This is a genomic window from Pseudomonas sp. FEN (genome assembly GCF_904067045.1).
Classification (GTDB): Bacteria; Pseudomonadota; Gammaproteobacteria; order Pseudomonadales; family Pseudomonadaceae; genus Aquipseudomonas.
Genome location: NZ_CAJFDC010000007.1, coordinates 229416 through 343839, shown reverse-complemented (window position 1 = coordinate 343839; position 114424 = coordinate 229416). Strand labels below are relative to the sequence as shown.

General features: G+C 61.6%; 99 protein-coding genes, 5 tRNA genes and 1 pseudogene (2 of these 105 only partly in view). 57 read left to right on the top strand and 48 right to left on the bottom strand.

Going from position 1 to position 114424, the window contains the following annotated elements:
• The 4 genes from PFEN_RS07425 to PFEN_RS07410 form a co-directional block, all read right to left on the bottom strand.
• Positions 1-171, bottom strand: the beginning of a protein-coding gene (locus tag PFEN_RS07425) for a FadR/GntR family transcriptional regulator (protein WP_191486251.1). 543 nt of this gene lie to the left of the window's left edge; the window shows 171 of its 714 coding nt (coding positions 1-171); it begins with the start codon at positions 169-171; its stop codon lies beyond the left edge, outside the window.
• A 76-nt stretch (positions 172-247) separates the two neighbouring features.
• Entirely contained in the window at positions 248-1564 is a 1317-nt protein-coding gene (locus tag PFEN_RS07420) for a C4-dicarboxylate transporter DctA (RefSeq protein ID WP_191486250.1), read from the bottom strand.
• Positions 1565-1987: 423 nt separating this feature from the next.
• Positions 1988-3241 (bottom strand): serine hydroxymethyltransferase, encoded by a 1254-nt coding sequence (gene glyA / locus PFEN_RS07415; RefSeq protein ID WP_191486249.1) that lies wholly within the window; start codon positions 3239-3241, stop codon positions 1988-1990.
• Between the two features lie 98 nt (positions 3242-3339).
• A complete protein-coding gene (locus PFEN_RS07410) occupies positions 3340-7191 on the bottom strand; it encodes a bifunctional diguanylate cyclase/phosphodiesterase (protein ID WP_191486248.1) in 3852 nt (1283 codons plus the stop codon).
• Positions 7192-7484: 293 nt separating this feature from the next.
• On the opposite strand from PFEN_RS07410, the gene ettA reads away from it, so the two are divergent.
• A complete protein-coding gene (gene ettA, locus PFEN_RS07405; protein ID WP_191486247.1) occupies positions 7485-9149 on the top strand; it encodes an energy-dependent translational throttle protein EttA in 1665 nt (554 codons plus the stop codon).
• A gap of 288 nt (positions 9150-9437) precedes the next feature.
• Here ettA and PFEN_RS07400 read toward each other — a convergent pair whose 3' ends face one another.
• Complete coding sequence (locus PFEN_RS07400; RefSeq protein ID WP_191486246.1) at positions 9438-9932, bottom strand: GreA/GreB family elongation factor; 495 nt, start codon at positions 9930-9932, stop codon at positions 9438-9440.
• A gap of 390 nt (positions 9933-10322) precedes the next feature.
• On the opposite strand from PFEN_RS07400, the gene PFEN_RS07395 reads away from it, so the two are divergent.
• A complete protein-coding gene (locus PFEN_RS07395; protein WP_191486245.1) occupies positions 10323-10691 on the top strand; it encodes a hypothetical protein in 369 nt (122 codons plus the stop codon).
• Positions 10692-10794: 103 nt separating this feature from the next.
• Here the strand turns inward: PFEN_RS07395 and PFEN_RS07390 are convergent, their stop codons facing one another.
• Positions 10795-12648, bottom strand: coding sequence for a DUF4105 domain-containing protein (locus PFEN_RS07390; RefSeq protein WP_191486244.1), 1854 nt, complete (start codon positions 12646-12648; stop codon positions 10795-10797).
• A gap of 74 nt (positions 12649-12722) precedes the next feature.
• Positions 12723-13211 carry a DUF3015 domain-containing protein gene (locus PFEN_RS07385; RefSeq protein WP_191486243.1) on the bottom strand — a complete coding sequence of 163 codons (489 nt, stop codon included), beginning with the start codon at positions 13209-13211 and terminating at the stop codon, positions 12723-12725.
• Positions 13212-13485: 274 nt separating this feature from the next.
• Between PFEN_RS07385 and PFEN_RS07380 the strand changes: the two genes are divergently transcribed.
• Positions 13486-15924, top strand: coding sequence for a Lon protease family protein (locus PFEN_RS07380; protein WP_191486242.1), 2439 nt, complete (start codon positions 13486-13488; stop codon positions 15922-15924).
• A 375-nt stretch (positions 15925-16299) separates the two neighbouring features.
• Entirely contained in the window at positions 16300-16620 is a 321-nt protein-coding gene (locus PFEN_RS07375) for a hypothetical protein (RefSeq protein ID WP_191486241.1), read from the top strand.
• An 18-nt stretch (positions 16621-16638) separates the two neighbouring features.
• On the opposite strand, the gene PFEN_RS07370 is transcribed toward PFEN_RS07375, so the two are convergent.
• Positions 16639-18465 carry a hypothetical protein gene (locus tag PFEN_RS07370; protein WP_191486240.1) on the bottom strand — a complete coding sequence of 609 codons (1827 nt, stop codon included), beginning with the start codon at positions 18463-18465 and terminating at the stop codon, positions 16639-16641.
• Positions 18466-18634: 169 nt separating this feature from the next.
• Between PFEN_RS07370 and PFEN_RS07365 the strand changes: the two genes are divergently transcribed.
• Complete coding sequence (locus PFEN_RS07365) at positions 18635-19123, top strand: TIGR00645 family protein (protein ID WP_191486239.1); 489 nt, start codon at positions 18635-18637, stop codon at positions 19121-19123.
• 111 nt (positions 19124-19234) lie between these two features.
• A complete protein-coding gene (locus PFEN_RS07360; protein WP_191486238.1) occupies positions 19235-19852 on the top strand; it encodes an FKBP-type peptidyl-prolyl cis-trans isomerase in 618 nt (205 codons plus the stop codon).
• 186 nt (positions 19853-20038) lie between these two features.
• On the opposite strand, the gene PFEN_RS07355 is transcribed toward PFEN_RS07360, so the two are convergent.
• The 3 genes from PFEN_RS07355 to PFEN_RS07345 form a co-directional block, all read right to left on the bottom strand.
• Positions 20039-20296: a hypothetical protein gene (locus tag PFEN_RS07355; RefSeq protein WP_191486237.1), complete on the bottom strand. Its 258-nt coding sequence runs from the start codon at positions 20294-20296 to the stop codon at positions 20039-20041.
• Between the two features lie 283 nt (positions 20297-20579).
• Positions 20580-20921: a zinc ribbon domain-containing protein YjdM gene (locus PFEN_RS07350; RefSeq protein WP_191486236.1), complete on the bottom strand. Its 342-nt coding sequence runs from the start codon at positions 20919-20921 to the stop codon at positions 20580-20582.
• 214 nt (positions 20922-21135) lie between these two features.
• Positions 21136-22104, bottom strand: coding sequence for a polyprenyl synthetase family protein (locus tag PFEN_RS07345; RefSeq protein WP_191486235.1), 969 nt, complete (start codon positions 22102-22104; stop codon positions 21136-21138).
• 241 nt (positions 22105-22345) lie between these two features.
• Between PFEN_RS07345 and rplU the strand changes: the two genes are divergently transcribed.
• The 5 genes from rplU to PFEN_RS07320 all read left to right on the top strand — a co-directional run bounded on the left by rplU (position 22346) and on the right by PFEN_RS07320 (position 26176).
• Complete coding sequence (rplU, locus tag PFEN_RS07340; RefSeq protein WP_003176051.1) at positions 22346-22660, top strand: 50S ribosomal protein L21; 315 nt, start codon at positions 22346-22348, stop codon at positions 22658-22660.
• 35 nt (positions 22661-22695) lie between these two features.
• Positions 22696-22953 (top strand): 50S ribosomal protein L27, encoded by a 258-nt coding sequence (gene rpmA, locus PFEN_RS07335; protein WP_191486234.1) that lies wholly within the window; start codon positions 22696-22698, stop codon positions 22951-22953.
• A gap of 194 nt (positions 22954-23147) precedes the next feature.
• Positions 23148-24371 (top strand): Obg family GTPase CgtA, encoded by a 1224-nt coding sequence (gene cgtA, locus PFEN_RS07330; protein WP_191486233.1) that lies wholly within the window; start codon positions 23148-23150, stop codon positions 24369-24371.
• Between the two features lie 205 nt (positions 24372-24576).
• Positions 24577-25695, top strand: coding sequence for a glutamate 5-kinase (proB, locus tag PFEN_RS07325; protein WP_191486426.1), 1119 nt, complete (start codon positions 24577-24579; stop codon positions 25693-25695).
• Between the two features lie 19 nt (positions 25696-25714).
• Complete coding sequence (locus PFEN_RS07320) at positions 25715-26176, top strand: CreA family protein (RefSeq protein ID WP_191486232.1); 462 nt, start codon at positions 25715-25717, stop codon at positions 26174-26176.
• 154 nt (positions 26177-26330) lie between these two features.
• Here the strand turns inward: PFEN_RS07320 and rpsT are convergent, their stop codons facing one another.
• Positions 26331-26609: a 30S ribosomal protein S20 gene (gene rpsT / locus PFEN_RS07315; protein ID WP_191486231.1), complete on the bottom strand. Its 279-nt coding sequence runs from the start codon at positions 26607-26609 to the stop codon at positions 26331-26333.
• Positions 26610-26995: 386 nt separating this feature from the next.
• Here rpsT and murJ point away from each other — a divergent pair, with 386 nt between their 5' ends.
• From murJ to ispH, 6 genes are all read left to right on the top strand, one after another.
• Complete coding sequence (gene murJ / locus PFEN_RS07310; RefSeq protein WP_191486230.1) at positions 26996-28534, top strand: murein biosynthesis integral membrane protein MurJ; 1539 nt, start codon at positions 26996-26998, stop codon at positions 28532-28534.
• Between the two features lie 241 nt (positions 28535-28775).
• Positions 28776-29726, top strand: coding sequence for a bifunctional riboflavin kinase/FAD synthetase (gene ribF / locus PFEN_RS07305; RefSeq protein WP_191486229.1), 951 nt, complete (start codon positions 28776-28778; stop codon positions 29724-29726).
• Entirely contained in the window at positions 29723-32554 is a 2832-nt protein-coding gene (gene ileS, locus PFEN_RS07300; RefSeq protein WP_191486228.1) for an isoleucine--tRNA ligase, read from the top strand. Before ribF ends, ileS begins: the two co-directional genes overlap by 4 nt.
• Complete coding sequence (gene lspA, locus PFEN_RS07295) at positions 32547-33062, top strand: signal peptidase II (RefSeq protein WP_191486227.1); 516 nt, start codon at positions 32547-32549, stop codon at positions 33060-33062. The genes ileS and lspA overlap by 8 nt, the downstream gene beginning before the upstream one ends.
• A 7-nt stretch (positions 33063-33069) precedes the next feature.
• Positions 33070-33507: an FKBP-type peptidyl-prolyl cis-trans isomerase gene (gene fkpB / locus PFEN_RS07290; RefSeq protein WP_191486425.1), complete on the top strand. Its 438-nt coding sequence runs from the start codon at positions 33070-33072 to the stop codon at positions 33505-33507.
• A gap of 80 nt (positions 33508-33587) precedes the next feature.
• Positions 33588-34535, top strand: a complete 948-nt coding sequence (gene ispH, locus PFEN_RS07285; RefSeq protein ID WP_191486226.1) for a 4-hydroxy-3-methylbut-2-enyl diphosphate reductase — start codon at positions 33588-33590, stop codon at positions 34533-34535.
• Here ispH and PFEN_RS07280 read toward each other — a convergent pair.
• The gene (locus PFEN_RS07280) at positions 34512-35057 is read right to left on the bottom strand and encodes a GspH/FimT family pseudopilin (protein ID WP_191486225.1); all 546 of its coding nucleotides are present in this window, start codon (positions 35055-35057) and stop codon (positions 34512-34514) included. The genes ispH and PFEN_RS07280 overlap by 24 nt on opposite strands.
• 133 nt (positions 35058-35190) lie before the next feature.
• Between PFEN_RS07280 and PFEN_RS07275 the strand changes: the two genes are divergently transcribed.
• The 7 genes from PFEN_RS07275 to thiO are packed head-to-tail and all read left to right on the top strand — an operon-like array spanning position 35191 to position 42039.
• Entirely contained in the window at positions 35191-35670 is a 480-nt protein-coding gene (locus tag PFEN_RS07275) for a GspH/FimT family pseudopilin (RefSeq protein WP_191486224.1), read from the top strand.
• Positions 35670-36140 carry a type IV pilus modification protein PilV gene (gene pilV, locus PFEN_RS07270; RefSeq protein ID WP_224770912.1) on the top strand — a complete coding sequence of 157 codons (471 nt, stop codon included), beginning with the start codon at positions 35670-35672 and terminating at the stop codon, positions 36138-36140. Before PFEN_RS07275 ends, pilV begins: the two co-directional genes overlap by 1 nt.
• A complete protein-coding gene (locus PFEN_RS07265; RefSeq protein ID WP_191486223.1) occupies positions 36137-36847 on the top strand; it encodes a PilW family protein in 711 nt (236 codons plus the stop codon). The genes pilV and PFEN_RS07265 overlap by 4 nt, the downstream gene beginning before the upstream one ends.
• 11 nt (positions 36848-36858) lie before the next feature.
• On the top strand, positions 36859-37353 hold the full coding sequence (locus PFEN_RS07260; RefSeq protein WP_191486222.1) for a PilX N-terminal domain-containing pilus assembly protein: 495 nt from the start codon (positions 36859-36861) through the stop codon (positions 37351-37353).
• Positions 37340-40474: a pilus assembly protein gene (locus tag PFEN_RS07255; protein WP_191486221.1), complete on the top strand. Its 3135-nt coding sequence runs from the start codon at positions 37340-37342 to the stop codon at positions 40472-40474. The genes PFEN_RS07260 and PFEN_RS07255 overlap by 14 nt, the downstream gene beginning before the upstream one ends.
• A 12-nt stretch (positions 40475-40486) precedes the next feature.
• Positions 40487-40885: a type IV pilin protein gene (locus PFEN_RS07250; protein WP_191486220.1), complete on the top strand. Its 399-nt coding sequence runs from the start codon at positions 40487-40489 to the stop codon at positions 40883-40885.
• 53 nt (positions 40886-40938) lie between these two features.
• Complete coding sequence (thiO, locus tag PFEN_RS07245) at positions 40939-42039, top strand: glycine oxidase ThiO (protein WP_191486219.1); 1101 nt, start codon at positions 40939-40941, stop codon at positions 42037-42039.
• A 75-nt stretch (positions 42040-42114) separates the two neighbouring features.
• Here the strand turns inward: thiO and PFEN_RS07240 are convergent, their stop codons facing one another.
• The 4 genes from PFEN_RS07240 to PFEN_RS07225 form a co-directional block, all read right to left on the bottom strand.
• Positions 42115-43458, bottom strand: a complete 1344-nt coding sequence (locus tag PFEN_RS07240) for a sigma-54-dependent transcriptional regulator (RefSeq protein ID WP_191486218.1) — start codon at positions 43456-43458, stop codon at positions 42115-42117.
• 2 nt (positions 43459-43460) lie between these two features.
• Positions 43461-45050, bottom strand: coding sequence for a two-component system sensor histidine kinase NtrB (locus tag PFEN_RS07235; protein WP_191486217.1), 1590 nt, complete (start codon positions 45048-45050; stop codon positions 43461-43463).
• Positions 45040-45273 (bottom strand): PP0621 family protein, encoded by a 234-nt coding sequence (locus tag PFEN_RS07230; protein WP_191486216.1) that lies wholly within the window; start codon positions 45271-45273, stop codon positions 45040-45042. The genes PFEN_RS07235 and PFEN_RS07230 overlap by 11 nt, the downstream gene beginning before the upstream one ends.
• 200 nt (positions 45274-45473) lie before the next feature.
• A complete protein-coding gene (locus tag PFEN_RS07225) occupies positions 45474-46490 on the bottom strand; it encodes an outer membrane protein assembly factor BamD (RefSeq protein WP_191486215.1) in 1017 nt (338 codons plus the stop codon).
• A gap of 150 nt (positions 46491-46640) precedes the next feature.
• Between PFEN_RS07225 and rluD the strand changes: the two genes are divergently transcribed.
• The 7 genes from rluD to PFEN_RS07190 all read left to right on the top strand — a co-directional run bounded on the left by rluD (position 46641) and on the right by PFEN_RS07190 (position 51848).
• Positions 46641-47603, top strand: coding sequence for a 23S rRNA pseudouridine(1911/1915/1917) synthase RluD (gene rluD, locus PFEN_RS07220; RefSeq protein WP_191486214.1), 963 nt, complete (start codon positions 46641-46643; stop codon positions 47601-47603).
• Positions 47600-48325: a peptidoglycan editing factor PgeF gene (gene pgeF, locus PFEN_RS07215; protein ID WP_191486213.1), complete on the top strand. Its 726-nt coding sequence runs from the start codon at positions 47600-47602 to the stop codon at positions 48323-48325. Before rluD ends, pgeF begins: the two co-directional genes overlap by 4 nt.
• A gap of 129 nt (positions 48326-48454) precedes the next feature.
• Positions 48455-51019 (top strand): ATP-dependent chaperone ClpB, encoded by a 2565-nt coding sequence (clpB, locus tag PFEN_RS07210; RefSeq protein WP_191486212.1) that lies wholly within the window; start codon positions 48455-48457, stop codon positions 51017-51019.
• A gap of 416 nt (positions 51020-51435) precedes the next feature.
• Positions 51436-51511: transfer RNA gene (locus PFEN_RS07205), tRNA-Asn, on the top strand.
• A gap of 9 nt (positions 51512-51520) precedes the next feature.
• Positions 51521-51597, top strand: a tRNA-Pro gene (locus PFEN_RS07200).
• A gap of 5 nt (positions 51598-51602) precedes the next feature.
• Positions 51603-51678 (top strand) — tRNA-Lys (locus PFEN_RS07195).
• A gap of 93 nt (positions 51679-51771) precedes the next feature.
• Positions 51772-51848: transfer RNA gene (locus PFEN_RS07190), tRNA-Pro, on the top strand.
• A 190-nt stretch (positions 51849-52038) separates the two neighbouring features.
• On the opposite strand, the gene PFEN_RS07185 is transcribed toward PFEN_RS07190, so the two are convergent.
• From PFEN_RS07185 to PFEN_RS07175, 3 genes are all read right to left on the bottom strand, one after another.
• Positions 52039-53337, bottom strand: coding sequence for an NAD(P)/FAD-dependent oxidoreductase (locus tag PFEN_RS07185; protein ID WP_191486211.1), 1299 nt, complete (start codon positions 53335-53337; stop codon positions 52039-52041).
• Between the two features lie 63 nt (positions 53338-53400).
• On the bottom strand, positions 53401-53574 hold the full coding sequence (locus tag PFEN_RS07180; RefSeq protein ID WP_191486210.1) for a DUF3094 family protein: 174 nt from the start codon (positions 53572-53574) through the stop codon (positions 53401-53403).
• A gap of 67 nt (positions 53575-53641) precedes the next feature.
• Positions 53642-54271: a DUF1780 domain-containing protein gene (locus PFEN_RS07175; protein ID WP_191486209.1), complete on the bottom strand. Its 630-nt coding sequence runs from the start codon at positions 54269-54271 to the stop codon at positions 53642-53644.
• 144 nt (positions 54272-54415) lie between these two features.
• Between PFEN_RS07175 and PFEN_RS07170 the strand changes: the two genes are divergently transcribed.
• Together PFEN_RS07170 and PFEN_RS07165 are read left to right on the top strand one after the other, a co-directional pair.
• On the top strand, positions 54416-55102 hold the full coding sequence (locus PFEN_RS07170) for an energy-coupling factor ABC transporter permease (RefSeq protein WP_191486208.1): 687 nt from the start codon (positions 54416-54418) through the stop codon (positions 55100-55102).
• Positions 55103-55164: 62 nt separating this feature from the next.
• On the top strand, positions 55165-55380 hold the full coding sequence (locus PFEN_RS07165; protein ID WP_191486207.1) for a hypothetical protein: 216 nt from the start codon (positions 55165-55167) through the stop codon (positions 55378-55380).
• Positions 55381-55391: 11 nt separating this feature from the next.
• On the opposite strand, the gene yacG is transcribed toward PFEN_RS07165, so the two are convergent.
• From yacG to pilB, 5 genes are read right to left on the bottom strand one after another with little or no spacing between them, the layout of a single operon-like run.
• Positions 55392-55595 (bottom strand): DNA gyrase inhibitor YacG, encoded by a 204-nt coding sequence (yacG, locus tag PFEN_RS07160; protein ID WP_191486206.1) that lies wholly within the window; start codon positions 55593-55595, stop codon positions 55392-55394.
• Positions 55595-56215 (bottom strand): dephospho-CoA kinase, encoded by a 621-nt coding sequence (gene coaE, locus PFEN_RS07155; RefSeq protein ID WP_191486205.1) that lies wholly within the window; start codon positions 56213-56215, stop codon positions 55595-55597. The genes yacG and coaE overlap by 1 nt, the downstream gene beginning before the upstream one ends.
• Positions 56212-57084 (bottom strand): prepilin peptidase, encoded by an 873-nt coding sequence (locus PFEN_RS07150; RefSeq protein ID WP_191486204.1) that lies wholly within the window; start codon positions 57082-57084, stop codon positions 56212-56214. The genes coaE and PFEN_RS07150 overlap by 4 nt, the downstream gene beginning before the upstream one ends.
• Positions 57085-57087: 3 nt before the next feature.
• Positions 57088-58308, bottom strand: a complete 1221-nt coding sequence (locus tag PFEN_RS07145) for a type II secretion system F family protein (protein WP_191486203.1) — start codon at positions 58306-58308, stop codon at positions 57088-57090.
• A gap of 3 nt (positions 58309-58311) precedes the next feature.
• A complete protein-coding gene (gene pilB, locus PFEN_RS07140; RefSeq protein ID WP_191486202.1) occupies positions 58312-60012 on the bottom strand; it encodes a type IV-A pilus assembly ATPase PilB in 1701 nt (566 codons plus the stop codon).
• 227 nt (positions 60013-60239) lie between these two features.
• Between pilB and PFEN_RS07135 the strand changes: the two genes are divergently transcribed.
• The 6 genes from PFEN_RS07135 to PFEN_RS07115 all read left to right on the top strand — a co-directional run bounded on the left by PFEN_RS07135 (position 60240) and on the right by PFEN_RS07115 (position 63703).
• Positions 60240-60650, top strand: coding sequence for a pilin (locus PFEN_RS07135; protein WP_191486201.1), 411 nt, complete (start codon positions 60240-60242; stop codon positions 60648-60650).
• Positions 60651-61003: 353 nt separating this feature from the next.
• A complete protein-coding gene (locus PFEN_RS30525) occupies positions 61004-61297 on the top strand; it encodes a hypothetical protein (protein WP_224770911.1) in 294 nt (97 codons plus the stop codon).
• Complete coding sequence (locus PFEN_RS30520) at positions 61294-61539, top strand: hypothetical protein (RefSeq protein ID WP_224770910.1); 246 nt, start codon at positions 61294-61296, stop codon at positions 61537-61539. The genes PFEN_RS30525 and PFEN_RS30520 overlap by 4 nt, the downstream gene beginning before the upstream one ends.
• A 39-nt stretch (positions 61540-61578) precedes the next feature.
• Positions 61579-61654, top strand: a tRNA-Thr gene (locus PFEN_RS07125).
• 58 nt (positions 61655-61712) lie between these two features.
• Entirely contained in the window at positions 61713-63209 is a 1497-nt protein-coding gene (locus PFEN_RS07120) for a DNA-3-methyladenine glycosylase 2 (RefSeq protein WP_191486200.1), read from the top strand.
• Complete coding sequence (locus tag PFEN_RS07115; RefSeq protein ID WP_191486199.1) at positions 63206-63703, top strand: methylated-DNA--[protein]-cysteine S-methyltransferase; 498 nt, start codon at positions 63206-63208, stop codon at positions 63701-63703. The genes PFEN_RS07120 and PFEN_RS07115 overlap by 4 nt, the downstream gene beginning before the upstream one ends.
• Before the next feature lie 114 nt (positions 63704-63817).
• On the opposite strand, the gene nadC is transcribed toward PFEN_RS07115, so the two are convergent.
• Positions 63818-64666 carry a carboxylating nicotinate-nucleotide diphosphorylase gene (gene nadC, locus PFEN_RS07110; protein WP_191486198.1) on the bottom strand — a complete coding sequence of 283 codons (849 nt, stop codon included), beginning with the start codon at positions 64664-64666 and terminating at the stop codon, positions 63818-63820.
• A 370-nt stretch (positions 64667-65036) separates the two neighbouring features.
• On the opposite strand from nadC, the gene PFEN_RS07105 reads away from it, so the two are divergent.
• The 5 genes and pseudogenes from PFEN_RS07105 (at position 65037) to PFEN_RS31360 (ending at position 71110) form a co-directional block, all read left to right on the top strand.
• Positions 65037-67244, top strand: coding sequence for a DUF1631 domain-containing protein (locus PFEN_RS07105; protein ID WP_191486197.1), 2208 nt, complete (start codon positions 65037-65039; stop codon positions 67242-67244).
• Between the two features lie 129 nt (positions 67245-67373).
• Entirely contained in the window at positions 67374-67937 is a 564-nt protein-coding gene (gene ampD / locus PFEN_RS07100) for a 1,6-anhydro-N-acetylmuramyl-L-alanine amidase AmpD (protein WP_191486196.1), read from the top strand.
• On the top strand, positions 67934-68770 hold the full coding sequence (ampE, locus tag PFEN_RS07095; RefSeq protein WP_191486195.1) for a regulatory signaling modulator protein AmpE: 837 nt from the start codon (positions 67934-67936) through the stop codon (positions 68768-68770). The genes ampD and ampE overlap by 4 nt, the downstream gene beginning before the upstream one ends.
• Before the next feature lie 258 nt (positions 68771-69028).
• Positions 69029-70204 (top strand): annotated as a pseudogene (locus PFEN_RS31365) (methyl-accepting chemotaxis protein); the annotation flags it as partial.
• Positions 70181-71110: a methyl-accepting chemotaxis protein gene (locus tag PFEN_RS31360; RefSeq protein ID WP_412071408.1), complete on the top strand. Its 930-nt coding sequence runs from the start codon at positions 70181-70183 to the stop codon at positions 71108-71110. The pseudogene PFEN_RS31365 and the gene PFEN_RS31360, both read left to right, overlap by 24 nt.
• Positions 71111-71128: 18 nt before the next feature.
• On the opposite strand, the gene PFEN_RS07085 is transcribed toward PFEN_RS31360, so the two are convergent.
• Both PFEN_RS07085 and cra read right to left on the bottom strand, forming a co-directional pair.
• Complete coding sequence (locus PFEN_RS07085; protein WP_191486193.1) at positions 71129-71920, bottom strand: TatD family hydrolase; 792 nt, start codon at positions 71918-71920, stop codon at positions 71129-71131.
• A 2-nt stretch (positions 71921-71922) separates the two neighbouring features.
• Complete coding sequence (gene cra / locus PFEN_RS07080) at positions 71923-72918, bottom strand: catabolite repressor/activator (RefSeq protein ID WP_191486192.1); 996 nt, start codon at positions 72916-72918, stop codon at positions 71923-71925.
• Positions 72919-73318: 400 nt separating this feature from the next.
• Between cra and ptsP the strand changes: the two genes are divergently transcribed.
• Genes ptsP through PFEN_RS07065 form a run of 3 tightly spaced genes read left to right on the top strand, consistent with a single transcriptional unit; the run spans position 73319 to position 78875 of the window.
• Entirely contained in the window at positions 73319-76180 is a 2862-nt protein-coding gene (gene ptsP, locus PFEN_RS07075; protein WP_191486191.1) for a phosphoenolpyruvate--protein phosphotransferase, read from the top strand.
• Positions 76180-77133 (top strand): 1-phosphofructokinase, encoded by a 954-nt coding sequence (gene pfkB / locus PFEN_RS07070; protein WP_191486190.1) that lies wholly within the window; start codon positions 76180-76182, stop codon positions 77131-77133. The genes ptsP and pfkB overlap by 1 nt, the downstream gene beginning before the upstream one ends.
• Positions 77133-78875, top strand: a complete 1743-nt coding sequence (locus tag PFEN_RS07065; RefSeq protein WP_191486189.1) for a PTS fructose-like transporter subunit IIB — start codon at positions 77133-77135, stop codon at positions 78873-78875. The genes pfkB and PFEN_RS07065 overlap by 1 nt, the downstream gene beginning before the upstream one ends.
• Before the next feature lie 193 nt (positions 78876-79068).
• Here the strand turns inward: PFEN_RS07065 and PFEN_RS07060 are convergent, their stop codons facing one another.
• Together PFEN_RS07060 and PFEN_RS07055 are read right to left on the bottom strand one after the other, a co-directional pair.
• A complete protein-coding gene (locus PFEN_RS07060) occupies positions 79069-81603 on the bottom strand; it encodes a PepSY domain-containing protein (protein WP_191486188.1) in 2535 nt (844 codons plus the stop codon).
• 42 nt (positions 81604-81645) lie between these two features.
• Complete coding sequence (locus PFEN_RS07055; RefSeq protein WP_191486187.1) at positions 81646-83913, bottom strand: TonB-dependent receptor; 2268 nt, start codon at positions 83911-83913, stop codon at positions 81646-81648.
• A gap of 213 nt (positions 83914-84126) precedes the next feature.
• On the opposite strand from PFEN_RS07055, the gene PFEN_RS07050 reads away from it, so the two are divergent.
• Positions 84127-84807, top strand: coding sequence for a Fe2+-dependent dioxygenase (locus PFEN_RS07050; protein ID WP_191486186.1), 681 nt, complete (start codon positions 84127-84129; stop codon positions 84805-84807).
• Between the two features lie 3 nt (positions 84808-84810).
• Positions 84811-85599: a tetratricopeptide repeat protein gene (locus PFEN_RS07045; RefSeq protein ID WP_191486185.1), complete on the top strand. Its 789-nt coding sequence runs from the start codon at positions 84811-84813 to the stop codon at positions 85597-85599.
• A gap of 4 nt (positions 85600-85603) precedes the next feature.
• Here PFEN_RS07045 and PFEN_RS07040 read toward each other — a convergent pair whose 3' ends face one another.
• From PFEN_RS07040 to PFEN_RS07010, 7 genes are all read right to left on the bottom strand, one after another.
• Positions 85604-86011, bottom strand: a complete 408-nt coding sequence (locus PFEN_RS07040) for a type II toxin-antitoxin system HicB family antitoxin (RefSeq protein ID WP_121134797.1) — start codon at positions 86009-86011, stop codon at positions 85604-85606.
• Positions 85980-86204 carry a type II toxin-antitoxin system HicA family toxin gene (locus PFEN_RS07035; RefSeq protein WP_191486184.1) on the bottom strand — a complete coding sequence of 75 codons (225 nt, stop codon included), beginning with the start codon at positions 86202-86204 and terminating at the stop codon, positions 85980-85982. The genes PFEN_RS07040 and PFEN_RS07035 overlap by 32 nt, the downstream gene beginning before the upstream one ends.
• A 179-nt stretch (positions 86205-86383) precedes the next feature.
• Positions 86384-87547: a type III PLP-dependent enzyme gene (locus PFEN_RS07030; protein WP_191486183.1), complete on the bottom strand. Its 1164-nt coding sequence runs from the start codon at positions 87545-87547 to the stop codon at positions 86384-86386.
• A gap of 337 nt (positions 87548-87884) precedes the next feature.
• The gene (locus tag PFEN_RS07025) at positions 87885-89042 is read right to left on the bottom strand and encodes a betaine/proline/choline family ABC transporter ATP-binding protein (protein ID WP_191486182.1); all 1158 of its coding nucleotides are present in this window, start codon (positions 89040-89042) and stop codon (positions 87885-87887) included.
• Complete coding sequence (locus tag PFEN_RS07020; protein ID WP_191486181.1) at positions 89039-89692, bottom strand: ABC transporter permease; 654 nt, start codon at positions 89690-89692, stop codon at positions 89039-89041. The genes PFEN_RS07025 and PFEN_RS07020 overlap by 4 nt, the downstream gene beginning before the upstream one ends.
• A gap of 9 nt (positions 89693-89701) precedes the next feature.
• Positions 89702-90595 (bottom strand): glycine betaine ABC transporter substrate-binding protein, encoded by an 894-nt coding sequence (locus PFEN_RS07015; protein WP_191486180.1) that lies wholly within the window; start codon positions 90593-90595, stop codon positions 89702-89704.
• Positions 90596-90615: 20 nt separating this feature from the next.
• The gene (locus tag PFEN_RS07010; protein ID WP_191486179.1) at positions 90616-91332 is read right to left on the bottom strand and encodes an ABC transporter permease; all 717 of its coding nucleotides are present in this window, start codon (positions 91330-91332) and stop codon (positions 90616-90618) included.
• Between the two features lie 340 nt (positions 91333-91672).
• On the opposite strand from PFEN_RS07010, the gene PFEN_RS07005 reads away from it, so the two are divergent.
• Together PFEN_RS07005 and PFEN_RS07000 are read left to right on the top strand one after the other, a co-directional pair.
• Positions 91673-93256 (top strand): peptide chain release factor 3, encoded by a 1584-nt coding sequence (locus tag PFEN_RS07005; protein WP_191486178.1) that lies wholly within the window; start codon positions 91673-91675, stop codon positions 93254-93256.
• A gap of 367 nt (positions 93257-93623) precedes the next feature.
• The gene (locus tag PFEN_RS07000; RefSeq protein WP_412071399.1) at positions 93624-93872 is read left to right on the top strand and encodes a hypothetical protein; all 249 of its coding nucleotides are present in this window, start codon (positions 93624-93626) and stop codon (positions 93870-93872) included.
• Between the two features lie 115 nt (positions 93873-93987).
• On the opposite strand, the gene PFEN_RS06995 is transcribed toward PFEN_RS07000, so the two are convergent.
• From PFEN_RS06995 to PFEN_RS06955, 9 genes are all read right to left on the bottom strand, one after another.
• Complete coding sequence (locus tag PFEN_RS06995; protein WP_191486177.1) at positions 93988-94959, bottom strand: peptide ABC transporter ATP-binding protein; 972 nt, start codon at positions 94957-94959, stop codon at positions 93988-93990.
• Positions 94959-95927 carry an ABC transporter ATP-binding protein gene (locus tag PFEN_RS06990; protein ID WP_191486176.1) on the bottom strand — a complete coding sequence of 323 codons (969 nt, stop codon included), beginning with the start codon at positions 95925-95927 and terminating at the stop codon, positions 94959-94961. The genes PFEN_RS06995 and PFEN_RS06990 overlap by 1 nt, the downstream gene beginning before the upstream one ends.
• Positions 95928-95937: 10 nt before the next feature.
• The gene (locus tag PFEN_RS06985; RefSeq protein ID WP_191486175.1) at positions 95938-96849 is read right to left on the bottom strand and encodes an ABC transporter permease subunit; all 912 of its coding nucleotides are present in this window, start codon (positions 96847-96849) and stop codon (positions 95938-95940) included.
• A 10-nt stretch (positions 96850-96859) separates the two neighbouring features.
• Positions 96860-97870 (bottom strand): ABC transporter permease subunit, encoded by a 1011-nt coding sequence (locus PFEN_RS06980; protein ID WP_191486174.1) that lies wholly within the window; start codon positions 97868-97870, stop codon positions 96860-96862.
• 75 nt (positions 97871-97945) lie between these two features.
• Positions 97946-99541, bottom strand: coding sequence for an ABC transporter substrate-binding protein (locus tag PFEN_RS06975; protein ID WP_191486173.1), 1596 nt, complete (start codon positions 99539-99541; stop codon positions 97946-97948).
• A 76-nt stretch (positions 99542-99617) separates the two neighbouring features.
• Positions 99618-100994, bottom strand: a complete 1377-nt coding sequence (locus tag PFEN_RS06970; protein ID WP_191486172.1) for an OprD family porin — start codon at positions 100992-100994, stop codon at positions 99618-99620.
• Between the two features lie 171 nt (positions 100995-101165).
• Complete coding sequence (locus PFEN_RS06965) at positions 101166-102767, bottom strand: ABC transporter substrate-binding protein (protein ID WP_191486171.1); 1602 nt, start codon at positions 102765-102767, stop codon at positions 101166-101168.
• A gap of 258 nt (positions 102768-103025) precedes the next feature.
• Positions 103026-104627, bottom strand: coding sequence for an ABC transporter substrate-binding protein (locus PFEN_RS06960; RefSeq protein ID WP_191486170.1), 1602 nt, complete (start codon positions 104625-104627; stop codon positions 103026-103028).
• A 223-nt stretch (positions 104628-104850) separates the two neighbouring features.
• On the bottom strand, positions 104851-105561 hold the full coding sequence (locus tag PFEN_RS06955; RefSeq protein ID WP_191486169.1) for an SIMPL domain-containing protein: 711 nt from the start codon (positions 105559-105561) through the stop codon (positions 104851-104853).
• A gap of 398 nt (positions 105562-105959) precedes the next feature.
• Here PFEN_RS06955 and PFEN_RS06950 point away from each other — a divergent pair, with 398 nt between their 5' ends.
• The 4 genes from PFEN_RS06950 (at position 105960) to PFEN_RS06935 (ending at position 110428) form a co-directional block, all read left to right on the top strand.
• The gene (locus PFEN_RS06950; protein WP_191486168.1) at positions 105960-107219 is read left to right on the top strand and encodes an ATP-binding protein; all 1260 of its coding nucleotides are present in this window, start codon (positions 105960-105962) and stop codon (positions 107217-107219) included.
• On the top strand, positions 107216-107776 hold the full coding sequence (locus tag PFEN_RS06945) for a response regulator transcription factor (RefSeq protein ID WP_191486167.1): 561 nt from the start codon (positions 107216-107218) through the stop codon (positions 107774-107776). The genes PFEN_RS06950 and PFEN_RS06945 overlap by 4 nt, the downstream gene beginning before the upstream one ends.
• 97 nt (positions 107777-107873) lie before the next feature.
• Entirely contained in the window at positions 107874-109607 is a 1734-nt protein-coding gene (locus tag PFEN_RS06940; protein ID WP_191486166.1) for an ABC transporter ATP-binding protein/permease, read from the top strand.
• A 71-nt stretch (positions 109608-109678) separates the two neighbouring features.
• Entirely contained in the window at positions 109679-110428 is a 750-nt protein-coding gene (locus PFEN_RS06935) for a FadR/GntR family transcriptional regulator (RefSeq protein WP_191486422.1), read from the top strand.
• 67 nt (positions 110429-110495) lie between these two features.
• Here the strand turns inward: PFEN_RS06935 and PFEN_RS06930 are convergent, their stop codons facing one another.
• Together PFEN_RS06930 and PFEN_RS06925 are read right to left on the bottom strand one after the other, a co-directional pair.
• Complete coding sequence (locus tag PFEN_RS06930; RefSeq protein WP_191486165.1) at positions 110496-110696, bottom strand: hypothetical protein; 201 nt, start codon at positions 110694-110696, stop codon at positions 110496-110498.
• Between the two features lie 14 nt (positions 110697-110710).
• On the bottom strand, positions 110711-112348 hold the full coding sequence (locus PFEN_RS06925; RefSeq protein ID WP_191486164.1) for a phospholipase: 1638 nt from the start codon (positions 112346-112348) through the stop codon (positions 110711-110713).
• Positions 112349-112575: 227 nt separating this feature from the next.
• Between PFEN_RS06925 and kdgD the strand changes: the two genes are divergently transcribed.
• Entirely contained in the window at positions 112576-113487 is a 912-nt protein-coding gene (kdgD, locus tag PFEN_RS06920; RefSeq protein ID WP_191486163.1) for a 5-dehydro-4-deoxyglucarate dehydratase, read from the top strand.
• Positions 113488-113545: 58 nt separating this feature from the next.
• Positions 113546-114424, top strand: partial view of an aldehyde dehydrogenase family protein gene (locus PFEN_RS06915; protein ID WP_191486162.1) — the 5' portion only. Its footprint extends 567 nt past the window's final position; only the first 879 of its 1446 coding nucleotides appear in the window; its start codon is at positions 113546-113548; its stop codon lies off the right edge, out of view.

Here is a 114424-nt window from a genome sequence, read left to right as displayed (position 1 = left end):
GAGGGTTTCCAGGACGCTCACGGCTTCACGCAGGCTCGGGCGGCTGATACCCAGTTGCTCGGCCAGTTCACGCTGGCCTGGCAGCATCTCGCCGCAGCGCCACTGGCCCCGGGCGAGGGCAACCTTAAGTTTTTTCACCACTGAATTGACGACGGTTGACGAGGTAATCACGGCTAACTCCCTGAGAAAACGGTCAGGCCATCACCCGAGGCCGGCGATTGCTTTGCGAGCCTCGGGGCGCGGCCCATCAGAACTCCTGCTGATGATTCGGCGGTGCCAGCGGCTTTCTCGGCGCAAATGCATAACCTTGCTCGCCATCGAGGACCTTGTGGGCACGCTGGAGATCGATGTCCTTTTCCCAGCGGGCGATGGCCACGGTCGCCACGCAGTTGCCGATCAGGTTGGTCATGGCCCGGCCGATGCCCATGAACCAGTCGACCGCGAGCACCAACACCAGTCCGACCACCGGGATTGCCGGGATAGCCGTCAGCGTGGCGGCGAGGATCACCAGGGCCGAACCGGGAATGCCGTGGGCGCCCTTGGAGGTGATCAGCGACACCAGCAGGATGGTCAGCAGGTCGGTCAACGCCAGCGGTGTACCGGTGGCGTTGGCGATGAATACGATGGCCAGGGTCAGGTAGATCGAAAAACCATCGAGGTTGAACGAGTACCCCGTGGGGATCACCAGGCCGACCGTCGAACTGCCTATTCCCAGGTGTTCGAGCTTGCGCATCACTTGGGGCAGGACGGCATCCGAGGAGGCCGTGCCCAGCACGATCAGCAGGTCTTCGCGCAGGTATTTGAGGAGCGGCAGGATCCGCAGGCCGGACAGGCGCATCACCAGGCCGAGGATCAGCAGCACGAAACTCAGGCAGGTCACGTAGAACAGGGCCACCAGGCTGCCCAGTTGCCGCAGCGAGTCCAGGCCGTAAGTGCTGGTGGTGAAGGCGATGGCGCCGAATACGCCGAGCGGCGCCAGGCGCACGATCATGCCCATGATGCGGAAGATCACGTGGCTGAGTTCATTGATCAGCCGGGAGATGCCCGACGCGGACTCGCCCACCAGGTTCAGGGCGCTGCCGAACAACACCGAAAACAGCAGGACCTGGAGAATATTGTTGTCGGCAAAGGCGCCGATTACCGAGTTGGGAATCAGCTCCATCAGGAACTGCGTGGTCCCGCGCAAATGCTGGCCGCGTTCGGCGAGGTCACCCATGGGCACCTTGGACAGCTGTTCCAGATGAATATTGGCGCCGCTGCCGATGCCGGTGGAGAAGGCCAGGATCAGTCCGATCAACAAGGCGATGGTGGTCAGGACTTCGAAGTAGATCACCGATTTCAGGCCGATCCGTCCGACTTTCTTCAGGTCGCCGGCGCCAGAGATGCCACTGACCACCACACAGAAGACGATCAGTCCGATCAGCATCTTGATCAGCTTGATAAAGCCGTCGCCGAGGGGTTTGAGTTGGACGGAAAATTCGGGAAGGGTGAGTCCGCAGATGATGCCGAGCATCAGTCCAAGGACAACCTGGAGGAAAATCGAACGCGAGCACCATCTGAGCATGAGGAGGATCCTGGTCGGCGTTCCGTGATCCGGGCGAGGGGCCGCGGCGTTGGAACTTAATTGTTGTGGTCTTACCGGTATGTCCAGTGCTGGGTCAGTCTACGCCCGGTTTTTCTGAAGTCGCAAGAATTTTTCGGAAAATTGGTTAGACCGGTCTGACCAGTAATGCTGGTCCCTGTAGAAGCATGGCTTGCCAGCGAAAGGGCCCGTAAGACCGCTGAAAGCTTCGCGCCGGCGCGGCGACCAGACAAACCATGCTCCTACAGGGGCCGCGTTCGGCCCTAACGGAACGGCATCGGGACCACCGCAACAGCACAACCCTTTGCTGCCCGTTGGGGACGATCGGCGGCGACTTTCCTCCAGACGAAAAAAAGCCCGGTCATGTCTGACCGGGCTCTTGGGGTGCGGCGTGGAACGGGCTGATTAAGCGCCGTAAACCGGCAGCTTGGCGCAGATAGCCTTGACCTTCGCGCGAACGGCGTCGATCACGGCTTCGTTGTTCAGGTCAGCCAGGATGTCGCAGATCCAGCCGGCCAGTTCGCGGCATTCGGTTTCCTTGAAGCCACGGGTAGTGACAGCCGGAGTACCGAAACGCAGACCGGAGGTGACGAACGGCGAGCGTGGATCGTTCGGCACCGAGTTCTTGTTCACGGTGATGAAAGCCTTGCCCAACGCGGCGTCGGCGTCTTTACCGGAGATGTCCTGCTTGATCAGCGACAGCAGGAACAGGTGGTTCTTGGTCCCGCCGGAAACCACGTCGAAACCGCGCTCGATAAACACTTCGGCCATGGCCTGGGCGTTCTTCACCACTTGTTGCTGGTAGACCTTGAACTCAGGCTGCAGCGCTTCCTTGAAGCAGATCGCCTTGGCTGCGATCACGTGCTCCAGCGGGCCGCCCTGGGCGCCCGGGAACACCGCGGAGTTCAGCTTCTTCTCGATCTCGGCGTTGGCGCGAGCGAGGATCAGGCCACCACGTGGACCGCGCAGGGTCTTGTGGGTGGTGGTGGTGACCACGTCGGCGAATGGCACCGGGTTCGGGTAGACACCAGCGGCAACCAGGCCGGCAACGTGAGCCATATCGACAAAGAGATAGGCACCGACCTTGTCGGCGATGGCGCGGAAACGTGGGAAGTCGAGGATCTGCGAGTAGGCGGAGAAACCGGCGACAATCATTTTCGGCTTGTGCTCGAGCGCCAGGCGCTCGACTTCGTCGTAGTCGATCAGGCCGTTGGCGTCGATGCCGTACTGTACGGCGTTGTACAGCTTGCCGGAGGAGGAGACGCTGGCACCGTGGGTCAGGTGACCGCCGTGGGCCAGGCTCATGCCGAGGATGGTATCGCCGCCTTGCAGCAGGGCCAGGTAGACCGCCGAGTTGGCTTGGGAGCCGGCGTGCGGCTGGACGTTGGCGTAATCGGCGCCGAACAGCTGCTTGGCGCGGTCGATGGCCAGCTGTTCAACCACGTCGACGTATTCGCAGCCGCCGTAGTAACGCTTGCCCGGATAACCTTCGGCGTACTTGTTGGTCAGGACCGAGCCCTGAGCTTCCATCACCGCGGGGCTGGTGTAGTTTTCCGAGGCGATCAGCTCGATGTGCTCTTCCTGGCGCTGAGCTTCTTGCTCCATGGCGGCAAAGAGATCGGCGTCGTACTTGGCAATAGTCAAATCACGGCTGAACATGGCGGTCCTCAAGGATCGGGGGGCAGAAAAGAAGGCATTCTAACCCAATGGGTTTTATCTGGCATATGAAAGGGCGTCATGTCGCGGATAAGCGGCATTCACTCGAACATGAACAGCGCATCGTTGCTGAACTGCGCTTCAAAGCGATTGGGCGCCATCGGCCGGCCGAACAGGTAGCCCTGCACTTCGTCGCAACCGTGCTCGCGCAGGAAATCGAGTTGCTCGTGGGTTTCCACGCCTTCGGCGATCACCGCCAGGTTCAGGCTGTGGGCCATGGCGATAATCGCCCGGGCGATCTGCGCGTCCTGTTCGCCCGACGGCAGGCCGTCGACGAAGGTACGGTCGATCTTCAGCACGTCGATAGGGAACTGCTTGAGGTAGTTGAGCGACGAGTAGCCGGTGCCGAAATCGTCGACGGCGATGCTCAGGCCCAGGTTCTTGAGGCCGGCGAGAATCAGCATGGCCTCGCTGACTTCACGCATCAGGATACTTTCGGTCAGTTCCAGCTCCAGACACGCCGGCGGTACCCCGGTTTCCCTGAGAATGGTGGCGATCCGCGTGCCCAACTGGCCGTCGGAGAACTGCCGCGCCGAGATGTTCACCGAAACCTTGGGCACTCGCACCTTGGCCAGGTGCCAGGCCTTGAGTTGGCGGCAGGCTTCGGTCAGCACCCAGTCGCCGACATCCACCACCAGCCCGAGCTCTTCCAGCACCGGGATGAAATCCCCCGGTGGCACCAGGCCGCGACGTGGATGCCGCCAGCGCAGCAGCGCTTCGGCGCCGGTCAGGCGCTTGCCGTCGCCGCTGAACTGCGGCTGGTAATAGAGCACGAATTCGTTCTGCTCCAGAGCGTGGCGCAGATCGCTCTCCAGCTCCAGGCGCTCCAGGGCGCTGGCGTTCATGTCGGCCTGGTAGAACTGGAAGTTGTTCTTGCCACGCTCCTTGGCGTGGTACATCGCGGTGTCGGCGTTTTTCATCAGTTGGCTGAGTTCGCTGCCATCCTGCGGGCTCAGGGCGATGCCGATACTGGCGGTGACGAAGAACTCGCGGCCTTCGAGCACGAACGGGGTCACCAGGCTGGAGAGAATCTGCTCGGCCACGTGAATGGCCCGGTTCAAGGCCATTTCCCGGGTGGCCCGCGGTTGCAGCAAGAGGGTGAACTCATCGCCGCCCATGCGCGCCACGGTGTCGTCGTCGGCCACGCAGGCCAGCAGGCGGGTGGCCATTTCCTTGAGCATGCGGTCGCCGGCGGCGTGGCCGAGGGAGTCGTTGATCGGTTTGAAACGGTCCAGGTCGAGGAACATCAGCACCACCCAGGATTTCTGCCGCTCGGCCTGTTGCAGCGCGGTGTGCAGGCGGTCCTGGAACAGGGTACGGTTGGGCAGGTGGGTCAGGGCGTCATAGTAGGCCAGGCGGTGAATGCGCTGTTCACTGGCCTTGCGCTCGCTGATGTCGGTGAAGAAGCACACGTAGCTGGCCAGGTCGCCCTCGTCGTCGAGCACCGCGGTGATGCCGACCCAGGCCGGGTAGTGCTCGCCGTTACGGCGCTTGAGCCAGACTTCACCCTCCCAGGTATTGTGTTGCTCCAGTTGCTTGAGCACATAGCGCAGATGGGCTTCTTGCTGGTCGTCGACGGTGAGCAGGCTCGGCAACTGGTCCAGCACATCGGCCACCGCGTAGCCGCTGACCCGGCTGAAGGCCTCGTTGGCCTGGACGATGTAGCCGGCCGGGTCGGTGATCAGGATCGCCGATGTCGAGTGTTCGAAGACCGTGGCTGCCATGCGTAGGTCTTTTTCCGCGCGGCGCTGCTGGCTGATGTCGCGGCCAACACCGAGGATGCCCTCGAAGGCACCGTGCTCGTCCCAGACCAACACCAGGCGCAACTCGATGGGAATCTTGCGCCCGTCGGCCTTCAGGCAATCGAACAGGAACAGCTGGGTCTGTACCTGTTCGCGCAGCCGGGCCAGTTCCTCGGGCTTGTCCAGCGCCCGGCTGACCCGTTCCATCAACAGGTAGATGCCATTGAGTTGCTGCGGGTTGGCAATGGTCGACTGCCAGCCATGCTGGAACACCCAGTCGACTTCATAGCCGAGCACGGCCAGGACCGACGGGCTGACGTAGTTCAGGTTCAATTGGCTGTCGGTGGAGAAAATCACGTCGCTGATGCTTTCGGCAAGCATCCGGTAGCGTTTCTCGCTGTCGCGCAGGGACTCGCTGGCCTCGATCTGGTCGGTGACGTCCTTGGCCACGCCGATGATACGCGTGACCTGGTCGTACTTGTCCCGGGCCAGGGCCTGCTCGCGGACCTCGAAGTGCCGCCAGTGCTCGTCGCGATGACGGAAGCGCAACTGGCACTGGAGCAGTTGGCTGTAACTGGCATGGCGCTGCTGCTGGCGCAGGCGGTGATAGTGCTCGGCGTCCTCGGGGTGCAGCAGGATCTCCCAGAAGTACTCACCCATCTGGTGCAGTTCGGTCTTGTTGTAGCCCAGGGTCTGGCCCAGGTGGTGGTTGCTGAAGATCATCCGCTGGCTGATCACATCCTGCACATACAGGTGATCCGGCACGGTGCGCACCACGTCCGACCAGAAGCCCTCGCGCTCCAGCAACGACAGTTCGATCAGCTTGCGGCTGGTGATATCGGTGATGCTGAGGATTACCGCCTGATAGTCGCTGGGGTTTTCCGGCAGTCGTAGCACCAGCCACAGGTGCTGATCCTGGCCGTGGGCATCGGTCAGCTTGATCTCCAGCTCCAGTTGGCTCTGGTGGTTGAGCAGCGCTTCGACCAGCGGGTAACCAATACCGGCGGCATTGCTTGAGGAACCTTCGATCAGGTTGCCCCAGGCGCTTTCGCGGCAGTCGACATTGAGCAGGCGCAGGGCCACCAGGTTGATCTCGGTGATCCGCAACTCCTGCAACAACAGCCGACGGTGTTCGGGGTCATGGGCGATCCACTGCTTGAGCGATTCGTTGTCCAGCAGTTGATGCTGTTCGAGGAAGCCCGGCAGCCCGGACAGATCGAGAACGCACAGCGCAACGCCGGTGCCCTCGAAAATATCCTGATAGCGCCGGCGCCCTTCAGTGACCTGGCGCTGGCGCCGCCGCATGTTGAGCAACGCCAGCACCGGCAGCAGCGATAATCCCAGTCCCAGCAGGCACTTGCCGATCAGGGCCGGGAGCAGGTCCTCGACCACCTTGCGCGGGTCGAACAGGCCGCGCAGTTGCCAGTCGCTGTTGGACAGCGGCACGACCAGCACGCTGCTGGCTTCCTCGTCCGCGTTCAGCAGCGCCGGCGTGGGGGTGATGTCATCGTCCCGGCTGATCACCCGATGGTTATTGCGATTTTCGATCAGCCAGGCCGCGCTGGCCTCCTGATTGCCCGGGCGGGTCAGGTCCTGGAGCAGTCGCGGCGACAGGCGCATGACCCAGTAGCCATCACTCTCGCCGCTGGCCTGCTGCAACAGCAGATGAATGATCGGGCCGTTATCGTCATTGGTGAAGTAGTAGGTCTGTTTACGGTTGCTGTGCTTGACCTGCTCGCTGAGGAAGGCGGCATCATGGCTGTCACCGGCGCTGTCGCCGAGCAGGACGCCCTTGTTGTCGAACAGGGCGATGCTTTGCAGGTCCGGCATCGACACGCGTACCCGGTCGAGCAGGGTCAGCAGCTCTTCGTGGTTGCTGGGTTTTTCGAAGATCGGTAGCAGATTGAGGGCGATCTGCGCATGGAGCGCCATGTTCTGGCTGATGTGCTCCGCCAGTTCAGCGCTGGCGTCGATGCTGTTCTGACGCTGCCACTGGCGGGTTTGCTGGAATTGATCGATCAGTTGCCAAAACAGCAAGGCGAGCAGGAACAGCACCAGCGTGGCCAGTATGCCTTTGAGTGTCCCGCGCAGGGGAGGGGACGATGCAGGGCTGGCTGCGCGCGCGGGCGATGGCGGATTGGCGTTGGTCAAACTGTGATCCTGCGGTTGGGCTGGATTGGCGCGACATGCACTATAAGCCGGACGCCCGAAGGGCGGCTAGCATGCCTTGAGTTGTGGCAAAGTGCCAGTCCCGTTCGACCGAGCGGTTTGCCCTGTCTGCCGCATTCAGGTAGTTTTACCGGTTACGCGCCAGCAATTCACGCTCCCTTCAAGGGTATCGACCGGTGCGGCCATGGTTTGACCTCTTGGCTGTCACACGGGGCCTGTTCACTTGCGGGTACCGCTCGCGCCTTTATTCATCCGTCACTGACGCTAGGTTCTCCATGGCTCAATACGTCTTTACCATGCATCGGCTGAGCAAAGTTGTTCCGCCGAAGCGGGAAATCCTGAAAAATATCTCCCTGTCGTTTTTCCCGGGCGCCAAGATCGGCGTGCTCGGTTTGAACGGTTCGGGTAAATCCACCCTGCTGAAAATCATGGCGGGAGTCGATACCGAGTTCGACGGTGAGGCCCGGCCGATGCCCGAGCTGAATGTTGGCTACCTGCCCCAGGAGCCGCAGCTCGACCCGAACAAGACCGTGCGTGAAGTGGTCGAGGAAGCGGTCAGCGTGATCAAGGATGCCCAGGCCCGCCTGGATGAGGTCTACGCGGCCTACGCCGACCCGGACGCCGATTTCGACAAGCTGGCCGCCGAACAGGCCAAGCTCGAGGCAATCCTGCAGGCCAGCGACGGGCACAACCTGGAGCGCCAGCTGGAGGTCGCCGCCGATGCGCTGCGCCTGCCGGCCTGGGATGCCAAGGTCGAGCACCTGTCCGGTGGTGAAAAGCGCCGCGTGGCCCTGTGCCGCCTGTTGCTCTCGGCCCCGGACATGCTGTTGCTCGACGAACCGACCAACCACCTGGACGCCGATTCCGTCGCCTGGCTGGAGCATTTCCTGCACGACTTCCCGGGCACCGTGGTGGCGATTACCCACGACCGTTACTTCCTGGACAACGTCGCCGGCTGGATTCTCGAACTCGACCGCGGTGCTGGCATCCCGTACGAAGGCAACTACTCGGGCTGGCTGGAAGCCAAGTCCGAGCGTCTGGCGGCCGAATCCAAGCAGCAGTCGGCCCATGAAAAGGCCATGAAGGAAGAACTGGAGTGGGTGCGCAAAGGCGCCAAGGCCCGCCAGTCCAAGTCCAAGGCCCGTCTGCAACGCTTCGAAGAAATGCAATCGCAGGAATTCCAGAAGCGCAGCGAGACCAACGAGATCTACATCCCGGCTGGTCCGCGCCTGGGCGACAAGGTCATCGAATTCAAGAACGTCAGCAAGGGTTACGGCGATCGGGTGTTGATCGACAATCTGTCGTTCAGCATGCCCAAGGGCGCGATTGTCGGCGTGATCGGGGGTAACGGTGCCGGTAAGTCGACTCTGTTCCGCATGCTGATGGGCAAGGAAACCCCGGACTCGGGCAGCATCGAGGTCGGTGAAACCGTACAGTTGGCTTGCGTGGATCAGAGCCGTGAGGATCTGGACGGCAGCAAGACGGTATTCCAGCAGATTTCCGACGGTTCCGATCAGATCCGTATCGGCAACTACGAGATTCCGTCGCGCACTTACGTCGGTCGCTTCAACTTCAAGGGCGGCGATCAGCAGAAGTTCGTCAAGGACCTCTCCGGTGGTGAGCGCGGTCGCTTGCACCTGGCGTTGACCTTGAAGGAGGGTGGCAACGTCCTGCTGCTCGACGAACCGTCCAACGACCTCGACGTGGAAACCCTGCGCTCCCTGGAAGAAGCCCTGCTGGACTTCCCGGGCGCGGCGATTGTGATCTCCCACGATCGCTGGTTCCTCGACCGGGTGGCCACGCACATCCTGGCCTACGAAGACGATTCGCAGGCGGTGTTCTTCGAAGGCAACTACACCGAGTACGAAGCCGACCGCAAGAAGCGCCTCGGCGATGCCGCGGCCCAGCCGCACCGTGTACGACACAAGAAACTGGCCTGATCGGGTTGGTGGTTGAAAAGCGGAGCCCTTCGGGGCTCACGCCTGTCGGTTAAGAGCGCTCTTGAGTCTGACCGATATTTGTGGCGAGCGGGCTTGCCCGCGCTGGGCTGCAAAGCAGCCCTGAAACCTGCGACTGCGTTCTGCCTGACACAATGAAGTCGCTGACTTGAGGGGCGCTTCGCGCCCCGGCGCGGGCAAGCCCGCTCGCCACAAACCCGCGCCGCGCCTCAAATGGCCTTAACTGAATGGCATTATGCCCTTCGGGGCTCCATTTTTTATTGGGGACCGCTAAGCCGGTTCGATCCGCACGATTTCGATCAACTGATCCCCCGCCGGTCGCTTCCACAGCACTTCATCGCCCAGGCGCGCACCCAGCAGCGCCCGACCCAGGGGCGAGCCCCAATTGATCAAGCCGCGCGGGGCATCCGCCTCGTCCTCGCCGACCAACTGCACCTGTTGTTCTTCATCCTGCTCGTTGGCGAAGGTCACGCGACTGCCGATCTGTACCACCTCGGTGGAGGTCGCCGGCGTGGCGAGCTGGGCGCTGGACAGGCGTTGATTGAAGTAACGCAGGTCGCGTTCGATATCGGCCTGGCGCTGTTTGTCGGCGGCTTCACCCAAGGCGCTTTGCTCGCTGTATTCGGCTTGCAGCGCCGCGACACGGGCATGCAGTTGCGCCAGGCCCTGTGGGGTGACGTAATTGGGTTGTGTACTGACCTGGCGTTCCACCGGCTGCTCGGCCTGGGCGGCGGCGTTGTCCTCGTTGACGAAGGCGCGGCTCATGGCAATCTCCCGTTCTTGGGTATTGGGCCATGCTCGCAGGGTTTGGGTTTCCCGGTATATCCGTAAGCGACCTGTGGTGGTCGGACTGCACCGTGCTGTCTTGGCGCTGGGTGTTCGGCGCTCGGGGATTCAGGTCTGAACAGTGGAGCGATGAGCGGTTTGTGCGTCTTTGGGAGGCGGCATGCTTTGCCGTTGGTGACTGGCCTCAAGGCTCGAGGATTCAGCGCTGAAACGGCGGTGATGAGAGGTTTGTGAGCCAGGTGCTAACTATTTCGGGCGCCGGGCGTTCTTTTTCATTGTAGGGTAATAAAGTGCAAGAGGCTCTACGTCGGCTGTTTCAGCCCTATGCGGGCGGGGAACGGCTGCGCTCAAAGCAAGCGAGTGTTGTCTATGAGTTGTTTCAAAAAACATGGCGTGGGTGTCGGCCTGACCCTGTCCGCCTGTGTCGTCGTGGGTGAGCCATTGCCCGAGAATTCCTTGTTGGATCGTTATGGTGTGACGCCGGAGCAGTTGCCTGTCGCCACTCAGGCGCGGACGTCTGATATGTCTGGGGAGAAGTCACCCAGCCTGTTTCAGCTGAAACCCGAGGTGCCGCTGGTGGACATCCTGGATATCCGTCTCGGCAAGCGGGCGCTGCCGGAGGAGGTCGGCAATATCACTATCGGCAATATGGCCCGCCGCGATTATGAGCGTTGCCTGCGTTTGCACCTCGAGTTGCCGAGGCGCGAGTCCAGCCGGCCGAACCCGAGGTGTGAGTAGCGTCCGCCGGCAGTCCGCGTGGAATACACCATGCCGCCTGGACATGGCCCCTGTAGGCGCCAGCTTGCTGGCGATGAGGCCCTTGAGTCAGGCGCCGCTCAATTCAATAGTGATACCACTTCACTTCCAGCATGACCTCGTTCTCCGGCGTTGCCAGCTTGCTGAACTCGCGCTGGGCGCTCAGGCGCAGCCCCAGGTTGCGCGACAGCTCCCATTGCTGGTTGAGGCTCAGGCTGCGGCGTACTTCGCCATTGCCGAAGTAGTCGCCCTTGGCCTCCAGGCTCAGGTTGCCCAGCGGGTTTTTCCACAGCAGACCGCTGTCAAAACCGGCCGCAGGCGAGACCACCGCCGCGAAGTCGGCATTGTGCTCGACCCGCACGGTGCCCAGGGCAAATCCGAGCACATCGTCGCCCAGTTGCCAGGTGCCGCCCGCACCGCCATTCACATGGCTGACCAGGGTCTGGTCGTCGTGCCGCCCCGGTACCCGCTCCAGGCCGCCGGTGACTTGCCACGACCACGGTTGCAACAGCGCATTGCGTGGCGTCAGCGAACGAATGGTCGCCAGGTCCAGTTGCTGCAACTGCCAGTGATTGCCTTCGTACTGGCGCAGTTTCATTTGCAGGATTTCTATCTGCGCGCCGAGGGGAAAACTCTCGGCGTTGTCGGTGAGGTCGTGATAGGCCATGCGCAAGCCGTATTCGCCGAACGCCTGGCTGCCGCGGGTGCCGATCCCGGCTTGCCAGGTACGTGATTCATGGCCATTTTCCGGTAGGCCCGGACGCTCTATCCGCAGGTCCGGCGGCGGGTTGCGGTTGATCGCCCGGAGCAACTCGAAGCTGCGTTGGGCAGTTACCGGATCACGTTCCTGACCGTTGGCCCGGTAGCGCTCCAGCCGATAGGCGGCATCGATGACCAGCGCCTGGCGATCCTTGGCCAGTTGCTTGAAGCCGACCGATTGCAGCTGTTTGTCGTTGGCACTGACCTTCAGCACCCATTGCTGTTCCTCCGCGCTCAGCGGCTTGGCGCGCTCCAGCAGTTCGCGCTCGCGGGACGGCCGGTAGTCGATCCTTTCCACCAATCCGGCGTCTTTCACCGCCTTGACGGTATCGGTGGGAATCGCGGTCAGTGGGAACTGTTCGGTCAGGCGCAGGCTCGGGCGCGCCACCTGCAGCAGCTCCAGCAGGCGATAGGAGCAGTTTTCATCGAAGAAGAAATAGTCGAACCGGATCTGCTTCAACTCCCAGACATGCTCGACCATGCGCTGGGTTTCTTCGGGCGTCAGGTTCAGCCGGTATTCCCACAGGTCACGGTTTTCCAGGCTGCGGTATTCGGCCAGCTTCTGCTGGTAGGGCACCAGGGCGAACAGGCCCGGATAACCGCCCATCAGGCCTTTCCAGGCATAGAGAATGCTGTTGTCCGAACCTTCGATGTAGGCACCGAAGTTGATCGCGTAGCTGAGCAGGGCGGTCTGGTCGCGCTGCACGTCGGCTTGGTCGATGCGCAGCAAGGTATGGCCGAACATCGATGATGGGCTGTTCAGGTAGGCCGCCGGGAAGATCATTACCGTGCTATGCGGCGCGATATCCTTGAACCACTGCTTGAATTCCGCGCAATCGGGGGCGGGCAGGTCGGTCAGTTGCAGTTGCGCCTTGAGCCAGCGCGTGCGGGCCGGATAGACGCACTGGGCGTGCTGGTTACCGCGGCTGGCCGGGGCGTAGAGGGCGTCGACCGTGGCTTGCAGCTCCGCGTCCGGGTGATGCGCACCGTCGGCGGCGAGGAAATATTTCTTGTCACTGACATAACTGCGCCAGCCCCCCAGTTTGGCCGGCTCGTAATGGCCGAGGGAGATCCACAAAGGCTCATGGGCCAACTGCTGCAAACGCTGGGGGTCGAGGTGCGGTGCGGCGTACAGCGGGGCGCAAGCACAGAGCGCCAGGTAGGCAAGGCGTTTGAGCATGGTGGGCAACTGTTGTCAGACGAAAGGAAGCAACGCACACAAAGCCCGCCCCGAAGGGGGCGGGCGGGTCGGACTCAAGCCTGGGTCGCGTACTTGGCCAGGCGCGGATCGTTCTTGAGGACCGCGAGGGTATTGGTATGCACATCGTCGGCGGTCACGTCAGCCTTGCTGAAGATCTGCTGGAAGTGCTCGTGGGTGACGGCCGCGAAATGCTCACGGTCTTCCGGGGCCACGCCAAGGACCACGGCGTAGGTGGTCAGGGCTTCGCCCTGGCCTTTGGCCATGTCTTCGGAGAGTTCGTTCATCATGCCGTTCATGGCGATCCAGGAGCGGCCACCATAGGTCAGTGAGTCACGAGTGGAGCAGCCGTTGGTACCGGAGGTCATGCCGAAGGTGGCGTTGCCGGAGGTGCCGTTGGTGGTGGACGCCAGGATGTGGGCGGGAGTGCCGCGCTGGCCCTTGAACAGCATGTTACCCCAGCCGCAATCCGGCCCGCCTGGCGCCTGGGCCATGGCATTGAGGGAGACAACCGTGAAGAGAGTACCCAGAAGAATCCGTTTCATAGCTTTGTTCTCTTTATGTGCGTGCCAATGACAAGGGGGGCTGGCCTGGTTCAGGGCCAGTAGGCTGGTTATCAATCCAGCCTCGCACGTTGGAGTTTAGGCAGGTTCCAAGGGTTCCATCGTTTTTTCCTCATATGAATGAGGCATAGGGTTTGTAGTCCTTGTCCGAGGACTTTTGCCATACCGCAGCGATTCAGCCATCGCTCGCCTTGCCAGTCAGGTATGGCGAGCGCCAGAATGCTTTCATCTGCCCCGCCTGATGTAAGGAAGCCCGATGCCTGATTCTGTTGCTGCCAGCTTGCGACTAGCGCCCGAAGCGCTGACCCGTCCTTTTTCCGCTGAACAGTTCAGCTTCTCTACCACCAATGATCTGGAGCCTTTTCGCGGTGTGCTTGGCCAGGAACGCGCGGTTGAAGCGTTGCAGTTCGGCGTGGCGATGCCGCGCCCCGGTTACAACGTGTTTGTCATGGGCGAGCCCGGTACCGGGCGTTTTTCGTTCGTCAAACGCTATCTGAAAGCTGAAGGAAAGCGCCTACAGACTCCGTCTGACTGGGTCTATGTCAATAATTTCGACGAGCCTCGCGAGCCGCGGGCGCTGGAACTGCCGGCGGGCGAAGCGGGGGCGTTCATCGCCGATATCAACGGCTTGATCGACAATCTGTTGGCGACTTTTCCGGCGGTGTTCGAGCACCCTTCCTACCAGCAGAAGAAAAGCGCCATCGACCGCGCCTTCAATCAGCGCTATGACCGCGCCCTGGATGTGATCGAGCGCCTGGCGCTGGAGAAGGAAGTCGCGCTGTATCGCGACAGCACCAATATCGCCTTTACCCCCATGAGCGACGGCAAGGCCCTGGACGAGGCGGAGTTCGCCCAGTTGCCGGAAGCCGAGCGTGAACGTTTCCATACCGATATCGCCGACCTGGAGGAGCGCCTCAACGAGGAGCTCGCCAGCCTGCCGCAATGGAAGCGCGAATCGAGCAATCAACTGCGCCAGTTGAATGAAGAAACCATCACCCTGGCCCTGCAACCCTTGCTGGCGCCATTGTCGGAAAAATATGCGGAGAACGCGGCTGTTTGCGGTTACCTGCAAGCCATGCAGGTCTATCTGCTGAAAACCGTGGTCGAGCAACTGGTCGATGACAGCAAGACCGACGCCGTGGCCCGCAAGCTGCTGGAAGAGCAGTACGCGCCGAGCCTGGTGGTCGGCCAGCCGCTCAATGGCGGTGCCCCGGTGGTGTTCGAGCCGCATCCGACCTACGACAACCTGTTTGGCCGCATCGAGTACAGCACCGACCAGGGCGCGCTCTACACCACCTATCGGCAGTTGCGTCCCGGTGCCTTGCATCGGGCCAACGGCGGCTTCCTGATTCTCGAAGCCGAGAAAATGCTCAGTGAGCCCTTTGTCTGGGATGCGCTCAAGCGCGCCCTGCAATCGCGCAAGCTGAAGATGGAGTCGCCGCTCGGTGAGCTGGGGCGCCTGGCCACCGTGACCCTGACGCCGCAAATGATTCCGTTGCAGGTCAAGGTCGTGATCATCGGTGCCCGCCAGTTGTACTACACGCTGCAGGACCTGGATCCGGACTTCCAGGAGATGTTCCGCGTGCTGGTGGACTTCGACGAGGACATTCCCATGGTCGACGAGAGCCTGGAGCAGTTCGCCCAGTTGCTCAAGACCCGTACCTCGGAAGAGGGCATGGCGCCGCTGACCGCCGACGCGGTGGCGCGCCTGGCGACCTACAGCGCGCGCCTGGCCGAGCACCAGGGGCGTTTGTCGGCGCGGATCGGCGATCTGTTCCAGTTGGTCAGCGAGGCGGATTTCATCCGTCACCTGGCCAACGATGAAATGACCGATGCCGGGCACATCGAACGGGCGCTCAAGGCCAAGGCCACCCGCACCGGACGGGTCTCGGCGCGGATTCTCGACGACATGCTGGCGGGGATCATCCTGATCGACACCGCGGGCGCGGCTGTCGGCAAGTGCAACGGGCTGACGGTGTTGGAGGTCGGCGATTCGGCCTTCGGCGTGCCGGCGCGGATTTCCGCCACGGTGTATCCGGGCGGCAGCGGGATCGTCGATATCGAGCGCGAGGTCAACCTCGGGCAGCCGATCCACTCCAAGGGCGTGATGATCCTCACCGGTTACCTGGGCAGCCGCTATGCCCAGGAGTTCCCACTGGCGATTTCCGCGAGTATCGCCCTGGAGCAGTCCTACGGTTACGTCGACGGCGACAGCGCGTCCCTCGGCGAGGCCTGTACGCTGATTTCGGCCTTGTCGAAAACCCCGCTCAAACAGTGTTTCGCCATTACCGGTTCGATCAACCAGTTCGGCGAGGTGCAGGCGGTCGGCGGGGTCAACGAGAAGATCGAGGGCTTCTTCCGACTCTGTGAGGCTCGTGGCCTGACCGGTGAGCAGGGGGCGATCATTCCCCAGGCGAACGTCGCGACCCTGATGCTCGATGAACGGGTGTTGCAGGCGGTGCGTGCCGGGCAGTTCCATGTGTATGCGGTGCGCCAGGCCGATGAGGCGCTGAGCCTGCTGGTGGGCGAGCCGGCCGGTGAGCCGGATGCCGACGGGCAGTTCCCGGAGGGTAGCGTCAATGCGCGGGTGGTGGAGCGCCTGCGGGTGATTGCCGAGATGATCAGCGAGGATGACCTCAAGGAGGCGGAGAAAGAGGCGGCCGAGCAGGCGTTGGCGGAGGTCAAGCCGTCCTGATCCAGGGGCGGCATAGCGTTTTGTAGACGCTGGGTTTGTCCCGCTGCTGAAGGCCGGATACGCTCCCTGTAGGAGCAGGGCTTGTCGGATCGTCGCAGCGCCTCGATGGGGGATTCGAGGCCGCCAAAAGCTTCGCTGGCAATCGAGCGTCGACCGGCTGCTCCTACAGGTTCCGTGTGTTAGCGGGAGTCAGGCAAGGCGCAACTGCCGGGAGTCAAGGCTTTGGCGCACGCCGGCCTGACGCCCGTTGGTCCTGCAAATGCTTGCTGTCTCTGGATTTATTCTATTCTCTGGGCAAGGACACCCACTGCAGTCACTGGACCGATGCAACCTCCACCCGGAGGCTGAAGACAGGATCTACCGAGGGTCGCCGCCATGCCGCGCAACCTTTGCCTCACCCGCCAATGCCTGGGTCTCGTCACCCGTATCGAATGCAGTATTCGTCCGCTCGCCGGCGATAACGGAATGTGGACCTTGTTGTTCGCCGCCGGAATGGCCGGTGAACAACCCTCTGCCATCAAGGCCCAAGGCCCGTTTCATGGTCCGGTCGTGGCTGAGTCCATCCTTGAGTCGATTGTCCAGAGCCTGACGTTGCATGGCTATCAGTTGGCCGAGGACCCGCAGATCTGGTGCCTGCATCTGCAGGCCCAGCTACGGGAAATCAACGGTTCGCAAGGTCGCGGCCTGGAACACTAGGCTTCGACCTCGGGAGGGTCACTCGGCGGGACCTGAGACCTGGGCCTTGTCGAGCTTGACCTCGAAACCGTACTCGACGGTGTTCAACGCCGTGCGCTGGTAGCTTTCCAGTTGGGTCGGCCGCCCGTAGAAGTAATGCACGTCGTAGATCGGCGGCGAGTCGGCTTTGTCGCTATGGCTGGTGGCGAGGATTTCCTTGAGATAGTTGCCGCTGTCGTCCTTGGCATAGAAGCGCCAGGCTTCTGAAGGGAAGCGCTTCTGGTCAATGACCAGCGCGTTGCCCTTGAGCTCCAGGCCCACGGGCAGTTGGTGGGTATCGAGGGTGTTTTTCTGGATGCTGGCCAGGAACAATGGCATCGAGCCGACGGCATAGGCCGGCGTTTCCGGGAACAGGTTCAGGTCGTAGGTGATACTGCCTTCCAACGGGTTGACCTCGAAGGCCTCGGTGGGCAGTTCCAGGGGCTCGCCGCGCTTGCCCTGCTGGTCTTCGGTGAAGAAGGTCACCGGGCTGTCACCGGGGGCGCTGGGAGCGCCGAGCAGCTCGTCGTTGAAGGTCTTGGGGTGGTCGAACTCGATGTGCGCCGCGCTGGCATCGTCCACCGACTGGCTGATGACCACGCTCTTCTTCAGCTTCTCGGCATCGAGGTTGGCGTCCTTGAGATAGCTCGCCGCCTGGTCGTCGTAGACCACTACCGGCATGGGCAGTGGTTGGACGTCCTTGCTGGTGGTGTTGTCGAACTGGCGTATCGGCAGATCCAGCTCCCTGCGGTTGACCGTGGCCGCGGAAAAGTCCATCACGCTGATTTCCAGTTTATCGATCATGCCGTTGAAATAGACACGGGTGTAATGGCTGGTCTGCTTCGCCTCGAAGGCTTTTTGCTCATCGTCGAGTTTTTTTCCGAAGGCGTCGCTCCAACTCTTCTGTTTGAGCATTTCGTCCAGTTGCTGCTGGTAGAAGGCGAGTTGCGCGGCATTTTCGTTGATCGCACCGGCCCGCGAGAGAAATTGCCCGCTGCTGTCCATTGCCTGGACGATCAGCGGGTTGAGCGGTGTATCACCGACCTGGGGCGCTTGCACGGCGTTGTTGTTCAGTTCGATTTCGGCGTTGTTCTTATCCAGCGACAGCAGGGTCAGGCTGATGTTGTCGTTGCTCTGCAGCTTGCCGATATCCTGGCGGGTCAGGTTGAAGGTCACCACCTTGCGTGGCGCGATCACTTCGACCTTGCCGTGCAGGGTCAGGGGTTGCGGCTGTTTTTTCGGGTCGACTTCCATGCCTTCGATGTACGGGTAGGTGATCGTCAGGTCGTCGGGATTGGTCATGTTGGCGCTGGAGGGGCTCAACTGGATACCAGGATCGGTCTCCGACCATTCCGGCTGGAAGGGGATCACCTGTTTGTTGCTCAGGGTCACCGATTGCCATTCCAGGGCATGGGGGAACGGGAACTCGGTGGGGTAGTTGAAGCTGAACGGAAAGATCGGTTGCAGGTCGGTCAGGTAGTCGGAACTGGAACTCTTGCGCAGCACGAAGAGGCCGTTGATATAGGTGTCGGCCAGCGCCTGCGGGTTGGGGTAGTGCTTGAGCAGCGCCAGGGCGTCGTCGCTGTATTCGGTTTCGATGGGTTTGTCCCGCAGGCGCTGGCGGGCCCGTTCGAGCAACAGCAGGGAGCCGCCGAGGTCGGCCACGGCATCCTTGAGCTTGGGATCCTGGAGGGTGTCGAGGGTCTTTTCGAACTGCGCGCTCTTTTCCTCGAGGCTGGCGTGTTGTTGCTTGTCTTTGGGGGAACAGCCGCTCACCAGCAGAGCCACCGATAGCCCGAGGCAACCCAGGGGAAGTCGCAAATCCATTGTTCAGTTTTCCTGTACACAGTGCACACGCGATGTCGTTGATGCCGACACTAGCAGAAAATCGCCCTGGCGCAGCGGTCCCGATGCTGAACAACGGCTTGCCGAGGGCTTTTCCCTTGGGTTTTTGGCGCTGGTATACTCGCGGCCATTTTCAGATGGTATGAGATTCATGGAACGTTTTATCGAAAATACGATGTATGCCTCGCGCTGGCTGCTGGCACCGATCTACGTCGGGCTGTCCCTGGGCCTGCTGGCCCTGGCGCTGAAATTCTTCCAGGAAGTGTTTCATGTGATTCCCAACGTCTTCGCCATGGCCGAGGCCGACCTGATCCTGGTGCTGCTGTCGTTGATCGACATGGCGCTGGTGGGCGGCTTGCTGGTGATGGTGATGATTTCCGGCTACGAGAACTTCGTCTCCCAGCTGGATATCGATGAGAGCAAGGAAAAGCTCAGTTGGCTGGGCACGATGGATTCCACCTCCTTGAAGATGAAGGTGGCGGCGTCGATCGTGGCGATCTCCTCGATTCACCTGTTGCGGGTGTTCATGGATGCCAAGAATGTCGATCCGGTGCACCTGCAATGGTATGTGATCATCCACATGACGTTTGTCGTGTCGGCCTTTGCGATGGGCTACCTGGACAAGCTGACCAAGCACTGACCCCTTGTGCGCTTGTGTGCTAGTCTGCTCGCCCTTTTTGGTTCCGGGTGCGCGCGGGCAATGCCTTGTTCAGCAGGTATTTCCCGTAGCAGCCCACAGCGGAGCAATGTGATGTCCGAAGTCAATCTGTCCACCGATGAAACCCGCGTCAGCTACGGTATTGGCCGTCAGTTGGGCGACCAACTGCGTGACAACCCGCCACCGGGTGTGAATCTCGACGCGATCCTGGCCGGCCTGACCGACGCCTTCCATGGCCAGCCAAGCCGCGTGGGTCAGGAAGAGCTGTCCGCGAGCTTCAAGGTGATCCGTGAAATCATGCAGGCCGAAGCCGCCGCCAAGGCTGAAGCCGCGGCGGGTGCCGGCCTGGCGTTCCTCGCGGAAAACGCCAAGCGCGAAGGCATCACCACCCTGGCTTCCGGCCTGCAGTTCGAAGTGCTGACCCAGGGCGAGGGCGCCAAGCCATCCCGTGAGGACAGCGTGCGGACCCACTACCATGGCACCCTGATCGACGGCACTGTGTTCGACAGCTCCTATGAGCGTGGCCAGCCAGCTGAGTTCCCGGTCGGCGGCGTGATCGCCGGCTGGACCGAGGCACTGCAACTGATGAATGCCGGTAGCAAATGGCGCCTGTATGTGCCGAGCGAACTGGCCTACGGTGCCCAAGGCGTGGGTGGCATTCCGCCGCACAGCGTACTGGTGTTCGACGTCGAGCTGCTCGACGTTCTGTAATACGAACTGCCTCTGTGTTGGGGCGGTGCTTGTGTGGGAGCGGTGCTTGCCCGCGAAGCTTTGTAGCGGTCCACTGGCCTCTTCGCGGGCAAGCTCCGCTCCCACAAGGTCCCGATGCTGTCTGGAGTGGTATTCCACAGGTCTGCGGCCCGTCCTCTCCGGGGGACATTGAGACAGCTATTCCCGTCACACCCGCAGCTTGCTGTTCAGGTCTTCCGTCGGGCGCAACGCCCGGGCATAGCAGAACAGAAACAGGTTGCGTACCAGCTCCTTGAGTACCAAGGGTTCGCTGGAACTCAAGCCACTGACGTCCAGATCGCCCAGGTCCTGCAATTCGTTCAAGGCTTCTTCTTCCAGTACCGCACAGACTTCCCCGGTTTCCCGATGCAGGATGCGCAGGTAAGGGTGTGGGCGGTCCAGCCAGGCGTCGATCAAATAAGTCATGTTCTCATCTCCTTGATGGGTTTCAATGAGAATAATTCTTATTAGCAGAATAGCAAGTGCCTATTGGCCGATTGTCGGGTTTTCTGCGGGGGGATTTGTCTGGGGTCGACGAAGGCGGGGTGATGTGGCGCTAGACGCGCTCCTGACCTGGGCGTTGTAACCAAGGTCGGCGCGGAGCATTGTGGGAGCCGGCTTGCCGGCGATGGCGTCCGCTAGGTCGCTGTATGGCTCAAGAGCCTCATCGCCGGCAAGCCGGCTCCCACAAGAATTGCAGCGTTGGGGCTTAGACCTTTCTGACGAACTCGGACTTGAGCTTCATCGGGCCGATGCCGTCGATCTTGCAGTCGATGTCGTGGTCGCCATCGCACAGGCGGATATTCTTGACCTTGGTACCGACCTTGACCACCAGGGAGGTGCCCTTGACCTTCAGGTCCTTGATCACGGTGATGGTGTCGCCGTCCTGCAGGACGTTGCCCACGGAGTCCTTTTTCACGGCGTCATCGCTGGCGGCCTCGGCTTCGCCGCTGGCGGACCATTCATGGGCGCATTCCGGGCAGACCAGTTGGGTGCCGTCTTCGTAGGTGAATTCGGAATTGCATTTTGGGCAGGGTGGCAACGTGCTCACTAAGGTTCCTCGGTTTCGGGAAGGTGAAAAGCGCACATTATATAGGGTTTTATCTGGAGAGGGGGCGTTGCGATAGGGGAGGCGGGTTGACGACGGACCTTGTAGCTGGCTTGTCGGGATGCCGCATCACGGCGAAGGTGGCCCGTGAATCATGCGGCGCCCTTGCGGGCGCCATCGCCAGCAAGCTGGCTCCTACGGTTGAGCGCAAGGCTTCTCAGTGAGTGCGGGCGACCGCGAACTCGCTCAATTCCACCAGGGCGTCGCGGTATTCGCTCGCCGGCAGGGCTTCCAGGCAGGCGATGGCCCGTGCCGCGTAGTCGCGGGCCAGTTGCGCGGTGTAGTCCAGGGAGCCGGAAGCCTGTACGGCTTGGCGAATGCTCTCCAGGTCTTCGATGCCGCCTTTCTGGATCGCCTGGCGTACCAGCGCCGCCTGTTCCGGGGTGCCTTCGCGCATGGTGTAGATCAGCGGCAGGGTCGGCTTGCCTTCGGCGAGGTCGTCGCCGACATTCTTGCCCAGGGTCTCGGCATCGCCCTGGTAGTCCAGCAGGTCGTCCACCAGCTGGAACGCGACGCCCAGGTGGTCGCCAAAGGTGCGCAGCGCTTCGGCCTGCTCCGGCGTCGCGCCGCACAGGACCGCGGCACTGTGGGTCGAGGCTTCGAAGAGCATCGCGGTCTTGCCACGGATGACTTCCATATAGGTTTCTTCGCTGGTGCTGGCGTCGCGGACCTTGGACAACTGCAGCACTTCGCCTTCGGCGATGATGCGGGTGGCCTGCGAAAGAATTTTCATCACCGGCATCGAACCCAGCTCGACCATCATTTCGAACGAGCGCGAGTACAGGAAGTCGCCCACCAGCACGCTCGGAGCATTGCCCCACATGGCGTTGGCGGTGGAGCGGCCACGGCGCATGCCGGACATGTCGACCACGTCGTCATGCAGCAGGGTGGCGGTGTGCAGGAACTCGATGGTGGCGGCCAGCAGACGCAGGTCGTCGCCTTCGCGGCCCAGGGCCTTGCCACACAGCAGCACCAATAAAGGACGCAGGCGCTTGCCCCCGGCCGAGGTGATGTAATCGCCGATTTTCGAGACCAGCGGTACCCGGGAAGTCAGCTGCTTCTTGATGATGCCGTCGACGGCGCTAAAATCGTCCGCCACCGCGCGGTAGAAAGCTTGGGGTTGCATCAGCGAGAGTCGCTCCAGAAGGGTTGCGCGGCATGCTAGGGCGGGGGGTCTACGCTGTCAAGGCGCGCGGTCCGCAGGCTTGCAATGGCCTGGCGGCTTGCGTACAATCGCGCACCCTGAACTTCCTGGGCAGCACCTGCCTTACGCAATTGCATCTGGGCCGTTCCAGCCTCATGCAGCCATGCCAGCCAATACCTTTACCTATAAAGCGCTGGGTGAGCAGGATTATCGGAGAAATACCATGTCTTACGCAGTAATCGTTACCGGCGGCAAGCAGTACAAAGTCGCTCCAGGTGAATACCTGAAGATCGAGAAACTGGAAATCGCCACCGGCGAATCCGTTACCTTTGATCGTGTTCTGTTGGTCGCCAATGGCGATGACGTGAACATCGGCGCTCCAGTTGTTGCTGGCGCTACCGTTGTGGCTGAAGTGATCTCCCAAGGTCGTCACGATAAAGTCCGCATCATCAAGTTCCGTCGTCGTAAGCACCACATGAAGCGTATGGGCCACCGTCAGTGGTACACCGAGATCAAAATCACCGGTATTCAGGCTTAATTTCAGCCTAATCCCCTTTTTGGAGAATTGAACTCATGGCACACAAAAAAGCTGGTGGTAGTACCCGTAACGGTCGCGACTCAGAATCGAAACGCCTTGGCGTGAAGATGTATGGCGGCCAGGCTATCAAAGCGGGCAACATCATCGTGCGTCAGCGCGGCACCCAATTCCACGCCGGTTACGGCGTTGGCATGGGTAAGGATCACACTCTCTTCGCTAAAGTCGAAGGCGTGATCAAGTTTGAAGTAAAAGGCGCGTTCAACCGCCGTTACGTGAGCGTTGTCGCGGCTTAATCGCGAGAGTGCTGGAGAAGCCCCGTCTTGCGACGGGGCTTTTTCGTTTGTGGGGTGAGTCTCTTGCAAAGCTGTTTGTATGGGCTGCCGGCGCTGGATTTTTCGGTCGTTGATTGAGGTCGCCGCGCTCATCTTTGCAAGAGTCTTATACTTGTGATTTTTTCGGCTCGTCCTGGTGGCGAGAGGCATGTGTTATGAAGTTCGTTGATGAAGTGTCGATTCGCGTAAAAGCTGGCGACGGTGGCAATGGTTGCATGAGTTTCCGTCGGGAAAAATTCATCGAGAACGGTGGTCCCAACGGTGGTGATGGTGGTGACGGCGGTTCGATCTATATGGTCGCCGACGAAAACCTCAACACCCTGGTGGACTATCGCTACACCCGGCATTTCGATGCCGAGCGCGGTTCCAATGGCGGCAGCACCGACTGCACCGGCAAGAAGGGCGAGGATCTGGAGCTGCGTGTGCCGGTCGGCACCACGGTGATCGATTCCGCCACCCAGGAAATCATCGGTGACCTGGTCAAGGCGGGTCAGCGCCTGCTGGTTGCTCATGGCGGCTGGCACGGCCTGGGTAACACCCGCTTCAAGTCCAGCACCAACCGTGCGCCGCGCCAGACCACGCCGGGCAAGCCGGGCGAGCAGCGCGACCTCAAGCTGGAAATGAAGGTGCTGGCGGATGTCGGCCTGCTGGGCTTGCCGAATGCCGGTAAAAGTACCTTTATCCGTTCGGTCTCGGCCGCCAAGCCGAAGGTCGCGGATTATCCGTTCACCACGCTGGTGCCGAACCTGGGCGTGGTCAGTGTCGACCGCTGGAAGAGCTTCGTCATCGCCGACATTCCAGGTTTGATCGAGGGGGCTTCGGACGGGGCTGGCCTGGGGATTCGCTTCCTCAAGCACTTGGCGCGTACACGCCTGCTGCTGCATCTTGTCGACATGGCGCCGCTGGATGACAGCAGTGCGGCGGATGCGGCTGAAGTGATCGTCAATGAACTGACCAAGTTCAGCCCGTCCCTGGCTGAGCGCGATCGCTGGTTGGTGCTGAACAAGTGCGACCAGATCCTCGAGGAAGAGCACGAAGAGCGGGTCAAGGAAGTGGTCGAGCGCTTGCAGTGGACCGGTCCGGTCTATGTGATCTCGGCGATTGCCAAGGAGGGGACCGAGCGCCTGACTCGCGACATCATGCGTTACCTGGAAGATCGTCTCGATCGCCTGGCCAACGACCCGGCCTACGCCGAGGAGTTGCGCGATCTCGATCAGTCTATCGAAGACGAGGCGCGTGCCCAGTTGCAGGCCCTGGATGACCAGCGTGCCTTGCGTCGCAGTGGCGTCAAGAGCGTCCATGACATTGGCGACGATGACTGGGACGAAGAGGATGTCGATGACGAAGATGGCCCGGAAATCATCTACGTGCGCGACTGACGTTGTCGTTTATTGCAGGGGGTGGCCGTTGCTCGATTGCGGGCAAGCGGTCTATCTGACTGATGGCGGTGTTATCATCGCCATCGGCCTGTTCCACCTGGCGCCGCTCACTCGAGCGGCGTTCTGGTTTCTGGGAGCCGGCTACCCTGAACAATCGCATGGGCGGTGCTCGGTCGCGCTGCCCGCAAGCCAAGGTTGAAAGATGATGCGGAGCAAGGTGACAGGTGCGCGGCGCTGGGTCGTGAAAATCGGCAGCGCACTGCTGACGGCGGATGGCAAGGGCCTGGATCGCGCGGCAATGGGCGTCTGGGTCGAGCAGATGGTGGCGTTGCACGAGGCGGGCGTCGAGCTGGTGCTGGTTTCTTCCGGTGCGGTAGCGGCGGGCATGAGTCGCCTGGGCTGGACGGTGCGACCGAGTGCCATGCATGAGTTGCAGGCCGCCGCCGCCATCGGTCAGATGGGGTTGGTGCAGGCCTGGGAATCGAGCTTTGCCGAGCATGGTCGCCATACCGCGCAGATCCTCTTGACCCATGACGACCTGTCCGATCGCAAGCGCTACCTCAACGCGCGCAGCACCTTGCGGGCATTGGTGGAGCTCAAGGTCATCCCGGTGATCAATGAGAACGACACCGTGGTTACCGATGAAATCCGTTTCGGCGACAACGACACCCTGGCGGCGCTGGTGGCCAACCTGGTGGAGGCCGACCTGCTGGTGATCCTGACGGATCGCGATGGCATGTTCGATGCCGATCCGCGCAACAATCCCGATGCCCAGCTGATTTATGAGGCGCGTGCCGATGATCCGGCGCTGGATGCGGTGGCTGGCGGTACCGGCGGTGCGTTGGGGCGCGGAGGCATGCAGACCAAGTTGCGCGCGGCGCGTCTGGCGGCGCGTTCCGGGGCGCATACGATCATTGTCGGTGGGCGCCTGGAGCGGGTGCTGGATCGCCTGAAGTCAGGCGAGCGCATCGGCACCTTGCTGTCGCCTGAGCGTGGCATGCTGGCGGCGCGTAAGCAGTGGCTGGCCGGGCATCTGCAGACTCGTGGCACGCTGGTCCTGGATGATGGTGCGGTGAATGCGCTGGTGCGGGATCACAAGAGCCTGCTGCCGGTGGGCGTGAAGCTGGTCCAGGGTAGCTTCCGTCGCGGTGAGATGGTGGTGTGCGTGGCGGCGGACGGTCGTGAGATTGCTCGTGGATTGGCGAACTACAGCGCGCTTGAGGCGCAGAAGATTATCGGGCAGTCGTCGGATGCCATTGTCGGTCTGCTGGGGTATATGGCGGAGCCCGAGTTGGTGCATCGCGATAACCTGATTCTGGTGTGAGGGGTTGAGGGGTATGGGTATGGCTATCGCAAAGGGACTGTTGGGCTTGCTGTTGGCGATGCCGTTGCTGGCATCGGCTGAAGAGATCGGCCAGGTGTCCACGGTCTTCAAGTTTGTCGGGCCGAATGATCGCATCGTGGTCGAGGCATTTGACGATCCCAAGGTCGAAGGGGTGACCTGCTACCTGTCGCGGGCCAAGACTGGAGGCTTGAAAGGTGGCCTGGGCTTGGCCGAGGATCGCTCCGAGGCGTCGCTGGCCTGTCGCCAGGTCGGACCGATTCGCTTCAGTGGCGAGTTGAAGGATGGCGAAGAGGTGTTCAAGGAGCGCACCTCGTTGGTGTTCAAGACCATGCAGGTGGTGCGTTTCCTCGACAAGAAGCGCAATACCCTGGTGTATCTGGTCTACAGCGACCGCTTGATCGAAGGTAGTCCGCAGAATGCGGTGACGGCAATTCCGATTCTGCCTTGGCCGAATCGCTAAGCTCCAGAGGTTGCCGCTCCACGGGGTTCTGTTACCTGGCTCGAGCCTGTGGGTGCGGCGATCCGACAAGCGCCGCTCCCACATTCGATAGGCATGCTTTCTTCCGGGCAATAAAAAACCGACCCAAGGGTCGGTTTTTTAACAAGCGTGTCGCTTAGGCTGCAGCAGCAAGGTTCAGAGCCTTGATGTGGCCGTTCAGACGACCCTTGTGGCGAGCGGCCTTGTTCTTGTGGATGATGCCTTTATCGGCCATACGGTCGATAACAGGAACAGCCAGAACATAAGCGTCTTGAGCTTTGGCAGCGTCTTTTGCGTCGATGGCTTTAACCACATTCTTGATGTAGGTACGAACCATGGAACGCAGGCTGGCGTTGTGGCTGCGACGCTTCTCAGCCTGTTTTGCACGTTTTTTGGCGGAAGGTGTGTTGGCCACCGTCGAGCTCCTCGAAAGACTTTTTAGGAAATAGCAAACAAAATAGGCCGCGAATCATGCCGATGAGTTAGGGACTTGTCAAGGGCAGGTGGTGCGTTCCGCTGAGTGGTCGATGCAGTCACGTGAAAACTACTGCGCTCGACAATACTGCGTTAAAAACAGGCCCGGAATGCTCATTGACAGCAGTCAACTGCGCTTCCTCGCCTGTTTTTGCCTTGTCTTGCCTTCGCTCGCTACGTTTTCACGAGGACTGGCGATGGGTGATTTATTTCCGGCGCCTGACCTGTAAACTCGCGAGCTTTGGCTCTGTGCTGTTGCGGCGCGGAGTATCGCACAACTGGGCGCGTTGTTCGCCTGCTCTTTCTCCAAAGGTGCACTCTCTTTTAATGAATCTGCTCAAGTCGTTGGCTGCGGTCAGCTCTATCACGATGATTTCCCGGGTCCTGGGGTTCGTTCGCGATACGATTATCGCGCGTATCTTCGGTGCCGGAATGGCCACCGATGCCTTCTTTATCGCCTTCAAACTGCCCAACCTGCTGCGGCGCATCTTCGCCGAGGGCGCATTTTCCCAGGCCTTCGTGCCGATCCTGGCGGAATACAAGAGCCAGCAGGGCGAGGAGGCGACCCGCACCTTCATCGCCTATGTCAGTGGCCTGCTGACCCTGGTGCTGGCGCTGGTGACGGTGCTGGGCATGCTCGCCGCGCCCTGGGTGATCTGGGCCACGGCCCCGGGGTTCACCGACACGCCGGAGAAGTTCAAGCTGACCTCCGACCTGCTGCGGGTGACTTTTCCTTATATATTACTGATCTCGCTGTCGTCCCTGGCGGGGGCGATCCTCAATACCTGGAACCGTTTTTCGGTACCGGCCTTCGTGCCGACGTTGCTGAACGTGAGCATGATCATTTTTGCCCTGTTCCTGACGCCGTACTTCGATCCGCCGGTGATGGCCCTGGGCTGGGCGGTGCTGGCCGGGGGCCTGGCCCAGTTGCTCTACCAACTGCCGAGCCTGAAAAAGATCGGCATGCTGGTGCTGCCACGGCTGAGTTTGCGTGACAGTGGTGTCTGGCGGGTGATGAAGCAAATGCTGCCGGCGATCCTCGGGGTCTCGGTGAGCCAGATTTCCCTGATCATCAACACCATTTTCGCCTCTTTCCTGGTGGCGGGTTCGGTGTCCTGGATGTACTACGCCGACCGCTTGATGGAATTGCCGTCCGGCGTGCTGGGCGTGGCCCTGGGTACGATTTTGTTGCCGATTCTGTCGAAGACCTACGCCAGCAAGGACCGCCACGAATACTCGCGGATTCTCGACTGGGGCCTGCGCCTGTGCTTCGTGCTGGTGCTGCCGTGTTCCCTGGCGCTGGCGATTCTCTCCGAACCGCTGACGGTTTCGCTGTTCCAATACGGCCAGTTCAGTGCCTTCGACGCCTCGATGACCCAGCGTGCGTTGGTTGCCTATTCGCTCGGGCTGCTGGGCATCATCATGATCAAGGTGCTGGCGCCCGGCTTCTACGCGCAGCAGAACATTCGCACGCCGGTGAAGATCGCGATTTTCACCCTGACGGTCACGCAGTTGCTCAACCTGGTCTTTATCGGGCCGCTGGCCCATGCCGGGTTGGCGCTGGCGATCAGTGCCGGGGCCTGCATCAACGCCGGGCTGCTGTTCTGGCAATTGCGCAAGCAGCAGTTGTTTGTGCCGCAGCCGGGCTGGGGGTTGTACCTGGCGAAGCTGCTGCTGGCGGTGGCGGTGATGTCGGCGGTATTGCTGGGGCTGATGCACTTCATGCCGGCGTGGGACCAGGGGCATATGTTCGAGCGTTTCCTGCGTCTGGGGGCGCTGGTGGTGGCCGGCGTGCTGGCCTATTTCGGCATGCTGCTGGCACTGGGGATGCGCCTGGGGCATTTCAATCGCAAATCGTTGATGTAGCTGTAGCTGTAGGTGTAGGAGCGAGCTTGCTCGCGATGGTGGTCCAGGCGCCGCGGGGGATCAGGTTTCCCGCGTTATCGTTGGCGCCCATCGCGAGCATCGAGCGTCGACCGGCTGTTCCTGCAAACAGATGGCGGCGCACGAGAGTTTTGTCGGTTCGATCGATTTGGGTGCTGCTGTTGCCTGTCGTCAGGCGCCGGGTGTGGTTATAATCGACCACTTTATGAGCAAGAAGCGCGTTATGCAGCTGGTTCGAGGCTTTCACAACCTGCGCCCCTGGCATCGGGGCTGCGTCGCCACCATTGGCAACTTTGACGGTGTTCACCGTGGTCACCAGGCTATCCTGGCCCGACTGCGCGAGCGCGCGTTGGAGTTGGGCGTACCCAGCTGCGTGGTGATTTTCGAGCCGCAGCCACGCGAATTCTTTGCCCCGGACACCGCACCGGCGCGCCTGGCGCGCTTGCGCGACAAGCTGAAACTGCTGGCCGCCGAGGGCGTCGACCGGGTCCTGTGCCTGGCCTTCAACCAGCGCCTGAGCAAGCTCAGCGCCGCCGAGTTCGTCGATACCATCCTGGTGGAAGGTCTTGGCGTGCAGCATCTGGAGGTCGGCGACGATTTCCGCTTCGGCTGTGATCGCGTTGGCGACTTCGCGTTTCTGCGGCAGGCTGGCAGCGCCCGTGGTTTCACCGTCGAGGCGGCGCAGACCGTCGAGCTCGATGGCCTGCGGGTCAGCAGCACCCAGGTGCGCAATGCCCTGGCGGCGGCGGATTTCCCCCTGGCCGAGCGTTTGCTCGGTCGTCCGTTCGGCATTGTCGGGCGGGTGCTGCATGGCCAGAAGCTGGCGCGCCAACTGGGCACGCCGACCGCCAACGTGCAGCTCAAGCGCCGTCGCGTGCCGTTGACCGGGGTTTACCTGGTCAGCGTCGAGATCGACGGCCAGCCGTGGCCGGGCGTCGCCAATATCGGCGTGCGGCCCACGGTTTCAGGTGATGGCAGCGCTCACCTGGAAGTGCACCTGCTGGATTTTGCCGGTGATCTGTATGACCGGCGTTTGACCGTGGTTTTCCACCACAAGCTGCGCGATGAGCAGCGATTCGCCTCCCTCGAGGCGCTCAAGACGGCGATCAATGCGGACGTCGCCGCCGCCCGTGCCCACTGGCAGGGTTCACCGCTTAAAAAGAGCCTGAAATGACCGACTACAAAGCCACGCTTAACCTTCCGGACACCGCCTTCCCGATGAAGGCCGGCCTGCCACAGCGCGAACCGCAGATCCTGCAGCGCTGGGACAGCATTGGCCTGTACGGGAAGTTGCGCGAGATTGGCAAGGATCGTCCGAAGTTCGTTCTTCACGACGGTCCTCCGTATGCCAACGGCACGATTCACATCGGTCATGCGCTGAACAAGATTCTCAAGGACATGATCATCCGTTCCAAGACCCTGGCCGGCTTCGATGCCCCTTATGTGCCGGGTTGGGACTGTCATGGCCTGCCGATCGAACACAAGGTCGAAGTGACCCATGGCAAGAATCTGGGCGCGGACAAGACCCGCGAACTGTGCCGCGCCTACGCCACCGAGCAGATCGAGGGGCAGAAGTCCGAGTTCATCCGTCTCGGCGTGCTCGGCGACTTCGCCAACCCCTACAAGACCATGGATTTCAAGAACGAGGCCGGTGAAATCCGCGCCTTGGCGGAAATCGTCAAGGGCGGTTTCGTGTTCAAGGGCCTCAAGCCGGTGAACTGGTGCTTCGATTGCGCTTCGGCGCTGGCGGAAGCCGAAGTCGAATACCAGGACAAAAAGTCCTCGACCATCGACGTGGCCTTCCCGATTGCCGACCAGGACAAGCTGGCCGCCGCTTTCGGCCTGCCGTCGCTGACCAAGCCGGCGGCGATCGTGATCTGGACCACCACTCCGTGGACCATCCCGGCCAACCAGGCGCTGAACGTTCACCCGGAATTCAACTACGCCCTGGTGGATATCGGCGAGCGCCTGCTGGTGCTGGCCGAAGAGCTGGTGGAGGCGTGCCTGGCGCGCTACAAGCTGGAAGGCTCGGTCCTGGCCATTGCCAAGGGCGAAGCCCTGGAACTGATCAACTTCCGTCATCCGTTCTATGATCGCCTGTCGCCGGTGTACCTGGCCGACTATGTCGAACTGGGCGCCGGTACCGGCATCGTGCACTGCTCCCCGGCCTACGGCGAGGACGACTTCAAGATCTGCAAGCAGTACGGCATGGTCAACGATGACATCCTCAACCCGGTGCAGAGCAATGGCGTGTATGCCGAATCCCTGGAGTTCTTCGGCGGCCAGTTCATCTTCAAGGCCAACGCAGGCATAGTCGACAAGCTGGCCGAAGTCGGCTCCCTGCTGCATACCGAAACCATCAGTCACAGCTACATGCACTGCTGGCGCCACAAGACCCCGTTGATCTACCGCGCCACCGCGCAATGGTTCATCGGCATGGACAAGACCCCGGTGGCCGGCGATACCCTGCGTGAGCGGGCGCTCAAAGCCATCGAGGAAACCCAGTTCGTCCCGGCCTGGGGCCAGGCGCGCCTGCATTCGATGATCGCCAACCGCCCGGACTGGTGCATCTCCCGCCAGCGCAACTGGGGCGTGCCGATCCCATTCTTCCTCAGCAAGGAAAGCGGCGAACTGCACCCGCGTACCGCCGAACTGATGGAACAGGTGGCCCAGCGCGTCGAAGTCGAAGGTATCGAGGCCTGGTTCAAGATGGACGCCGCCGAGCTGCTGGGCGATGAAGCGCCGCTGTACGACAAGATCAGCGACACCCTCGACGTCTGGTTCGACTCCGGGACCACCCACTGGCACGTGCTGCGCGGTTCGCACCCGGTAGGGCATGAGAGCGGCCCGCGCGCCGACCTGTACCTGGAAGGCTCGGACCAGCATCGCGGCTGGTTCCATTCCTCCTTGTTGACCGGTTGCGCGATCGACAACCACGCGCCGTACCGCGAACTGCTGACCCACGGTTTTACCGTCGACGAGGCTGGTCGCAAGATGTCCAAGTCCCTGGGCAATGTGATCGCGCCGCAGAAAGTCAACGACACCCTGGGCGCCGATATCATGCGCCTGTGGGTGGCCTCGACCGACTACTCGGGCGAGATGGCGGTGTCCGACCAGATTCTGCAACGCAGCGCCGACGCCTACCGGCGGATCCGCAACACCGCGCGGTTCCTGCTTTCCAACCTGAGCGGTTTCAACCCGGCCAGCGACCTGCTGCCGGCCGAAGAGATGCTCGCCCTGGATCGCTGGGCGGTGGATCGCGCGCTGCTGCTGCAACGCGAGCTGGAACTGCACTACGGCGAGTACCGTTTCTGGAACGTCTACTCCAAGGTGCACAACTTCTGCGTGCAGGAGCTGGGCGGTTTCTACCTCGACATCATCAAGGATCGCCAATACACCACTGGCGCCAACAGCAAGGCCCGGCGCTCGTGCCAGACCGCGCTGTACCACATCAGCGAAGCGCTGGTGCGCTGGATCGCGCCGATCCTGGCGTTCACCGCCGACGAGCTGTGGCAGTACCTGCCGGGCGAGCGCAACGAATCGGTGATGCTCAACACCTGGTATGAAGGCCTCAGCGAACTGCCGGAAGGCTTCGAGCTGGATCGCGCCTACTGGGAGCGGATCATGGCGGTCAAGGTCGCGGTCAACAAGGAGATGGAAAACCTGCGGGCGGCCAAGGCCATCGGCGGCAACCTGCAGGCCGAAGTCACTCTGTTCGCCGAAGAGGCCCTGGTGGCCGACCTGGGCAAGCTGAGCAACGAACTGCGTTTCGTCCTGATCACCTCCACCGCGACCGTTGCGCCGTTGGCGCTGGCCCCGGCGGATGCGGTGGTCACCGAAGTGGCCGGGCTGAAGCTCAAGGTGGTCAAGTCGAGCCATGCCAAGTGTGCCCGTTGCTGGCATCATCGCGAGGATGTCGGGGTCAACCCGGAACATCCGGAGATCTGCGGTCGTTGCGTGGACAACATCAGCGGCGAAGGCGAGGTGCGCCACTATGCCTAAAGCCAGTGCCGGCCGTTTCGGCCGCCTGGGCTGGTTGTGGTTGAGCGTGCTGGTCCTGGTCATCGACCAGGCCAGCAAGCTCCACTTCGAAAGCTCGCTGACCCTGTACCAGCAGATCGTGATCATTCCCGATTACTTCAGCTGGACCCTGGCCTACAACACTGGCGCGGCGTTCAGCTTCCTGGCCGAAAGCTCCGGCTGGCAGCGCTGGCTGTTCGCGCTGATCGCGGTCGTGGTCAGTGCCGTGCTGGTGGTCTGGCTCAAGCGCCTGGGCCGTAACGAAACCTGGCTGGCGATCGCCCTGGCCCTGGTGCTCGGTGGCGCTTTGGGTAACTTGTACGACCGCATCGCCCTGGGCCATGTGATCGACTTCATCCTGGTGCACTGGCAGAACCGCTGGTACTTCCCGGCGTTCAACTTTGCCGACAGCGCCATCAGCGTCGGTGCGGTGATGCTGGCGCTGGATATGTTCAAAAGTAAAAAGTCCGGAGAACCCGTTCATGACTGAATTCGCAGTGGCTGAGCAACGCATCGGTCAGAACACCCAGGTCACCTTGCACTTTGCCTTGCGCCTGGAAAACGGCGATACCGTCGACAGTACCTTCGACAAGGCACCGGCGACCTTCAAGGTCGGTGACGGCAACCTGCTGCCGGGCTTCGAGGTGGCGCTGTTCGGCTTCAAGGCCGGCGACAAGCGCAACCTGACCGTGGCCCCGGAAAATGCCTTCGGCCAGCCGAACCCGCAGAATGTGCAGGTCATCCCGCGTTCGCAGTTCCAGGACATGGAACTGTCGGAAGGTTTGCTGGTGATCTTCAATGATGCGGCCAATACCGAGCTGCCCGGTGTGGTGAAGGCTTTCGACGACGCCGAGGTGACCGTCGACTTCAACCACCCACTGGCGGGCAAGACCCTGACCTTCGATGTCGAGATCATCGAGGTCAAGGCGCTTTAAGAGCATCGCGAGCTTGCTCGCGATAGACCGCCCCAGCGGTCCAACGATCGACCCCTTGCGCGCAAGACACGAGGCACAGCATGCACATCAAACTCGCCAATCCCCGTGGCTTCTGCGCCGGCGTGGACCGGGCCATCGAAATCGTCAACCGGGCCCTGGAAGTCTTCGGCCCGCCGATCTACGTGCGCCATGAAGTGGTCCACAACAAATTTGTCGTCGAAGACCTGCGTGCCCGTGGCGCCATCTTCGTCGAAGAGCTGGACCAGGTTCCGGATGACGTGATCGTTATCTTCAGTGCCCACGGCGTTTCCCAGGCCGTGCGCACGGAGGCCGCCGGTCGCGGCCTGAAGGTATTCGACGCGACCTGCCCACTGGTGACCAAGGTGCATATCGAGGTGGCGCGCTACAGCCGCGATGGTCGCGAATGCATCCTGATCGGCCACGCCGGGCACCCGGAAGTCGAAGGCACCATGGGTCAGTACGACGATGCCAACGGCGGTTCGATCTACCTGGTGGAGGACGAGAAAGACGTCGCCGCCCTGCAGGTGCGTCACCCGGAAAAACTGGCGTTCGTGACCCAGACCACCTTGTCCATGGACGACACCAGCCGTGTCATCGATGCCCTGCGGGAGCGCTTCCCGGCCATTGGCGGGCCACGCAAGGACGACATCTGCTATGCCACGCAGAACCGCCAGGATGCGGTCAAGCAACTGGCCGACGAATGCGATGTGGTGTTGGTGGTGGGCAGCCCGAACAGCTCCAACTCCAATCGCCTGCGCGAGCTGGCCGAGCGCATGTCGACGCCGGCCTACCTGATCGACGGCGCTGAGGACTTGCAGCGGGCCTGGTTCGAGGGGGTCGAACGGATCGGCATCACCGCCGGTGCCTCGGCGCCGGAAGTGCTGGTGCGCGGGGTGATCCAGCAGCTCCAGGCCTGGGGCGCGAGCGGTGCCGATGAACTGGCCGGGCGTGAGGAGAACGTGACGTTCTCCATGCCCAAGGAATTACGCGTTCGCTCGTTGCTCTGAGCCTGTGGAGGCGCAGAGCGCCTCTGGTATTTCCCGCTTCTCGAGCCTGATCCGGCCGGTCGCCGCCAGTATCACCTGGTGGTGGCTGACCGGTTGGTCCCTGGCGCAGACATGCAGGGTTCCGCCCATTGATGTGCTGTTGTTCGGGTTGAGCGAGCCGATCGCGGTGAAGCGAACGAACTGCTTGAGCCAGCGGTTGCCCTTGATCGGTGTCAGTCCATGGCTGCGTCGTTCAACCAGCACTGGGTTGTCCGGGTCCAGGTGACCTTGCCCGCTGCGGTCGAGGATGATTCGCCAGCCTCGGCTCCAATCTTCTTCCAGTGCATGCATAACGACATCCTGCTGGCGTAGTATCGCCTCGGTTCTAGCCAGTTGCAGGCCATTTGCTAGCTCGTCGGCGCTGACCTGACGCCGCTGCGAGGCGATCAGTTCACTGAACGCCGGACTGGCGAACCGGGCAAGAATGCCGATGACGGCGATGCCTGTCAGCAACTGGACAAGACCGAATCCTTTCTGATCCATCTGGGCTCCCTCCTGGAGATTGGGTGCGGCGCCGCGATCCGGGCGCTGATCCTGGGAAAACAACCGTACGTCTTGATGAAGAATGTTTTAGGTTGTACCGCTAGTTATAGTCGATGGTATCGAGGGACTTCTCATGCGCCGCAGTACCCACGGTTTTACCTTGGTCGAATTGATGGTCACCCTCTCGGTCTTCGCGATCCTGGTGGCGATTGCCTTGCCCTCGTTCACCAGTTCGATCCAGGGCTCCAAGGCCGACACCGAGGCCAGCGATCTGGTTCGTGGGCTGAACTTCGCGCGCCTTGAGGCCATGAACCGTGGTGTTTCCATTCGTATCCGGCCAACCACGGCCAATGCGGCCTGGACCACCGACCTGGGCGTGCTGCAGGTCTCGGACGAGGGCGCCAGTCCGGCCAAGTACATTCGGGTCGTGGCGGCCATGACCAGCGGGGCGACCCTGGCGGTGACCAGTGGCGTCACCAGCATCGATTTCAACAACCTGGGCGGCTTGTCTGTCCCCGGTTCCGCGGTGGTGTTCACCTATACGCTGGGCGCACAAAGCCGCGTGATCAATGTGTGTCTCAATGGCCGGGTTCTGTTGGGCGGGAGTTGCTGATGCGGCGGACAAAAAACACGAGGCAATCGGGGATGACCCTGGTGGAAGTGCTGATCTCGGTGTTGATCCTCGCCGTCGGCCTGTTGGGGGCGGCGGCGATTCAGCTCAATGCGCTGATCTACACGGACAGTTCGAAGATGAGAAGCCAAGCCAGTTTCATTGCCTACGACATGATGGACCGTATTCGCGCCAACCCGGATGCGGACTATTCCCTGGCCGGCGTGGCAAGCGTCACGGCAACGGCGGGTTCGACGGCGGCCCGGGATGCCGATCTCTATGACTTCAAGACCAATATCAGTAATTTCGCCGGGGCTCCTGGGGATGGGATCATTGCCGTGAATGGGCGGGCGATCACTATCACCATCAAATGGAGTGACCAGCGGGCCGCCAATATGACCAGCGACACGACGCCGACCGTCAGTTTCATACTCAATAGTCGCGTTGCCGTCGATCCGGTAGCCACGCCATGAACCGTCGCTGCCGGGGCTTCGGCCTGATCGAACTGATGATCGCCATCACCCTGGGGTTGATCGTCGTACTGGGTATTACCCAGATATTCGTCGCCGCCAAAAGTACCTACCTCAGCCAGAACAAGGCCGCTGGCATGCAGGAGGATGCGCGTTTCATCCTCAGCAAGATGGTGCAGGAGATTCGCATGGTCGGCATGTTCGGCTGCCTGGCCACCAGCGCTATCAATACCTCGGCGGCGGCGGACTTCCTGGCGATCGCCCCCACGCCGATTACCTGGAACAGCGCCAGCAATACCCTGACGCTGGTGACCGCCGATATCGGCGGCAGTGGTGGAGCCCCGACCTGGACGATCCTCTCCGATTGTCGCAGTTCGGCGACGGCGGTTCAGGGCGCGGGCGTGCCGGCCGCCGGGCAAATGGCCTTTCCCTTGCGCAAGCAGATCTATGCCTTCAGCAACAACCAGATTACCGTCGCCACCGGAGGCGGCCAAGCAGCCGGGTTGGTGAGCAATGTCCGGACCTTCACCGTTTCCTTTGGCGTCGCGACGTCCGCAACCGATATCGCGGTCAGCTCCTACAGCAGCAACCCCGCGGACCCGGCGACCATCCGCAGCGTGCGTCTGCAAATGACGCTGTACGATCCCAATGGTCAAGTCGCCGATCAGCAATACAGCGTGGTCGCGGCCCTGCGCAACCGGCTCCAGTAGGTGGATTTTGTATGACGTGCTCGCCCCGAAGATACAGTGCTTTGCGCCCCGGCCCGCAGCGTGGCATGGCGTTGCTGATCAGTCTGATATTCCTGTTGTTGCTGACCCTGATCGGCATTTCCTCCATGCAGAACGCGACGTTGCAGGAGAAGATGGCCGGCAGCGTGACCTTCCGCAACAGCTCGTTCCAGACTGCCGAGGCGGCGCTGCGCGTCGGTGAAAGCGCGGTGGAGCAAAGTACCTACGTCCTGGCGGTGTGTACCACCAATGTCACCTGTGCGCCGCCGGCGGAGTCTGCCACGGTGTCGGCCGCGGGAACGAATGGTACCTCGGGAGTAAATTGGATCGCGGCCGGCAGTGGCTTCTACGGGGTACAGAACCTTGGTACCACGATGACGGCGGTGAACGTGCCAAGCAATACCTCGGCGACCTTGTACCGGGTGACGGCGGTGGCGATCAACGGTAATTCGCGGTCAATCGTGGAGAGTATCTATGCCAAGTATTAAGGCCCACGGAAACCGTTTTTCAGCGTGGTCGCGGCGGCTCATCGGTGCCTTGCTCGGACTTTATCTGGCCGCGCCGGTGTATGCGTTCACGCCTTCGGATTCGCCGCTGTTGAGCGCGGCGGCGGTGGCGCCGAACGTGATGCTGCTGGTGGATGACTCCGGCAGCATGGACAACCTGATCTGGGCCAGCGGCTTCGATCAGACGAAGGTCCCCCTGCAGGTTTACAACTGCTATTCCTATTCCAATTGCGGCAGCCTGCAAACCCTGGACATGACCAGTGACAACCAGTTCATCGGCAACCTGTATCCGGGCAGTTGCTCATCCAACTACCCCGGCTACCTTGGTTTCACGTTGTCCACCAGCAAAAACGCGAGCGTTTACTGCCTGAAGCTGCCAGATCCAGTGGGGAACGGCAATACGCGGATCTCCAACAAATATCTTTATTATCTGATCAGCCAGATGACCTCCCAGCAAAAGGACTACACCGATGGGACGATCCCCACCGACTATCGGATCAATGTCGCGCGTAGCGTGGCGTCGTCGCTGGTGACCAACAATCGCAACCTGCGTATTGGCCTGGCAACCTTCAATCCGCCGAGTTATTCCGACCCAGGCCCGGGAGGCTACATCGTGCGTCCGATCAGCGATCTGTCGCCAGTCAGTGGCACGGTGACGCAGGCCCAAGCCGATACGAACTACAAGAACCTGCTGTCCTCCATCTCCGGGTTGAGCTCGATTGCCAACACGCCCCTCGCCGAAACCTACTACGAGATCACCCGTTACTTCCGCGGCATGACGCCTTACTACAATACATCGCCCAGCACCTATACCAGCCCGATCCAGTATCGCTGCCAGAAAAACTACGGCGTGGTGGTCACCGATGGTCTGCCGACCTATGACCGCACCTTCCCGACCGACGATCCCCAGGCCCAGGGCGGGCCTCCCTCACTGCCCAATTGGGATGGCATCAGTGACGGCAATAACCCCACTGGCGACAAGGAGGGGGATACCCTGTACCTGGACGATATCGCCAAATTCGCCTACGACATCGATATGCGTTCGGCGGGCAACGACGCGGCCGGGAAAAGCTGGGACAGCCCCGACTTTCTCAAGCAGAACATGTTTACCTATACCGTGGGGCTCACGGCCAATAACCAGATGCTTGCCAATGCGGCTACTTATGGCAAGGGCAAATCCTACCAGGCCATCGACAGTGCCAGCTTGAATGCGGCGCTGGCGTCGGCGTTCAGCGATATCACCTCCAAGGCCGGTTCCGGTGGCGGCGGCGTGTCCAGTTCCGCGCTCACGGGGACCGGGACGAGTTATTTTCAGACCGCTTACGACCCCAAGGACTGGCGTGGCACGATCAAATCCTATGGCCTCAACAGCAATGGCACGGTCAATCTGGCAGCGGTCAACTGGAGTACCGACGGCACTATCCTTCCGGGGTCGACTCCCGCGCCGCTATACCAATCCTGGAATACCACCAGCAACGCGGCGATCAGTCTGGCATTCAGCGGTTTCTCCGCAACGCAGCAAGCCACCCTCAACTTGAACCTGCCCACGGGCATCTTGGGCTCCGACCTGGTGGAGTGGAGCAAAGGCACCAACAAGACCGGGTTGAAGACACGTACCGTGTTGCTGGGCGATATTATCAACTCGCCGTTGGCCGCTGCCTTGCCCGCTGCGCAAACGGCTTCCGATCTGGTGGGCGATACCAGCTACACCAGCTATCTGGCGACCAAGGCCACGGGCATGAACAGCAGCCTGGTGGTCAATGGCAACGACGGTTTCCTCAGTGTCATCGACGCGAACAAGGGGACTCGGCTCTACGCCTATATGCCTTCCAGCGTGCTGCCTTCGCTGCACTTCATCGCGGACCCGGCCTACGCCAATGGCACCGGGCACAAGTTTCTCAATGACGGTCAGGTGGGCGTGTACGATGCCCAGTTCAACAATAGTGCCTGGAAGACCATCGCGCTGGGTGGTGTCGGGGCGGGCGGCAAGGCCTTTTATGCGGTGCAACTGTATGATGCGTCGGCCGGTAATGTGTACAACGCGCTTTGGGAGATGCGTGCGCCAGACACCCCGAACACCGGCAACGCCTTCAACGACCTGGGCTACGCTTACGCCAAACCCGAGGTGGCGAAACTCTCCGATGGCCGTTGGGCGGCGTTCATCGCCAACGGCTACGGCAGTAACTCCGGGGTGGCGGCCTTGTATGTCGTGGATATCCGCGATGGTTCGTTGATCAGCAAAATAGTGGTCAACGCCAGCGAAACCACCAACGGCCTGTCCTCGGTGAAGTTGGTCGTGAATGCGCAAAATGTGGTGCAGGCCGCCTACGGCGGCGACCTCAAGGGGCGCATGTGGAAATTCGACCTTAGCGCCACCTCGTCTGCCAGCTGGGGCTTGGCCTTTGCCGGCAGTCCGCTGTTCACCGCGCCGGGTACCAGCACCCAGCCGATTACCGCGCAGCCGTTGCTGGCGGATAACCCGGTCGGGGGCAAGATGGTATTTTTCGGCACCGGCAAGTTCAACGAGACCGCGGACAAGTTGAGCAAGGACCTGCAAGGCTTCTATGCCGTCTGGGATGCCGCCGGCAGCAGTGGGCAATTGACCGTCAGCAACTTGCAGGCCCAGTCGATCACCGGGGTGTTCACCTCCAACGGTACCCAGTTCATCACCACCAGCACCAATGCAGTGACTTACCCGACGCAAAAAGGCTGGTACCTGCCGCTGATCTACAACAACGTCGCGGCTGGCGAGCGGGTGATCTACCCGGCGCAGATCACCCTTGGTCGGATCATCTTCACCACGGCCGCGGTCGATACCACCGATCCGTGCGTCAGCTTCGGTACCGGCAAGGTAGTGGAACTGGATGCGTTTACCGGCAAGATGCTCAGCTATCCGGTGCTCGACACCAACGGCAGTGGCGTGGTCGATGCCAGCGACCTGCAATCCAGCGGGTTTATCTTTTCTGTCGGTATTCCGAACCTGACGAGTATCCTCAACCATTCCACCGCCAAGATTTTCAGCGATTCCAGTGGCGGTATCACCTCCATGGCGGAAAAGGGTGGTGGTGGCAGTCGGCGGATCATGTGGCGACAAATTCAATAGGGAAGGCGGCGTATGCAAAAAATCTCCAAAGGCTTTACCTTGATCGAACTCATGATCGTCGTCGCCATTGTCGCTATCCTGGCGGCGGTGGCCTATCCCAGTTACACCGAGTATGTGAAGCGCACCCATCGTTCGGAGATCGCCGGGTTGTTGTCCGAGCAGACCCAGAACCTTGAGCGGTTCTACTCGAAGAACGGTACTTATTCGGGGGCGACAGTCAGTGCCGGCAATAGCTATTACACGATTGCCCAAACGTTGAATGCCTCGGATTTCACCCTGGCGGCGACGGCGGCGCCCGGGTCGATGATGGTCGGTGACAAGTGTGGTGGGTTTAGTATCAACAATGCCGGCGCGCGCACCAATCCCGGGGCCAGCGCAGGTGTGGCGACCAAGGACTGTTGGGGACGCTGAGGCTATTGTGGGCGCATCCTGGCGCCTGTTTCTTTTTCTGGTTGGATGATGAGATGGCCGGGCAACAACACGTGATAATCGTCGGCGGCGGTGTGATTGGCCTGCTGAGCGCATTCAATCTGGCCGCCGAGGTCGGGCAAGTGACGCTGCTGGACCGCTCCGGTCTCGGCCTGGAGTCCTCCTGGGCCGGTGGCGGGATCGTTTCCCCGCTGTATCCGTGGCGCTACAGTCCGGCGGTCACGGCATTGGCCCATTGGTCCCAGGACTTCTACCCACAACTGGGCGAGCGCCTGTTCGCCGCCACCGGGGTCGATCCCGAGGTGCATACCACCGGCCTGTACTGGCTCGACCTGGATGACGAAGCCGAGGCTCTGGCCTGGGCCCGACGTGAACAGCGGCCGCTGAGCGCGGTGGATATCTCGGCGGTACACGACGCGGTGCCGGTACTGGGCGATGGTTATTCCCGGGCGATCTACATGGCCAATGTCGCCAATGTGCGTAACCCGCGCCTGGTGAAGTCCCTCAAGGCCGCCTTGCAGGCGTTGCCCAATGTAACGATTCACGAGCAGTGCGAGGTGGCCGGGTTTCTCCGTGACGGCGAGCGCGTAGTGGGGGTGCACACGGCCACGGGTGAGCTGCGTGCCGATCAGGTGGTGCTGGCGGCCGGCGCCTGGAGTGGAGAGTTGCTGGGCAGCCTGGGACTGGCACTGCCGGTGGAGCCGGTCAAGGGCCAGATGATTCTCTACAAATGCGCGGCGGACTTTCTTTCGAGCATGGTCCTGGCCAAGGGCCGTTATGCGATTCCACGGCGTGACGGGCATATCCTGGTGGGCAGTACCCTGGAGCATGAAGGGTTCGACAAGACACCGACGCTGTCGGCACTGGAAAGTCTCAAGGCTTCGGCGCTCGAGTTGATTCCGGCGCTGGCTGAGGCCGAGGTGGTGGGGCATTGGGCAGGCTTGCGGCCGGGCTCGCCCGAGGGCATTCCCTATATCGGTCGGGTGCCGGGGTTCGAGGGCTTATGGCTGAACTGCGGGCATTATCGCAACGGGCTGGTGCTGGCCCCGGCTTCCTGCCAGCTGTTTGCCGATCTGTTGCTGGAGCGTGCGCCAATCATCGATCCGGCGCCCTATGCGCCCGAGGGCCGGATCTGAAACTGCTCCGGTGATCTCAAGAACAGCGCAAACCTTGCAGGAGTCCGGCAAGCCGACTCCTGCAACGAGCGTGTTTCAATCCAGCCCAAGCTTCTTGAGCCGATAGCGCATCGAACGAAACGACAGGTTCAAGCGCTGGGCCGCCGCCGTGCGGTTCCAGCGGGTTTCCTCCAGCGCCTGGAGAATGAGCTTGCGCTCGATGCTTTCCAGGTAATCTTCCAGGTTGTCGATCTGCGCCAGGCTCGGTTCGCCGACTTGCGCGTGGCTGCCGCCGCCTTCGGCCAGGCGCAGGTCGCCAGCTTCGATCTGTTCGTTCTCACACAGGGTGTAGGCCCGTTCGAGCATGTTCTCCAGTTCCCGCACGTTACCCGGAAAGCGGTAGCCCTTGAGCGTATCCAGCGCCAGCGGGTGCAGGCGGGCCGCCGGCATGCCGCTGCCCGAGGCCAGCCGTTCGAGGACATGGGTGGCCAGTGGTTCGATATCGTCGCGGCGCTCGCGCAACGACGGTACCCGCAACTCGATGACGTTCAGGCGATAGTAAAGGTCCTGGCGGAAACGCTCGGCACTGACTTCGGCGTTCAGATCCTTGTGGGTGGCGCAGAGGATTCGCACATCGACGATTTCCTCCTGCTGCCCACCGACACTGCGCACGGCCTTTTCCTGGATGGCGCGCAACAGCTTGACCTGCATCGCCAGCGGCAGGTCGGCGACTTCATCGAGAAACAGCGTGCCGCCATTGGCCGCCTGGAACAGCCCCGGTTTGTCCTCCACCGCGCCGGTAAAACTGCCTTTGCGATGACCGAAGAACTCGCTTTCCATCAGCTCGGCTGGAATCGCCCCGCAGTTCACCGGCACGAACGGCCGCTCGGCGCGTGGTCCTTGGGCATGGATCAGCCGCGCCACCAGTTCCTTGCCGCTGCCCGATTCTCCGCTGATGTAGACCGGTGCCTGGCTGCGGGCGAGTTTGTCGATCTGCTTGCGCAGGGCGCGCATGGGCAGTGAGTCACCCAGCAGCCGGCTGTCGCTGGGCGGTGGCTTGCCACCGCTGGTCGGCAGGCGCAAGGCGCTGCTCACCAGTTCGCGCAGGCGCGCCAGGTCCACCGGCTTGGTCAGGAAGTCGAAAGCCCCGGATTTCAAGGCGTTGATCGCGGTATCGAGGCTGCCATAGGCAGTGATCATCGCCACGGGCACCTGGGGATAGCGTTGCTGGATATGCTGGACCAGCTCAAGGCCGGTGCCGTCCGGCAGGCGCATATCGGTCAGGCACAGGTCGAAATCCTCCTGGGCCAGCATTTTCCTGGCTTGCTCGACGTTGCGGGCACTGCTGGTGTCGAGTTTCATCCGGCCCAGGGTTATCTCCAGGAGTTCGCGGATATCCGGTTCATCATCGACGATCAGGATCTTCTGCCGTGGGCTCATGTTCAACTCTGTTTGAGGGCGTGTGCGAAGGTGATGCGAAAGCAACTGCCGCCTTGGCGTACCGAGTAGTCTAGGCGCGCCTGGTTGCTTTCGCATAGCTCGCGGGACAGGTACAGCCCCAGGCCGGTGCCTTTGCTCTCGGTGGTGAAGAAGGGTTCGAACAGGTGCTGGCGCTGGTCGGGGGCGACGCCGGGGCCGTTATCCACGATCTCCAGGGTCGGCAAGCCGTTGTGCGGGTCCTGCGCCAAGGTCAGCCAGACTTGCGCCAACTCGTGCAGCTGGGCGCTGTAGCGCAGGCCGTTTTCCAGCAGGTTATTCAGCACCTGGGTCAATTGCAGTGGGTCGGCGCGGGTTTGCAGAGGGCTATCGTCGAGCTGCAGGTGCAGGCACTGGTTGGGGCGGGCCTGCTCACGCCATTCCTTGACGAAGACCTGTAGCCACTCGTTAAGGTTGAGCAATTGGGGTTGTGTCGGGCGCCGCCGGGACAGCTGGAGCACGTTCTCGATCACCAGGTTCAGGCGTTTGGATTGGTCCTGGATGATCTGCGTGAGGCGGCGGTCGGCTTCCGGCATTTGTTCCGACTCTTGCAGCAACTGGGCCGCGTGGCTGATGGCGCCCAGCGGGTTGCGGATTTCATGGGCGATGCCGGCGGTCAGGCGACCCAGGGCGGCCAGCTTGAGCTGCTGGGCCTGCTGGGCGATCTGCGACAGGTCTTCGAGAAAGATCAGCGTCTGGTCGTGCCCACCGCGTTTCAATGCGATGAAGCTCGGTTGCAGGATGGGACCGGCGCCGAGGATCTTCAGGCTTTTTGGGCGAAGGCTCGGATTGCTTTGCCAGACGTGCAGGCGCTCGACCAGTTCCAGGGAGTAGGCGTCAATCAAGCGGCCACTCAGGTCCTGCTCGCCGATTAGCAGCAGCGCCCCTTGATTGGCGAGCTGCACCCGGCGTTGCTCGTCGAGCACCAGGATGCCGGTGCGCATGCGTTGCAGGATCAGGGCGTTGAGTTCTTCCAGGTTGGTGACGTCGCTGGCGCGTTGTTCAGCGAGGTGTTCGCTCACCGCCAGCAACCGGGTCAGGCCTTGCACCAGTACCGCGACGGCGAAGCACAAGATGCCCAGCAAGCCGGCCTGTACGTAATAGTTGGCGGCGGCCGGGTGGCTGAAACTCAGGTAGAAGGTCAGGTAGATGATACCGATGGCCGAAATGGCGGCGATCAGCAGGCCGATACGGCCGCGTAACAACACGTTGCTGATGGCCACGCAGGCGATCAGCAGGTTGCCGATGCCGCTCGGTACGCCACCGGCGGCATAGAACAGGCCGGACAGCATCAGCGCATCCGCCAGGGCCAGGGCGAAGACCTGGGCCTGATGCCTGGGATCTTCCAGCAGGACCACCACCAGGATATTCAGGATCAGGTAGATCCAGCTGCCGGTACGAAACAGTTCGCCGTCGGTCAGCTCCAGCAACTTATCGTCCATGTTGCTGGAGATCAGTAGCACCAGGGCGACGCCGATACTCAGGCGATAGAGGTGGTAGAGCCGCAGCAGGCGCCGGGCCTGGGAGTCGCCGAGACCGAAGGTCTCAGCGCTCACGAGCGCCCGGGCCTTGCTCGAGGTGGGCCTGGCTGCAATACCAGTCCTGTTGCAGGTTCAGGGCGCGGTCGCGGGGCAGGTGCACGCCGCAATGGGCACAGCGGACCATGGGCGCGGCATCCAGTGCGTCTGCCGGGCGGGCGGGGGCGGCGGGCCGATTGAATTTGCGCCAGAACCATACGGCGGCGGCGATCAGCGCAATCCAGAACAGTAGACGAACCATGACAACCCGCTTCTTGGCAAATGATCCGGCAGTTTAGCCAAGGACATGCCGGGCGCACAGTGCATTCGCTTGTGGGCAATGCAATGGCAAAAAAAAGAGCCTCGAAAGGCTCTTTTCTCATACATGTCGGCGGGTAGCGGGAAATGGCGGCGGAGAATGGGCCGCCGCCATCGCCGGCAAACCGGCACCTACCGGGCGATTCAGTCGAATAGACCGAAGGTCATGTAGCTGAACCAGGAGCGGTTGCTGTTGTTGCCTTCGGCCTGGTGTTGCTCTTCCTGGGCGGCATCGCCTTCCTGCGGCTTCAGGTCGGACGGAATCGCATCCTTGGCGTCCTGGAATTGCTTGACCACGTCTTGGTTGGCGCGGGTTTCTCCCGGCGGCAGCGGCGGACGGGACTCGATCAGACCCAGGGTAACCTTGCTCATCCATGAGCGGTTGTCCGCTTCGGCCACGCGTGGCACGAACTGACCGTCCACCAGCGACGGATGGTTCGGGTAGTTGGCTTTCAGCACTTCGAGGCTCGAAGCCGCCAGTTCGTCCAGGTGCAGGCGCTGGTACGACTCGACCATGACCGCCAGGCCGTCAGCGACCGACGGGGTTTCCTGGAAGTTTTCCACCACATAGCGACCGCGGTTGGCGGCGGCGACATAAGCCTGACGGGTCAGGTAGTAGTCGGCCACGTGGATCTCGTAGGCCGCCAGCAGGTTGCGCAGATAGATCATGCGCTGCTTGGCGTCCGGCGCGTAGCGGCTGTTCGGGTAGCGGCTGGTGAGCTGGGCGAACTCGTTGTAGGAGTCGCGGGCCGCGCCCGGGTCACGCTTGGTCATGTCCAGCGGCAGGAAGCGCGCGAGCAGGCCGACGTCGCGGTCGAACGAGGTCAGGCCCTTGAGGTAGTAGGCGTAGTCGACGTTCGGATGCTGTGGGTGCAGGCGGATGAAACGCTCGGCGGCCGACTTGGCGGCCTCCGGTTCGCCATTCTTGTAGTTGGCGTAGATCAGTTCGAGCTGGGCCTGGTCGGCGTAGCGACCGAACGGATAACGCGACTCCAGAGCCTTGAGCTTGGCGGTGGCACTGGTATAGCTGTGGTTGTCCAGGTCGGCCTGCGCCTGCTGGTACAGCTCGACTTCGCTCAAGTTTTCGTCGACGACTTCCTTCGACGAGCAAGCAGCAGTCAGTGCGAGGATGGCGATCAGCAGCAGGTGTCTCACTTGCATGGCGGCTTGCGTCCCTATGACGGCCGCTGTCTTGGGCGGGGCCGTCCTGTTATGATGAGTGCCCCGTTGAAAGCCTCGGGGCAAAAGACGCCGTATTTAACCACAAGCGCGCAGCCGAAACCAAAGGCTGTGCCGACGCCTAGTCCGAGCATGTCCGATAAAATTGAACTTCGCGCAGAGGTGCCGTCCGAACTGGGCGGTCAACGCCTCGATCAAGTCGCCGCCCAACTCTTCGCTGAGCACTCACGCTCGCGCCTTTCCGCCTGGATCAAGGACGGCCGCCTGACTGTGGATGGAGCGGTTATCCGCCCACGCGACATAGTCCATGGCGGTGCCGTGCTTGAACTGACTGCCGAGCAGGAAGCTCAGGGCGAATGGATCGCCCAGGACATCGAACTGGATATCGTCTATGAAGACGACGATATCCTGGTGATCAACAAGCCGGCGGGCCTGGTGGTCCATCCGGCGGCCGGTCATGCCGACGGCACCTTGCTCAACGCCTTGCTGCACCACGTACCGGACATCATCAATGTGCCGCGCGCGGGCATCGTGCACCGGCTGGACAAGGACACCACCGGTCTGATGGTGGTGGCCAAGACCATCCAGGCCCAGACGCAACTGGTCACGCAGTTGCAGAGCCGCAGCGTCAGCCGGATCTACGAATGCATCGTGATCGGCGTGGTCACCGCCGGCGGCAAGATCAATGCGCCCATCGGTCGCCACGGCCAGCAGCGCCAGCGCATGGCGGTGATGGAAGGCGGCAAGCAGGCGGTGAGTCATTATCGCGTGCTGGAGCGCTTCCGTTCCCACACTCATGTGCGGGTGAAGCTGGAAACCGGTCGTACCCACCAGATTCGCGTACACATGGCACACATCAACTTCCCGCTGGTCGGCGATCCGGCCTACGGCGGTCGCTTCCGTATTCCGCCGGCGGCCAGCGCGACCATGGTCGAGTCGCTGAAAAACTTCCCGCGCCAGGCCCTGCACGCGCGTTTCCTGGAGTTGGATCATCCGACCACCGGTAAGCGCATGAGCTGGGAATCGCCGCTGCCGGACGATTTCGTCTGGTTGCTGTCGTTGCTCAAGCAGGACCGCGAGGCGTTCGTCGGGTGACGGACTTCCTGATCCCCGACTGGCCCGCGCCGGCTCGGGTCAGGGCCTGCGTGACCACGCGGGCGGGCGGTGCCAGCCTGGCACCGTTCGACAGCCTCAACCTGGGCGATCATGTCGACGACGATCCGCTTGTCGTCACGGAAAATCGCCGGCGGCTCACCGACGCCTTCGCGATCCGCCCGGCCTGGCTGCGTCAGGTGCATGGCGTCAGGGTGGTCGAGGCCGATCCGGCGCTGACCGCCGAGGCCGATGGCTGCTGGACGAGCACGCCGGGCGTCGCCTGCACGGCGATGACCGCCGATTGCCTGCCCGCGTTGTTCTGCGACCGCGCCGGCACCCGTGTGGCCGCTGCCCATGCCGGCTGGCGCGGGTTGGCGGCGGGAGTACTGGAGGCCACCGTCGAGCGTCTGGACGTGCCGGCCGCGCAAGTCCTCGTCTGGCTCGGCCCGGCCATCGGTCCCGGGGCGTTCGAAGTGGGCGCGGAAGTGCGCGAAGCGTTTCTCTCCACGCATCCTGAAACAATCGAAGCCTTCGTACCCAGCGTCAATGCCGGGCGCTTCATGGCCGACATTTATGCCCTGGCGCGCCTGCGCCTGGCGGCATGCGGAGTCACCGCCGTCCATGGTGGCGGGTTCTGCACGGTCAGCGATCCGCGCTTTTTCTCCTACCGGCGTAGCCCACGCACCGGTCGCTTCGCCTCCCTGATCTGGCTGCAAGACTAGACTCTTCTGATCTTCGTCAAGCTTGTGGCGCTTGAATCTCTCAGAATAGGCCGCATCTACTGGAGCATCTGGCAGGTTTCTTTATCAGGTGCGTCCTTTGCTCCGGCCTGCTCCAAAGGAAGGTGACTCATGCGTATAGATCGTTTAACCAGCAAGTTGCAGTTGGCGTTGTCTGATGCCCAATCCCTGGCGGTCGGCCACGATCATCCGGGCATTGAGCCCGCGCACTTGATGCAGGCGCTGCTGGAGCAGCAGGGCGGCTCGATCAAGCCCTTGCTGTTGCAGGTCGGCTTCGACATCAACAGCCTGCGCAAGGAATTGAGCAAGGAGCTTGATCGCTTGCCGAAAATCCAGAACCCCACCGGCGACGTGAACATGTCCCAGGATCTGGCGCGCCTGCTCAACCAGGCTGATCGCCTGGCCCAGCAAAAGGGCGACCAGTTCATCTCCAGTGAGCTGGTGTTGCTCGCCGCCATGGACGAGAGCAGCAAGCTGGGCAAGTTGCTGCTCGGCCAGGGCGTGAGCAAGAAGGCCCTGGAGAATGCCATCAACAACCTGCGCGGCGGCGAGGCGGTCAATGATCCCAACGCCGAGGAGTCGCGCCAGGCCCTGGACAAATACACCGTCGACCTGACCAAGCGCGCCGAAGAGGGCAAGCTCGATCCGGTGATCGGCCGTGACGACGAAATCCGCCGCACGATCCAGGTGCTGCAACGGCGGACCAAGAACAATCCGGTACTGATCGGCGAACCCGGCGTGGGCAAGACCGCCATCGCCGAGGGCCTGGCTCAGCGCATCATCAATGGCGAGGTGCCGGATGGCCTGAAGGGCAAGCGTCTGTTGTCCCTCGACATGGGCTCGCTGATTGCCGGCGCCAAGTATCGCGGGGAGTTCGAGGAACGCCTGAAGTCGCTGCTCAACGAGCTGTCGAAGCAGGAAGGGCAGATCATTCTGTTTATCGACGAACTGCATACCATGGTCGGTGCCGGCAAGGGCGAAGGCTCGATGGATGCCGGCAACATGCTCAAGCCGGCCTTGGCCCGTGGCGAGTTGCACTGCGTCGGCGCAACCACGCTCAATGAATATCGCCAATATATAGAGAAGGATGCGGCCCTTGAGCGGCGCTTCCAGAAGGTGCTGGTGGACGAGCCGAGCGAAGAGGACACCATTGCCATCCTCCGGGGCCTGAAAGAGCGTTATGAAGTGCACCACAAGGTGGCGATCACCGACGGTGCGATCATTGCCGCGGCCAAGCTCAGTCATCGCTACATCACCGACCGCCAGTTGCCGGACAAAGCCATCGACCTGATCGACGAGGCCGCCAGCCGTATCCGTATGGAAATCGACTCCAAGCCGGAGGTGCTCGATCGTCTGGAGCGGCGTCTGATCCAACTCAAGGTCGAATCCCAGGCCTTGAAGAAAGAGGACGACGAGGCGGCGAAAAAACGCCTGGAAAAACTCCAGGAAGAAATTGTCCGGTTGGAACGCGAGTACGCCGACCTGGAAGAGGTCTGGACCTCCGAAAAAGCCGAAGTGCAGGGCTCGGCGCAGATCCAGCAGAAAATCGAACAGTCGCGCCAGGAGCTGGAAACGGCTCGGCGCAAGGGCGACCTCAATCGCATGGCCGAGCTGCAATATGGCGTGATTCCAGACCTGGAGCGCAGCCTGCAGATGGTCGACCAGCACGGTCACAGCGAGAACCAGTTGCTGCGCAGCAAGGTGACCGAAGAGGAAATCGCCGAGGTGGTGTCGAAGTGGACCGGTATTCCGGTGTCCAAGATGCTTGAAGGCGAGCGCGACAAATTGTTGAAGATGGAAAGTCTGCTGCACCAGCGTGTGATCGGTCAGAACGAGGCGGTGGTGGCGGTCGCCAACGCGGTACGGCGTTCGCGGGCCGGCTTGTCCGATCCGAACCGGCCGAGCGGCTCCTTCATGTTCCTCGGCCCGACCGGCGTGGGCAAGACCGAGCTGTGCAAGGCGCTGGCCGAATTCCTCTTCGACACCGAGGAAGCCATGGTGCGCATCGACATGTCGGAGTTCATGGAGAAACACTCCGTGGCGCGTCTGATCGGGGCGCCACCGGGCTATGTCGGCTACGAGGAGGGCGGTTACCTGACCGAGGCGGTGCGGCGTAAGCCATACTCGGTGATCCTCCTGGACGAGGTCGAGAAGGCCCACCCGGATGTCTTCAACGTCCTCCTGCAAGTGCTGGAAGACGGTCGCCTGACGGACAGCCATGGGCGAACCGTGGACTTCCGCAACACGGTGATCGTGATGACCTCCAACCTGGGCTCGGTGCAGATCCAGGAGCTGGTGGGGGATCGCGAAGCGCAGCGGGCGGCGGTCATGGATGCGGTGAGTACGCATTTCCGGCCGGAGTTCATCAACCGGATCGACGAAGTGGTGATTTTCGAGCCCTTGGCGCGCGATCAGATCGCCGGTATCACCGAGATCCAGTTGGGGCGCCTGCGCAGTCGTCTGACCGAGCGTGAGTTGAAGCTGGAACTGAGCGACGAGGCCTTGGACAAGCTGATCGCGGTGGGTTACGACCCGGTGTATGGCGCGCGGCCGCTCAAGCGTGCGATCCAGCGCTGGATCGAGAACCCGTTGGCGCAACTGATCCTGTCCGGGCAGTTCCTGCCGGGAGCGAGTGTGAAGGCCACGGTGGTCAACGACGAGATCGTGTTCGCCTGAGTCCCCGGGGATCTACACGATCCCCCTGTAGGCGCCAGCTTGCTGGCGATGGACGTCAACGATTACGCGGAGAATCTGGATCACCGCGCTGCTCTTGCGTCCGTCGCCAGCAAGCTGGCTCCTACAAAGGGCATGGCATTTTCGAGGGCTTTTTTTCACCGGGGCGTTGAACTCAAGGACAAAGGCTTGTAAAGTGCGCCCCGCAGTACGTCACCCCTCGGATTTCTCCCACAAGGGAATTCCAGAAAAAAGATTGCAAATCATTGTCTTGAAAGCAATTTAAGGGGTTGACAGGGGTTTCCAAAGTTGTAGAATGGCGCGCCTCAGACAAGCGAACGCAGCGATGCAAAAGCCTGGTTGAGGAAGCTTTCAGCGATGGAAGTCTGCGGTAAAGGTTGTAACTTGAAATATGTAGTTCCGTGATAGCTCAGTCGGTAGAGCAAATGACTGTTAATCATTGGGTCCCAGGTTCGAGTCCTGGTCACGGAGCCAATTTCAAATCGGGGTATAGCGCAGTCCGGTAGCGCGCCTGCTTTGGGAGCAGGATGTCAGGAGTTCGAATCCCCTTACCCCGACCATTTTTGGGTCGTTAGCTCAGTTGGTAGAGCAGTTGGCTTTTAACCAATTGGTCGTAGGTTCGAATCCCACACGACCCACCATTTTTGAGACCAGCTTGCTGGAATCGAATCTTAAGAACAGAGGCCAAAAGCCCTGTTCGCAGAAGGCGCCTGTAACGGGTGCCTTTTTTTTACCGGGGTATAGCGCAGTCCGGTAGCGCGCCTGCTTTGGGAGCAGGATGTCAGGAGTTCGAATCCCCTTACCCCGACCATCTTCAGAAAAAAAGCACCCGTCAGGGTGCTTTTTTTTGCCCGTATTTTACTCAAGGCTTTTGAGCGCCCTGGACTGTAGGAGCGAGCTTGCTCGCAATGGACTCAAGAGCGCCGCGTTTGCTTGCTGAACACGCGTTATCGTTAACGACCATCGCGAGCAAGCTCGCTCCTACTATGGCAGGCCCGCTATCAGTGCAGCTTCAAGCGTGGATCGGTCCCGCGTCCGATCCGGCTACCGAGCATCAGCATCAAGGTGCGGAAGGTGCCATACAGCGCCATCTGGTGCATCCGGTACAGCGAGATATAAAACATCCGCGCCAGCCAGCCTTCCAGCATCACGCTGCCGGTGAGGTTGCCCATCAGGTTGCCGATGGCGGAGAACCGCGACAGAGAAATCAGCGAACCGTAATCGGTATAGCGATACTCCGGCAAGGTCTTGCCTTCCAGGCGCAGTTTCAGCGACTTGGCCAACAATGACGCCTGTTGATGCGCGGCTTGTGCCCGTGGCGGTACATTGCGCTCGCTACCCGGCTGCGGGCAGGCCGCGCAATCGCCGAAGGCAAAAATATTCTCGTCGCGGGTGGTCTGCAGCGTCGGCAACACCTGGAGCTGATTGATCCGGTTGGTTTCCAGGCCGTCGATGTTCTTGAGAAAGCCCGGTGCGCGAATCCCCGCCGCCCAGACCTTGAGACTCGCCGCAATCACCTGGCCATCGGCGGTCACCAGGTTTTCCGCGGTCACTTCGCTCACCGCCGCATTGGTCATGACCCGGACCCCGAGTTTTTCCAGGGTCTTGTGCACCGGTCCGCCGATGCGCTCCGGCAATGCCGGCAATACCCGTGGGCCGGCCTCGATCAGGGTGATGTGCATGTTCTCCGGCTTGATTCGGTCCAGGCCGTAGGCCGCCAGCTCATGGGCGGCGTTATGCAGCTCGGCCGCCAGCTCCACGCCGGTGGCACCGGCGCCGACGATTGCCACGCTGATCTGCTCGAGCGCATCGGTTTGCCCGGCATGGGCGCGCAGGTAGTGGTTGAGCAACTGCTGGTGGAAGCGCTCGGCCTGTTTGCGGGTATCGAGGAACAGGCAGTGTTGCGCCGCGCCCTCGGTGCCGAAATCATTGGTGGTACTGCCCACCGCGATTACCAGCGAGTCGTAGCCCAATTCGCGGGCCGGCAGCAACTCGACGCCATGTTCGTCGTAGGTGGCGGCCAACTGGATCTTTTTCTGTTCGCGATCGAGCCCACTCATGCGCCCCAGCTGGAACTCGAAGTGGTTCCATTTCGCCTGGGCGACATAGTTGAGCTCGTCGGCCGAAGAGTTGAGGGAGCCGGCCGCCACTTCATGCAACAGGGGTTTCCAGATATGGGTCAGGTTCGTGTCGACCAGCATGATGCTGGCCGTGCCACGCTTACCCAGGGTCTTACCCAGGCGGGTCGCCAACTCCAGGCCGCCGGCGCCGCCGCCGACGATCACGATACGATGGTTCATGGGGATATCTCGCAAGGCTAAAGGAAATCTGTGCCTGCGTTATCCGGGCGAGCGCGAGGCGGCTCATAGCACCAGGTAACTCAGGAGGCGGCTCAACAGGCCCAGGCCGATGACCACGGCCAGCACCACGGTCAGGAGCATCCACGGCCGGAAAGGCCGGCGCTCGACCTGGTGTTGGGGGAGCTGCAGGTACTGATCGACATGCTGCTGGTCGTCGGGGTTCAGGCGGCTGGTCATAAGAGCCTCGTCAGGTAGACGTCATTAGCCTGCTTTGTATCACTGGCGCGGCGATTGCGCCATGGGCTTACAAGCTGATGCCGACGTCGAAAACAATGCTGCGCCCCAGATTGCCGCGCAGGAAGTCCGGTGCGTCGAGGTGGGCGAACAGTACCCGGGCGAACGTCGGCCCCACCAGCGACAGCGAGCGCCAGCCCTGGCGCAGGTATTCGGTCGGCGGCGGGAAGTGGCTGTTGAGGTCCAGCACTTCGCGCTTGAGGCTGGCGAAGGCGATCAGGTCCAACTCGCTCAGGTCCAGTCCGCGCTCCTTGTAGTTGTGGGCTTTCTTGCGCAGGGTCGGGGCCAGCCGCTGCAACAGCTCGGAGGCGGGAATACGCCTGGGCTTGGCTTCGCGGCGTACCAGTTGGCTCAGGGAAAAGGCGCTGCGTCGGCGTTGCAGCTCTTCGCGCCACTCATCGTTGAGGCGTCGGCCTTCATCGAGAACGAAGAACACCTCGAAGCAGGCATCGCGAAACAGCACGTCCGGCGGCTCCTGCCCGGCGGGGTGGAAGTCTTCCGCGCGATAGGGAATGTTCAGCCCTTGCAGCAGGCGCTGGCAGACCCAACGCTCACGCTCCCATTTGCGGGCATTGGAAAGAAACGTGTTGGCTTGCTCGGCCTGGATGGTCAGCAAGCGTAAAAAATCCGAGTCGTCCATGGCCCAAGCTTAGCGTTGAAACCGTAACCTCTGGAAGTCCGGGGAAAATTTTCTCGGCACGGTGCGCCGTAAGCGGCGGTGTAGACTGTAGTCCTCAAGCCGGCAGGCACTGTCATCGGGTTCGTGGAGGGTGGGGATGTCTTTATGATCGGCGCGCAACTGTTGTCGCCCGCCAGCCTGGTCATCGGTTGGCTGATCTATCTGCCGGTGCTGGTCTGGGCGATCCGGCGTTCGCCCTGGGTCGAGCTGTTCACCGACAGTCGCCGCCAGCACCTGCTGTTCGGCACGGTCTTCGCCCTGTTCCTGCTCTGGCTGGTGCGGCGCGACTTCGATACCGGAGTGTCCTATCACTTTATCGGCCTGACGGCGGTAACCCTGCTACTGGACTGGCCGCTGGCGATTGTCGGCGCGCTGGTGGCGCAGCTCGGCCTGGTGCTGCTGGGACGCCAGGACCTGGCTGCGCTCGGCGTCAACGGCAGCTTGCTGATCCTGTTGCCGGTGCTGGTGACGGAGACCTGTGCGGTGCTGGTGGAGCGGGCGCAGCCGCGTAATCCCTTTGTGTATATCTTCTGCTCGGGATTTTTCGCCGCCGCCCTGGCGGCCTTGCTCTGCCTGCTGGCAAGCCTGGGCCTGCTGTGGTTCGACGGGCGGTTTGCCCTGCCGGAGTGGCTGGAGGATTTTGTCGGTTACCTGTGGCTGATCATTTTTCCCGAGGCTTTTATCAACGGTATGTTGGTCAGCGCGCTGGTGGTGTTCTGCCCCGAATGGTTGGAGACCTTCAACCGCACCCGTTACCTGTCGGCGCCATGGAAGGACGATGGGCCGCGTTGATCTGCATCAATTACAGCGACCGGCCCGGCGACCATGCTGCGGAAAAAACCGGGAGCAAGGTCATGAGTGTGTACGAGTGGGCGCGTCAGCAGGTACAGGCCAGTCTGGAAGATGCGCAAGTGGAGGGGTTCGAGCCGGGGCTGGGCTTGCGCGCCTTGCTCAGCGCGGTGGTGCAGCAGAGCAAGGCAGTGCGCAGTGCCGAGGATCTGGCTGACGAGCTGCAATTTCTCGCCGAGAACCTCGATGACGACCAGGACTACGCCTTTATGCGGCCCTGATCGCCTGGCGATCAATGGGCGCGGGGCGGCAGATCGTCGGAGAACAGATCGTCCTCGGCGTCGGGGCTGACGGGAATCTTGTGTTCCTCCGCGGCCCAGGCGCCGAGGTCGATCAGTTTGCAACGGTCGGAGCAGAACGGCCGATAGGTGTTGGCGGCGGTCCATTCCACGGGGGCGCCGCAGGTCGGGCATTCAACGGTCAAGGGTTGGCTCATCAGTGGCCTCCACGCAAAGTCAGATAAAAGTGATGCAGGCGCTCGACCTCGCTGTGCAGCCAGGCCAGGTCGCGGTCGTTGACCAGCACATCGTCGGCATGGCGCAGGCGCTCTTCGCGACTGGCCTGGGCCTTGAGGATCGCCTGCACCTGTTGTTCGCTGGTCTGGTCGCGTTGCCGGGTGCGCTGGATCTGCAGCGCCTGCGGCACATCGATCACCAGCACGCGCTGGGTGTTCTTGTATTGCCCCGATTCGATCAGCAGCGGCGACACCAGGATCGCATAGGGCGATTGTGCCCGGGCCAGGTGGCTGGCGATTTCCGCGCCGATCAACGGGTGTAGCAGCGCTTCGAGCCAGCGCCGTTGCTCAGGGGCTTCGAAAATCAGCGTGCGCAGGGCGGCGCGGTCGAGTTGGCCGTCGGCTTGCAGCACGCCGGGGCCGAAGTGTTCGACGATCTTTGCCAGCGCCGGACGCCCGGGTTCGACCACCCAGCGGGCGGCGTGATCGGCGTCCACCGTGTGGATGCCGAGGTCGCTGAAGTGCTGGGCCGCCGCGCTCTTGCCGCTACCGATGCCGCCGGTGAGGCCGAGAATCCAGGGTGTCGAAACAGGTGTGCTCATTTGAAACCGGCAAACTGCAGATAGGAAGCGGTTATTTGACCACCCCAGAGCAAGGCAATCCAGCCGGCAATCGCCAGATAGGGGCCGAAGGGGATCGGTGTCGAGGTCTGGGCGTTGCGCAGGCGCAACAGAATCAGGCCGAGCACGGCGCCTACCAGGGAGGACAGCAGGATGGTCAACGGCAGGATCTGCCAGCCGCCCCAGGCGCCGAGCATCGCCAGCAGCTTGAAGTCGCCGTGGCCCATGCCTTCCTTGCCGGTGAGCAGCTTGAATAGCCAGTAGACCGACCAGAGGCTCAGGTAACCGGCCACGGCGCCCCACAGGGCATCGTCAAGGCTGGTGAAGAGGGTGAAGTGGTTGGCGATCAGGCCGAGCCAGAGCAGTGGCAGGACCAGGGCGTCAGGCAGGAGCTGGTGATCGGTGTCGATCAGGCTCATCGCCAACAGGCCCCAGGTCAGCAGCAGCATCAGCCCGGCGGGCCAGCCGAAGCCGAAATGCCAGGCGACAAAGGCCGAGAGCAGGCCGCAGGCCATTTCGGTGAGCGGGTAGCGTTTGCTGATGGGGGCCTTGCATTGGGAGCATTTGCCACGCAGGAGCAGGTAGCTGATCAGTGGGAGGTTTTCCCAGGCACGGATTTGGTGATTGCAGTGTGGGCAATGGGAGTGGGGCAGCACCAAATTGTAGGTCGGGCCGGGTGCGGGCTGGGGTAGGCCGAGGACTTCGTGGGCCTCGGTGCGCCAGTCGCGTTCGAGCATTTTCGGCAGGCGCCAGACCACCACGTTGAGGAAGCTGCCGACGATCAGGCCGAGGAGCAGGGCGAATAAAACAAAGGCCAGCGGATTGCTGGCCAGGAAATCGGATAAGGGCATCGGTTAAACCACTTGGCCAAGCTTGAAGATGGGCAGGTACATGGCGATCACCAGGCCGCCGACAATTACACCGAGCACGGCCATGATGATGGGTTCCATCAGGCTGGTGAGGCTGTCGACCATATTATCGACTTCGCCTTCGTAGTAGGTGGCAACCTTGTCGAGCATATCGTCCAGGGCGCCGGACTCCTCGCCGATGGCGGTCATCTGGATGGCCATGGTGGGGAAGACGCCGGTGGCACGCATCGAGAAGTTGAGCTGCATGCCGGTGGAGACGTCCTGCTTAATGCGATTGACAGCGTTTTTGAAGACGATATTGCCGGTGGCGCCGGCGACGGAGTCGAGGGCTTCGACCAGTGGCACGCCAGCTGCAAAGGTGGTGGAGAGAGTGCGAGCGTAGCGGGCGACGGCGGATTTGTAGAGCAGAGAGCCAATAATGGGGAGTTTTAAGGCGACGCGGTCGAGCCAGTTGCGGAAACGTTCGGAGTTTTTTCGGGCATACTTGAAACCAAAGATGGCGGCAATCAATGCCCCCACAAAGATCAACCACCAGTCTTGCAGTACCTGGGAAATGCCGATAACCATTAGTGTGAAGGCTGGCAGTTGGGCACCGAAACTCGAGAAAATACTCTGGAATTGCGGAACAACCTTGATCAGCAGTATCGAGGAAACAATGATTGCTACCACAACTACTGCAATGGGGTAGTTCATTGCTTTTTTGATTTTGGCCTTCAACGCTTCGGTTTTTTCTTTATAAGTTGCTACACGTTCCAGTAGACCTTCCAGGGCGCCCGCCTGTTCGCCGGCATCCACCAAATTGCAATAAAGGTCGTCGAAGTACTCGGGTTTTTTGCGCAGGGACGTGGCAAAGCTGTTACCGGCGGCGACCTCCTGCTTGATGTCATCCACCAGCTTGCGCATGTTCGGGTTATCGAATCCTTCTCCGATGATGTCGAAGGACTGCAGTAGCGGTACACCGGCCTTCATCATGGTTGCCATCTGGCGAGTGAACAGGGCGATATCCAGGGGTTTGATGCGTTTGCCTTTGCTGAAAATCGAGCTGCTCTTTCTACGCACTTTACCGGGATTGATGCCTTGCTTACGTAACTGTGCCTTGATCAGTGCGGGGTTGTGCCCGCTCAGTTCACCGGTCATCTTGGCACCTCTTTTGTCGGTGCCCTCCCAAGCGTAAACGCTGACCTTGACTGCTGCTTTGGTTGCCATTGTTTAGTCCTTGGTGACTCGGTTGACTTCTTCCAGGCTGGTTACACCTTGCATGGCCTTTATCAGCCCTGAGGTGCGCAGGTCGTTGAAGCCGTCTTTACGCATTTGTGCGGCGATTTCCAAGGAGTTTCCCTCGGCCATGATCAAGTGTTGCAGGTCCGGGGTGTTTTTCACCACCTCATAGATCCCAAGGCGACCTTTATAGCCGCCATTGCATTGCTCGCAGCCGACCGGCTCATAAATCTTGAAGGTGCCAATGCGCTCTTGTGGGAAACCTTCCTTGAGCAGGGCTTCTTCAGGGATATCAATCTCTCTTTTGCAATGGTTGCACAGTTTGCGGGCCAGGCGCTGGGCGATGATCAGGTTTACCGATGTCGCGATGTTAAAACCGGCGATGCCCATATTCTGTAGTCGGGTCAGGGTTTCAGCGGCGCTGTTGGTGTGCAGGGTAGAGAGCACCATGTGGCCGGTCTGGGCCGCCTTAATGGCGATTTCGGCGGTTTCCAGATCGCGGATCTCACCGACCATGATCACATCCGGGTCTTGTCGCAGGAAGGAGCGAAGGGCCTGGGCAAAGTCCAGCCCTTGTTTGGGGTTGACGTTGACCTGGTTGATGCCTTCCATATTGATTTCCACCGGGTCCTCAGCGGTAGAGATGTTGATGTCCACAGTGTTGAGGATATTCAGGCCGGTGTAGAGCGAGACGGTTTTACCCGAGCCGGTTGGGCCGGTGACCAGGATCATTCCCTGGGGCTGCTTCAGCGCCGCCATATAGAGTGCTTTCTGATCCGGCTCGTAGCCCAGCGCGTCGATACCCATTTGTGCGCTGGAGGGGTCGAGAATCCGCATGACGATCTTTTCGCCCCACAGCGTCGGCAAGGTGTTGACCCGGAAGTCGATGGCCTTGGTCTTCGAAATGCGCATTTTGATCCGGCCGTCCTGGGGCTTGCGACGTTCCGATATGTCCAGGTTCGCCATGACCTTCAGGCGGGCGGCGATACGGCTGGCGAGATGAATCGGTGGTTTGGCGACTTCACGCAGAATGCCGTCGGTACGCAGGCGAACCCGGTAGATTTTTTCATAGGGTTCGAAGTGCAGATCGGATGAGCCGCCCTTGATGGCGTCCAGAAGCATTTTGTTGACGAAGCGCACCACCGGAGCATCGTCGGCGTCCTGCCCGGCAATCTGTTCCTGCTTCTTGTCGTCAACCGATTCGATATCCAACCCTTCGAGGTCGACATCCCCCATTTCCTCAAAGCCGCTGGAGCTGCTGTCGAAAAATTTGTCGATAGCGTCGCTGAGTTTGTCGTCCTCCACCAGAATGGCTTCGGTGGTTAGGCCGGTACTGAACTGGATATCGGTAATAGCCTGGTGATTGCTTGGGTCGGAAATACCAACAAACAGCTTGTTGCCGCGACGCCATAGCGGCAGTACATGGTGTTGGCGGATCAGCTTCTCGCTGACCAATCCTTTAGGCTGGCTTTCTTTGTCCAGGCAGGCCAGGTCAAGCAAGGCTACGCCGAAGTGCTCGGAGGCAATTTCCGCTACCTGCCGGCTTTTGATCAGTTTGTTTTGAACCACATAGCTGACCAGGGAAATTCGATTGCGTTGGGCTTGCTGATACGCCTGCTGAGCGTTTTTGTCAGTGAGCAGCTCGGCTGCAACCAGTTGCTTGGCCAAGCCAGAAAGGGCGATATCGTTCATTTGAACACCAAACACAAACAGTTGGAGTCTTATAGCGTAGTCGGGGGGATGGTGCAAAATCTGGAAAGCAAAAGTGACAAAAAATGTCAAATTATGTTCTTTTGGGGAGATCGATGATCGATCTACGGGAGCTGAATCATGTGAAAAGTGGATAGGCTGATAGGTGGCACGAGCTGTGCTTTGTTTATATCAGGCATAGGGCCTTTGCTCACGGTTGGAGAGACTATATGAATGCTCAAAAGGGCTTTACACTGATTGAACTGATGATTGTTGTTGCGATTATTGGTATTTTAGCGGCAGTTGCTTTGCCCGCATATCAGGATTACACCTCGCGTGCTAAAGCGACTGAGGTGATTCTCGCTGCAAGTAGTGCTCGGACGTGTGTAACTGAAACAATTCAAAGTAAAGGTAAAGCAGGTTTGGATACCTGTGGTACTGGATTTGTTGCTACTAAATACGCTACAGGTATGGCCATAGGTGCTGCGACGGGTGTTATTGTCGTTACAGGTGCTATTAAGTCGGCTGGTGATACGACCGTTACTATGTCGCCAGTTTTTAGTGCTACAGATGCCACAGTTATTACAAACTGGACATGTGTTGGTACTCCGACAAACTGGATGCCAGGCTCCTGTAAGTAATTGATATTGGCTTTTTAGCTTCTTTGCTTAAGAAGGCCTTCCTTATTTAGGAAAGGCCTTCTTCTATGTGGTAAGGTAGTGCTTGTGGTGCAATTGTTGATACCTAGTAAAAGTAGGTGTTTTCTATTTTTCTCGTGATGATGGTTGCTTTGCTAGCGCATCGGTATCTCACGATACTTAGAAAGTTGTTTAGGTTGTGATGGCTGTATTTTTTTAAGGTTGGTAGCTCAGCAGTAGATAGTTGGTTTTCGATTTTTTTGTTTGATATTTTTTGATTTTTCCGTAGCGGTCTTATTAGTTAGGATGGGCTCTAGCTGAGTTTTTATTGCTAATTGTATTCTGCATGATCGCCTATGCCATTACTGTTGGATGCAGGTGATACAGTTGATCGTTATCTATTACTGTTTGTCGTGCTGCTTTACTCGATCAAAAAATTACAGTTTGTAATTTTAAACGATTCTGCCTTTGTAATTGGGGCAGTGCTGGACACAGATAGGCTTTCCGGTTTTTCTAAAAAACGCTTCTACGGCCAATTCCTGACCTTCATCCTCCTGCTTTTAACTCTCCCGCTCCTGCTGTCCACCACCAAGTGCTCCCACAAGTTTGGGGCTTCTCACTCCCGAGTTTCTGGTGGTAGATCGTGGTGACTGACGATACTCGCGGCACTTGGCTGGACGTAGTCGCCTGCATACTGTTCATCTTCAGCCGCTCCGGCAGACGATGGAACAGTTGGCAACTGCTCGCTGCCGCCGTGCTGTTCCTGGTCTATGTGGTGATCCGCGACTTTCCCCACCTGGACGAACGCAACAAACTCTATCAGCAGCAGTACGGCGGCCATTTCCAGCCGCGCTTCTGGACCCAGGGCGTGATTGCGATCAAGCCCGAGTAACTTGCCCGTCGGAGCGGCGAATGTTAGCTTTAGCGCCACGCCGGTGTAGCTCAGTCGGTAGAGCAGCGCACTCGTAACGCGAAGGTCGTAGGTTCGATTCCTATCTCCGGCACCACATCATTCACGTCCGAAAATGGCGAGAACAGCCCCACCACCGGTGCTAGTCTCTGCCCATGAACACGACAATCGCTTCCTCATTCCCTTCGGCCGATATCTGTGAAAAAGCCCGCCTGAGTCGCGATGCGCGCTTCGACGGGGTGTTTTTCACCGCAGTGCTCAGCACCCGGATCTACTGCCGTCCGGTCTGTCCGGCACGTCCGCCCAAGGTCGAGAACGTGCGCTACTACCCCAGTGCCGCCGCCGCCGAGGCCCTGGGCTTTCGCCCCTGCCTGCGTTGTCGCCCCGAACTGGCGCCGGGCAACAATATTTGGCTGCACGGCGAACATCTGGTATCCCGTGGGCTGAAGCTGATCCACGAAGGCTTTCTCGCCGAACAGTCCCTGGATAACCTGGCCGCCCGGCTCGATGTCGGTGCCCGGCAACTGCGCCGCCTTTTCGTCAAACACCTCGGCGCGCCGCCCATTGCGGTCCATGCCACCCAGCGCCTGCTGTTCGCCAAGCAACTGCTGACCGAAACCGCGCTGCCAATTACCGAAGTGGCGTTGGCCTCTGGCTTTCAGAGCCTGCGTCGTTTCAACTCGGCCTTTGCCGAGGCCAACCATGCGCCACCCCGGGAGTTTCGGCGCAAGCCGTTGGCCAATGCCAACAGCGCCCTGGTCCTGCGCCTGGGCTATCGACCACCCTACGATTTCAAGGCGCTGCTGGCGTTCCTGGGCAGTCGTGCCTTGCCGGGTATCGAAGTGGTCGACGAGCAGGGCTATAGACGCGTGTTCGGTAACCGCGAGTCGCCCAGCTGGTTGCAGGTCAGCGCCTGGCCGGATGGCGCTCATGCCTTGAAGCTGGAGCTGTTCAATGTCCCGCCCGGGCAGATGCTGCCGGTGGTCACGCGGATTCGTCGGATGTTCGATCTGGACGCCGATCCGCAGGCCATCGTTGCCACTCTGGGCGCCAGTCCGGTGCTTGCACCTCTGGTCGAACGTTACCCCGGCCAACGGCTGCCAGGCGGCTGGGACGGTTTTGAGATTTCAGTGCGCGCGGTGTTGGGCCAGCAGGTCAGCGTGGCGGCGGCCCGTACCCTGGCATCACGCCTGCTGAGCCGCTTCGGCACTGTCCTGGAGACGCCGCCGGTACCCGGCCTGGATCGGTTGTTTCCGGCACCGGAGCAACTGGTCGACGCCGACCTGGGCTCAATCGGCGTGATCAGGACACGCACCGCCACCATTCAAGGAATCGCCCAGGCCTTGCTCGACGGTCGGGTGAGTTTTCGGACAGAACAACGTCTCAACGATTTCGTCAAAAGCTGGGTCGCGCTGCCGGGCATTGGCGAATGGACCGCGCACTACATCGCCATGCGCGCCCTCAATCATCCCGATGCCTTCCCGGCGGCGGACCTGATCCTGCGCCGCGAAGTGGTCAGGGACATGCCGCCCTTGAGTACCAAGGCATTGGCGTTGCTCGCCGAAGACTGGCGCCCGTGGCGCGCCTATACGGTGATGTACCTGTGGCGCGGGGCGAGTGAGACGGAATCGATACACAGGAGTGAAAAATGATCGCCAACCGGATTTACTACGACATCATCCCTTCGCCCATCGGCCCCATGATGCTGGTGGCCGATGACAACGGGCTACGCGAGCTGCGTTTCGAACTGGACTCTCGACCACAGACGCCATTGGCGGGTTGGCTGCATGCACCGGACAAATTGGCGCGAGTGCGTACTCAACTGGCAGAATATTTTGCCGGCGAGCGAATGGAGTTCGATCTGCTGCTCAATATGTTGGGGACGGACTTTCAGAAAGACGTCTGGCAGGCCCTGCTGACCATTCCCTACGGGGTGACCGCCAGCTATGGCGAAATTTCCCAGCAGATCAATCGACCCAAGGCTTCACGGGCAGTCGGGGCGGCCAATGGACGCAATCCGGTGCCGGTGATCGTGCCCTGTCATCGGGTGATCGGCAGCAATGGCAGCTTGACCGGGTTCGGTGGCGGACTGGCGGCCAAGCAATGGTTGCTGGCGCATGAGTCGCGGGGCTTTGCGTTGCGCTGAAATGCGGGGCGTCCAGTCTGGTTGGGAGCCGGCTTGCTGGCGATGCTCGAAATACCAGCCTGTCGGCTGATCGCGAGCAAGCTTGCTCCTCCACGGTCGGCGGTGTTGCTCCTGTCAGAGACTCAAGCGCATCGACAGGTCCACCGCCTTCACATCCTTGGTCATGGCGCCAATGGAGATGTAGTCCACGCCCGTCTCGGCAATCGGCCGCAACGTGCTTTCATTGATCCCGCCGCTGGCTTCCAGCTTGGCCTTGCCGGCGTTCAGGCGCACGGCTTCACGCATGTCGTCCAGGCTCAGCTCATCGAGCATGACGATATCCGCCCCCGCCGCCAGCGCTTGCTTGAGCTCGTCCAGACTCTCCACCTCGACTTCCACCGGCTTGCCCGGGGCAATCTTGTGTGCCGCGCTGACTGCCTGGGCGATCCCGCCACACGCGGCGATATGGTTTTCCTTGATCAGGAAGGCATCGTACAAACCGATCCGGTGGTTATGACAACCGCCGCAGGTCACCGCGTACTTCTGCGCCAGACGCAGGCCGGGCAAGGTCTTGCGGGTATCCAGCAGCTTGACCGCGGTATCGGCGACCTGGTCGGCGTAATGGCGCGCATGGCTTGCGACCCCGGACAGCAGTTGCAGGAAGTTCAGTGCGCTGCGTTCACCCGTGAGCAGCGAGCGCGCCGGCCCTTCCAGATGGAACAGCGGCTGGTTCGGCTGCACCCGTTCGCCATCGCGCACTTGCCAATGCACGGCCACCCGCGGGTCGAGCTGGCGAAACACGGCATTGACCCAGGCGGTACCGGCAATGGTGGCCGCGTCGCGGGTAATGATGGTGGCCTTGGCCAGACGCTCGGCGGGGATCAACTGCGCGGTGAGGTCGCCACTGCCGATGTCTTCGAGCAACGCACGGCGCACGTTGGCTTCGATTTCGGCGGTCAGATCGGCGAGGCGTAGATTCGGCATAACGGACTCCACAAACAAAGTCTCTCGATTATAGAGCCTGGGGGTCACCCAACCCAAGGCGTGTGGCCTGGCAGCCGTCTTTCCTGGCTCCTTTGGTCGCTTGTCGTGAGCGTTTTGCCAGTTCTGTGGTCTGTTCTTATGCATTTATGAAAAGGAATTGCAGAGGGCTGGTAAAAATGACATCTTTTACACGATAGTCTGCCTTGTAATTGACGTCATAGCTTTGACGTCCCTGTGATGCCCCTGATCATTGATAGCCGTTGAGCGCCTGAATGCGCTCATCGAGAAGCGGCCGTGAGCCATTTTGCCCACCCCGCCTAGACGGATCTTTCACAACGAACTGACAGAACCGCTGCTGCAGGAGGCTTTGATGCACATTGACGGAAAGGTTGTGCCTTTGCACAACGCTACCGAGGATCAAGCGACGTCGTCGCCGCTTGCCCGTTTGCCGGTGGTTCTCGTCCAGGTGCGTGACAAGGCCGCGCTGCAGCTCAAGCAAGGCTTGCAGGTGCTGTTCGATAACGCCGACGACACCTTGTTCGAAATGGCCGACAAGGCCCTGAACAACGTCGATCAGAACACCTTTTTCGAAGCCATGCGCGACCTGCGCCTCAAGCGCAAGAGCATCGAGCGCGGTTTTCTCCAGCGTTTTTTCGAGGCTTTTGACGGTCTTGGCCGGTACGACATCAGTGAGCCGACGTTGTCCACGGCGGTGTCCTACGAGGCCCTGGCGCTGGTGTCCAACGATGAACTCGAACGCACCGTGGCCCTCGACGCCATGGTCGCCAAGGTGCTCAGCCGCGATGGACATGCCCTGGGACAACTCAGCACCCGGCTCAACGCCTTGATCACCCGGCGTGTCGACGATGCGAGCAATCCCCTGGGCCCGGCGATGCTCTGTGAATATTTCCTCGAGGCCGGGCGCAACCTCGGGGTGGAGATCAAGGTCAAGCTGATCGTCCTCAAGCTGTTCGAGAAATATGTTCTCAGCGACGCCGACCAGTTGTATGTCGAAGCCAATCAGTTGCTGATCGCCACTGGCGTGTTGCCGGAGCTCAAGGCCGCACCGGCACGGCGTGCCAGCGACCGGTCAGCGGCCAGCACCCGCGATCGTCAGGCGCCGACGACCAGTACCAAGCCCCTGGATGAAAGCGTGCAGGAGGTGTTCAGCGCCTTGCAGGAACTCTTGTTGCATGTACGTGGCAGCATGGCCCCCAAGCTTGAGGCCGGCAGCGAGGCCCAGCCGATTTCCACCAACGACTTGCTGCGCCTGCTCTCGCATCTGCAGCAATATGTGCCGGAGCCTGGTTCGGCGGAAGATTTCGACCTGCGCAACCAGCTGGAACAACTGTTGACCCGGGTCAGCGTGAAAAGCGGCAAGTCCCGGGTGGTTGGGGGCATGGACGAGGACGTGATCAACCTGATCGCCATGCTCTTCGAATTTATCCTCGATGACCGTGTCCTGCCCGATTCGCTGAAGGCGTTGATTGGCCGCTTGCAGATTCCGATGTTGAAAGTGGCGGTACTGGACAAGAGCTTCTTCAGTCGCGGCAGTCATCCGGCGCGCCGCCTGTTGAACGAAATCGCCTCCGCCGCCCTCGGCTGGGGCGCCCGTGACGACCAGCAGCGCGATGTCCTGTACGTGCGCATCGAACAGGTCGTGCAGCGTCTGTTGAATGATTTCGTCGACGATCCGGCGATCTTTTCCGAGTTGTTGGTGGAGTTCCTCGCTTTTACCAGCGACGAGCGCCGTCGCAGTGAATTGCTTGAACAGCGCACCCGGGATGCCGAAGAGGGCCGGGCCAAGGCCGAACAGGCGCGCCAGCGGGTCCAGCACGTGTTGAACGAGCGGCTGCTGGGCAAGACCTTGCCCGAGGTGGTGGTGCGCCTGTTGCAGGAAGCCTGGAGCAAGGTGTTGCTGTTGACCTGGCTCAAGCAGGGCGAAGCCTCCGCCGAATGGCAGGCCGGCTTGCAGACCATGGACGAGTTGATCTGGAGTGTCGACCCGCAGGACCCGGTCGATGCCCGGCTCAAGCTGCTGGCGTTGGTCCCGGGCTTGCTCAAGGCGCTGCGTGACGGCCTGGCCAGCGCCGCGTTCGATCCCTTCGCCACCAGCGAATTTTTCAGCCAATTGGAAGTCCTCCATGTCCAGGTGCTCCAGCAACTGGCCAGGCAGAGCGCCGAGCCGCCGGTGCATGCACGGATGCCGGCGATGGTGGAGATAGTGGAGGAGATTGTCCTGAGTGCGCCGCACGAGCGCCTGGGCGAAGAGACCTCGTTCGAGTTGCCGGCCGATGACGCCGGCCTGCTCTGGGTCCGGCAATTGCGTATCGGCCAATGGGTGGAAATCCGCGAGGATGAGGACAACGGCCTGCGCTGCAAGCTGACGGCGATCATCGAGCCGGGCGGCAAGTACATTTTCGTCAATCGTACCGGTATGAAGGTGCTGGAGCGAACGGCCCAAGCCCTGGCCGTGGAGTTTCGACGTGGCGCGGTGCGGTTGCTCGACGACGCCTTGCTGTTCGACCGGGCGTTCGCCTCGGTCATCGGTAACCTGCGGCGGATGACGGCGCGCTGAGTGCGCCGCGCGTGTCCCATCGTTGGACGTCTGTTGAGAAAATTTCCCGGATAAGCATGGATTGCTGATCCATCCGCGTGTCTATCGCGGCATACTGAGCCTGTCGTTTTTGTCTTCGAAGGAATCGGTATGCAGTTGGATCCCGCCAGCGGTTGGTGCCAGGACGTGCGTCACTGTCCGTCGCCCAACTTCAATCAGCGTCCGGCCGAGGAGATTTCCCTGCTGGTGATCCATAACATCAGCCTGCCGCCAGGGCAGTTCGCCACCGGCAAGGTGCAGGAATTCTTCCAGAATCGCCTGGATGTCACCGAACATTCCTACTTTGAAGGCATCGCTGACCTGCGCGTTTCCGCGCACTTTCTGATTGAGCGTGACGGTATAGTCACTCAGTTTGTCTCCTGTCTGGAGCGTGCCTGGCATGCCGGGGTTTCGTCTTTCGAGGGGCGGGAAACCTGTAACGATTTTTCCCTGGGCATCGAGTTGGAAGGCACCGATGAGCTGCCTTTCACCGACGCACAGTACGCGGCGCTGATCAGTTTGACCCGCCAGCTACGCGCCGCTTACCCGGCCATAACCCTGCAACGGATTTGTGGCCATAGTGATATTGCCCCGGGTCGCAAGACCGATCCGGGGCCGGCATTCGATTGGGGACGTTTTCGTGCCGCCCTGTTGGAAAAAGGAGAGTCACAATGAGTTTTCTGGTGTTGCTGCTGGCGGTCTGGATCGAAAAGTTCTCGGCCTTGCGCCAGCGTGTCCAGCGTGACGGCCCTTGGCTGCGGGAGCTGGCCAGGCTGGAAGCCGGGCCACGGACGGCTGGGCGTCCCTGGCTGGTGCTGATCCTGCTGGTGCTGTTGCCGGTGGCCGTGCTCGGTCTGCTGTTGATGGTCCTGCAACCGCTGGCGTATGGCTTGCTGGCTCTGCCGGTGCACCTGCTGGTGGTTATCTACAGCCTGGGGCGTGGGGATTTGCTGGCGGCCCTCGGCCCCTTTCGCGATGCCTGGCGGCGGGAGGATGTGCAGGCGGCCGTGCATGTGGCCAAGCGTGACCTGGATGTGTGTGCCGACAACGGCGACGAGTTGCTGGAGCGGGTCCAGGGCTATCTGTTGTGGCAGGCCTACCAGAGTTTCTTCGTGGTGATTTTCTGGTATTTCCTGCTGGGTCCGGTGGCGGCGTTGAGTTATCGGTTGCTGGCACTGGCGGTGCAGCATGGCCAGAGCCCGGCGCTGGTGGAGCGCGCCACCTTGCTGCGGCACGCCTTCGACTGGTTGCCGGTGCGCCTGCTGGCGGCCAGCCTGGCCCTGGTGGGCAACTTTGTCGGAGTCAGCCGGGTGATGCTGCATGAGTTGCTCAACTGGGACATCACCGCGCGGCAATTGATCGAGAAAGTCGGGCGCGTCGCCGGGGAAATCCCGGCGCCGGTGGTGGGCGCCGATGGCGTCGCCAGCCTGGACAGCCTGTGGGAGTTGCTGCTGCGCGCGGCGGTGCTCTGGTATGCCGGGTTTGCTCTCTGGACCGTACTGATCTGACTCCCGGGGCGCGCACTGCTCCCCCCAAACACCGCGGAATCTAATGTAGGAGCCAGCTTGCTGGCGATAGCGGTCGATCAGGCGATGCAAGGCTGACACCCCATCGCCAGCAAGCTGGCTACAGGTTTCGCGGTGCTTTCAAAGTCAATCCAACGCACTCGGTCAGGCGGCCACCGCGGGCGAAGCGGCATTAACCTTAAGTTACAAAACTCTCTTTCAAATTAAGTTATACAGGCAGTAGCTGCGGATACTGGCTTTATGCCTTGCCGTGCCTGCCACTATAAAAATAATACGAAAGGGAGCATTCCAGTGAAGAGCTTGCTATATCCCGCCGTCGCCCTGATGAACCGCCTGAGCTTCGGGATGAAGTTCAGCCTGATCAGCGTGCTGTTCTTTGTGCCGATGCTGGTGACCAACTTCTACCTGGTGCGCGATTCCTATCGCGAATTCTCCGGCACCCAGATCGAGCTGCAAAGCCTCGACCTGCTCGGCGCCAGCCTGACCCTGCGAGGTGATCTGGAAACCCTGAACAACCAGGTACAGATCGACGCGGTGCTCGGTCAATCCGGCAAGGCGGGGGATCTGGAGGGCAAGATCCACGTCCTGGAGCAAAATCTCCTGGCCCGTTTGCAAGGCCTGGCGCCAGTGACGCTCGACGCGGAACAGGTCGAGGCCTTCAACGCCAAGCGCGATGAAATGATCGCTGCCTTCAAGGCCCAGCAGGCCGAAACCTCCTTGCTAAGCAAAAGCGCGCTGATCACCAAGCTGCTCGCCAAGGCGCAGATATTCAGCCAGATCGTCGCCAGTCAGGCGGGGCTCAGCCGCGATAACCAGAGCGATCTGCGGCAGTTGAGTGAGCTGGTCACCGGTGTGACACCGCAAGTGACGCAGATTCTTGGCGAAGGTCGCTCCATTGGCGCTTATTCCCTGGGCCAGGGTTTTCTCAATTCGGCGTCGAGCACGCGTTTCGACGAACTGTTGCAGCAGATCGAGAAATTACAGGCCGAGTACGCCCTGAAACTCCAGGATGCCCTGGGTACCAGTAAAAATGCCCACGCCGCCCTGGACACGCTGGCCGCCACCAGCAAGGCATCGTTGAAAAAAGGCAGCGAGTTGTTCGAAGAGCAAGTGGTCATGGCCGAAACCCTCGAGGCACCGTGGCCGGCGTTCTACGATCAGGTCAGCGCATTGATGGCGCAAACCTACCAGCTCAACGATGCGACCCTGGCCTATCTCGGCCAGGAGCTCGAACAGCGCCTGGCGCAGAATCGCCTGCACATGCTGTGGCTGGTGCTCGCGCTGGCGGCGGTGTTCTTTTCCATCGTCTACTTGTATGGCGGTTTCTACGCCTCGACCCGGACGACCCTGCGGCGCCTGGGGGAAATGATGAACAAGGTGGCGGCCGGCGACATGACGGTCAATTTCATTGCCCATAGCCGCGATGAGCTGGGCGAACTGGGGGATGTGTTCAATGGTACCGTGGCGAAAATCCATGACCTGATCGAACGGGTCGGGCAGACCGTCACTGAGGTCGAGCGCCAGGCCGGGCAGGTCGAGTCGGTGTCGGCCCGCAGCAACCAGGCGGTGGCCGGCCAGCGCAGCCAGATCGAGCAGGTGGCGACCGCCATGAACCAGATGTCGGCCACCGCCCAGGAGGTGGCCCGCAGTGCGGCGGCCGCGGTCAGCAGCGCCCACAGCGTCAACGGCGAAACCCTCAGCGGCCGTGGCCTGGTCGAATCGCAACAGAACAGCATCGCGCAATTGGCCGGCGAGATCGATCAGTCGGTACGGGTCATCAATCAACTGGCCACCGATAGCCAGTCCATCAGCCGGGTCCTGGAAGTGATCAAGAGCATCGCCGAGCAGACCAACCTGCTGGCCCTCAACGCCGCCATCGAGGCGGCCCGTGCCGGTGAACAGGGGCGGGGCTTTGCGGTGGTGGCCGATGAGGTGCGTACCCTGGCCAAGCGCACCCAGCAGTCGACCGAGGAAATCGAGCAGATGATCAGCCGACTCCACGGCGGCGTGGGCGCGGCGGTGAAAGCCATGGGCATCAGTCATGGGATGGCCAGCAGTACGGTGAGCCAGTCGGAAAAAGTCCAGCAGGCGCTGGAAAATATCCTCGGCGCGGTGGGCCTGATCGTCGATCAGAACCAGCAGATCGCCGCCGCCGTCGAGCAGCAAACCGCCGTGGCCCACGATATTGACCAGAATATCGTCGAGATCAACCGGGCTGGCGAACGGACGGCCGAGGGCGCGCACCAGACCGAAAGCGCCAGTCGCCTGCTCTCGGTGCAGGTGGTGGAGCTCAAGCAATTGATCGGCGCGTTCAGGGTCTGAAGCGGGGCTTGCCGGCGTTCAGGCCGCAACCGGCGACCAGTTAAAGAGTGCGCAAGCATTAGTCGTACTGGCGTTCGCCAGGGTTTCCGGGCTCACGCTCATCAGGCCGGCCAGGGCCGCGCAAATCGCCGGCAAGTGCTCGGGGCTGTTACGCTGGCCGGCGAACATCACCGGCGCCATGTCCGGCGAATCGGTTTCCAGCACCACGCTGTCCAGCGGCAGGTCGGCGATGACCTTGCTCAGGCGCAAGGCTTGCGGCCAGGTGCCGGCACCGCCCAGGCCCAGCTTGAAGCCCAGCTTGAGGTATTCCCTGGCTTCCTCGCGACTACCGGCGAAGGCATGGATGATGCCGCCGCGGGCCAGGCGAAAGCGCTTGAGGGTGGCAATGGTCGCCGCGTGGCTTCGGCGCACATGCAGCAGCGCCGGCAGGGCGAAGTCGGCCGCCAGTTTCAGCTGGGCTTCGAACAGCGCTTGCTGGCGTTGGCGATCCAGCTGCGGCAGAAAATAATCCAGGCCGAATTCTCCCACCGCGCACAGCTGCGGATGACCGGCGCAACGGCTCAGCCAGTCGCCCAGTTCGTTGAGGTCGGCCGGGCGATGCTCGTCCAGGTACACCGGGTGCAGGCCGAACGCGGCATACAGCCACGGATCGCTTTGCGTCAGGTCCCAGAGCCGCTGCCAATTCTTCTGATAAACCCCCAGCACCACCATCCGTCCGACACCCAGGGCACGGCTGCGTTCGAGGACCGCGTGGCGATCGGCGTCGAAATCGACAAAGTCGAGGTGGGTGTGGGTGTCGATCAGCTCCACCTTCAGGCCTCGTGGATTCGCTGCTTGAAGGTCCGGGCAATCGCCTGGACGCCCGGCTGGTAATCCTTTTCCTCGATGGCGGCCAGGGCCAGTTCCAGGGCCTTTTCGGCAATCAGTCGATGCTGTTGGGCCATGGCGTTGACCGGCAAGGGCAGGAAGTCCAGCAGTTGAGTATCGCCGAAGGTGCCCAGGCGCAGGGGCTGCGGTTGCAGCGGGTGATCGTGCAGGGCATCGAACACGCCTTGCAACAGGACGTAGGAGGTGGTGACCAGGGCATCCGGCAGATGGCCGAGGCGCTTGACCAGGTCGTCCATCAACTGGCGCCCGCATTCGCGGCTGAACGCCTCGCCATGTTCAATCAGGACCTCGCCCTTGAAGCCCTTCAAGGCCTCCTGGAAACCGGCGGCGCGCTGGCGGCTGATGCTCAACTCGGAGCGGGCGCCGATCAGGGCGATATGCCGTGGCAAGGGTTGCAGCAGGCTGCGGGTCAGTTGCAGGCTGGCCTGACGGTCATCACTGACCACCGAGCAAAAGTGCGCCGGTTCCATTTCCCGGTCGATGGCAATCACCGGTATACCCCGCGCTTGCAACTGGCGATAGCTGTCATCATCGGCTGGCAGGCAACTGGCGACAAACAGCGCATCGCAGCGCCGCGCGCGGAACAGTTGCAGCAATTGCCGCTCGCTGTCGGGAGCGTCGTCGGAGCTGGCGATCAGCAACTGATAGCCACGGGCGCGGGCACCTTGCTCCAGCAGCTTGGCAATGCGCGCGTAACTGGGGTTTTCCAGGTCCGGCAGAATGAACCCCAGGGTGCGCGTATTCCGACTGCGCAGCCCGGCGGCCTGCGGGTTGGGCGTGAAGCCATGCTGTTCGACCACGGCCCGCACCCGTTCCACGGTGCTGCTGCTGATACGTTGTTGCTCGGCCTTGCCGTTGATCACGTAGCTGGCGGTGGTAACCGACACACCGGCCAGTTGGGCGATATCACTGAGTTTCAAGCGGGGAATTCCTTATTTTGTTGCGGATCATGTCCGCATTTTCGCTGATCGTATCCTATTCCAGCAGCCGACCTTCGTCGTCCTGTTGTCAAAAGACGACGGAATTTCAGTCGTGGGGTCTACGCAATCCCGATGTGGAAGACTTGAGATCTTCGAATGCCGCGTCGACGCCTGGTTTACCCTTGTGTTTTGCCGGTGCTGCGGGGCTTCAATGGCGGACGATAATCGAGTAACGTGTCGAACACTCTAGATTAAACGTTTCAGCAGGCGTATTTTTGCGATATTCGGCCCGTGTCACGGTCCTGCCGAAAGACCGTTGCACATTGTTCGGGCCATCCGCCTAAGCTGATTCATTCAAAACAATACCTAGCGTCCAGCTGACGCTGAATAGGAGAAAGGCATGCTCGAGCTCACCGTAGAGCAGATTTCCATGGGCCAGTCGGCCGTGGACAAGTCTGCGGCCCTGCAACTGCTCGCGAACAAACTGGTGGCCGATGGCCTGGTGGCCGAGGGTTACCTGGCGGGTTTGCAGGCTCGTGAAACTCAGGGCTCGACCTTTCTCGGCCAAGGCATTGCGATTCCCCACGGTACGCCGGAAACCCGCGACCAGGTGTTCGCCACCGGGGTGCGCCTGCTGCAGTTTCCCGAGGGCGTGGACTGGGGCGACGGCCAGATCGTCTACCTGGCCATCGGTATCGCGGCACGTTCCGACGAACACTTGCGCCTGCTGCAACTGCTGACCCGGGCCCTTGGCGAAACCGATCTGGGCCAGGCCCTGCGTCGTGCCAGTTCCGCCGAAGCGCTGTTGAAGCTGCTGCAGGGCGCGCCGCAGGAGCTGGCGCTGGATGCACAGATGATCGGCCTGGGCGTGGCCGCTGAAGATTTCGAGGAACTGGTCTGGCGCGGCGCGCGTCTGTTGCGTCAGGCCGATTGCGTCAGCAATGGTTTCGCCGCCGTGTTGCAGCAGGTTGAAGCCTTGCCCTTGGGCGACGGCTTGTGGTGGCTGCACAGTGAGCAGACGGTCAAGCGTCCGGGCCTGGCCTTCGTCACCCCGAACAAACCGATTCGCTATCTCGGCCAGCCCCTCAGCGGTCTGTTCTGCCTGGCCAGTCTCGGCGAAGCCCACCAGGCCCTGCTCGAACGCCTGTGCGCGCTGCTGATCGAAGGCCGTGGCCAGGAGCTGGGGCGTGCCACCAGCAGTCGCGCGGTGCTTGAAGTCCTTGGCGGTGAGCTGCCGGCCGATTGGCCGAGCGCGCGCATCGCCTTGGCCAATGCCCATGGTTTGCATGCCCGGCCGGCGAAAATCCTGGCGCAGTTGGCGAAAAATTTCGACGGCGATATTCGCGTGCGTATCGTCGATGGCGCGGGCGGCGCGGTGTCGGTGAAAAGCCTGAGCAAGTTGCTCAGCCTCGGCGCGCGGCGTGCCCAGGTACTCGAATTCATTGCTGAACCGAGCATCGCCGCGGATGCCTTGCCCGCGCTCCTGGCGGCGGTGGCGGAGGGGCTCGGCGAGGAAATCGAGCCGTTGCCGGCGGTCAGCGCCGCGGCCCCGGTGGTGGCGGAAGTGCTGGTGCCGTTGCTTGCCCCGAGTGCCGGCAGCCAGCTCCAGGCCATCGCCGCCGCGCCGGGGATCGCTATCGGCCCGGCGCATGTCCAGGTGCTGGCACAGTTCGATTACCCGCTGCGCGGTGAGTCGGCGCTGGTCGAGCGCCAGCGCTTGCAACAGGCCCTGGATCTGGTGCGCCAGGATATCGAAGGCCTGATCCAGCGCAGCAAGGCCAAGGCGATCCGGGAAATCTTCATCACCCACCAGGAAATGCTCGACGATCCGGAGCTGAGTGATGACGTCGAAGCCCGTCTCAAGCAGGGCGAAAGCGCCGAGGCCGGCTGGATGGCGGTGATCGAGGCGGCGGCCCGACAGCAGGAGGCGTTGCAGGATGCCTTGCTGGCCGAGCGCGCGGCGGATCTGCGGGATGTCGGCCGGCGCGTGCTGGCGCAACTGTGCGGCGTCGAAACCCTGGCCGAACCCGATCAGCCTTATGTGCTGGTGATGGATGAAGTCGGTCCTTCGGACGTGGCGCGGCTGGATCCGGCGCGGGTCGCCGGGATTCTCACCGCGCGCGGCGGGGCCACGGCCCACAGTGCGATCGTGGCGCGGGCCCTGGGTATTCCGGCCCTGGTCGGGGCTGGCGAGGCGGTGTTGCTGCTGGCCCCTGGCACTTCCTTGCTGATCGACGGGCAGCGCGGTCGCCTGCATGTGTCGCCGGATGCGGCGACCTTGCAGCGTGCCCGGCAGGAACGTGACACCCGCGAACAGCGTCTGCGCCTGGCCTCGGAGCAACGTCACGAATTGGCGCTGACCCGCGATGGTCACGCAGTTGAAGTCTTCGCCAATATCGGCGAAAGCGCCGGCGTCGCCAGCGCGGTGGAGCAGGGCGCCGAGGGCATTGGCCTGCTGCGCACCGAACTGATCTTCATGGCTCATCAACAGGCACCGGACGAGGCGACCCAGGAAGCCGAATACCGTCGCGTGTTCGATGGCTTGGCGGGGCGTCCGCTGGTGGTGCGGACCCTCGATGTGGGCGGCGACAAACCGCTGCCTTACTGGCCGATCGCCAAGGAGGAAAACCCCTTCCTCGGTGTCCGCGGCATTCGCCTGACCCTGCAACGCCCGCAGATCATGGAAGGGCAGTTGCGCGCCTTGCTTCGTGCCGCCGACAACCGTCCATTGCGGATCATGTTCCCGATGGTCGGCAGCGTCGCCGAGTGGCGCCAGGCCCGTGACATGACCGAGCGTCTGCGCCAGGAAATCCCGGTGGCCGACCTGCAACTGGGGATCATGATCGAGGTGCCTTCGGCGGCGCTGCTGGCACCGGTGCTGGCCAAGGAAGTGGATTTCTTCAGCGTTGGCACCAACGACCTGACCCAATACACCCTGGCCATCGACCGTGGTCATCCGACTCTTTCGGCCCAGGCCGATGGCCTGCACCCGGCGGTGCTGCAACTGATCGATATCACGGTGCGCGCGGCCCATGCCCATGGCAAATGGGTCGGCGTGTGCGGCGAGTTGGCGGCGGACCCCTTGGCGGTGCCGGTGCTGGTGGGGTTGGGCGTGGATGAATTGAGCGTTTCGGCGCGCAGCATTCCCGAGGTCAAGGCGCGGGTGCGCGAGCTGAATCTGCCCCAGGCACAAGCGCTGGCCCAGGCTGCCTTGGTGGTGGGCAGCGGCGATGAAGTGCGTGCCCTCGTGGAGGCTTTGTAATGGCGCGGATCCTGACCCTGACCCTGAACCCGGCGCTGGACCTGACCGTGCAGTTGGCGCGGCTGGAGCCGGGCCAGGTCAACCGTAGCGAAGCGATGCACACTCACGCCGCCGGCAAAGGCCTGAATGTGGCCCAGGTGCTGGCTGACCTGGGGCATCAACTGACCGTGGGCGGCTTTCTCGGCGACAGCAATCCGCAAGCGTTCGAGGCACTGATGGCGCGGCGTGGCTTTGTCGATGCCTTTGTCCGGGTGCCGGGGGAAACCCGCAGCAATATCAAGCTGGCCGAGCATGATGGGCGGATCACCGATGTCAATGGCCCGGGGCCCCTGGTCAGCGAACAGGCGCGGCAAGCCCTGCTGGACAAACTCGAGCTGATCGCCCCGGGACACGACGCCGTGGTAGTGGCCGGCAGCCTGCCGCAAGGGGTGAGTTGCGAGTGGTTGCAAGCGCTGCTGCTGCGCTTGAAACACCTCGGTCTGAAAGTCGCCCTGGATACCAGCGGCGAGGCGTTGCGTGCGGGTCTCGTGGCGGCGCCCTGGCTGATCAAACCCAACGGCGAGGAGCTCGCCGAGGCCTTGCAGATGCCCGCGAGCGCCTTGCGCGACCAAGCCGAAATCGCCGCGCGGCTGCATGCCCAGGGGATCGAGCACGTGGTGATTTCCCATGGTGCCGAAGGGGTGAACTGGTTTTCCAGCGCGTTGTCTTTGCAGGCCTTGCCGCCGAAAGTGAAAGTCGCCAGCACGGTTGGCGCCGGCGATTCGCTGTTGGCGGGCATGCTGCACGGGCTGCTCAGCGGGCACTCCGCCGAGCAGACCCTGCGCACCGCCACCGCGATTGCCGCCCAGGCGGTGACCCAGATCGGTTTCGGCATCAGCGACAGGGCGCAGTTGGCGCGGCTTGAAAGCGGCGTCCACGTGCAGGCCCTGACAGAACAAGAAGAGGGAAAGTGATGAAATTAGCCATTGTTACCGCCTGCCCGAACGGCATGGTTACCAGTGTGTTGTGTGCCCGCCTGCTTGATGCGGCGGCCCAGCGCCAGGGCTGGAGCACCAGCGTCGAGGTCCACGACGAGCAGCACCCGGAACGCCAGCTGTCGGCGGCGACGCTTGAGGCGGCCGAATGGGTATTGCTGGTCAGCAGCATGCCGGTGGACATGTCGCGGTTTATCGGCAAGCGGGTGTTTCAAAGTACCCCGTCCCAGGCCTTGCAGGATGTCGAGGCGGTGTTGCGGCGGGGGGCCGAAGAGGCCCGGGTATTTGTCGCGCCCGAACGCGCGGCCGAACCGGTTGCGGCGCTCAAGCGCGCGCCGCGGCTGGTGGCGGTGACCGCTTGTCCGACAGGCGTGGCCCACACCTTCATGGCCGCCGAAGCCTTGCAGCAGTCGGCCAAGCGCCTGGGCTATGAGTTGCAGGTGGAAACCCAGGGCTCCGTTGGCGCCCGCAACCCGCTGAGCACGGAAGCGATTGCCGAGGCCGATGTCGTGTTGCTGGCGGCGGATATCGAAGTGGCCACCGAGCGTTTCGCCGGCAAGAAAATCTACCGTTGCGGTACCGGTATCGCCTTGAAGCAACCGGACGCGACCCTCAACAAGGCCCTGGCCGAAGGACGGCCGGAGCAGGCCATGGCAGGCAATGCCGGGGCCCCGGCCAAGCAGGAAAAAACCGGTGTCTACAAACACCTGCTGACCGGTGTTTCGTTCATGTTGCCGATGGTGGTGGCGGGCGGTCTGATGATCGCGTTGTCGTTCGTTTTTGGCATCACCGCCTTCAAGGAGCCGGGCACACTGGCGGCGGCCTTGATGCAGATCGGCGGTGAAAGCGCGTTCAAGTTGATGGTGCCATTGCTGGCCGGCTACATCGCCTACTCGATTGCCGACCGTCCGGGCCTGGCGCCGGGGATGATCGGCGGCCTGTTGGCGAGCACCCTGGGGGCGGGTTTTATCGGCGGGATCGTCGCCGGTTTTCTCGCCGGCTACAGCGCCAAGGCGATCAATCGTTATGCGCGGCTACCCAGCAGTCTTGAAGCCTTGAAGCCGATCCTGATCATTCCATTGCTGGCCAGCCTGTTCACTGGCCTGGTGATGATCTACGTGGTGGGCAAACCAGTGGCGGGGATGCTCGAAGGGCTGACGCATTTCCTCGACAGCATGGGCACCACCAACGCCATTCTGCTTGGGGTGCTGCTGGGCGGGATGATGTGCGTCGACCTCGGTGGGCCGATCAACAAGGCGGCTTATGCGTTCTCGGTTGGCCTGCTGGCATCGCAGAGTTATGCGCCGATGGCGGCGACCATGGCGGCGGGCATGGTGCCACCGATCGGCCTGGGCATCGCCACGCTGATTGCGCGGCACAAGTTTGCCCAGAGTGAGCGCGAGGCGGGCAAGGCGGCGTTCGTGCTGGGGCTGTGCTTTATCTCCGAAGGCGCGATTCCGTTTGCGGCCAAGGACCCGTTGCGGGTGATTCCGGCGAGTATTGCTGGCGGTGCGCTGACAGGGGCCTTGTCGATGTATTTCGGCTGCAAGCTGATGGCGCCTCACGGTGGCTTGTTCGTGATGCTGATCCCGAATGCGATCAATCACACGTTGCTGTATCTGCTGGCGATTGTTGCAGGCAGCTTGCTGACGGCGCTGGCTTATGCGTTGCTCAAGCGGCCGGAGGTCGTCGAGTTGACGGCGGAGCCGGCGCGGGCGTAATTGTGTTCGGCTTCAGATGTTGTGGCGACTGTTACGCCGCCTTCGCGGCGCTGCGGCGATCCGACAAGCCCTGCTCCTACAGTACGTGGTCGAACGCAATCCTTACGTACGACACAAAACCTGTAGGAACCTGGCTTGCCAGCGAAGGCGTCGGTTCTGACGATGACGGATCACTCGATGTGTCGGGCGGGCCTCAGTACACATCCCGTCGATAGCGCCCTTGCTCGATCAATTGCTCGACGGCCTTGGTCCCGAGCAGTTCCTGCAGCACCCGCTCAACTCCCGCCGCCATCCCCCGCAAGCTACCGCAGACATAGATCGCCGCCCCTTTCGCCAGCCATTGGCGCAGTTCATCCGAGGCTTCGCGCAGACGATCCTGGACATAGATTTTTTCCGCTTGGTCGCGGGAAAACGCCAGGTCCAGGCGCGCCAGGTCACCGCTGGCGAGCCAGCCGCGCAATTCGTCGGCGCAGTGGAAGTCGTGAGCGATATTGCGCTCGCCGAACAACAACCAGTTATCGCGCTGACCATCGGCAATACGCGCCTTGAGCAAGCTGCGCAATCCCGCCAGGCCGGTGCCGTTGCCCAACAGAATCAGCGGGCACGGCGTTGCCGGTAGATGAAAACCACTGTTGCGTCGCAACCGCAGGCTGATGCCGCCAGCCGGTGGCGCATGCTCGGTCAGCCACCCCGAACCCAGGCCCAGGCTGCCATCGGCATACCGCTCCTGGCGCACGAGCAGTTCCAGTTGCCCATCGCTCTCAATCGACGCGATGGAGTATTCGCGCGGGCCCAGCGGTACCAGTGCGTCCACCAACGCCTGGGCATGCAGGCCGAGCAGGTGGGCCCGACTCTCCGGCAACTGGCGTGCGCCCAGGGCCTGGGCGAGGCTTTCCGACAAGCCGTCGACGTGCACCGGGCTGTCGGCCTCAAGCCCGAGTCCGGCGAGGAAACGCCGCACCGCCAGGGGGCTCTGGCGTGGCAACATTTCCACCAGGTCGCCGGCTTGCCAGGAGAGGGGCGTGGGGGGCGTCAGGCCCAGCAGGTAGACAGCGGAACCGCTGCTACCCGGATTGAGTAGCTCGCGCCGGTGCAAGGTCCAGTGAGTGAAACTCGATGCCTGCGAGGTCTTCAGGGGCGCGCCGCCGGTCAGTTGGTTGAGCTGCTGTTGCCAGTAGCGCAGGGCGTAGGGATCGCCGTTGTCGACTTCGATCGGGGCGAACAGGGGGCTGCCGCCGCGTTCTTCCAGCCATTGATGCAGGCGTCGGGCGAAACCGCAGAAGTGCTGGTATTGCCGGTCGCCGAGGGCCAGCACCGAATAGTTCAAGGCGCCGAGAGACAGCGGCTGGCCGAGTATCCTGCGTTCGAACCCGCGTGCGCTGTCCGGCGCTTCGCCGTCGCCGAAAGTGCTGATGACGAACAACGCCTGGGCTGATTCGCGCAAGTCCCGCGCCTTGATCTCGGCCAGGGGGCGGACCTGTACCGGTAAGCCGGCCGCCTGCAACTGACTGGCGCTCTGCCAGGCCAACTGTTCGGCGAAACCGCTTTGGCTGGCGAAGCCGATCAGCCAGGCCGGTCTGTCGTCGTGCTGCGCTTGCAGGTCCTGGCGGGCCCGCGTGACCTGGCGTTGCTTGCGCCGTCGATCCAGGTACAGCAGCCAGCCGGTAACGAAAAACAGCGGCATGCTCAGGCTCGACAGTGTCAGCAGGATCCGGCCGCTGATCCCGAAGTAGCTGCCGACGTGCAGCGCGTAGACGCTGGTCAGCAGTTGCGCCTTGAAGCTTTGGTCGGCGTAGCGCAAATGGTCGCGGATGGCGCCGCTGAGCGGGTCCAGGTTGATCTGGTTGAGGGCGCGCTCATGGGGCGAATCCTTGAGCAGGTAGTAGACCGTCGCCGGTTGTCCGGCGACCTGTGGCAGGCGAATATTGTAGGCGCTGAGGTCGGGGCCGGCGGCGCGCTGGATACTGGCCCAGATGGCCGCGTAGTCGGCGCCGGGGGCCGGGCCGCTGGGGGGTGGTGGCTGGCGCGGTCCGGCGCGGCGTTGTTGCAGCGGTGAGTCGGCCAGCAGTTTGTTCAGGCCGTTGTTGTACCACTCATAGGACCAGGACAGGCCGGTCAGCGCCGATAGCAGGTAGAGCAGCAGGCACCAGGTGCCGGCGACCGCGTGCAGGTTCCAGTTGAAGGCGCGACCTCGTTTCGCCCAGTCGAAGGTCAGCCAGACCCGCCAGTTCAGGGCTTGGCGCGGCCAGCGCAGATAGAGTCCGGAGAGGCAGAAGAACACCAGCATCAGCGTGCACGCGCCGGTGATCTGCCGGCCGCTATCGCCCAGGGCGAGGAAACGGTGCAGTTGCAGCATCAGGCCGAAGAATGCCTGGCCCCGCGCATCACCCTGGTAGTCCGCGGTGTAGGGGTCGAAGTAGCGCATCTGCCCACGACGTTCACCGGGCGGGGCCGTGAAAGCGACCCGCGCGGCGCTGTCGCCGTGGGGTTCGACCCAGAGCATGGCGACGCTCTTGCCTTCGCGAGCTTCGAGTCGGCGCACCAGTTCGGCCGGCGGCAGGGCCTCGCCATGTGCCGGCACCTCGAGTTGCAGGACGCTGGGATTGAGCAGGCGCAACAGCTCGTCCTGGAAGGACACCGCGGCACCGGTGATCCCCATGAAGGCCAGCACCAGCCCGGCGGTAATGCCGAACAACCAGTGCAGTTGGAACAGTGTTTTCTTCAACACGGCGACCGCCTTGCTCTATTAAAGTGATTCTTGCGCCGCGTATTAAAAGTGGAAGCTGGTGGTGAACAACGCGGTACGTCCCGCTGCCTGATTGGCGAAGTGGGCGGAGTAGGCCTTGTCGTAATAAGTTTCGTTGGTCAGGTTCTGGACGTTCAATTGCAGGTCGACGTTCCGCGTCAGCTTGTAGCTGGCCATGGCGTCGTAGCGGGTGTAGGCCGGTACATAGACGGTATTGGCGCTGTCGCCGTAGACCTGGTCGACATAAAAGGCACCGCCTCCGACGGTCAACTTCGGCAGCACTTCATAAGTTGTCCACAGGCTGAAGCTGTTCTTCGGCGTATTGGGCATCTGGTTGCCCTTGTTCGAACCCGTGCTGACCACGCCGTTGCGACCGTTGAGACCCGGGTCGACCAGTTCGCTGTCCAGGTAGCTGTAGCCGGCGAACACCTGCCATTTCTCGCTGATCTTGCCGCTGGCCGACAGCTCGATGCCGTCGACACGGGACTCACCGGCGTTCTGATAGGTGAGCTGGTCCACCAGGATCCGAGTGTTCTTCTTCTCGGTACGGAAGATCGCGGCGGTCAGTGACAGGCGGTTGTGGAACACATCCCACTTGGTGCCCAGTTCATAGTTGACGGCTTCTTCCGGCTTCAGGTCGCTGCTGGCGTTGCCGGCCGTCAACGGGTTGCCCTCGGCGCCTTCACCCACCAGGGCGCCAGGTGGTGTCGCCGAGGTGGCGTAGGAGGCATAGACACTAGCGTTTTCAACCGGCTTCCAGACGAGGCCGGCCTGCCAGTTGAAGAAGTGGCTGTCGTTCTCCCGGTTGGTGGTTGCGGTCTTGGCGCGCGTTTCGAAGCTGTCGTAGCGCAGGCCCGCGTTCAACAGCCACTGCGGATCGAGCTCGATCGTGTCGAAAACGTAGGCGGCACGGGTATCGGCACTGGAGTCGGTGAAGGCGTAGTTGCGCACCGCGGTGCCGGTCCAGGGATCGTTCGGATTGGGGTTGGACAACGAAGTGCAGTACGGCGGTGCCGAGCCCGCCGGGCATTTCACCGCGCTGTTGTTCGATACGGTGTAACCGCTGTAGCGGCTTTGCTCGCGGCTGAACTCCAGGCCCGTGGAATAGTTGTTCTTCAAGCCCAGCGCATGGAACTCGCCGAACAGGTCGGTCTGGTTGGTGGTGGTCGTGGTGGTCCCGACCCGGGTGTTGGCCCGGCGCCAGACGTTACCGAATTGGTTGACGTTGTGCTGGCTGTCGTCCGGCTGGGTGAGGATGTAGTCCTGGCCGGTGTTGCCGTGGCGCAGGGTGTTCTTCAGCGTCATCGCGTCATTCAGGTCGTGCTCGATGGAGAAGGTGCTGATGTCGGCGCGGGTCTTGCGGAAGTCGCGGTCCTTCAGGCCGTAGAAGTTGCTGCTGTTGCCGCCGTCCGTCGGCTTGTCATGCACATGCACGGCATTGCCGGCCGTGGAGCTGTAGGCGTAGGGAATCCCCGAATCCGGCAGGTCGTCGCTTTGCATATGGTAGTAGCTGAGATTGACGCGGGTCGGCGTGCCCAGGCCGAAGCTCAGCGACGGCGCCACGCCCCAGCGATCGTAGTTGACCGCGTCGCGACCGGCGACGTTCTGCTCGTGGCTCATCAGGTTCAGGCGGAATGCGGCGCTGTCGAGAAACTGGCGGTTCACATCGAGGGTGTAGCGGCGGGTCTGGTCGGAGCCGTAGGTAAAGCCGCCATTGGTGAAGTCCTGCAGTTTGGGCAGTTTGCTGACCAGGTTCAGGCTGCCGCCGGCCGAGCTGCGACCGCCGAAGGCCGAATTCGGGCCCTTGCTGACTTCGATGGATTCGACATCAAAGATTTCCCGCGATTGCGCGCCGGTGTCGCGTACACCGTCGACATAGGTGTCGCCCTGGGCATCGAAGCCGCGAATGAACGGCCGATCGCCCTGTGGGTTGCCGCCTTCGCCGGCACCAAAAGTGATGCCGGGTACGGTGCGCAGCGCGTCCTGCAAGGAGGTGGCCGCGGTGTCCTTGAGCACCTGCTGCGGGACGACGGTCACCGAACGCGGGGTGTCCGTCAGCGCCGCGGTGTATTTCTGCGAGGAGGCTTTTTCCACCTGGTAGGTCGTCGAGTCCTGGGCTTCACCAGTCACGCTGGTGGCGTCCAGCGCGATGCTGTTGCGTTGGCTCTTGCCGTCAGTGTCCTCGGCCGCTTGCACCAGTTGCGTGGCCGAGGTGGCGCTGATGGCCACACCTATCGCCGAGGCGAGCAGACGTGGCGAACTGACTGGAAGATGCGGTTGCTGGCGTGACATGTGAAGTTCCCTCCCCAGGGTATCGAGGCGGAGGAATATAAAGTAAACAAGTCTCTGTATCAATTGAGAAAAATTGCTATTTGCATATATGTTGCATTTTCTACGCTTTCCCTTGTGGCTTCGCCTGCCGATTCGTCACTGCGGTGGATAAGGGTTTTACAGAACTAATAGGAATAAATATCATTAGCATCCTTTTGCTTTCAGGTACTGCCCATGCTCCTGCACATTCCCGGCTTGTTCTCCCGTGAAGAGGTGCTGCGCATCCGCCAGGCCCTGGAGCAGGCCGATTGGGCTGACGGCAAGGTGACGGCCGGCTATCAGTCGGCCAAGGCCAAGCACAACCTGCAACTGCCCGAAGGGCATCCGCTGGCGCAGGAAATCGGCGCGGCGATGCTGGAGCGCTTGTGGAAAAATCCGCAATTCATGTCGGCGGCGTTACCGCACAAGGTGTTTCCGCCGTTGCTGAACTGTTACACGGCCGGTGGCAGTTTCGATTTCCATATCGATAACGCCGTGCGTCAGCCCAAGGGCAATCCGGAACGGGTCCGTACCGACCTGTCGTCCACGCTGTTTTTCAGCGATCCGGATGACTACGAGGGCGGGGAGCTGGAGATCCAGGACACCTTCGGCAGCCGCCAGGTCAAGTTGCCCGCCGGTGACCTGGTGCTCTATCCGGGGACCAGCCTGCACAAGGTCAATGCCGTGACCCGTGGCGCCCGCTATGCCGCGTTCTTCTGGACCCAGAGCCTGGTACGTGAGGACAGCCAGCGCAGCTTGCTGTTCGACATGGACGCGGCGATCCAGAGCCTGACCCGCGATGTTCCCGAGCATCCGGCGCTGATCCAGCTCGCCGGGACCTATCACAATCTGTTGCGACGCTGGGTCGAGGTCTAGCTCATGGGTTTTCATCTGCGCCGTGAGGAAGTGCTGGACGACGATTCGCTCAAGGCCATGCTCGAAGAGCATCCGGCCCGGGCGGCCCAGGCGATTTTATTGGCGGCCGCCCAGGGTGTGCTCGAAGCCCAGGCGCTGCTGGGACAGATCCTGCTGGACGGGCAGGGCATCGAGCAGGACCCGGTGCTGGCTTTACGCTGGTTCCGTATCGCGGCGAACGGCGGCCACCGGATGGCGCGCAATATGCTCGGGCGCTGCCTTGAGCATGGCTGGGGCTGTGCGCCCGACGCCCGGGCGGCGGCGCGGGAATACCGCTTGGCGGCCGCGGCTGGGCTGGACTGGGGTCTGTACAACTATGCCAATCTGCTGGCGACCGGACGCGGGGTCGGCGAGGATCAGGTCGCGGCGCTGGCCTGCTATCGGCGCGCCGCTGAACTGGGGCATGCCAAATCAATGAACCTGCTGGGACGTTATCTGGAGGAAGGACACTGCTGTCCTGTCGACCGGGTGGCGGCCTGCGAGTGGTATCGGCTGTCGGCCGAGGGTGGGGATTTTCGTGGACAGTTCAGCTACGCGGCGGTGCTGGCGGACCTGGGAGAGATCGACCAGGCACTGGGCTGGTTGCGCCAAGCCTTGGCTGGTGGAAACCTGAAGTTCCTGCGGGTCGGCCGCCAGGCCCTGCTGGCGGCACCGCATCCCGGGATCCGCGCGCTGGCGCTGGACTACCACCAGCGAGCGGCATTGCTGGGCGATGAAAGCGGTCATGTGGCGTTGCAGGCGTTGCGGGGCTGACGGCTCAGGCGCCCTGCAGCACGCGCAAGGCCGCCGTGGCCAGGAAGCCCGAACGACTCTTCTGCTCGGGATGATTGCGCACGTAAGCGTCGATGCGGCTCAACAGGTAACCCGGCAAGGTGATATTGAGTTTTTCCGACTTGCCCAGGTACTGGGTGATATCGATGTCCACCAGTGCCCAGATGCAGCCCGCGTAGTCCGGGTTTTTCGCGTGTTGGGTCACGGTGCCGGCCCGGGGGATGGGCGCGTCGTCCTCGGCGAGAATCTCCAGATGCCCTTCGATGGCTTCACGGGCCATGGCCAGGGCGTCGTCCAGGTCCTCGCCCGCCGAGAAGCAGCCCGGAATATCCGGAACCTCTACGCCCCAGGCGTGTTGCTCGTCACCGGGTTGAATCGCAATGGGGAAAAGCATGGTGGTCTCCTGCGTGCAACTGTGCTTGTTTCAGGATGCTGTTGATTGTCTTGGTCAGCAGGTCCTTCTTCGGATGAGGGATAGTCACCAGGCCTGGCTTGTACAGGTGCTTGAAATGGTGGTGACTGCCCTTGATCCTGACCAGATACCAACCGTCCGCTTCGATAAGCCTGATCAGCTGTCGGCTATTCAAGACGACGTTCCTTGTCGATGAGTTTGGTGGTTGCTGTACCCACCAAATCTCACGGAGCAACACTACACCGCTTTGAAAGGTTTTGCAGCATGTGAAACAGAAAAGGCCCGTGAGGGTTCACGGGCCTTTTGAGAACAACCGGCAGTATGACCGGCGCCGCCTTTCAGCGGCGCGGTGTATTACAGATAGTACGATTTCAACGGCGGGAAGCCATTGAATTCCACGGCGCTGTAGCTGGTGGTGTAGGCACCGGTGGACAACCAGTACAGGCGGTCGCCGATGGCCAGGTTCAGGGGCAGGCCGTACTTGTAGTTTTCATACATGATGTCGGCGCTGTCGCAGGTCGGGCCGGCGATGACCACTTCTTCCATCTCGCCTTTCTTCTCGGTCCAGATCGGGAACTTGATGGCTTCGTCCATGGTTTCGATCAGGCCGGAGAACTTGCCCACGTCGGTGTACACCCAGCGCTCGACGGCGGTCCGCGATTTACGCGCGACCAGCACCACTTCGCTGACCAGGATCCCGGCGTTGGCGATCAGCGAACGGCCTGGCTCGAGGATGATTTCCGGCAGGTCGTCGCCGAAGTCTTCCTTGAGGAAGCGGATGATTTCCTCGGCGTAGGTTTCCAGGCTGTTGGTGCGGGTGATGTAGTTGGCCGGGAAGCCACCGCCCATGTTGATCAGCTTGAGATTGATACCGTCTTCTTCCTTCAGGCGCTCGAAGATCACCTTGACCTTGGCGATGGCCGCGTCCCAGACGCTGATGTCGCGCTGTTGCGAACCGACGTGGAAGGACACGCCATAAGGCACCAGGCCCAGGTCACGGGCGAGGATCAGCAGGTCCATGGCCATGTCGGTCTGGCAACCGAATTTGCGCGACAGTGGCCAGTCGGCCGTGGTCGAGCCTTCGGTGAGGATGCGCACGTAGACCTTGGAGCCTGGCGCGGCCTTGGCGATGTTGCGCAGGTCGGCTTCGGAGTCGGTGGAGTACAGGCGCACGCCCTTCTCGTAGAAGTAGCGGATGTCCCTGGATTTCTTGATGGTGTTGCCGTAGCTGATGCGATCCGGGCTGACGCCCTGGTTCAGTACCTTGTCCAGCTCGTAGATCGAGGCAATGTCGAAGCTGGAGCCTTTTTTGTTCAGCAGGTCGATGATCTCGACGGCCGGGTTGGCCTTGACTGCGTAATAGACCTTGGCGAATTCGAAACCGGCGCGCAGGTCATCGTAGGCCTGGCTGATCATCGCGGTGTCGATCACCACGAACGGGGTTTCTTGTTTGTCGGCGAACGCCTTCATTTTGTCAAAAGTGGCGCGCGCGAAATAGTCTTCGACCTGAATCGACATGCTGGGAACTCCTACTGGCAAACTAGATTGATCAATGGGTGCAAATGAACGTCCTCCGTATCCCCACTTTGGTTCGCCTACTTCCCAAGGCATGTCGCCGAAAGCAAAAAGGCCATGGGATCAACCGCTTCCCTTGGCCTTGCTGTCTCGTCGTCAGTACTTGAGCCGGATGGATCGTTTCCAGCATGGACGTTCGGCGCGAACTTTAGGACTTGAGGGGCTTTAGATCAACTAAAAATGTCGCGTTTTTGCACACACCCGTCGCGTAGCCCGGATCAGTCACTGGTTTAACCGACCCGGATGACAGTCTGATGTTCCCGATCTCTGACCGGTGGCGTCAGGCCAGGGCCATTTGCGCGGGGGAGACGATACTGCTCTTGGCCCCGCGAGAACGCCCGGAACTCAAGTAGGCGGCAATCGACTCCTGGGTCACTTCGCCGAGGAACACCCGCTCGGCATCCATCACCGGCAACCACGAACGGTTGAACTCGTACATCCGCGACAACAGGATGCGCAGGTGCTCGTCGTACGCCGCCGTGGCGTTGAACTCGCACAGAAACTGCGCGCAGGTACCGGCCTGACGGTGCAGGTCGCGACGGCGGACATAACCCAGCGCCTTGTTCTCGGCATCGGTGACTACCACATAACGCCGGTCATGTTCGTCCATCAGCTCCAGGGCATCGGTCACCGGGGTCTGCGGGCTCACCGATGGCGCGTTGTCGGCCGCGTCTTCGGCGTTCACCAGCAACAGGCGCTTGAGGGTGCTGTCCTGGCCGACGAAGTTGCTGACAAAGTCATCCGCCGGATGCGCCAGCAAGGTGTCCGGGTGGTCGATCTGGATCAGCTTGCCAGCACGGAAGATGGCGATCTTGTCACCGAGCTTGATGGCTTCGTCGATATCGTGGCTGACCATGATCACGGTTTTTTTCAGGGCCCGCTGCATCTCGAAAAACTCGTTCTGGATCATTTCCCGGTTGATCGGATCGACCGCGCCGAACGGCTCATCCATCAGCAGCAATGGCGCATCCGCCGCCAGGGCGCGGATCACGCCGATCCGCTGTTGCTGGCCACCGGACAACTCGCGTGGGTAGCGGTGCAGGTACTGCTTGGGTTCCAGCTTGATCATGCTCATCAGTTCACGGGCGCGGTCATGGCATTTCTGCTTGTCCCAGCCCAGCAGTTTCGGCACCACCACGATGTTTTCCTCGATGGTCATGTTGGGGAACAGGCCGATCTGCTGGATCACATAACCGATGTTGCGGCGCAGGGTCACGGCGTCCAGGTCGCTGGTGTCTTCGCCATTGATCAGGATCTTGCCCGAGGTGGGCTTGATCAGGCGGTTGATCATCTTCAGCGTGGTGCTCTTGCCGCAACCCGAGGGGCCGAGGAATACGCAGATCTCGCCTTCGTTGACGGTCAGGCTGACCGCGTTGACGGCGGTGATGGTCTTGCCGTTGCTTTGAAAGGTCTTGGTCAGGTTTTGAAGTTCGATCATTTGAGCAGTCCTTTTGGAGTCAGCGTGCGTTGCAGCCATTGCAGAAGCAGGTCGGCGAAGATGGCCAGGAGACTGACCAGTACCGCGCCGACAATCAGCATCGACATGTCGCTGCGGCTGATGGCAGCCAGAATCAGTACCCCCAGGCCGCCGGCGCCAATGGTGGCGGCGATGGTCATGACACCAATGTTCATCACCACGGCGGTGCGCACACCGGCGAGGATCACCGGCACCGCGATGGGCAGTTCGACCCTGCGCAGGCGCTGGCCGAAGGTCATGCCGATACCGCGCGCGGCTTCGCGAATGCCCGGCTCGACACCGGTCAGGGCCAGGTAGGTGTTACGCATGATCGGCAGCAGGGAGTAGAGGAACACCGCGCTGATCGCCGGCAGCGGCCCCAGGCCCTGGCCGAATTTCGAGTAGAACGGCAGCAGCAGGCCGAACAGGGCGATGGACGGTATGGTCAGCAGCACGGTGGCGCTGGCTTGCAGTGGCCCGGCCAGGCTCGGGAAGCGGGTCATCAAGACGCCCAGGGGGACGCCGACGACGATGGCCAGGATCACGGCGATACCCACCAGGGTGATGTGCTGCCAGGTCAGGTGCAGGACCTGTGTCCAATCAAGATGGGAAAAGGCGTTTATAAATTCCATGTCTTCTCCTCAGTCAATGGGGTGTTGGCGCAGGAAGTCGGCGGCCACGGCGGACGGGCTTTGATGCTCGACATCGACCCGCGCATTCAGCTGGCGCATGGTTTCGTTGTCGAACAGCGCCGCCAGTGGCTTGAGATCGGCGGCCAATTGCGGGTGGGCGTCGAGGTAAACCTGGCGCACCACGGGCGCGGCGGTGTAGTCCGGGAAGTAATGTTTGTCGTCTTCCAGCAGCTTCAATTTGAAGGCATTGAGGCGACCGTCGGTGGTGTAGACCAGCCCGGCGAACACCTGGCCGTTGCGCAGTGCCGTATAGACCAGGCCGGCGTCCATCTGCCGGGTGTTCTTGCGGGTCAGGTTCATCTGGTACAGCTTGACCATGCCGGCCATGCCGTCGGAGCGGTTGGCGAACTCGGTATCCAGGGCCACCAGGCGGTTTTCCTGACCGTTTTCGGCCAGGGCCTGGGTCAGGTCGCTGATGCTGTTGATCCGCGGATATGCCTTGGCCACCTGCTCCGGCAGGGACAGGGCGTAGGTGTTGCTGAATTTCGACGGCGACAGCCAGACCAGGCCTTTCTTCGCGTCGAGTTCCTTGACGCGGGCGTAGGACTGTTCGCTGTCGAGTTTCTCATCGACGTGGTTGTAGGCCACCAGCGACACACCGGTGTATTCCCAGATCAGGTCCAGTTGCCCGCTTTCCTGGGCGCTGCGCGCCAGGTTGCTGCCCAGGCCACCGGTCACCTGGGGCGCATAACCCTTGGTGCGCAGGTACTGGGCAGTGATTTCCGCCAGCAGAGTCTGTTCGGTGAAGACCCGGGCGCCGATGCGGATCAAGGGTTTTTCAGCAGCTTGCGCGATTCCCGCGGACAGCAGGACGCAGACCAGTATCACAGTCAGTCTTTTCATATCGATTCCTTTGCCGGGTCTTAAGACGCGTGGACTCCGCGTTCCAGCCAGAGGCGGCTGGCCATGGTCACCAAGCCGTCAAGCAGCAAGGCCAGCAGTGCGGTGCAGGCGGCCCCGAGCAGCAATTGCGGCTGATTGTTCAGAGCGATGCCGGGGAAAATCAGGCTGCCCAGGCTGTTGGCGCCGATCAGGAACGCCAGGGGCGCGGTGCCGACGTTGATCGCCAGGGCCACCCGCACACCACCGATAATGATCGGCACGGCATTGGGCAGCTCCACGCGCAACAGCACCTGGCGCGGGGTCATGCCGATGCCGACGGCGGCTTCTTTCAGGGAACCCTGGACGTTTTTCAGGCCTTCGTAGGTGTTGCGCACGATGGGCAGCAGGGAGGCGAGGAACAGGGCGAAGATCGCCGGGCCGCTGCCGATGCCCAACACGCCGAGGGCGATGGCCAGTACGGCCAGGGGCGGGACGGTGTTGCCGATATTGAAGAGCTGCATGAAGCGTTCCGCGCGCCCGACCATGCTCGGTCGGCTCAGCAGGATACCGGCGGGAATCCCTGCAGTCAGGGCGGCAAGCATGGAGACAAGGACCAGGATCAGATGCGCTTGCAGGTAAAACAACAAATCGTCGCGGTACAGTTCGATCGTGTTGACGCCAATCCAGTGGATCAGCAGGGCCAGGAGAGCGACGACAACCACTCCTCCTATCAGCCCTTTGCCATAGCGAATAGCCACAGGCGGACTCCTTTATTTCAGTCGGCGAGCACATTCCCGAGCGGCAATGCCATTCCTGGCTGTCGGCGAATATGTTCGCGAAATGCAGCTCGTCACTGCCGGCAAAGCGGCAGGCGGTCGAGCCATAAGCGCAGCCTCGTCAGGCTGACTTGCAGGTATTTCAGCCCCTGGTACGACTCAGGTAGCAGGGGAGTGGACGCCTCCACCTTTTAAAAGGTTCCATAGATGGCGGTATTTAGCCACCCTTGAAGCCGCTGCAAACGGGTGAGCGGTGGTCGGTGGGCCTCGGTTTGCGCTATACTCGCCGCCCTTTTTTGACTCACCTGCCAGGCGATTTCCCATGACCCACCAGGCCGCCGAAGTCGCGAAACGCCGCACTTTCGCCATTATTTCCCACCCCGATGCCGGTAAAACCACCATCACCGAGAAGCTGTTGCTGATGGGCAAGGCGATTGCGATTGCCGGTACGGTGAAATCACGCAAATCCGACCGCCATGCCACTTCCGACTGGATGGAAATGGAAAAGCAACGGGGTATCTCGATCACCACGTCGGTCATGCAGTTCCCCTATCGCGATCACATGATCAACCTGCTCGACACCCCGGGCCACGAAGACTTCTCCGAAGACACCTACCGCACCCTGACCGCGGTCGACTCGGCGCTGATGGTCCTCGACGGCGGTAAAGGCGTCGAGCCGCGGACCATCGCCCTGATGGATGTCTGCCGCCTGCGCGACACGCCCATCGTCAGCTTTATCAACAAGCTCGACCGCGATATCCGCGACCCGATCGAACTGCTCGACGAGATCGAAGCGGTCCTGAAAATCAAGGCCGCGCCGATCACCTGGCCGATCGGTTGCTACCGCGACTTCAAGGGCGTGTACCACCTGGCCGACGACTACATCATTGTCTACACGGCGGGTCACGGGCATGAGCGCACCGATGTGAAAATCATCGAGAAGCTCGACTCCGACGAGGCCCGCGCGCACCTGGGCGACGAGTACGAGCGTTTTGTCGACCAGTTGGAGTTGGTGCAGGGCGCCTGCCACGAGTTCAACCGCCAGGAATTCCTCGACGGTCAACTGACCCCGGTGTTCTTCGGCACCGCCCTGGGCAACTTCGGCGTCGACCACGTGCTGGACGCGGTCGTCGATTGGGCACCGATGCCACTGGCCCGTGTCGCCAACGAGCGCACCGTGGAGCCGGTGGAAGAGAAGTTCTCCGGCTTCGTGTTCAAGATCCAGGCGAACATGGACCCCAAGCACCGCGACCGGATCGCTTTCATGCGCATCTGTTCGGGCAAGTACGACAAAGGCATGAAAATGCGCCATGTGCGGACCGGCAAGGATGTGCGCATCGGTGATGCGCTGACCTTCTTCTCCTCCGAACGCGAGCAACTGGAAGAAGCCTACGCCGGCGACATCATCGGCCTGCACAACCATGGCACCATCCAGATCGGTGACACCTTCACCGAGGGTGAGACCCTGGGCTTCACCGGTATCCCGCACTTTGCCCCGGAACTGTTCCGTCGCGTGCGCCTGCGTGACCCGCTCAAGTCCAAGCAACTGCGCCAGGGCTTGCAGCAGTTGGCCGAAGAGGGCGCGACCCAGGTGTTCTTCCCCGAGCGCAGCAACGACATCATTCTCGGTGCCGTCGGTGTGCTGCAGTTCGATGTGGTCGCCAGTCGCTTGAAAGAGGAATACAAGGTCGAGTGCTCGTATGAGCCGATCACCGTGTGGTCCGCGCGCTGGATCGACTGCAGCGACAAGAAGAAGCTCGATGAGCTGCGGGTCAAGGCCGCGGAAAACCTCGCGCTGGACGGCGGCGGTCACCTGACCTACCTGGCGCCGACCCGGGTCAACCTGGCGTTGATGGAAGAGCGCTGGCCGGATGTGAAATTCCGCGCGACGCGCGAGCACCACTAAACTAAGGCGTTGGCCGCAGTAGTACTTGCCACACCCTTGAAAAACCCGCTGCCCAGGCCGCGGGTTTTTTTATGGCGCGGCAAAAGACCGGGGGTTGGCGCGGCGCCAGGAGCCAGCTTGCTGGCGATGGCGTTCGTATGGGCCGCGAAGAGGCCCGGGAGGGCGCTAAAAGGTTTGTGAGTGCAGGAGTGGCGGCATTGAGAAGGGCGGTTGAAAAAGCTTTTATGCTTTTTGACTCTAATTATCATTCGGAATAATTCTATCGCCAGCCAACAGTTTTCATCTGGCCAGTATGGAAAAGTCTGTTCAACGGGTCTAGGTTCAGACAAGTTGCGGTCGGCTTCTTGAAGTCGGCTGGAAGGTATTTGTGACTTATCCACAAGGGACGGAAACGACGATGAAAATTTTTCAACGCGGCGTGCTGTTGATCAAGGTGCTGGTGCTCTTGATGGTGGGGGCTTCAGGTGCCTGGGCCAGCAATGCAGTGTCGGACCACGGGGCGGTTTCTCCTTCGAAATCCGCGGTGCATGCGCTTTATGCCGATGACACCAAGAAAGGCGACGACAGCGATCAGAGCGATCCCGGCGACGATGGTGATAGTGACAGCGATAGCTGAGCCACACCAATGAAAAAGCCCCTTGCGCCAAGCGGATAGCGCGCTTGACGCAAAAGGCTGGATTAACCCCTTTCAGCGCTCTCGCTTACTCAGGAGAGCGCTTTTTTGTCGTCTGTCAGCCGAGAAACTGCTCCGCGTAATGACAGGCCACCTGCCGCGAATCGAGCTGGCGCAAGGCCGGTTCTTCGGTGCTGCAACGCTCGGTGGCGTATGGGCAGCGCTTGTGGAAGGCGCAGCCGGACGGTGGGTTGAGCGGGTTGGGCAACTCGCCGGCGATCTTGATCTTCGGCTTCAACGGGTCCGGGTGGATCGCCGGTGTCGCCGAGAGCAGCGCCTGGGTGTACGGGTGCAGGGGGCGGGCATAGATGTCCTCCTTCGGGCCCATCTCCACCGGTCGGCCGAGGTACATCACCAGTACCTGGTCGGCGACATGACGAACCACCGCCAGGTTGTGGGAGATGAACACGTAGGCGGTATTGAACTGCTGCTGCAGATCCATGAACAGGTTCAGCACCTGTGCCTGGATCGACACGTCCAGCGCCGAGGTCGGTTCGTCCGCCACCAGCACTTTCGGTTGCAGCATCATCGCCCGCGCCAGGGCGATGCGCTGGCGCTGGCCGCCGGAGAACATATGCGGGTAGCGATGATAGTGCTCGGGGCGCAAGCCGACCTGCTTCATCATCGCCTGGACCTTGTCCCGACGTTCGGCGGCGGACAGCTTGGTATTGATCAGCAGCGGCTCGCCCAACTGGTCGCCGATCTTCTGCCGTGGGTTGAGCGATGCATAGGGGCTCTGGAACACCATCTGCACATCTTTACGCAGTTGCTTGCGCTGGGCCTTGTCGGCCCCGGCGACTTCCTGTCCGGCGATTTTCAGCGAGCCGGACGACGGCTCCTCGATCAGCGTCAGGGCCCGGGCCAGGGTAGATTTACCGCAACCCGATTCGCCGACCACGGCGAGGGTCTTGCCGGCTTCCAGTTCGAACGACACGCCATTGAGCGCGCGCACCAGCGCATGGCCCTTGAACAGGCCACGGGAGACTTCGTAGTGACGGGTGAGGTCGCGGGCGGTGAGAACGACGGCCATTACGCCACCTCCTGGTTCAGCGGGAAGAAGCAACGGGCAAGGCTGTTGGCTTTCGGGTCGAGGGTCGGACGCTGCTGCCGGCAGCTTTCCTGCACGTAGGGACAGCGCGGCGACAGCAGGCAGCCCAGCGGTCGGTCGTAGCGGCCGGGCACGATGCCCGGCAGGGTCGACAGGCGCTCGGCGCCCAGGCTGTGCTCCGGAATCGCCTTGAGCAGCGCCTCGCTGTACGGATGCGCCGGGACATCGAACAGCCCCGGCACCTGGCCGACTTCCACGGCTTGCCCCGCGTACATCACGCAGACCCGCTGGGCGGTTTCGGCGACGACCGCGAGGTCATGGGTGATCAGCACCAGGCCCATGTTCTGTTCCTGTTGCAGGTTGAGCAGCAGGTCCATGATTTGCGCCTGGATGGTCACGTCCAGGGCGGTGGTCGGTTCGTCGGCGATCAGCAGCTTGGGCTCGCCGGCAATCGCCATGGCGATCGCGACGCGCTGGCTCATGCCGCCGGACAGTTGGTGCGGGTAGGCGTCCATGCGGCTGGCGGCGCCGGGGATCTCGACTTTTTCCAACAGCTCGATGGCGCGCTTGCGCGCGGCCTTGCTGGACATCTTCAGGTGCAGGCGCAGCACTTCCTCGATCTGGAAACCCACGGTATAGCTGGGGTTCAGCGCGGTCATCGGGTCCTGGAAAACCATTGCCAGGTCCTTGCCGACCACTTGCCGACGTTGGCGGGCGCTGAGCTTGAGCATGTCCTTGCCGTCGAAGCGCAGGGCGTCGGCGGTGACGATGCCGGGGTGCTCGATCAGGCCCATCAGCGCCATCATGGTCACCGATTTACCCGAGCCGGACTCGCCAACAATGGCCAGGACTTCGCCCTTGTCCACGCTGATGTCGAGGCCGTCGACCACCGGGACGGCGGTCTGGTCGCCGAAGCGAACGTTGAGATTCTTGATTTCTAGCAGTGACATGGGAATCTCCTCAGGCGGCGTTCTTGAGTTTCGGGTCCAGCGCATCGCGCAGGCCGTCGCCCATCAGGTTGATTGCCAGCACGCTGAGCAAAATGGTCAGGCCGGGCAGGCTGACCACCCACCAGGCGCGTTCGATATAGTCACGAGCCGAGGCCAGCATGGTGCCCCACTCTGGAGTCGGCGGCTGCACACCCAAACCGAGGAAGCCGAGGGCGGCGGCATCGAGGATTGCCGAGGAGAAACTCAGGGTAGCCTGGACGATCAGCGGCGCCATGCAATTGGGCAGCACGGTGATGAACATCAGGCGCGGCAGACCGGCACCGGCCAGGCGCGCGGCGGTCACGTAGTCACGGTTCAGTTCACCCATCACCGCGGCACGGGTCAGGCGCACATAGGACGGCAGCGAGACGATGGCGATGGCGATCACGGTATTGATCAGGCCAGGGCCGAGGATGGCGACAATCGCCACCGCCAGCAGCAGCGAGGGCAGGGCCAGCATGATGTCCATCAGGCGCATGATGGTCGGCCCGAGGACGCGCGGGAAGAAACCGGCCAGCAGCCCCATGAGGATACCCGGGATCAGCGACATCACCACCGAGGACAAGCCGATCAGCAGCGACAGACGCGAACCGTGGATCAGCCGCGAGAGCAGGTCGCGACCCAGTTCGTCGGTGCCCAGCAGGTATTGGATCTGGCCGCCTTCAAGCCATGAGGGCGGGGTGAGCAGGGCGTCGCGGAACTGTTCGCTCGGGTCGTGCGGGGCGACCCAGGGCGCGAAGATCGCGCAGAACACCACCAGCGACATGAACAGCAGGCCGACGACGGCGCCCTTGTTCTTGGCGAAGTGCTGCCAGAATTCCTTGTACGGCGAGGGATAGAGCAGGCTTTGATCGACAACGGTCGAGGCGATAGTAGTACTCATGATCTTGATCTCAGCGCTGATGACGGATGCGTGGATTGACAAGGCCGTAGAGGATGTCCACGACGAAATTGACCACAATCACCAGGCAGGCGATTAACAGGATGCCGTTCTGCACGACCGGATAGTCCCGGGCGCCGATGGCTTCGATCAGCCATTTGCCGATACCGGGCCAGGAAAAAATGGTTTCGGTGAGCACGGCACCGGCCAACAGGGTGCCGACTTGCAGGCCGACCACGGTCAGTACCGGGATCAAGGCGTTGCGCAGGCCATGCACGAACACCACGCGGGCCGGCGACAGGCCCTTGGCCCGGGCGGTGCGGATGTAGTCTTCACGTAGCACTTCGAGCATCGAGGAACGGGTCATCCGGGCGATCACCGCCAGGGGGATGGTGCCCAGCACGATGGCCGGCAGGATCATGTGGTGCAGCGCATCCCAGAAGGCTTCGGGTTGATCGCTGAGCAGGGTGTCGATGAGCATGAAGCCGGTTTTCGGCTCGATGTCATAGAGCAGGTCGATGCGTCCGGACACCGGGGTCCAGCCCAGGCTCACGGAGAAGAACATGATGAGGATCAGGCCCCACCAGAAGATCGGCATTGAATAACCGGCCAGGGAGATCCCCATCACCCCATGGTCGAACAGCGATCCGCGCTTGAGGGCGGCGATCACCCCGGCGAGCAGTCCGAGGACGCCGGCGAACAGCAGGGCGGCCATGGACAGTTCCAGGGTGGCCGGGAACAGCGTGGTGAACTCACTCCACACGCTGGTGCGGGTGCGCAGGGACTCGCCGAGGTCGCCGTGGGCGAGCTTGCCGACATAGTCGATGTATTGGGCATAAAGCGGCTTGTTAAGACCGAGGCGTTCCATCGCCTGGGCGTGCATTTCCGGGTCGACCCGGCGCTCGCCCATCATGACTTCCACGGGGTCGCCCGGGATCATGCGAATCAACGCGAAAGTCAGTAGCGTGATGCCGAAGAACGTGGGGATCAACAACCCCAGTCGGCGGGCAATAAAACTAAACATCGTGTGGTGTACCTCATCAGCCGGTTAGGCGTGCTCGTCAGTACCCGGGTAGGGGACCGACGAGCGTTGGTGGTTCTACTTCACCTGGGTGGTGGCGAAGTTATTCAGGGAGAGCGGGCTCATGTGGTAGCCCTCTACGTTCTTGCGCATGGCGGTAAACATCTTGGGATGGGCGTGGTCCACCCACAGGACCTGCTCATGCAGGATCGCCAGGGCCTGTTCGTAGAGCGCGGCACGTTCGGCCGGTAGCGTCTTGGCGCGAGCCTGGTCGATCAGCGCCTGGAACTGCGGGTTGCACCAGCGACTGTAGTTTTCGCCGTTTTTCGCTGCTTCGCAACTCAATAGCGGGCTAAGGAAATTATCCGGGTCGCCGTTGTCGCCGCTCCAGCCGGCGGACACCATGTCGTGCTCGCCTTTTTTCGCGCGCTTGAGCATTTCCGCCCACTCCATGACGCGGATATCGAGCTTGATTCCGACCTTGGCCAGGTCGGCCTGCATCAGTTGGGCGCCGAGTTGCGGGTTCGGGTTGGTCGGGCCGCCGCCGTTGCGAGTATAGAGGGTGAAGACCGTGCCTTCGGGAACACCGGCTGCCTTGAGCAGGGCGCGGGCCTTGTCCAGGTTCTGGGCCGGGTTCTTCAGCTGGGTATTGTAGCCGAGCAAGGTGGACGGGTAGGGATTGACCGCCGGGATGGCATTGCCCTTGCCATACAGGGTGTCGACGTAGTTCTGCTTGTCGAGGGCCAGCTCGATGGCCTGGCGCACCCGCACATCGCTCAGGTACTTGTGTTCGGTGTTGATCGCCACATAGCCGGTGGCGAGGGCGGCCATCTCATCGATCTTCAGGTTTGGATCGGCCTTGATGTTCGGCACATCGTCGGGTTTCGGGTACAGGGCAACCTGGCACTCGTTGGCCTTGAGCTTCTGCAGGCGGGTGTTGTTGTCGATGGTGATGGCCAGCACCAGGGTGTCCGCCGGCGGCTTGCCACGGAAATACTCCGGATTGGCCTTGAAGCGGACCTGGGCGTCCTTGGCATAGCGCTGGAAGATGAACGGGCCGGTGCCGACGGGTTTGCTGTTGAGGTCATCGAGCTTGCCGGCCTTGAGCAACTGATCGGCGTATTCGGCGGAGTGGATCGAGGTGAAGGCCATGCCCAGGTCGGGCAGGAAGGGCGCTTCGGGGTGATTGAGGGTGAAGCGCACGGTCATTGCGCCGACCTTCTCGACGCTTTTGAGCAGGTTCTGGAAGTCCATGCTCTCGAAATAGGGGAAGCCGACAGTGGACGCCTTGTGCCATGGGTGGTTGGGGTCCAGTTGGCGCTGGAAGCTCCAGACCACGTCATCGGCGTTCAGTTCGCGGGTCGGTTTGAAGTAGTCGGTGGTGTGGAACTTGACGCCCTTTCTCAGGTGAAAGGTGTATTGCAGGCCGTCGGGGCTGATTTCCCAGCTTTCGGCCAGGGCCGGCTGGATTTCGGTGGTGCCGGGCTTGAAGTCCACCAGGCGGTTGAACATGGTTTCGGCCGCGGCGTCGGCGGTGACGGCGGTGGTGTAGAGCACCGGGTCGAAACCTTCCGGGCTGGCTTCGGTACAGACCACCAAGGGCTTGGCCGAAACGCCGATAGCCACGCTGAACACGGCTGCCGCGATGGCGGCGCGCAGGAGATGCTTCTTCATGTAAACCCTCCGTAATCAATGAGCCAGATTAGTCGCTGGGGCCGATTCGTCGAATCAGCCCCAGGGCAGTCAGGTGTTAGAGAATGTTGAATGGGATGGTGGTGACCAGGCGGAATTCGTTGATGTTGCCATCGCCCTGGTTCGCGCTGGCGCGGTGAGTGGTGTAGGTCGCACGAATGGAGGTGGCTTTCAGCGGACCACTCTGTATGGCATAGGAGGTACCGATGCCATATTCGTAGTGGTGCTCGCCGTTGAGGTTTTTCACGTCGTAGGCGGTGCCGGTGTAATGGGTACCGTCGATGCCCCAGCCACGGGCCTGATAGATGTTGAATTTCAGACCAGGAATACCGTATTCGGCCATGTTCAGGCCGTAGGCGATCTGGAAGGATTTTTCGTTCGGGCCGTTGAAGTCCGAGAGCAGGGAGTTGGCCAGGTAGATGCCGTTGGTTTCGTGCAGGTAGTCGAAGTACTCGTTACCGTCGATTTGCTGGTAGGAGAAGGTCAGGCTATGAGCCTGGTGGGTCAGGCCGAACGACAGCGAGTAGGCGTCGTTGTCGATTTCGCCCATCTTCTTTTTGCCGGTGTCGAGGGTCTTGTAGTAGTTCAGGCCGGTGGTCAGCCCCAGCACCGAGGTGTCGCCCAATTCGTGGGTGGCGCCAAAGTAGTACTGGTTCCAGAAGTCCTCGACGTTGGCCATGTACAGGCTGGTCTTCAGGCTTTTGAACGGCTGATAGTTCAGGCCGAAGGTATTGACGTGATCGGTCTCGGCACCGTTGTTGGTGTACTCGCTGCGGAACCTGGACAGGCTCTCCTCGGTTCGTGGCGATACACGGTCGAAAGTGGCGGCATCAAAGGACAGGTTGTTGAATTCTTCACTATGAAGGCTCACACCCTCGAAGCTGGAGGGCAGGGGGCGGTTGCCGATGACATCGACGATCGGCGTGCTGAAGTTCTGGCGGCCAGCGGTCAGGGTGGTGTTCGACACGCGGAACTTGACGTTGGCCAGGCCGAGTTTGCTCCACTGGTCGACGGCATCACCATTGCGGTTGGCCAGGGTACGATTCCCGCCTCCGGCGATGTCTTGACGGCTTCGATCCAGTGCGATGGCGTTGTAAAGCGCGACTTCAGTGCTGACGCCTACCGTGCCCTGGGTAAAGCCCGAGTTGTAGTCGAGGATGGTCGCCTGGACCCAGTTGATACGGCGCGGAGTGGGGGTTGCCACGCCGTGTTTGTCGTAACTGAACCGGTCGCTACGGCGTTTCAACTCGTTGGCGTACCAGTTGCGAGTGGTACCGCCCAGGCTCTGGCCGTCGATGAACCCCTTGGCTTCGTTCTGGGCATTGGTCGAGTTCAAGCCTGTCGGCACGAAGTCCTGACTCTGTGTTTCCGCATGGGCCATCACGCTGGCGCTACTGATGGCTAAGGCTAACAACGCTTTTTGAGAGAGTTTCAAGGCTAAAGCTCCTTATCTTCTTTTTTTAATATTGGCCTTTTGGGCCGATTCGGTCCGGATTGGATTTCGGACATTTATTGTTACGCAATCGTTTGCTTGGCAGAATTTTGCCGAATTTCGGCTGCAAGTTGCTCCAGGGCGAAATTCGCCCCAGTGGCGCGGATCACGGTTTTATTGTTCGATACTGACGCCCGAGAACACGTTGCGACCGAAGGGACTGACCTTGAAACCTTCGACTTTGGTGCTTAACGGCTGGCTGACCGTCGAATGGGCGATGGGGGTAATGGGCACCTGTTGCTTGAGCAACTGCTGGGCCTGTTGGTAGAGAGCGGTGCGTTGCGCATGGTCGGTGACGATCTTGGCTTGCTTGATCAGCTTGTCGTATTGCGGGTTGCACCACATGGAGTAGTTGTTGCCACCAATCGCATCGCAGCCGTAGAGGGTACCGAGCCAGTTGTCCGGATCGCCGTTGTCGCCGGTCCAGCCGATCAGGTTGATGTCATGCTCGCCGTTCTTGGTGCGCTTGATGTACTCGCCCCATTCATAGCTGACGATCTTCACTTTCAGGCCGATCTTCGCCCAGTCGGCCTGGAGCATTTCGGCCATCAACTTGGCGTTGGGGTTGTACGGGCGTTGCACGGGCATGGCCCAGAGGGTGATCTCGGTGCCTTCCTTGACGCCAGCGGCCTTGAGCAGTTGCCGGGCCTTTTCCGGGTCGTAGGGGGCATCCTTGATGCTGCTGTCGTAGGACCACTGGCTCGGCGGCATGGCGTTGACCGCCAGCTGTCCCGCGCCCTGGTAGACCGCATTGAGAATGCTGGGTTTGTTCACCGCCATGTCCAACGCCTGGCGGACCTGGAGCTGGTCGAAGGGTTTGTGCTGCACGTTGTAGGCGATATAGCCCAGGTTGAAGCCGGGTTGCTGGATGATCTGCAGCTTGGGGTCCTTCTTCAAACCCTCGACGTCGGCGGGGCGCGGGTGCAGGGTGATCTGGCACTCGCCTTTCTTGAGCTTCTGCGCGCGCACCGACGGGTCGGTGGTGATGGCGAAAATCAGGTTGTCGACCTTGACGTCCTCGGGCTTCCAGTAGTCCTTGAAGCCGGTGTAGCGGATGTTCGAGTCTTTCTGGTAGCTCTTGAAGACGAATGGGCCGGTACCGATCGGCTTCTGGTTGATGTCGCTGGCCTTGCCTTCCTTGAGCAGCTTGTCGGCGTACTCGGCGGACTGGATGGACGCGAAGCTCATCGCCAAGTCCTGGATGAACGCGGCATCCACGGTCTTCAGGGTGAACTTGACGGTCTTGTCGTCGAGTTTCTCCACCTTGGTGATGTTGGTATCCATGCCCATGTCGGTGAAGTAGGGGAATTCGGTCGGGTAGGCCTTGCGGAACGGCATGTCCTTGTCGAGCATGCGGTTGAAGGTGAACAGCACGTCGTCGGCGTTGAAATTGCGCGTCGGTTTGAAGTAGTCGGTGGTATGGAACTTGACACCCTCACGCAGGTGGAAGGTGTAGGTCAGGCCGTCGGGGGAAACCTCCCAGCTGGTCGCCAGGCCAGGAACCACGGCGGTGCCGCCACGTTCGAACTGGCTGAGGCGGTTGAACACGGTTTCCGCGGAGGCGTCGAAGTCGGTTCCGGTGGTGTACAGGCCTGGATCGAAACCAGCCGGGCTCCCTTCGGAGCAGAACACCAGGTTAGTCGCGGCAACGGCGAACGGTGCGCTGGCCAGGAGGCCTGCGCCGACTAAAAACGGAATGACTGCTTTTTTAAGCATGGTGGCCTCATGATTTGTTGTCATTTTTGGTTGTGAGGACGACCTCGTGAGTCGACCTGCCGATACTTATGCAGGCCCCATACCCATTGCAAGATGCACAGAGGCGCGAAGCCTCAAAGAGTGGCACGAACGTACAGGAATGTCGCAATTTTATAAACTTTGACGCATTTGATCGTTTGCGAGTGGATTTTCGGGTGCGTGGGGTGCACCGCGGGCGGGCAACCGGGGGCGTCTGGCGCACCCGGTTGGGGCGATCTGTTACTGGCCCAGGCTCACGCCATAGAAGGGTGTCAGGCCGAACGGACTGATCTTGAAGTCGTGCACTTCCCGGCGCAAAGGCTGGAATACCGTCGAGTTGGCGATCGGGGTGATCGGCACCTGTTCCTTGAGGATTTTCTGCGCCTGTTGGTAGAGCTTGACCCGCTCGTCGTGGTCGCTGCTGAGCTTGGCTTTCTGGATCAGCTGGTCGTAGGCCGGGTCGCACCATTTGGCGTAGTTGCTGCCCTTGACCGCGGCGCAGCTGTAGAGCACGCCGAGCCAGTTGTCCGGGTCACCGTTGTCGCCGGTCCAGCCATAGATCATGACGTCATGCTCGCCGTTCTTGGCGCGCTTGATGTACTCGCCCCACTCATAGCTGACGATATTGGCCTTGATCCCGACCTTGGCCCAGTCGGCCTGGATCATCTGCGCCGACATCCGCGCATTGGGGTTGGAGGCCCGTTGCACGGTCATGGCCCAGAGGTCGATGGCGGTGCCTTCGGCCACGCCGGCTTCCTTGAGCAGCGCGCGGGCCTTGGTCGGGTCGTAGGGGGCGTCCTTGATGTTCGGATCATAGGACCATTGGCCCGGCGGCAGGGCGTTCTGCGCCAGCTGGCCGGCGCTCTGATACACGGCCTTGATGATCGCCGGCTTGTCGATGGCCATGTCCAGGGCCTGGCGGACCTTGAGCTGGTCCAGCGGCTTGTGGGTGACGTTGTAGGCGAGGAAACCCAGGTTGAAGCCCGGCTGTTGCAGCACCACCAGGTTCTTGTCCTGGCGCATGATCTCGATATCGGCCGGGCGCGGGTAACCGCTGACCTGACATTCCCCGGCCTTGAGTTTCTGCAGGCGGGCGGCGGCATCCGGGGTAATGGCGAAGATCAGGTTGTCGAGTTTGACGTCCTCGGGTTTCCAGTAGGCCTTGTTGGCCACATAGCGGATCTGCGAGTCCTTCTGGTAACGCTTGAACACGAACGGGCCGGTACCCACGGGTTTCTGGTTGATATCGGCGGCGCGGCCCTGCTTGAGCAACTGCGCGGCGTATTCGGCGGACTGGATCGAGGCGAAGCTCATGGCCAGGTTCTGCACGAAGGCGGCGTCGATATGATTCAGCGTGAAGCGCACGGTCTGCTCGTCGAGTTTTTCGACGTTCTTGATCGTGGTGTTGAGGTCCATATCGCTGAAATAGGGCGATTCGGACGGATAGGCCTTGCGGAACGGGTGATTGGCGTCGAGCAGGCGCTGGAAGGTGAAAAGCACGTCTTCGGCGTTGAAGTCGCGGCTCGGCTTGAAGTCGTCGGTAGTGTGGAACTTCACGCCGGGGCGCAGGTGGAAGGTGTAGGCCAGGCCGTCCGGGGCAACTTCCCAGCTGGTGGCCAGGCCCGGTTCGACCTCGGTGCCGCCGCGTTTGAACTGCGCGAGGCGGTTGAACACGGTTTCGGCCGAGGCATCGAAATCGGTGCCGCTGGTGTACTGGCTCGGGTCGAAGCCGGCGGGGCTGGCTTCGGAGCAGTAGACCAGGGTCGAGGCCGCCTGGGCCAAGGGCGCGCAGGCCAGCAAGGTGGCGGCCAGCAGCAGGGGTTTGAAGGCAATCTTTTCCATTGAAAAGCCTCGAAGGTGCGCAATAGAGCGGGGGAGATCCGACTCTAGCACGGCCTATCCAGGTCTTGGCGCCGGGGCCACCGAGAAAATGAGCCCCGGCAAACACCGTAAGTCCAATGAGCCAGCTTGCTGGCGATGGTCGTCAAGGATAACGCGGGGAATCAGACTGCCCCCGGTGTGGCGACGTTCATCGCCAGCAAGCTGGCTCCTGCAATGAGGGCGTTTACTGCAGGACTTCGATCATCCCCTCGGCATTCATGCTGACCTGGGCCTTGCCGGCTTCCACGTCCAGCGCCGGTGCGTCCTCCTTGGCTGTGGGTTTCATCATCATCATCGCGCCGCGCGGGAACGGCTGTGGATAACCGTTGCTGTTGAGATTCAGGCTGACAATCTTGTAACCCTTGCCGCCCAAGGCATCGGCGGCCAGTTGGGCGCGGGCCTTGAACGCGGCGATGGCCTCCTTGAGCAGGGCATCCTCGCTGGCCTTGCGGGTGCTGCTGGCAATCGCGAAGTCCATGCTTTCCATTTTCAGGTCCTGCATCAGTTCGCCGGTCAGCTTGGACAGCGCGGCAAAGTCGCTGCTTTCCAGGCGCAACTCGGCGCGCTCACGCCAGCCGGTGATCCTCTGGGTCTTGTTGTCATAAATCGGGTAGCTATTGCGGCTGCCCTGGCGCAGGTTGATCTCCTTGACCGCCTTGGCCTGGCCCAGTGCCTTGTTCATGGTGCTGGTGATGTCGGCGGCGAGCTTGGCCGGATCGCTGTTCTGCGCCTCGGTGTAGAGGGTCACGATCATCAGGTCGCGGGCCACTTCCTGGCTGGCTTCGGCGCGCAGGGATATCAGGTTGTAACGCGGCTCGTCGGCGGCCAGGGCCGGAAGGCTGGCGAAGCTACTGAGACTGAGGGCGAGCAGGGCGGCGCGGCGCGTGAAGTGCATATGAAGCTCCTTGGGGTTCGGTGCGCGGGTCGTGTCGGGCAGTCCCGCGTGCAGGTATCAGACTACGGCTGGATTGTCCGGTTCGCGTTGTTACAACTTCAATACTTATAGAGCCGCCGGTCAAGGCGGTGGGATATTGCAAACGCCAGGTAACCTGGAGCAGGGTTTGTCGGGACGCCGCACCGCCGCGACGCTTTTGGCGTTCTCACGAGCCCCTTCGCGAGCAATCGAGCGTCGACCGTACCGTGTTCGGCCTTGACTGAGCGGCAGCGGGGCGAGTCCCCTCGCAACAACGAGCCCTTTGGTCCGCTGTGGCGGTTTGCCGCACATTTGCCTGTCCAGGCCCCGGCTTGGTTATACTCCCGGCGATCCGCCTGGAGCGCTCATCAGGAGAGCTCATGCTCGTCCCCGTTCAACTGCTGTCCGCGACTCGCCAGAACCTCTGGCGCCTGACCTTTATCCGCATGCTGGTCCTCGCTGCCCAGGCCGGCTCCGTGGGCATCGCCTACTGGTTCGACCTGCTGCCGCTGCCCTGGCTGCAACTGGCGATCACCTTGGGCTGCTCCATGGTGCTCTGTGCCTTCACGGTGGTGCGCCTGCGCACCACCTGGCCGGTCACCGAGCTCGAATACGCGGTGCAACTGGCCTGCGACCTGTTTATCCACAGTGCCTTGCTGTACTTCTCCGGCGGCTCGACCAACCCCTTCGTTTCCTATTACCTGGTGCCCCTGACCATCGCCGCGGTGACCTTGCCCTGGCGCTATTCGGTCATCCTCTCCGGTGTGGCGCTGGTGTTGTACACCTTGCTGCTGGTGCAGTTCTACCCGCTGGAAACCTTTCCGATCTCCCGGGAAAAGTTGCAGATCTATGGCATGTGGCTGAGCTTTGCCCTGGCCGCCGCGGTGATCACCTTCTTCGCCGCGAAGATGGCCGAGGAACTGCGCCGCCAGGAAGAGCTACGCGCCATTCGCCGCGAGGAGGGCCTGCGTGACCAGCAACTGCTGGCCGTGGCGACCCAGGCCGCCGGCGCCGCCCACGAACTGGGAACGCCCTTGGCGACCATGAGCGTACTGCTCAAGGAAATACGCCAGGACCATCCAGACCCGCTGTTGCAGGACGACCTGAGCGTGCTCCAGGACCAGGTCAAGTTATGCAAGGAAACCCTGCAGCAACTGGTCCGCGCCGCCGAGGCCAATCGCCGGTTGGCGGTGGAGATGCAGGACGTCACGGTCTGGCTCGACGAAGCGTTGAACCGCTGGCACCTGATGCGCCCGGAGGCCAGTTACCGCTTCCAGCGCCTGGGGCAGGGCGAGGTTCCGCGCCTGGCGCCACCGCCGGACCTGACCCAGGCCTTGCTCAACCTGTTGAACAACGCCGCCGATGCCTGTCCGGATGGCCTGGAAGTCAAACTGGACTGGACCATCGAGACCTTGACCATCAGCATTCGTGACCATGGCGCGGGTGTACCATTGGCGATTGCCGAGCAGATCGGCAAGCCATTTTTTACCACCAAGGGCAAAGGTTTCGGCCTCGGCCTGTTCTTGAGCAAGGCCAGCGTGACACGCGCCGGCGGTTCGGTGAAACTCTATAGTCATGAGGAAGGTGGCACGCTCACCGAGCTGCGCCTACCCCGTGTCGCCCAAGGAGACGAAGCATGAGTGACGAGATCCAGGTCGAAGGCGAGGAACTGCCGCACTTGCTGCTGGTGGATGACGACGCCACCTTTACCCGCGTGATGGCGCGCGCCATGAGCCGTCGCGGTTTTCGCGTCAGCACCGCCGGTTCCGCCGAAGAGGGCCTGATGCTGGCCCAGCAGGACCTGCCGGACTACGCCGCGCTGGACCTGAAGATGGACGGCGATTCCGGGCTGGTGCTGTTGCCCAAGTTGCTGGAGCTTGATCCAGAGATGCGCGTGCTGATCCTCACCGGTTATTCGAGCATCGCCACGGCGGTGGAAGCGATCAAGCGCGGTGCCTGCAACTACCTGTGCAAGCCGGCGGATGCCGACGACGTGCTGGCCGCCTTGCTCTCCGAACATGCCGACCTCGAGACCCTGGTGCCGGAAAACCCGATGTCGGTGGATCGCCTGCAATGGGAGCATATCCAGCGCGTGCTGACCGAGCACGAAGGCAATATTTCCGCCACCGCCCGCGCCCTGGGCATGCATCGGCGGACCTTGCAGCGCAAATTGCAGAAGCGCCCGGTGCGGCGCTGAACCGGTGCTGAACGAATGCTTTTCAAATCGCGCTACGCCGGGCGCGAATCATCTATGATCGGCTGGTGAATTTTCTTACGCTAACCGAGCTTGAAGAATGACTGAGAAGAACGCCGAGTATTCCGCGGTCAACGATGCCGTGCAGGGACAGTTTTTCCGCCGGGTCTGGCAAATGACAACGCCTTACTGGCGCAGTGAGGAAAAGGGCAAGGCCTGGGTACTGCTGCTGGCGGTGATCGGTCTGTCGCTGTTCAGCGTGGCGATTTCGGTCTGGATCAACAGTTGGTATCGGGACTTCTACAATGCCCTGGAAAAGAAGGATGTCGCCGCCTTCACCCAACTGATCCTGTATTTCTGCGGCATTGCCGCCGTGGCGATTCTTGGCGCGGTGTACCGGCTGTACCTGACCCAGATGTTGACCATCCGTTGGCGGAACTGGCTGACCGAGCAGCATTTCAAGCGCTGGCTCGGCCACAAGAACTACTACCAGCTGGAGCAGGGCGGTTACACCGATAACCCGGACCAGCGGATCTCCGAAGACCTCAACACCTTCACCTCGAACACCTTGAGCCTGGGCCTGGGGCTGATCCGTACGGTGGTCAGCCTGGTGTCGTTTTCGATCATCCTGTGGGGCGTGTCGGGCAGCATCGAAGTGTTTGGCTTGACCATTCCCGGCTACATGTTCTGGTGCGCGCTGGTCTATGCGGCGGTAGGCAGTTGGCTGACCCATCTGATCGGTCGTCGCCTGATCGGCTTGAACAACCAACAACAACGTTTTGAAGCCGACCTGCGTTTTTCCATGGTCCGGGTTCGTGAAAACGCCGAGAGTATCGCCTTGTTCAATGGCGAATCGAACGAGAACCAGCGCCTGACCGCGCGTTTCGGCAAGGTCTGGCACAACTTCTGGGACATCATGCGGGTCTCCAAGCGCCTGACCTTCTTCACCGCCGGCTACAGTCAGATCGCGATTATCTTCCCCTTTATCGTGGCGGCCCCGCGCTATTTCGCCGGCAAGATCCAACTGGGCGAGCTGATGCAGATCAACTCGGCGTTCGGCAACGTGCAGGAGAACTTCAGCTGGTTTATCAGTGCCTATTCGGAACTGGCCGCCTGGCGCGCCACCTGCGACCGTCTGTTGAGCTTCCGCCAGGCCATGAGCGATAACGAGGACCGCGTGCGCGGCATCGATGTGCGCAGCGAGGGCGATGAGCTGCAGGTGCAGAACCTCAGCCTGGACCTGGGCAGCGATCGCCATCTGTTGACCGGGGCCGAGATGACCGTGGCCGCGGGTGAGCGCCTGATGCTCAGTGGTCGTTCCGGCAGTGGCAAGAGCACACTATTCCGGGCCATGGGCAATCTCTGGCCCGAGGGCCATGGTAATATCCGCTTGCCGGCCCGGCGCTACCTGTTCCTGCCGCAGAAGCCGTACCTGCCGATCGGCAGCCTGAGCGATGCGATGAGTTATCCACAGAGCGGCGACAGCTATACGCAAGAGCGTTATGTGCACGTGCTGGAAACCTGCCGCTTGCAACACCTGATTCCGCGCCTGGATGAAAGCAATCACTGGCAGCGCATGCTGTCCCCGGGCGAACAACAGCGCCTGGCCTTTGCCCGCGCGCTGTTGTATGCACCGCAATGGCTGTTCATGGACGAGGCGACCTCGGCGATGGACGAAGAGGATGAGGCCGATCTCTATCAAGCCCTGATCGATCAGATTCCGGGTCTGGGGATCGTCAGCGTCGGTCATCGCAGCAGCTTGCGCAAATTCCACCCACGACATCTGCGTATCGAACGCGGACATCTGGTCCCCCAGGAAACCGTCAGCGCATAGTCAACAGTGATCGTACAACCCGGTTGAGCTATGATGCGGGCTCAGCCGTTCAGCCGAGATAGATGTTCGATATGGAAAACCAGAGCGCCGGGCTTCGCCCGACCCGAAAGCGCCGCAGCCTTGCCCAGGAACTGGTCACGGTACTCACCGAGCAGATCCGCGATGGTCAGCTGAAGCGTGGAGACAAATTGCCCACCGAGTCGGCGATCATGGATGCCCATGGCGTCAGCCGCACAGTGGTGCGCGAGGCGATCTCCCGCCTGCAGGCGGCCGGGCAGGTGGAAACCCGGCATGGCATCGGTACCTTTGTCCTGGACACGCCGAGCCCCAGCGGTTTTCGCATCGATCCGGCGACTGTGGTCACCCTGCGCGATGTGCTGGCGATCCTGGAGTTTCGTATCAGCCTGGAAGTCGAGTCGGCGGGGCTGGCGGCGCAGCGACGCACGCCGGAGCAGTTGGCGGGCATGCGCGCGGCGCTGGACGCGTTGAATGAGAGCGCGGCCCATGCCAGCGATGCGGTGGCTTCGGATTTCCAGTTCCACCTGCAGATTGCCCTGTCCACCGGCAACCGTTACTTCACCGATATCATTACGCACCTGGGCACCAGCATCATTCCGCGCACCCGCGTGAATTCGGCGCGGCTGGCCCACGATGACCAGCAGCAATACATGAATCGGCTGGAGCGTGAGCATGAGGAAATCTACCAGGCGATTGCCCGCCAGGATTCCGATGCGGCACGGGCGGCGATGCGTCTGCACTTGACCAACAGCCGCGAGCGACTGCGCCAGGCCCATGAAGCGGCCGAGGCGCAGAAGGGCTAGGCGCTCGGCACCTGCCCGGATCAATCCGAGGGGACACACTGGGGGGCTTGCTAAAGTGAGTCTTCTCCTACGGGGCCCTATGTGTTTTCAGGATCGTCCGATCCACGCGTAGCGCCCACTTCGCCGCCTTGACCTGCGTGGCGAATAGTACTTTCCCCGTCTCGTCCGCTGTCGCCCGGGCAACCGCCACGCCATCGGCCAGCAGTTCCAGCGGCATATCCTTGAGTGACTGAGCCGAAGCCAGTTCGAGTTTCACGGTAAAGGTCATGGGGGCTCTCCTTGTCACTGATGGTTATCGATAAAGGTCGTGGCCTGGCTGTCGAGCGTGCCGATCGGTTCGGCCGAACCGCCGCGAAACTGGCGGAATACATGCCGCGCCGTGGCCCCCACCGAGGCGTCCACCGGCACATTCAAGGTCGGCTGAAAACGCTCGCTCAGTTCGGCATAGGCCGTCCACGGACCGCTATAGGATTCATCCAGCCCCTTGGTGTAGCTGAAGGCATAACGCACGGCATTGCCCGGCAGCCAGTTGGGGTCGCTGGGTGTCTGGCTCTGCCAGCCATCGGCCTTGATCGTCGGGGCCACGCCGGGAGGATTGAGGTAACCCGCGGGCTTGTTCGGCTTGTAGTCCTTGAGCAGCAGATAGGTACTCCAGCCCCACCAGCTATCGCTCTGGCTGCGGTCATTGAGGTTGTTGACATCGTTGCGGCGCATCACGGTGTTGCCCTTGAGGGCGAACAGCGGGGCGAAATTCAGGCGGTCCTGGCTGTTTTTTAGCTTCTTCAGGTCCGGCACCGAGCGCAGCGCGGCGTAGGCCTCGGGGGGAACGACGCTGCCACTGAGAAACACCGCGAACACTTCATCCACTGATTGCTGCACCGCCTGTTTGACCCGGAGCCGGTTGCTGCTGTCGATCGTGTCGAAATAACGCTTGTCGCCATGGCAGTTCCATTGGTCGCCCTGATCGTTGCTGACTTTCAGGCCGAACTTGCTGTCTTCGTCGTGCATGAAGCGGGAAATCAGCGAGCCCACGTCGCTGGGCGTGACACTGTCGGCCAGTTGTTTGCGTGGCACCCGCAAATGGCCGCCGGAGAACAGGTCGGTGAGGAAATGATCGGCAAAGGCATTCATCGCGTAGGCCAGTTCCAGGTCCTGGTCGGCTCCGCTGGCATGGGCCAGGACGGCTTGCTGCAGGGCGGCGGCGTGACCGGCCTGGTAGGCCAGCAAGGCCCATTCGCCGAAGTGGTCCCAGTTGCTGGCGGCCAGTTTCAGGTAGCGGCCCAAGGGATACAGTGGCGAAGCGAAGCTGCCTCCGCCGGTGATCTTGTTCCACTCGCCGGACAGGCTATCGCCCAGTTCGTCGTAGGCTTCGTGAGGTTGCCTGCCGTCCCTGATCGCCTGGTTGGCGGCGTTGATCTCGGTTTTCATCACTTGCAGGATCTGCTGTGCTTCTTCCCGGGAGGCGGGTAGCACCGCCAGCGAGTTGAAGGATGCCGTGAAACGCGCCTGGCGGTCTGCCTGGGTGTTGCCATCGGCGATCGGCCGCTCCGGGATGCCGTAGAAATCCGCGCCCAAAGCGACGATCTGGCCGTAGGTCAAGGCCAGACCGTTGGTCAGATGCAGTTCAACCTGCCAGGCCGGAATGGCCGGGGCGTCCTTGGCAAAACGCAGCAGGACGCCGTCGCCGATGGCGGTATGTTCGCCGCCTTCGAAACGGGCCTGTGGTTTGCCCTTGAGGCCGTCGCCGAGTGCGCCTGGCGAATGATACTTGAGGGTGTGATGGGCTTCGGCGAGGAGGATCACCCTCGCGCCGTCGCCCGGAATAGCAATGCCTGGTTCGCTGAAGAGGGTGTCCAGTGCGGCAATGACCTTGCCGTCGTGCAGTGGGAAATCCTTTGCGCGCCTTTGAGTGGCTGACATGTCTGGCTCCTTGATATGTCGTATTTTTCATTCAAGATAACTGTACGTATATACAGTTTAATTCGAGCATAGATGAAAATTTTCCTACGTCAAGGACGGAAACGGTTGTGAGCTTTGTTGAGCTATTCCTGTTGACCTTTTCATTTTAGGTTGTACGATGACGTATGACATCAGCCAGTCTGCGCTGTCTCTATTCATCACAACGTGCTTTCCAGGGTGTTCGAAAAATGAATCCACAAGAACTGAAGTCCATCCTCTCCTCCGGCCTGCTGTCCTTTCCGGTGACCGATTTCAATGCCCAGGGCGATTTCCATCGCGCCGGCTACGTCAAACGCCTGGAGTGGCTGGCCCCTTACGGCGCCACCGCGCTGTTCGCCGCTGGCGGTACCGGTGAGTTCTTCTCCCTGGCAGCCAGCGAATATTCCGAAGTGGTCAAAACCGCCGTCGATACCTGTGCCGGTAGCGTGCCGATCCTCGCCGGTGTCGGTGGCGCGACCCGCCAGGCCATCGAATACGCCCAGGAAGCCGAACGCCTGGGGGCCAAGGGCCTGCTGCTGCTGCCGCACTACCTGACCGAAGCCAGCCAGGACGGGGTTGCCGCCCACGTTGAAGCCGTGTGCAAGTCGGTGAAGATCGGCGTGGTGGTCTACAACCGCAACGTCTGCCGCCTGACCGCGCCGTTGCTGGAACGCCTGGCCGAACGGTGCCCGAACCTGATCGGCTACAAGGATGGCCTGGGCGATATCGAACTGATGGTGTCGATCCGTCGCCGTCTCGGTGACCGTTTCAGCTACCTGGGCGGCCTGCCGACCGCGGAAGTCTATGCCGCGGCCTACAAGGCCCTGGGTGTGCCGGTCTACTCTTCGGCGGTGTTCAACTTCATCCCGAAAACCGCGATGGATTTCTACCACGCCATTGCCCGGGACGATCACGCCACCGTCGGCAAGATCATCGACGACTTCTTCCTGCCGTACCTGGATATCCGCAACCGCCGCGCCGGTTACGCGGTGAGCATCGTCAAGGCCGGGGCGAAGATCGTCGGCTATGACGCCGGCCCCGTGCGTACGCCACTGACCGATCTGCTGCCGGACGAATACGACGCCCTGGCCGCGCTGATCGACAAGCAAGGCGCACAGTAAGAACGAATAAACCAGGCCGCTGAGCAATCAGCGGTTTTTTCGGTTCAGGAGGTTTTCCGTGGCAGATGCAAAGCGTTTCGATAACTACATCGGCGGCCAGTGGGTTGCCGGTGCCGAGTACTCGGTCAATATCAACCCGTCGGACTTGTCCGATGTCATTGGCGAGTACGCCAAGGCTGACCTGGCCCAGGTGCAATCGGCCATCGACGCCGCCCGTGCGGCCTTTCCCGCCTGGTCCACTTCGGGCATCCAGGCCCGCAGCGATGCGTTGGACAAGGTTGGTTCGGAAATTCTCGCCCGTCGCGAAGAACTGGGTAACCTGCTGGCCCGGGAGGAGGGCAAGACCCTGCCCGAGGCCATTGGCGAAGTGACCCGCGCCGGCAATATCTTCAAGTTCTTCGCCGGCGAATGCCTGCGCTTGTCTGGTGATTACCTGCCGTCGGTGCGTCCGGGCGTCAACGTCGAAGTCACCCGTGAAGCCCTCGGCGTGGTCGGCCTGATCACCCCGTGGAACTTCCCGATTGCCATTCCGGCCTGGAAAGTCGCCCCGGCGCTGGCCTACGGCAACTGCGTGGTGCTCAAGCCCGCGGAGCTGGTTCCGGGTTGTGCCTGGGCCCTGGCGGAAATCATTTCCCGTGCCGGTTTCCCGGCCGGTGTGTTCAACCTGGTGATGGGCAGCGGTCGGCTGGTCGGCGACGCCATGGTCAACAGCCCGAAAGTCGATGGCATCAGCTTCACCGGCTCCGTCGGTGTCGGTCGGCAGATCGCGGTCAACTGCGTGTCGCGCCAGGCCAAGGTGCAGTTGGAGATGGGCGGCAAGAACCCGCAGGTCATTCTCGACGACGCCGACCTCAAGCAGGCGGTCGAGCTGGCGGTGCAGAGCGCGTTCTACTCCACCGGGCAACGTTGCACGGCGTCCAGCCGCTTGATCGTCACC

Excerpts from the sequence above, each read along its gene's own strand:
- PFEN_RS07420 (WP_191486250.1), bottom strand. The coding sequence starts at position 1,564 with ATGCTCAGATGGTGCTCGCGTTCGATTTTCCTCCAGGTTGTCCTTGGA.
- glyA (WP_191486249.1), bottom strand. The coding sequence starts at position 3,241 with ATGTTCAGCCGTGATTTGACTATTGCCAAGTACGACGCCGATCTCTTT.
- ettA (WP_191486247.1), top strand. The coding sequence starts at position 7,485 with ATGGCTCAATACGTCTTTACCATGCATCGGCTGAGCAAAGTTGTTCCG.
- PFEN_RS07400 (WP_191486246.1), bottom strand. The coding sequence starts at position 9,932 with ATGAGCCGCGCCTTCGTCAACGAGGACAACGCCGCCGCCCAGGCCGAG.
- PFEN_RS07395 (WP_191486245.1), top strand. The coding sequence starts at position 10,323 with ATGAGTTGTTTCAAAAAACATGGCGTGGGTGTCGGCCTGACCCTGTCC.
- PFEN_RS07390 (WP_191486244.1), bottom strand. The coding sequence starts at position 12,648 with ATGCTCAAACGCCTTGCCTACCTGGCGCTCTGTGCTTGCGCCCCGCTG.
- PFEN_RS07385 (WP_191486243.1), bottom strand. The coding sequence starts at position 13,211 with ATGAAACGGATTCTTCTGGGTACTCTCTTCACGGTTGTCTCCCTCAAT.
- PFEN_RS07380 (WP_191486242.1), top strand. The coding sequence starts at position 13,486 with ATGCCTGATTCTGTTGCTGCCAGCTTGCGACTAGCGCCCGAAGCGCTG.
- PFEN_RS07375 (WP_191486241.1), top strand. The coding sequence starts at position 16,300 with ATGCCGCGCAACCTTTGCCTCACCCGCCAATGCCTGGGTCTCGTCACC.
- PFEN_RS07370 (WP_191486240.1), bottom strand. The coding sequence starts at position 18,465 with ATGGATTTGCGACTTCCCCTGGGTTGCCTCGGGCTATCGGTGGCTCTG.
- PFEN_RS07365 (WP_191486239.1), top strand. The coding sequence starts at position 18,635 with ATGGAACGTTTTATCGAAAATACGATGTATGCCTCGCGCTGGCTGCTG.
- PFEN_RS07360 (WP_191486238.1), top strand. The coding sequence starts at position 19,235 with ATGTCCGAAGTCAATCTGTCCACCGATGAAACCCGCGTCAGCTACGGT.
- PFEN_RS07355 (WP_191486237.1), bottom strand. The coding sequence starts at position 20,296 with ATGACTTATTTGATCGACGCCTGGCTGGACCGCCCACACCCTTACCTG.
- PFEN_RS07345 (WP_191486235.1), bottom strand. The coding sequence starts at position 22,104 with ATGCAACCCCAAGCTTTCTACCGCGCGGTGGCGGACGATTTTAGCGCC.
- rplU (WP_003176051.1), top strand. The coding sequence starts at position 22,346 with ATGTCTTACGCAGTAATCGTTACCGGCGGCAAGCAGTACAAAGTCGCT.
- rpmA (WP_191486234.1), top strand. The coding sequence starts at position 22,696 with ATGGCACACAAAAAAGCTGGTGGTAGTACCCGTAACGGTCGCGACTCA.
- cgtA (WP_191486233.1), top strand. The coding sequence starts at position 23,148 with ATGAAGTTCGTTGATGAAGTGTCGATTCGCGTAAAAGCTGGCGACGGT.
- proB (WP_191486426.1), top strand. The coding sequence starts at position 24,577 with ATGCGGAGCAAGGTGACAGGTGCGCGGCGCTGGGTCGTGAAAATCGGC.
- PFEN_RS07320 (WP_191486232.1), top strand. The coding sequence starts at position 25,715 with ATGGCTATCGCAAAGGGACTGTTGGGCTTGCTGTTGGCGATGCCGTTG.
- murJ (WP_191486230.1), top strand. The coding sequence starts at position 26,996 with ATGAATCTGCTCAAGTCGTTGGCTGCGGTCAGCTCTATCACGATGATT.
- ribF (WP_191486229.1), top strand. The coding sequence starts at position 28,776 with ATGCAGCTGGTTCGAGGCTTTCACAACCTGCGCCCCTGGCATCGGGGC.
- ileS (WP_191486228.1), top strand. The coding sequence starts at position 29,723 with ATGACCGACTACAAAGCCACGCTTAACCTTCCGGACACCGCCTTCCCG.
- lspA (WP_191486227.1), top strand. The coding sequence starts at position 32,547 with ATGCCTAAAGCCAGTGCCGGCCGTTTCGGCCGCCTGGGCTGGTTGTGG.
- ispH (WP_191486226.1), top strand. The coding sequence starts at position 33,588 with ATGCACATCAAACTCGCCAATCCCCGTGGCTTCTGCGCCGGCGTGGAC.
- PFEN_RS07280 (WP_191486225.1), bottom strand. The coding sequence starts at position 35,057 with ATGGATCAGAAAGGATTCGGTCTTGTCCAGTTGCTGACAGGCATCGCC.
- PFEN_RS07275 (WP_191486224.1), top strand. The coding sequence starts at position 35,191 with ATGCGCCGCAGTACCCACGGTTTTACCTTGGTCGAATTGATGGTCACC.
- pilV (WP_224770912.1), top strand. The coding sequence starts at position 35,670 with ATGCGGCGGACAAAAAACACGAGGCAATCGGGGATGACCCTGGTGGAA.
- PFEN_RS07265 (WP_191486223.1), top strand. The coding sequence starts at position 36,137 with ATGAACCGTCGCTGCCGGGGCTTCGGCCTGATCGAACTGATGATCGCC.
- PFEN_RS07260 (WP_191486222.1), top strand. The coding sequence starts at position 36,859 with ATGACGTGCTCGCCCCGAAGATACAGTGCTTTGCGCCCCGGCCCGCAG.
- PFEN_RS07255 (WP_191486221.1), top strand. The coding sequence starts at position 37,340 with ATGCCAAGTATTAAGGCCCACGGAAACCGTTTTTCAGCGTGGTCGCGG.
- PFEN_RS07250 (WP_191486220.1), top strand. The coding sequence starts at position 40,487 with ATGCAAAAAATCTCCAAAGGCTTTACCTTGATCGAACTCATGATCGTC.
- thiO (WP_191486219.1), top strand. The coding sequence starts at position 40,939 with ATGGCCGGGCAACAACACGTGATAATCGTCGGCGGCGGTGTGATTGGC.
- PFEN_RS07240 (WP_191486218.1), bottom strand. The coding sequence starts at position 43,458 with ATGAGCCCACGGCAGAAGATCCTGATCGTCGATGATGAACCGGATATC.
- PFEN_RS07230 (WP_191486216.1), bottom strand. The coding sequence starts at position 45,273 with ATGGTTCGTCTACTGTTCTGGATTGCGCTGATCGCCGCCGCCGTATGG.
- PFEN_RS07225 (WP_191486215.1), bottom strand. The coding sequence starts at position 46,490 with ATGCAAGTGAGACACCTGCTGCTGATCGCCATCCTCGCACTGACTGCT.
- rluD (WP_191486214.1), top strand. The coding sequence starts at position 46,641 with ATGTCCGATAAAATTGAACTTCGCGCAGAGGTGCCGTCCGAACTGGGC.
- clpB (WP_191486212.1), top strand. The coding sequence starts at position 48,455 with ATGCGTATAGATCGTTTAACCAGCAAGTTGCAGTTGGCGTTGTCTGAT.
- PFEN_RS07185 (WP_191486211.1), bottom strand. The coding sequence starts at position 53,337 with ATGAACCATCGTATCGTGATCGTCGGCGGCGGCGCCGGCGGCCTGGAG.
- PFEN_RS07180 (WP_191486210.1), bottom strand. The coding sequence starts at position 53,574 with ATGACCAGCCGCCTGAACCCCGACGACCAGCAGCATGTCGATCAGTAC.
- PFEN_RS07175 (WP_191486209.1), bottom strand. The coding sequence starts at position 54,271 with ATGGACGACTCGGATTTTTTACGCTTGCTGACCATCCAGGCCGAGCAA.
- PFEN_RS07170 (WP_191486208.1), top strand. The coding sequence starts at position 54,416 with ATGATCGGCGCGCAACTGTTGTCGCCCGCCAGCCTGGTCATCGGTTGG.
- PFEN_RS07165 (WP_191486207.1), top strand. The coding sequence starts at position 55,165 with ATGAGTGTGTACGAGTGGGCGCGTCAGCAGGTACAGGCCAGTCTGGAA.
- yacG (WP_191486206.1), bottom strand. The coding sequence starts at position 55,595 with ATGAGCCAACCCTTGACCGTTGAATGCCCGACCTGCGGCGCCCCCGTG.
- coaE (WP_191486205.1), bottom strand. The coding sequence starts at position 56,215 with ATGAGCACACCTGTTTCGACACCCTGGATTCTCGGCCTCACCGGCGGC.
- PFEN_RS07150 (WP_191486204.1), bottom strand. The coding sequence starts at position 57,084 with ATGCCCTTATCCGATTTCCTGGCCAGCAATCCGCTGGCCTTTGTTTTA.
- PFEN_RS07145 (WP_191486203.1), bottom strand. The coding sequence starts at position 58,308 with ATGGCAACCAAAGCAGCAGTCAAGGTCAGCGTTTACGCTTGGGAGGGC.
- pilB (WP_191486202.1), bottom strand. The coding sequence starts at position 60,012 with ATGAACGATATCGCCCTTTCTGGCTTGGCCAAGCAACTGGTTGCAGCC.
- PFEN_RS07135 (WP_191486201.1), top strand. The coding sequence starts at position 60,240 with ATGAATGCTCAAAAGGGCTTTACACTGATTGAACTGATGATTGTTGTT.
- PFEN_RS30525 (WP_224770911.1), top strand. The coding sequence starts at position 61,004 with ATGCCATTACTGTTGGATGCAGGTGATACAGTTGATCGTTATCTATTA.
- PFEN_RS07120 (WP_191486200.1), top strand. The coding sequence starts at position 61,713 with ATGAACACGACAATCGCTTCCTCATTCCCTTCGGCCGATATCTGTGAA.
- PFEN_RS07115 (WP_191486199.1), top strand. The coding sequence starts at position 63,206 with ATGATCGCCAACCGGATTTACTACGACATCATCCCTTCGCCCATCGGC.
- nadC (WP_191486198.1), bottom strand. The coding sequence starts at position 64,666 with ATGCCGAATCTACGCCTCGCCGATCTGACCGCCGAAATCGAAGCCAAC.
- PFEN_RS07105 (WP_191486197.1), top strand. The coding sequence starts at position 65,037 with ATGCACATTGACGGAAAGGTTGTGCCTTTGCACAACGCTACCGAGGAT.
- ampD (WP_191486196.1), top strand. The coding sequence starts at position 67,374 with ATGCAGTTGGATCCCGCCAGCGGTTGGTGCCAGGACGTGCGTCACTGT.
- ampE (WP_191486195.1), top strand. The coding sequence starts at position 67,934 with ATGAGTTTTCTGGTGTTGCTGCTGGCGGTCTGGATCGAAAAGTTCTCG.
- PFEN_RS31360 (WP_412071408.1), top strand. The coding sequence starts at position 70,181 with ATGACGGTCAATTTCATTGCCCATAGCCGCGATGAGCTGGGCGAACTG.
- ptsP (WP_191486191.1), top strand. The coding sequence starts at position 73,319 with ATGCTCGAGCTCACCGTAGAGCAGATTTCCATGGGCCAGTCGGCCGTG.
- pfkB (WP_191486190.1), top strand. The coding sequence starts at position 76,180 with ATGGCGCGGATCCTGACCCTGACCCTGAACCCGGCGCTGGACCTGACC.
- PFEN_RS07065 (WP_191486189.1), top strand. The coding sequence starts at position 77,133 with ATGAAATTAGCCATTGTTACCGCCTGCCCGAACGGCATGGTTACCAGT.
- PFEN_RS07055 (WP_191486187.1), bottom strand. The coding sequence starts at position 83,913 with ATGTCACGCCAGCAACCGCATCTTCCAGTCAGTTCGCCACGTCTGCTC.
- PFEN_RS07050 (WP_191486186.1), top strand. The coding sequence starts at position 84,127 with ATGCTCCTGCACATTCCCGGCTTGTTCTCCCGTGAAGAGGTGCTGCGC.
- PFEN_RS07045 (WP_191486185.1), top strand. The coding sequence starts at position 84,811 with ATGGGTTTTCATCTGCGCCGTGAGGAAGTGCTGGACGACGATTCGCTC.
- PFEN_RS07040 (WP_121134797.1), bottom strand. The coding sequence starts at position 86,011 with ATGCTTTTCCCCATTGCGATTCAACCCGGTGACGAGCAACACGCCTGG.
- PFEN_RS07030 (WP_191486183.1), bottom strand. The coding sequence starts at position 87,547 with ATGTCGATTCAGGTCGAAGACTATTTCGCGCGCGCCACTTTTGACAAA.
- PFEN_RS07025 (WP_191486182.1), bottom strand. The coding sequence starts at position 89,042 with ATGATCGAACTTCAAAACCTGACCAAGACCTTTCAAAGCAACGGCAAG.
- PFEN_RS07020 (WP_191486181.1), bottom strand. The coding sequence starts at position 89,692 with ATGGAATTTATAAACGCCTTTTCCCATCTTGATTGGACACAGGTCCTG.
- PFEN_RS07015 (WP_191486180.1), bottom strand. The coding sequence starts at position 90,595 with ATGAAAAGACTGACTGTGATACTGGTCTGCGTCCTGCTGTCCGCGGGA.
- PFEN_RS07005 (WP_191486178.1), top strand. The coding sequence starts at position 91,673 with ATGACCCACCAGGCCGCCGAAGTCGCGAAACGCCGCACTTTCGCCATT.
- PFEN_RS06995 (WP_191486177.1), bottom strand. The coding sequence starts at position 94,959 with ATGGCCGTCGTTCTCACCGCCCGCGACCTCACCCGTCACTACGAAGTC.
- PFEN_RS06990 (WP_191486176.1), bottom strand. The coding sequence starts at position 95,927 with ATGTCACTGCTAGAAATCAAGAATCTCAACGTTCGCTTCGGCGACCAG.
- PFEN_RS06985 (WP_191486175.1), bottom strand. The coding sequence starts at position 96,849 with ATGAGTACTACTATCGCCTCGACCGTTGTCGATCAAAGCCTGCTCTAT.
- PFEN_RS06980 (WP_191486174.1), bottom strand. The coding sequence starts at position 97,870 with ATGTTTAGTTTTATTGCCCGCCGACTGGGGTTGTTGATCCCCACGTTC.
- PFEN_RS06975 (WP_191486173.1), bottom strand. The coding sequence starts at position 99,541 with ATGAAGAAGCATCTCCTGCGCGCCGCCATCGCGGCAGCCGTGTTCAGC.
- PFEN_RS06965 (WP_191486171.1), bottom strand. The coding sequence starts at position 102,767 with ATGCTTAAAAAAGCAGTCATTCCGTTTTTAGTCGGCGCAGGCCTCCTG.
- PFEN_RS06960 (WP_191486170.1), bottom strand. The coding sequence starts at position 104,627 with ATGGAAAAGATTGCCTTCAAACCCCTGCTGCTGGCCGCCACCTTGCTG.
- PFEN_RS06955 (WP_191486169.1), bottom strand. The coding sequence starts at position 105,561 with ATGCACTTCACGCGCCGCGCCGCCCTGCTCGCCCTCAGTCTCAGTAGC.
- PFEN_RS06950 (WP_191486168.1), top strand. The coding sequence starts at position 105,960 with ATGCTCGTCCCCGTTCAACTGCTGTCCGCGACTCGCCAGAACCTCTGG.
- PFEN_RS06945 (WP_191486167.1), top strand. The coding sequence starts at position 107,216 with ATGAGTGACGAGATCCAGGTCGAAGGCGAGGAACTGCCGCACTTGCTG.
- PFEN_RS06940 (WP_191486166.1), top strand. The coding sequence starts at position 107,874 with ATGACTGAGAAGAACGCCGAGTATTCCGCGGTCAACGATGCCGTGCAG.
- PFEN_RS06935 (WP_191486422.1), top strand. The coding sequence starts at position 109,679 with ATGGAAAACCAGAGCGCCGGGCTTCGCCCGACCCGAAAGCGCCGCAGC.
- PFEN_RS06930 (WP_191486165.1), bottom strand. The coding sequence starts at position 110,696 with ATGACCTTTACCGTGAAACTCGAACTGGCTTCGGCTCAGTCACTCAAG.
- PFEN_RS06925 (WP_191486164.1), bottom strand. The coding sequence starts at position 112,348 with ATGTCAGCCACTCAAAGGCGCGCAAAGGATTTCCCACTGCACGACGGC.
- kdgD (WP_191486163.1), top strand. The coding sequence starts at position 112,576 with ATGAATCCACAAGAACTGAAGTCCATCCTCTCCTCCGGCCTGCTGTCC.